General features: G+C 70.1%; 94 protein-coding genes and 1 pseudogene (1 of these 95 running past the window's edge). 36 read left to right on the forward strand and 59 right to left on the reverse strand.

From position 1 onward, the window contains the following. Positions 1–997 carry the 5' portion of a cation:proton antiporter gene (locus ACFVW6_RS31950; RefSeq protein ID WP_378832814.1) on the reverse strand. The gene continues 227 nt to the left of window position 1, outside the view, so 997 of the gene's 1,224 nt are visible here — the first part of the coding sequence; it begins with the start codon at positions 995–997; its stop codon lies beyond the left edge, outside the window. Positions 998–1,134: 137 nt separating this feature from the next. Between ACFVW6_RS31950 and ACFVW6_RS31955 the strand changes: the two genes are divergently transcribed. The 3 genes from ACFVW6_RS31955 (at position 1,135) to ACFVW6_RS31965 (ending at position 3,125) form a co-directional block, all read left to right on the forward strand. Beyond that, entirely contained in the window at positions 1,135–1,473 is a 339-nt protein-coding gene (locus tag ACFVW6_RS31955; protein WP_378832811.1) for a YciI family protein, read from the forward strand. Then, positions 1,474–2,673, forward strand: coding sequence for an RNA polymerase sigma factor (locus ACFVW6_RS31960; protein WP_378832809.1), 1,200 nt, complete (start codon positions 1,474–1,476; stop codon positions 2,671–2,673). Positions 2,674–2,786: 113 nt separating this feature from the next. Next, positions 2,787–3,125 (forward strand): hypothetical protein, encoded by a 339-nt coding sequence (locus ACFVW6_RS31965; protein WP_378832807.1) that lies wholly within the window; start codon positions 2,787–2,789, stop codon positions 3,123–3,125. A 20-nt stretch (positions 3,126–3,145) separates the two neighbouring features. Here ACFVW6_RS31965 and ACFVW6_RS31970 read toward each other — a convergent pair whose 3' ends face one another. Continuing rightward, a complete protein-coding gene (locus tag ACFVW6_RS31970; RefSeq protein ID WP_378832805.1) occupies positions 3,146–3,853 on the reverse strand; it encodes an ArsR/SmtB family transcription factor in 708 nt (235 codons plus the stop codon). A 65-nt stretch (positions 3,854–3,918) separates the two neighbouring features. On the opposite strand from ACFVW6_RS31970, the gene ACFVW6_RS31975 reads away from it, so the two are divergent. After that, positions 3,919–5,904, forward strand: a complete 1,986-nt coding sequence (locus ACFVW6_RS31975) for an isocitrate lyase/phosphoenolpyruvate mutase family protein (RefSeq protein WP_378832803.1) — start codon at positions 3,919–3,921, stop codon at positions 5,902–5,904. A 6-nt stretch (positions 5,905–5,910) separates the two neighbouring features. On the opposite strand, the gene ACFVW6_RS31980 is transcribed toward ACFVW6_RS31975, so the two are convergent. Further along, the gene (locus ACFVW6_RS31980; RefSeq protein ID WP_355281684.1) at positions 5,911–6,402 is read right to left on the reverse strand and encodes a pyridoxamine 5'-phosphate oxidase family protein; all 492 of its coding nucleotides are present in this window, start codon (positions 6,400–6,402) and stop codon (positions 5,911–5,913) included. A gap of 62 nt (positions 6,403–6,464) precedes the next feature. Here ACFVW6_RS31980 and ACFVW6_RS31985 point away from each other — a divergent pair, with 62 nt between their 5' ends. Beyond that, the gene (locus ACFVW6_RS31985) at positions 6,465–7,439 is read left to right on the forward strand and encodes a helix-turn-helix transcriptional regulator (protein WP_378832800.1); all 975 of its coding nucleotides are present in this window, start codon (positions 6,465–6,467) and stop codon (positions 7,437–7,439) included. Between the two features lie 150 nt (positions 7,440–7,589). On the opposite strand, the gene ACFVW6_RS31990 is transcribed toward ACFVW6_RS31985, so the two are convergent. Then, positions 7,590–8,687 carry an FAD-dependent oxidoreductase gene (locus ACFVW6_RS31990; protein ID WP_378832797.1) on the reverse strand — a complete coding sequence of 366 codons (1,098 nt, stop codon included), beginning with the start codon at positions 8,685–8,687 and terminating at the stop codon, positions 7,590–7,592. Positions 8,688–8,787: 100 nt separating this feature from the next. Here ACFVW6_RS31990 and ACFVW6_RS31995 point away from each other — a divergent pair, with 100 nt between their 5' ends. Further along, on the forward strand, positions 8,788–9,339 hold the full coding sequence (locus ACFVW6_RS31995; protein ID WP_378832795.1) for a TetR/AcrR family transcriptional regulator: 552 nt from the start codon (positions 8,788–8,790) through the stop codon (positions 9,337–9,339). Here ACFVW6_RS31995 and ACFVW6_RS32000 read toward each other — a convergent pair. From ACFVW6_RS32000 to ACFVW6_RS32015, 4 genes are read right to left on the reverse strand one after another with little or no spacing between them, the layout of a single operon-like run. Next, entirely contained in the window at positions 9,332–10,774 is a 1,443-nt protein-coding gene (locus ACFVW6_RS32000; protein ID WP_378832793.1) for a GntP family permease, read from the reverse strand. The genes ACFVW6_RS31995 and ACFVW6_RS32000 overlap by 8 nt on opposite strands. Positions 10,775–10,785: 11 nt before the next feature. Then, positions 10,786–11,427 carry a bifunctional 4-hydroxy-2-oxoglutarate aldolase/2-dehydro-3-deoxy-phosphogluconate aldolase gene (locus ACFVW6_RS32005; protein ID WP_378832791.1) on the reverse strand — a complete coding sequence of 214 codons (642 nt, stop codon included), beginning with the start codon at positions 11,425–11,427 and terminating at the stop codon, positions 10,786–10,788. Then, positions 11,424–13,040, reverse strand: a complete 1,617-nt coding sequence (locus ACFVW6_RS32010; RefSeq protein WP_378832789.1) for an amidohydrolase family protein — start codon at positions 13,038–13,040, stop codon at positions 11,424–11,426. Before ACFVW6_RS32010 ends, ACFVW6_RS32005 begins: the two co-directional genes overlap by 4 nt. A gap of 9 nt (positions 13,041–13,049) precedes the next feature. Next, the gene (locus tag ACFVW6_RS32015; protein ID WP_378832787.1) at positions 13,050–14,327 is read right to left on the reverse strand and encodes an amino acid deaminase; all 1,278 of its coding nucleotides are present in this window, start codon (positions 14,325–14,327) and stop codon (positions 13,050–13,052) included. Between the two features lie 154 nt (positions 14,328–14,481). Between ACFVW6_RS32015 and ACFVW6_RS32020 the strand changes: the two genes are divergently transcribed. From ACFVW6_RS32020 to ACFVW6_RS32035, 4 genes are all read left to right on the forward strand, one after another. Then, a complete protein-coding gene (locus ACFVW6_RS32020; protein ID WP_357350459.1) occupies positions 14,482–15,525 on the forward strand; it encodes a sugar kinase in 1,044 nt (347 codons plus the stop codon). Continuing rightward, the gene (locus ACFVW6_RS32025; RefSeq protein ID WP_355281659.1) at positions 15,522–16,292 is read left to right on the forward strand and encodes an IclR family transcriptional regulator; all 771 of its coding nucleotides are present in this window, start codon (positions 15,522–15,524) and stop codon (positions 16,290–16,292) included. Before ACFVW6_RS32020 ends, ACFVW6_RS32025 begins: the two co-directional genes overlap by 4 nt. A gap of 5 nt (positions 16,293–16,297) precedes the next feature. Then, a complete protein-coding gene (locus ACFVW6_RS32030) occupies positions 16,298–16,717 on the forward strand; it encodes a RidA family protein (protein ID WP_355281657.1) in 420 nt (139 codons plus the stop codon). 105 nt (positions 16,718–16,822) lie between these two features. After that, complete coding sequence (locus ACFVW6_RS32035; protein WP_355281655.1) at positions 16,823–16,990, forward strand: hypothetical protein; 168 nt, start codon at positions 16,823–16,825, stop codon at positions 16,988–16,990. A gap of 3 nt (positions 16,991–16,993) precedes the next feature. Here the strand turns inward: ACFVW6_RS32035 and ppc are convergent, their stop codons facing one another. Together ppc and ACFVW6_RS32045 are read right to left on the reverse strand one after the other, a co-directional pair. Continuing rightward, positions 16,994–19,765, reverse strand: a complete 2,772-nt coding sequence (gene ppc, locus ACFVW6_RS32040; RefSeq protein ID WP_378832782.1) for a phosphoenolpyruvate carboxylase — start codon at positions 19,763–19,765, stop codon at positions 16,994–16,996. 78 nt (positions 19,766–19,843) lie between these two features. Next, positions 19,844–20,401, reverse strand: coding sequence for a sugar O-acetyltransferase (locus ACFVW6_RS32045; protein ID WP_378832779.1), 558 nt, complete (start codon positions 20,399–20,401; stop codon positions 19,844–19,846). 129 nt (positions 20,402–20,530) lie between these two features. On the opposite strand from ACFVW6_RS32045, the gene ACFVW6_RS32050 reads away from it, so the two are divergent. The 5 genes from ACFVW6_RS32050 to ACFVW6_RS32070 all read left to right on the forward strand — a co-directional run bounded on the left by ACFVW6_RS32050 (position 20,531) and on the right by ACFVW6_RS32070 (position 25,251). Beyond that, entirely contained in the window at positions 20,531–20,776 is a 246-nt protein-coding gene (locus ACFVW6_RS32050) for a hypothetical protein (RefSeq protein WP_378832777.1), read from the forward strand. A gap of 45 nt (positions 20,777–20,821) precedes the next feature. Then, entirely contained in the window at positions 20,822–21,448 is a 627-nt protein-coding gene (locus ACFVW6_RS32055) for a TetR/AcrR family transcriptional regulator (protein ID WP_378832775.1), read from the forward strand. Between the two features lie 91 nt (positions 21,449–21,539). Further along, a complete protein-coding gene (locus ACFVW6_RS32060) occupies positions 21,540–22,925 on the forward strand; it encodes a lipase family protein (protein WP_378832772.1) in 1,386 nt (461 codons plus the stop codon). A gap of 167 nt (positions 22,926–23,092) precedes the next feature. Continuing rightward, positions 23,093–23,719, forward strand: coding sequence for a hypothetical protein (locus ACFVW6_RS32065; protein WP_378832770.1), 627 nt, complete (start codon positions 23,093–23,095; stop codon positions 23,717–23,719). Next, positions 23,716–25,251, forward strand: coding sequence for a hypothetical protein (locus ACFVW6_RS32070; RefSeq protein ID WP_378832768.1), 1,536 nt, complete (start codon positions 23,716–23,718; stop codon positions 25,249–25,251). The genes ACFVW6_RS32065 and ACFVW6_RS32070 overlap by 4 nt, the downstream gene beginning before the upstream one ends. A 21-nt stretch (positions 25,252–25,272) precedes the next feature. On the opposite strand, the gene ACFVW6_RS32075 is transcribed toward ACFVW6_RS32070, so the two are convergent. The 8 genes from ACFVW6_RS32075 to ACFVW6_RS32110 form a co-directional block, all read right to left on the reverse strand. Continuing rightward, positions 25,273–25,818 (reverse strand): ATP/GTP-binding protein, encoded by a 546-nt coding sequence (locus ACFVW6_RS32075; protein WP_378832926.1) that lies wholly within the window; start codon positions 25,816–25,818, stop codon positions 25,273–25,275. 43 nt (positions 25,819–25,861) lie between these two features. Continuing rightward, on the reverse strand, positions 25,862–26,302 hold the full coding sequence (locus ACFVW6_RS32080; RefSeq protein WP_378832765.1) for a DUF742 domain-containing protein: 441 nt from the start codon (positions 26,300–26,302) through the stop codon (positions 25,862–25,864). Continuing rightward, positions 26,299–26,727: a roadblock/LC7 domain-containing protein gene (locus tag ACFVW6_RS32085; protein ID WP_355281632.1), complete on the reverse strand. Its 429-nt coding sequence runs from the start codon at positions 26,725–26,727 to the stop codon at positions 26,299–26,301. The genes ACFVW6_RS32080 and ACFVW6_RS32085 overlap by 4 nt, the downstream gene beginning before the upstream one ends. A gap of 29 nt (positions 26,728–26,756) precedes the next feature. Beyond that, complete coding sequence (locus ACFVW6_RS32090; RefSeq protein WP_378832763.1) at positions 26,757–29,525, reverse strand: nitrate- and nitrite sensing domain-containing protein; 2,769 nt, start codon at positions 29,523–29,525, stop codon at positions 26,757–26,759. A 377-nt stretch (positions 29,526–29,902) separates the two neighbouring features. Beyond that, a complete protein-coding gene (locus ACFVW6_RS32095; RefSeq protein ID WP_355281626.1) occupies positions 29,903–30,925 on the reverse strand; it encodes a hypothetical protein in 1,023 nt (340 codons plus the stop codon). A 46-nt stretch (positions 30,926–30,971) separates the two neighbouring features. Then, positions 30,972–31,478, reverse strand: a complete 507-nt coding sequence (locus ACFVW6_RS32100; protein WP_378832760.1) for a PspA/IM30 family protein — start codon at positions 31,476–31,478, stop codon at positions 30,972–30,974. Between the two features lie 40 nt (positions 31,479–31,518). Next, a complete protein-coding gene (locus tag ACFVW6_RS32105; protein WP_378832757.1) occupies positions 31,519–32,286 on the reverse strand; it encodes an alpha/beta hydrolase in 768 nt (255 codons plus the stop codon). Continuing rightward, positions 32,283–33,647, reverse strand: a complete 1,365-nt coding sequence (locus tag ACFVW6_RS32110; RefSeq protein WP_378832924.1) for a TerD family protein — start codon at positions 33,645–33,647, stop codon at positions 32,283–32,285. The genes ACFVW6_RS32105 and ACFVW6_RS32110 overlap by 4 nt, the downstream gene beginning before the upstream one ends. A gap of 229 nt (positions 33,648–33,876) precedes the next feature. On the opposite strand from ACFVW6_RS32110, the gene ACFVW6_RS32115 reads away from it, so the two are divergent. After that, positions 33,877–34,725, forward strand: a complete 849-nt coding sequence (locus ACFVW6_RS32115) for a tyrosine-protein phosphatase (protein WP_378832755.1) — start codon at positions 33,877–33,879, stop codon at positions 34,723–34,725. Positions 34,726–34,781: 56 nt separating this feature from the next. Here the strand turns inward: ACFVW6_RS32115 and pheT are convergent, their stop codons facing one another. The 3 genes from pheT to ACFVW6_RS32130 form a co-directional block, all read right to left on the reverse strand. Continuing rightward, complete coding sequence (gene pheT, locus ACFVW6_RS32120) at positions 34,782–37,283, reverse strand: phenylalanine--tRNA ligase subunit beta (RefSeq protein ID WP_378832752.1); 2,502 nt, start codon at positions 37,281–37,283, stop codon at positions 34,782–34,784. An 18-nt stretch (positions 37,284–37,301) separates the two neighbouring features. Then, a complete protein-coding gene (pheS, locus tag ACFVW6_RS32125) occupies positions 37,302–38,363 on the reverse strand; it encodes a phenylalanine--tRNA ligase subunit alpha (RefSeq protein WP_355281614.1) in 1,062 nt (353 codons plus the stop codon). Positions 38,364–38,929: 566 nt separating this feature from the next. After that, a complete protein-coding gene (locus ACFVW6_RS32130) occupies positions 38,930–39,604 on the reverse strand; it encodes a Uma2 family endonuclease (protein WP_378832748.1) in 675 nt (224 codons plus the stop codon). Positions 39,605–39,939: 335 nt separating this feature from the next. Here ACFVW6_RS32130 and ACFVW6_RS32135 point away from each other — a divergent pair, with 335 nt between their 5' ends. Beyond that, complete coding sequence (locus ACFVW6_RS32135; RefSeq protein ID WP_378832746.1) at positions 39,940–40,269, forward strand: hypothetical protein; 330 nt, start codon at positions 39,940–39,942, stop codon at positions 40,267–40,269. 58 nt (positions 40,270–40,327) lie between these two features. Here ACFVW6_RS32135 and ACFVW6_RS32140 read toward each other — a convergent pair whose 3' ends face one another. Next, entirely contained in the window at positions 40,328–41,761 is a 1,434-nt protein-coding gene (locus ACFVW6_RS32140) for an MFS transporter (RefSeq protein WP_378832743.1), read from the reverse strand. Positions 41,762–41,868: 107 nt separating this feature from the next. Between ACFVW6_RS32140 and ACFVW6_RS32145 the strand changes: the two genes are divergently transcribed. Further along, the gene (locus tag ACFVW6_RS32145) at positions 41,869–42,447 is read left to right on the forward strand and encodes a TetR/AcrR family transcriptional regulator (RefSeq protein WP_378832741.1); all 579 of its coding nucleotides are present in this window, start codon (positions 41,869–41,871) and stop codon (positions 42,445–42,447) included. Between the two features lie 7 nt (positions 42,448–42,454). Here ACFVW6_RS32145 and ACFVW6_RS32150 read toward each other — a convergent pair whose 3' ends face one another. The 4 genes from ACFVW6_RS32150 to infC form a co-directional block, all read right to left on the reverse strand. Further along, positions 42,455–43,252 (reverse strand): TrmH family RNA methyltransferase, encoded by a 798-nt coding sequence (locus ACFVW6_RS32150; RefSeq protein ID WP_378832738.1) that lies wholly within the window; start codon positions 43,250–43,252, stop codon positions 42,455–42,457. A 35-nt stretch (positions 43,253–43,287) separates the two neighbouring features. Next, entirely contained in the window at positions 43,288–43,674 is a 387-nt protein-coding gene (gene rplT / locus ACFVW6_RS32155) for a 50S ribosomal protein L20 (RefSeq protein WP_019046423.1), read from the reverse strand. Between the two features lie 99 nt (positions 43,675–43,773). After that, a complete protein-coding gene (gene rpmI, locus ACFVW6_RS32160; RefSeq protein WP_218716546.1) occupies positions 43,774–43,971 on the reverse strand; it encodes a 50S ribosomal protein L35 in 198 nt (65 codons plus the stop codon). Between the two features lie 31 nt (positions 43,972–44,002). Then, positions 44,003–44,680 (reverse strand): translation initiation factor IF-3, encoded by a 678-nt coding sequence (infC, locus tag ACFVW6_RS32165; RefSeq protein WP_355281839.1) that lies wholly within the window; start codon positions 44,678–44,680, stop codon positions 44,003–44,005. A 358-nt stretch (positions 44,681–45,038) separates the two neighbouring features. Between infC and ACFVW6_RS32170 the strand changes: the two genes are divergently transcribed. Further along, a complete protein-coding gene (locus tag ACFVW6_RS32170) occupies positions 45,039–45,380 on the forward strand; it encodes a DUF1844 domain-containing protein (protein WP_355281600.1) in 342 nt (113 codons plus the stop codon). A 513-nt stretch (positions 45,381–45,893) separates the two neighbouring features. Here the strand turns inward: ACFVW6_RS32170 and uvrA are convergent. Beyond that, complete coding sequence (gene uvrA, locus ACFVW6_RS32175; RefSeq protein ID WP_378832734.1) at positions 45,894–48,869, reverse strand: excinuclease ABC subunit UvrA; 2,976 nt, start codon at positions 48,867–48,869, stop codon at positions 45,894–45,896. 309 nt (positions 48,870–49,178) lie between these two features. Between uvrA and ACFVW6_RS32180 the strand changes: the two genes are divergently transcribed. Then, complete coding sequence (locus tag ACFVW6_RS32180; protein WP_110040453.1) at positions 49,179–49,811, forward strand: response regulator transcription factor; 633 nt, start codon at positions 49,179–49,181, stop codon at positions 49,809–49,811. A gap of 23 nt (positions 49,812–49,834) precedes the next feature. Here the strand turns inward: ACFVW6_RS32180 and ACFVW6_RS32185 are convergent, their stop codons facing one another. Then, positions 49,835–50,614, reverse strand: a complete 780-nt coding sequence (locus ACFVW6_RS32185; RefSeq protein ID WP_357350415.1) for a sigma 54 modulation/S30EA ribosomal C-terminal domain-containing protein — start codon at positions 50,612–50,614, stop codon at positions 49,835–49,837. A gap of 141 nt (positions 50,615–50,755) precedes the next feature. Between ACFVW6_RS32185 and ACFVW6_RS32190 the strand changes: the two genes are divergently transcribed. After that, the gene (locus tag ACFVW6_RS32190) at positions 50,756–52,582 is read left to right on the forward strand and encodes a GAF domain-containing protein (RefSeq protein WP_378832730.1); all 1,827 of its coding nucleotides are present in this window, start codon (positions 50,756–50,758) and stop codon (positions 52,580–52,582) included. 4 nt (positions 52,583–52,586) lie between these two features. Here the strand turns inward: ACFVW6_RS32190 and ACFVW6_RS32195 are convergent, their stop codons facing one another. Next, positions 52,587–53,732 carry a beta-ketoacyl synthase N-terminal-like domain-containing protein gene (locus tag ACFVW6_RS32195; RefSeq protein WP_378832728.1) on the reverse strand — a complete coding sequence of 382 codons (1,146 nt, stop codon included), beginning with the start codon at positions 53,730–53,732 and terminating at the stop codon, positions 52,587–52,589. A gap of 132 nt (positions 53,733–53,864) precedes the next feature. On the opposite strand from ACFVW6_RS32195, the gene ACFVW6_RS32200 reads away from it, so the two are divergent. The 3 genes from ACFVW6_RS32200 to ACFVW6_RS32210 are packed head-to-tail and all read left to right on the forward strand — an operon-like array spanning position 53,865 to position 57,831. Then, complete coding sequence (locus tag ACFVW6_RS32200) at positions 53,865–55,202, forward strand: diguanylate cyclase domain-containing protein (protein WP_378832725.1); 1,338 nt, start codon at positions 53,865–53,867, stop codon at positions 55,200–55,202. A gap of 13 nt (positions 55,203–55,215) precedes the next feature. Further along, positions 55,216–55,527, forward strand: coding sequence for an antibiotic biosynthesis monooxygenase (locus ACFVW6_RS32205; protein ID WP_355281581.1), 312 nt, complete (start codon positions 55,216–55,218; stop codon positions 55,525–55,527). 42 nt (positions 55,528–55,569) lie between these two features. Then, complete coding sequence (locus tag ACFVW6_RS32210) at positions 55,570–57,831, forward strand: 3'-5' exonuclease (RefSeq protein ID WP_355281579.1); 2,262 nt, start codon at positions 55,570–55,572, stop codon at positions 57,829–57,831. Between the two features lie 55 nt (positions 57,832–57,886). Here the strand turns inward: ACFVW6_RS32210 and ACFVW6_RS32215 are convergent, their stop codons facing one another. The 4 genes from ACFVW6_RS32215 to ACFVW6_RS32230 form a co-directional block, all read right to left on the reverse strand. After that, complete coding sequence (locus tag ACFVW6_RS32215) at positions 57,887–58,132, reverse strand: hypothetical protein (RefSeq protein ID WP_378832720.1); 246 nt, start codon at positions 58,130–58,132, stop codon at positions 57,887–57,889. A 121-nt stretch (positions 58,133–58,253) separates the two neighbouring features. Then, positions 58,254–58,706 (reverse strand): universal stress protein, encoded by a 453-nt coding sequence (locus tag ACFVW6_RS32220; protein ID WP_355281567.1) that lies wholly within the window; start codon positions 58,704–58,706, stop codon positions 58,254–58,256. 270 nt (positions 58,707–58,976) lie between these two features. Further along, on the reverse strand, positions 58,977–59,408 hold the full coding sequence (locus ACFVW6_RS32225; RefSeq protein ID WP_378832718.1) for a hypothetical protein: 432 nt from the start codon (positions 59,406–59,408) through the stop codon (positions 58,977–58,979). Positions 59,409–59,535: 127 nt separating this feature from the next. Then, positions 59,536–60,372, reverse strand: a complete 837-nt coding sequence (locus ACFVW6_RS32230; RefSeq protein ID WP_378832716.1) for a DUF6597 domain-containing transcriptional factor — start codon at positions 60,370–60,372, stop codon at positions 59,536–59,538. Positions 60,373–60,428: 56 nt separating this feature from the next. Between ACFVW6_RS32230 and ACFVW6_RS32235 the strand changes: the two genes are divergently transcribed. Continuing rightward, complete coding sequence (locus ACFVW6_RS32235) at positions 60,429–60,896, forward strand: VOC family protein (protein WP_378832713.1); 468 nt, start codon at positions 60,429–60,431, stop codon at positions 60,894–60,896. Positions 60,897–60,931: 35 nt separating this feature from the next. Here the strand turns inward: ACFVW6_RS32235 and uvrB are convergent, their stop codons facing one another. Then, positions 60,932–63,112, reverse strand: coding sequence for an excinuclease ABC subunit UvrB (uvrB, locus tag ACFVW6_RS32240; protein ID WP_378832711.1), 2,181 nt, complete (start codon positions 63,110–63,112; stop codon positions 60,932–60,934). A 403-nt stretch (positions 63,113–63,515) separates the two neighbouring features. On the opposite strand from uvrB, the gene ACFVW6_RS32245 reads away from it, so the two are divergent. Beyond that, on the forward strand, positions 63,516–64,136 hold the full coding sequence (locus tag ACFVW6_RS32245) for a DUF402 domain-containing protein (RefSeq protein ID WP_378832709.1): 621 nt from the start codon (positions 63,516–63,518) through the stop codon (positions 64,134–64,136). 59 nt (positions 64,137–64,195) lie between these two features. After that, the gene (locus tag ACFVW6_RS32250; protein ID WP_378832922.1) at positions 64,196–64,696 is read left to right on the forward strand and encodes a DUF402 domain-containing protein; all 501 of its coding nucleotides are present in this window, start codon (positions 64,196–64,198) and stop codon (positions 64,694–64,696) included. A 63-nt stretch (positions 64,697–64,759) separates the two neighbouring features. Here the strand turns inward: ACFVW6_RS32250 and ACFVW6_RS32255 are convergent, their stop codons facing one another. Both ACFVW6_RS32255 and coaE read right to left on the reverse strand, forming a co-directional pair. Beyond that, on the reverse strand, positions 64,760–65,185 hold the full coding sequence (locus tag ACFVW6_RS32255; RefSeq protein WP_378832706.1) for a hypothetical protein: 426 nt from the start codon (positions 65,183–65,185) through the stop codon (positions 64,760–64,762). A 119-nt stretch (positions 65,186–65,304) separates the two neighbouring features. Next, positions 65,305–66,510 (reverse strand): dephospho-CoA kinase, encoded by a 1,206-nt coding sequence (coaE, locus tag ACFVW6_RS32260; protein ID WP_378832704.1) that lies wholly within the window; start codon positions 66,508–66,510, stop codon positions 65,305–65,307. Between the two features lie 158 nt (positions 66,511–66,668). Here coaE and ACFVW6_RS32265 point away from each other — a divergent pair, with 158 nt between their 5' ends. After that, complete coding sequence (locus ACFVW6_RS32265; protein ID WP_218716679.1) at positions 66,669–66,887, forward strand: hypothetical protein; 219 nt, start codon at positions 66,669–66,671, stop codon at positions 66,885–66,887. Between the two features lie 55 nt (positions 66,888–66,942). On the opposite strand, the gene ACFVW6_RS32270 is transcribed toward ACFVW6_RS32265, so the two are convergent. Both ACFVW6_RS32270 and rpsA read right to left on the reverse strand, forming a co-directional pair. Next, positions 66,943–68,484, reverse strand: coding sequence for a phospholipase C (locus ACFVW6_RS32270; RefSeq protein WP_378832702.1), 1,542 nt, complete (start codon positions 68,482–68,484; stop codon positions 66,943–66,945). A 126-nt stretch (positions 68,485–68,610) separates the two neighbouring features. Further along, the gene (rpsA, locus tag ACFVW6_RS32275) at positions 68,611–70,080 is read right to left on the reverse strand and encodes a 30S ribosomal protein S1 (protein ID WP_355284686.1); all 1,470 of its coding nucleotides are present in this window, start codon (positions 70,078–70,080) and stop codon (positions 68,611–68,613) included. Between the two features lie 285 nt (positions 70,081–70,365). Here rpsA and ACFVW6_RS32280 point away from each other — a divergent pair, with 285 nt between their 5' ends. Then, positions 70,366–71,220, forward strand: coding sequence for a class I SAM-dependent methyltransferase (locus ACFVW6_RS32280; protein WP_355284688.1), 855 nt, complete (start codon positions 70,366–70,368; stop codon positions 71,218–71,220). On the opposite strand, the gene ACFVW6_RS32285 is transcribed toward ACFVW6_RS32280, so the two are convergent. Both ACFVW6_RS32285 and ACFVW6_RS32290 read right to left on the reverse strand, forming a co-directional pair. After that, positions 71,217–71,771, reverse strand: a complete 555-nt coding sequence (locus tag ACFVW6_RS32285) for a hypothetical protein (RefSeq protein ID WP_355284691.1) — start codon at positions 71,769–71,771, stop codon at positions 71,217–71,219. The two genes, ACFVW6_RS32280 and ACFVW6_RS32285, sit on opposite strands and share 4 nt — an antisense overlap. A gap of 87 nt (positions 71,772–71,858) precedes the next feature. After that, positions 71,859–72,152, reverse strand: coding sequence for a hypothetical protein (locus ACFVW6_RS32290; protein ID WP_378832698.1), 294 nt, complete (start codon positions 72,150–72,152; stop codon positions 71,859–71,861). 98 nt (positions 72,153–72,250) lie between these two features. Here ACFVW6_RS32290 and ACFVW6_RS32295 point away from each other — a divergent pair, with 98 nt between their 5' ends. After that, positions 72,251–73,285: a LuxR C-terminal-related transcriptional regulator gene (locus ACFVW6_RS32295; RefSeq protein ID WP_378832696.1), complete on the forward strand. Its 1,035-nt coding sequence runs from the start codon at positions 72,251–72,253 to the stop codon at positions 73,283–73,285. A gap of 8 nt (positions 73,286–73,293) precedes the next feature. On the opposite strand, the gene ACFVW6_RS32300 is transcribed toward ACFVW6_RS32295, so the two are convergent. The 3 genes from ACFVW6_RS32300 to ACFVW6_RS32310 form a co-directional block, all read right to left on the reverse strand. After that, positions 73,294–73,464, reverse strand: a complete 171-nt coding sequence (locus ACFVW6_RS32300) for a hypothetical protein (RefSeq protein WP_355284699.1) — start codon at positions 73,462–73,464, stop codon at positions 73,294–73,296. Positions 73,465–73,469: 5 nt separating this feature from the next. After that, the gene (locus tag ACFVW6_RS32305) at positions 73,470–74,357 is read right to left on the reverse strand and encodes an SPFH domain-containing protein (RefSeq protein WP_378832692.1); all 888 of its coding nucleotides are present in this window, start codon (positions 74,355–74,357) and stop codon (positions 73,470–73,472) included. Positions 74,358–74,429: 72 nt separating this feature from the next. Beyond that, positions 74,430–75,785, reverse strand: coding sequence for an FAD-binding oxidoreductase (locus ACFVW6_RS32310; protein ID WP_378832690.1), 1,356 nt, complete (start codon positions 75,783–75,785; stop codon positions 74,430–74,432). A gap of 94 nt (positions 75,786–75,879) precedes the next feature. Here ACFVW6_RS32310 and ACFVW6_RS32315 point away from each other — a divergent pair, with 94 nt between their 5' ends. After that, positions 75,880–76,797 carry a LysR family transcriptional regulator gene (locus ACFVW6_RS32315; protein WP_378832688.1) on the forward strand — a complete coding sequence of 306 codons (918 nt, stop codon included), beginning with the start codon at positions 75,880–75,882 and terminating at the stop codon, positions 76,795–76,797. A gap of 62 nt (positions 76,798–76,859) precedes the next feature. Here the strand turns inward: ACFVW6_RS32315 and ACFVW6_RS32320 are convergent, their stop codons facing one another. Then, complete coding sequence (locus ACFVW6_RS32320) at positions 76,860–77,756, reverse strand: LysR family transcriptional regulator (RefSeq protein ID WP_378832686.1); 897 nt, start codon at positions 77,754–77,756, stop codon at positions 76,860–76,862. A gap of 89 nt (positions 77,757–77,845) precedes the next feature. Between ACFVW6_RS32320 and ACFVW6_RS32325 the strand changes: the two genes are divergently transcribed. Continuing rightward, complete coding sequence (locus tag ACFVW6_RS32325) at positions 77,846–78,688, forward strand: oxidoreductase (protein WP_378832684.1); 843 nt, start codon at positions 77,846–77,848, stop codon at positions 78,686–78,688. Between the two features lie 44 nt (positions 78,689–78,732). Here the strand turns inward: ACFVW6_RS32325 and ACFVW6_RS32330 are convergent, their stop codons facing one another. Further along, a complete protein-coding gene (locus ACFVW6_RS32330) occupies positions 78,733–79,194 on the reverse strand; it encodes an ABA4-like family protein (RefSeq protein WP_378832682.1) in 462 nt (153 codons plus the stop codon). Continuing rightward, entirely contained in the window at positions 79,191–80,138 is a 948-nt protein-coding gene (locus ACFVW6_RS32335; protein WP_378832679.1) for a hypothetical protein, read from the reverse strand. Before ACFVW6_RS32335 ends, ACFVW6_RS32330 begins: the two co-directional genes overlap by 4 nt. A 104-nt stretch (positions 80,139–80,242) precedes the next feature. Here ACFVW6_RS32335 and ACFVW6_RS32340 point away from each other — a divergent pair, with 104 nt between their 5' ends. Beyond that, positions 80,243–80,878, forward strand: a complete 636-nt coding sequence (locus tag ACFVW6_RS32340) for a MerR family transcriptional regulator (protein WP_378832677.1) — start codon at positions 80,243–80,245, stop codon at positions 80,876–80,878. Positions 80,879–80,922: 44 nt separating this feature from the next. Here the strand turns inward: ACFVW6_RS32340 and ACFVW6_RS32345 are convergent, their stop codons facing one another. From ACFVW6_RS32345 to ACFVW6_RS32360, 4 genes are all read right to left on the reverse strand, one after another. Further along, positions 80,923–81,675: an amino acid ABC transporter ATP-binding protein gene (locus ACFVW6_RS32345; protein ID WP_378832919.1), complete on the reverse strand. Its 753-nt coding sequence runs from the start codon at positions 81,673–81,675 to the stop codon at positions 80,923–80,925. Positions 81,676–81,701: 26 nt separating this feature from the next. Beyond that, positions 81,702–82,640, reverse strand: a complete 939-nt coding sequence (locus ACFVW6_RS32350) for an ABC transporter permease subunit (RefSeq protein WP_378832675.1) — start codon at positions 82,638–82,640, stop codon at positions 81,702–81,704. 1 nt (position 82,641) lies between these two features. Further along, the gene (locus ACFVW6_RS32355) at positions 82,642–83,559 is read right to left on the reverse strand and encodes an ABC transporter substrate-binding protein (protein ID WP_378832673.1); all 918 of its coding nucleotides are present in this window, start codon (positions 83,557–83,559) and stop codon (positions 82,642–82,644) included. A gap of 114 nt (positions 83,560–83,673) precedes the next feature. After that, on the reverse strand, positions 83,674–84,753 hold the full coding sequence (locus tag ACFVW6_RS32360) for an isocitrate/isopropylmalate family dehydrogenase (RefSeq protein ID WP_355284723.1): 1,080 nt from the start codon (positions 84,751–84,753) through the stop codon (positions 83,674–83,676). 84 nt (positions 84,754–84,837) lie between these two features. On the opposite strand from ACFVW6_RS32360, the gene ACFVW6_RS32365 reads away from it, so the two are divergent. Continuing rightward, positions 84,838–85,338: a 2'-5' RNA ligase family protein gene (locus ACFVW6_RS32365; RefSeq protein WP_355284726.1), complete on the forward strand. Its 501-nt coding sequence runs from the start codon at positions 84,838–84,840 to the stop codon at positions 85,336–85,338. Between the two features lie 49 nt (positions 85,339–85,387). Beyond that, the gene (gene trxA, locus ACFVW6_RS32370) at positions 85,388–85,759 is read left to right on the forward strand and encodes a thioredoxin (RefSeq protein ID WP_355284728.1); all 372 of its coding nucleotides are present in this window, start codon (positions 85,388–85,390) and stop codon (positions 85,757–85,759) included. Between the two features lie 66 nt (positions 85,760–85,825). On the opposite strand, the gene ACFVW6_RS32375 is transcribed toward trxA, so the two are convergent. Beyond that, a complete protein-coding gene (locus tag ACFVW6_RS32375) occupies positions 85,826–86,248 on the reverse strand; it encodes a 2-keto-3-deoxygluconate kinase (protein WP_378832669.1) in 423 nt (140 codons plus the stop codon). A 346-nt stretch (positions 86,249–86,594) separates the two neighbouring features. Here ACFVW6_RS32375 and ACFVW6_RS32380 point away from each other — a divergent pair, with 346 nt between their 5' ends. Next, entirely contained in the window at positions 86,595–86,906 is a 312-nt protein-coding gene (locus ACFVW6_RS32380; protein ID WP_378832666.1) for a DUF6191 domain-containing protein, read from the forward strand. Positions 86,907–86,916: 10 nt separating this feature from the next. On the opposite strand, the gene ACFVW6_RS32385 is transcribed toward ACFVW6_RS32380, so the two are convergent. The 8 genes and pseudogenes from ACFVW6_RS32385 to ACFVW6_RS32420 all read right to left on the reverse strand — a co-directional run bounded on the left by ACFVW6_RS32385 (position 86,917) and on the right by ACFVW6_RS32420 (position 95,937). Continuing rightward, positions 86,917–87,699, reverse strand: a complete 783-nt coding sequence (locus tag ACFVW6_RS32385; RefSeq protein ID WP_378832663.1) for an acyl-[acyl-carrier-protein] thioesterase — start codon at positions 87,697–87,699, stop codon at positions 86,917–86,919. Between the two features lie 60 nt (positions 87,700–87,759). Further along, positions 87,760–88,188 (reverse strand): SRPBCC domain-containing protein, encoded by a 429-nt coding sequence (locus ACFVW6_RS32390; RefSeq protein WP_378832661.1) that lies wholly within the window; start codon positions 88,186–88,188, stop codon positions 87,760–87,762. A 33-nt stretch (positions 88,189–88,221) separates the two neighbouring features. Further along, a complete protein-coding gene (locus ACFVW6_RS32395; RefSeq protein ID WP_378832659.1) occupies positions 88,222–88,755 on the reverse strand; it encodes a GNAT family N-acetyltransferase in 534 nt (177 codons plus the stop codon). A gap of 77 nt (positions 88,756–88,832) precedes the next feature. Next, on the reverse strand, positions 88,833–91,565 hold the full coding sequence (gene polA / locus ACFVW6_RS32400) for a DNA polymerase I (RefSeq protein ID WP_355284744.1): 2,733 nt from the start codon (positions 91,563–91,565) through the stop codon (positions 88,833–88,835). A 132-nt stretch (positions 91,566–91,697) separates the two neighbouring features. Then, positions 91,698–92,393: an ABC transporter ATP-binding protein gene (locus ACFVW6_RS32405; RefSeq protein WP_357350566.1), complete on the reverse strand. Its 696-nt coding sequence runs from the start codon at positions 92,391–92,393 to the stop codon at positions 91,698–91,700. Positions 92,394–92,540: 147 nt separating this feature from the next. Then, positions 92,541–93,446, reverse strand: a pseudogene (locus tag ACFVW6_RS32410) (ABC transporter ATP-binding protein); the annotation flags it as partial. 41 nt (positions 93,447–93,487) lie between these two features. After that, complete coding sequence (locus ACFVW6_RS32415) at positions 93,488–94,903, reverse strand: branched-chain amino acid ABC transporter permease (RefSeq protein ID WP_378832655.1); 1,416 nt, start codon at positions 94,901–94,903, stop codon at positions 93,488–93,490. After that, on the reverse strand, positions 94,900–95,937 hold the full coding sequence (locus ACFVW6_RS32420; RefSeq protein ID WP_378832653.1) for a branched-chain amino acid ABC transporter permease: 1,038 nt from the start codon (positions 95,935–95,937) through the stop codon (positions 94,900–94,902). The genes ACFVW6_RS32415 and ACFVW6_RS32420 overlap by 4 nt, the downstream gene beginning before the upstream one ends. Positions 95,938–96,088: the final 151 nt, after the last annotated feature.

Below are 96,088 nucleotides of genomic sequence, written 5' to 3' on the forward strand. Positions count from 1 at the left end.
GCCCGTGCGGGACGAACCGCTCGCTCAACCAGACCGGCAACCCGCGGGCGACGGCGATCGCCGCCACGAACGACACCCACAGCAGCGGCCTGTCCGCCACCGCCGACATATCGATCGCCATGCCCGAGACCACGAAGAACACCGGAATCAGCAGCCCGTAGCCGATGGTCTCGAGCTGCTCGTCGACGCGCGGATGGCCCGCGGCGATGAGCCTGCGCAGCACCATGCCCGCGGCGAACGCGCCGAGCACCACGTCCAGGTCGAAGCGTTCGGCCACCACCATGAGCACCAGCAGCAACAGGATCGACCCGCGCACCGGCAGCTGGGAGGTGCCGCCGTCCATCCTGGCCAGCGCCGCCCCCAGATCGGGGACGCGACCGAACAGCCGCACCGGGATCAGCCCGACCAGCAGCGCCGCCAGCACGAACAGCGCGAGCACCACCAGCGCGGCGCCGACATTGTGGCTGCTCAGCAGCACCGACATGGCCACGATCGGGCCGAGCTCACCGACCGCGCCGTGCGCGAGCACCGCCCGGCCCAGCGCGGTGTCGAGCAGCCCGGCCTGCTTGATGATGGGCAGCAGGGTGCCCAGCGCGGTGGAGGTCATCGCGATCGCGACGGCGATGTGGTTGGTCGTCGATTCGCTGCTCGCCAGCACGCTGACCAGGCCGAACGCGAAGACGAGACCGGCCAGCCACACCAGCCAGGCCACCCGCCCCGACTTGCCGCCGAGCAGTTTCGGGTCCAGTTCGTAGCCCGCGAGCAGGAACAGCATGCCGAGGCCGAGTTCCTTGATGAGGTCGACGCCGCCGTCCGCGGTGGCCCAGCCGAGCGCGAACGGCCCGAGGATCGTGCCCGCCACGAGCAGGATCACCACATCCGGCACGAAGCCACGCAGTGCCCGCGACAGCAGCGGCGCCACCACCGCCACGAGCGCGATCCAGAACAGCGAGACGATCGGCGACGGCGCGTCGACGGGGGCGGCGAGCAGCTCCATGCGCCTCATCGTGGCACAGCGGCCCGGCCGAATCCGGGCACCTCGCTGGGCGTCCGGACGAGAATCGTTGCACCCGCGAGTGTCGATTCGGCGGCGTCCCGTTCGTATAGGAGATGAACCCCCACGAAAGGACGATCATGAAGCAATACCTGTTGTGCGTCTATCAGCCCGACGGTCCGGCGCCGTCGAACATCGGCACGATCCTCGACGAGCTGTCCGCGCTGAACGAGGAGATGCGGGCGGCCGGGGTCTGGGTGTTCGCGGTCGGCCTGCACGCGGCGAGCACCGCGACCGTCGTGCGGGCGAAGGAGGGCGAGGTGCTGATCACCGACGGGCCCTTCGCCGAGGGCACCGAGCACATCGGCGGCTTCACCCTCATCCAGGCGGCCGATCTGGACGAGGCGATGGACTGGGCGGGCCGGCTGGCCGCGGTGCTCACCCTGCCGATCGAGGTGCGGCCGGTGGCGAGCGGCTAGATGGACATCGAGGCGGTCTTCGCGGAGAACTACGGGCGCGCGGTCGCTTCCCTGATCCGCGTCTTCGGTGACATCGGGGTCGCCGAGGACGCGGTGCAGGAGGCCTTCGCCGCCGCGGTCGTGCGCTGGCCGGTCGACGGGGTGCCGCCGAGCCCGGCGGGCTGGATCATCACCACGGCGCGCAACCGCGCGATCGACCGGCTGCGCCGTGAGGCGACCCGGGCCGACCGGCATGCCGAAGCCGCTCTCCTGCACGCGGATCCGGCGGCGCCCACCGACGGCTTCCCCGACGACCGGCTGCGCCTGATCTTCACCTGCTGCCATCCGGCGCTCGCCCCCACCGCCCGGGTCGCCCTGACGCTGCGACTGCTCGGCGGACTCACCACCGCCGAGATCGCCCGGCTGTTCCTCGTCTCCGAATCGGCGATGGCGCAACGGCTCGTGCGCGCCAAGGGCAAGATCCGCGACGCCGGCATCCCCTACCGGGTGCCCGCCGACGCCGAACTGCCCGCGCGGCTGCCCGCCGTGCTCGCGGTCGTGTATCTCGTTTTCACCGAAGGCTATTCGGCCACCTCGGGCCCCGATCTGATCCGCGCCGACCTGTGCGCCGAAGCGATCCGGCTGGGCCGCCTACTCACCGATCTGCTCCCCGGCGAGCCGGAGATCCTGGGCCTGCTCGCCCTCATGCTGTTCACCGAATCCCGCCGGACCGCCCGCACCGACGGCGAGCACCTCATCCCGCTCGCCGACCAGGACCGCACCCGCTGGGATCGCGACCTCATCGACGAGGCCCGATCCCTGCTCCGAGAATGCCTGCGCCGCAACGCCCCCGGCCCCTATCAGCTCCAGGCCGCCATCAACGCCGTCCACGCCGACGCCCCCACCGCGGCCGCCACCGACTGGCCCCAGATCCTCACCCTCTACGACCACCTCTACACCCTCACGCCCACCCCCATCGTCGCCCTCCACCGCACCGTCGCCCTCGCCGAAGTCCACGGCCCCACCGCCGCCCTCGCCGAACTCACCACCATCGACCTCCCCACCCACCACCTCTACCACGCCCTCCGCGCCGACCTCCTCCGCCGCGAAGGCCGCCTCCCCGAAGCCGTCACCGCCTACGACACCGCCCTCCCCCTCACTCCCAACGACATCGAACGCGAATACCTCCGCCACCGAAGAGACTCCCTCCGGGAAGCATGATCAGGCCTGCTCCGAATCGCCGAAATTCGGGGAATCACCGGGGATTTCGAGGGGCTCGTCGATCGCGGGTCACCCACGCTCGCCAACCGCACATCGGTGCGATACTGGAGTCCGTGGCCGAGGCCTTCCGGCAAGCCGGAGACCAGGACGAGACGCAGTTGTTCATCGAACTCGTCTATCACGGCCTCGGCCGGACCAAAGCGGGCACGACCTGGAAGGAACTCATGGACGCCGATCTCTCGTACTTCCGCGGACCCCTTGCTCAGGCGTTGCGGGAAGAAGGCTTGGGCACTGCTCGGGCCAAGGATGTGCTGTTGATTCTTCGGTACCGCGGAGTTCAGGTGTCGGCCGAGGCTGCCGAGCGAGTGTCCGCTTGCCGTGATCAGCAGGTGTTCGATACCTGGATGCGGCGGGCGCTGGAGATTTCCTCGGTCGAGGAGTTGTTCGACTGAGAGATCGGGCGAGATGGCCGTCAGCGTAGGTGGGCGGGGTCTATGCCGAGGGTGTCGGCAAGACCGGCTTCTCCCGTAGGGGTGACGCGAACGGCGCGGCCGGTTCCGGACGGGGTGATCCAGGTCAGGGCCAGCAGGCGGCGGTGCAGGAGGACCGCGGCGGGGCCGCCGAGGTGGGTGCGGCGTTCGGTCCAGTCCAGGCAGGGGCGGGTCAGGGGGCGGCGGGAGCGGGTGAGGGTGGGCTCGTCGATGCCGAGGGTGGTGGTGAGCCAGGTGGTGCCCGTGGGGGTCAGGGTGTGGGCGTTGTCCGGGTCGAGGAGGCCGCGGTGGGCCATGGCGTCGGTGATGGTGACCCCGAGGCGGCCGGCCAGGTGGTTGTAGCAGGTTCGCCCGCGGGCCAGCGCCGCGTCGGCGGTGGCGGCGCGCAGGTTCTTCGGTGGGGTGGGGGTCGGGTCGAGTTCCGCCAGCAGGGTTTCCAGGAGCTGGGCGATCGCGGGGCTCGCCAGTTCGACGTAGCGGTGCCTGCCCTGTTTGCGTTCGGTGATCAAGCCCGCGCCGCACAGGCGGTCCAGGTGGGCCGTGGCGGTGGACGGGGCGACACCGGTCAGGCGGGCCAGCTCGCCGGCGGTCCAGGCGCGGCCGTCGAGCAGGGCCAGGCACATGTGGGCTCTGGTCCGGTCGGCGAGGACGGCGGCCCAGTCGGCGAGGGCGGCGGCGCGGGCGGGCATCTCCCCATCATGCGACGGTGATTGTTCGGCGGCCACCGAACTGTCACGGGCCTACGGTCGATGCCGTGATCAGCGATCCCGAGCTCGTCCGCGACCTGCTCCACACCGCGCCGATGCCGCCGGTACCCGATGCGCCCGGTCCGGGCATCGCGTGGCTGCGCGCGTCCGTCCCCCGATTCTGCGATGGTCTCGTCCATCAGCGCCGACGGGCGGCGGTGCGACGCGAGCTGGATCGCCTCAACCCCGCCGTCCTTCGGATCGCCGCCGCCGCCCGAGCAGACCAGCCACTGGCCCATGTCCGGGTGCTGCTCGCGGCGATGGGGATCCCTGAGCGAGCGGTCCTGGCGGTGGCGGTCGTCGCGGCCGCCTATCAACCACACGAACCGATCACGCCGGAGGCGGATGCGGCGGTGCGTGAACTCGTGGCTCTGTGCGCAGCGCCCGCGCGTGTCTCGGGGTGCACGCACGACAGCGCAGGGGTGGCGGCGGCCGGATACGTCACTGGTAGCCACGGCACGCTCGCGGGAGCCCCGCACCGACCAGCCCGCACCGCCTCTGCGGAGGTCGGCGACATCGCGACGCCGGGCCGGACCGCCGCCCCATCGGGCACCGACCGACACGCACCGGGCAACGGAACGCCCGCCTCCGACAGCGAGACCACCGACGACGAGCGGATCGCCGCGCGGATCTGCATCCTGGTGCAGGCGTGCGCGGCGACCGGCGAATTGATTGCGGCCGCCCGCGTCTCGGACATCGGCGCCCCAGCCGACCGCCCGGCTTTGATCATGGCGACCACGCCGCCACTGCGCTCCACACGGCGGCTCGTCGACGGTGTGGTGACCGAACTCGATCTTCGCCATCCGGGGCTCGGATTCGGCGCGGGACCGCACCGCTGCCCCGGGCACGAACTCGCGGTCGCCATCGCCAACGGCATCCTCGAATCCGAGACCCCACCTGCGCTTTTCGAGCCGGGCGGGGAACGGCCGCTGCCCGGATCGGCTCCGCGGCCTTCGCCGCACCTCTGGTCCGGGTCAAGCGGCGAGCCCACGATGAGGACGCTGCCCGATGGGAACCTACGGATCGAGCCGAACGCACACGCCGAACCACGCACACTCACCGAACCAGGCCATCGGCCCGCGCGAAACCAACCGACCAGCTCACACCGTCCAACGGAGCCGCGCCCCGCGCGAGAGCCGGACACGGCGTCGATCGGGCCTGGAAACGGCCGAGCGCCGACGAATGCCCACCCTCGTACTCCGAACCCCGCGGATTCGACCGACTTCCACGCACTCCACGAGGGCGAGCGGCCGTTGATCCTGCCCAATGCCTGGGACTTCACCTCCGGCGCCCTGCTCGCGGACGCGGGATTCCCAGCCATCGCCACCACCAGTCTGGGGGTCGCCGCCGCAGCCGGTCTGCCCGATGGCAAGGCCGCGTCCGCGACCGAAACCTTCGCTCTCGCCGCCCGATTGACGCGACTGCCGGTTCTGGTGAGCGTCGATATCGAAGCCGGGTTCGCCGAGGACCCCGCCGAGGTCGCCGACTATGTCGCCCGGCTGGCCGATCTCGGCGTCGCCGGAATCAATATCGAGGACGGCCGCGACAACACCTTCCTGGCCACGCCGCAGGAACAGGCCGACCTCGTGCACACCATCAAGACCCGCACACCACACCTGTTCGTCAACGCCCGCGTCGACACCCACTGGTTCGGCATCGACGAGGACTCGACCGTGCACCGGGCCCGGCTGTACGCGGCGGCGGGCGCCGACGGCTTGTTCGTCCCTGGCGTCACCGACCCGGCCATGCTGCGCACCCTCGTCGCGGCATCCCCGCTGCCACTGAACACCCTGTACGCACCGACCGGCCCCGATCTCGACACCCTCGCCGCGCTGGGCGTGCGCCGGATCAGTACCGGATCGGCCCTGTACCGGGCCGCTCTCGGCGCGGCGGTCGGAGTGGCCCGCACCCTCCGCGGCGATCCGGGCGAGTTGTCGGCGCCGCCCGACTACCGGCGCATCCAGGCCCTGCTCGCGGCGGCGAACACCGCCTAGCGCGGGTCAGTCCTTGCGGACCACCCGCTCGCCCGCACCGGGCTTCCACACGGTGATGTCGAGGTGGTCGTCGTCGACCTCCACCGTGGAGGCGCCGGTGAGATCGGCGACGTAGAAGTGGTCGAACTTCTCGCCGCGGATGTCGAAACCGCTGTCGTCGAAGAGTTTCTGGGCGAAACGCGCGTGCACGGCCTCGTCCGGCAGATCGGTGACGGTGCCGAACAGTTTGGCGTCGCCGTCGGTGACCTTGGTGTCGACGGTCGCGGTGTGCAGGCAGAACCGCGGGTCACGAGCGAGGTCGGCGAACTTCCTGGTGTTCGGCATGCCGGCCAGGATCAGCATGCCCTCGAAGATCGTCGGCTCGATCGGGCTGATCCGCGGCGACCCGTCGGCGCGGACGGTGCCGAGCAGGCACAGATTGCCGGTCGCCTGGTGCCTGCGCAGGAACAGGGCGGAGATTCGCGGTGCTTCCTCGGTGAACTGGCTCCATGTGGTCATAGTCGAACAGTACGACGCAACCTTGACATCCTGTGTCAAGGTTTCCGGCTAGTCTCGAGAACATGCGAGCGAGCAGGTTGGTGCAGCTGCTGCTCCTGTTGCAGGCCAAGGGCGGGGCGACCGCGACCGAGCTGGCGCGGGAGCTGGAGGTGTCGGTGCGCACCGTCTACCGGGATGTCGAGGCGCTGTCGGCGGCCGGGGTCCCGGTGTACAGCGAGCCGGGGCGCGGCGGCGGCGTGCGGCTGATCGACGGGTACCGCACCCGGCTGACCGGCCTCACCTCCGACGAGGCCGACGCGGTCCTGCTGGCCGGACTGCCCGGCGCGGCCGCCGACCTCGGCCTCGGCACCGTGCTCGCCACCGCCCAGCTCAAGATGCTGGCCGCGCTGCCGCCCGAACTGCGCGGCCGCGCCACCCGCATCGCCGAACGCGTCCATATCGACATGCCCGGCTGGTTCCACCGCCCGGACGACACCCCCACCCTGGCCTCGGTCGCCGACGCGCTGTGGCACGACCGCCGACTCGCGATCAGCTACCGGCGCCGCGACAAGACCGTCGAGCGCACGGTCGATCCACTCGGCCTGGTCATGAAGGCGGGCACCTGGTACCTGGTCGCCCGCGAGGGCACCGACATCCGTTCCTACCGGGCAAGCCGCATCGCCGCCGCCGAGCCCACCGGCGAATCCTTCACCCGCCCAGCCGATTTCGATCTCACCGCGCACTGGTCGGCCGCGGCCGACGACTTCGCCCGCGCCATCCTGAGGGTGCGGGCGCGGTGCCGGGTCTCGGCCGACCACCTGGGCCTGCTGCGCCTGATGAACGACCCGGCGGCCGTCCGCGACGCCCTGGCCTCCGCGAGCGCGCCCGACGACACCGGCTGGGTCGACATCACCCTCCCCGGCGAGTCCTACGAGATCCTCGCCCACGCCCTGCTCCCCCTCGGCGAACATCTCGAGGTTCTCGACCCACCCGAACTCCGCTCGGCCATGGCCACCACCGCGGCCGCCATGCACGCCCGCTACCACCCGCCGATCTGACGGCCGCCGCTCCGCTCCCGACCGTCGCGTTCGGCCGCCGCGTTCGGCCGTCGTGGGCGGACCCGAGCCGCGACGGCGGGCGCTCGGGCCGCCGGTTACCGGACCCGCCGACGACGACACAAGACCCTGTGCGCCCGCGCCCGGGGTCGGTCAGCACGTCCAGTCGAGGACCTCGCCCATCGCACGCAGGGAAACAGAGGCGGGCACGAGCCGCAGGACGTTGTCCCGCATGACGACCAGGGGCGCGGCCGACAGCTGGCCGATGGTGCCGATGCGGGCCGAGCGGGTGGCGATCATCCGGGTCCGGGGACGGCGCTCCCGGTCGTACCGGGCCGGGCCGTCGGGTTCGGCGGCCAGGCGGGCCAGCACCACCGCGTCCTCCAGCGCCTGGCACCCACCTTGGCCGAGATTCGGGGTCATCGCGTGGGCGGCGTCGCCGAGCAGGGCGATCCGGCCCGCGGTGAACGACGGGAGAGCGGGGATGTCGTAGATGTCGTTGTGCAGCACCGTGTTCGGGTCGGCGGCGGCCAGCAGTGCGGGGATCGGGTGATGCCAGCCGGCGAAGCGGTCGCGGACCTCGGCGAAGGTTCCCGGCGCGTGTTCGGGTGCGTTGTAGACCGCGAAGCAGTACACCCGGCCGTCGGCGAGCGGCGCCATGCCGAACCGCGCTCCGCGACCCCAGGTCTCCCCGAACTCGGTCAGCTTCTCCGGGAGTTCGACCACCGCGCGCCAGGCGGTGTACCCGGCGTACCGAGCCCGCACCTCGCCGCAGACCGCACGCCGGACCACGCTGTTCAGGCCGTCCGCGCCGACGACCAGATCCGCGGTCGACACCCCCGCCGAGTGCGTCACCGATCCGTCGGGGTCGGCCGACGACACCGCGATCCCCGTCCGCACCACGTCATCGGGCAGCGCCGCACGCAGGATCTCGAGCAACGCGGCGCGGTGGACCACCACCGGAGCGCCGAACCGCTCGCGCAGCGTCGCCACATCGGTGCGCGCGAGCCGCCGGCCGCGCGCATCCCGAACCCCGGCCGACACGTCCTCGACCGCCTGCGCCCGCACCGGGGACCCGACGCCGAGGGCATCCAGTGCCCGCAAGGCGTTGGACCACAGTGAGATTCCCGATCCGACCTCGGTGAGCTCCGGCGTCCGCTCCAGCACTTCCACCGACCAGCCCCGGCGCGTCAACGCCAGCGCCGTAGCCAGTCCCCCGATTCCACCACCGACGACGATTGCTGTGGACATCGCGTTCTCCCCTCGTAGCAGGTACCAGCCCACCGTACTACTTCTGTAGTGTCATTCACTACTGCTGTAGTGCGAGTCACTACAGCAGTAGTATCGCTGGGTGGCCACGAAACGCGAACAGATCCTCGACGCCGCCATCGACGTGCTGGGCACGCGCGGGCCGCGGGCACTGACCCACCGCGCGGCCGATGACGCGGCGGGCGTTCCCAACGGGTCGGCCTCCAACTACTTCCGCACCCGCGAAGCCCTGCTGATCGGCATCGCCCAACGGCTGGAGGAACGCGATCGCGCCGACTGGACGGCGCTGAACCACCTGCTCGGCCCCGCCACGATCGAGCATCTCGTCGAGGGCCTGGCCCGGTTCGTCCTGCACGCCACCGGCCCCGATCGGGCGCGCACCCTCGCCAGGTTCGCGCTGTTCGGCGAGGCACAGACGATGCCCGCGCTGCACGAATCGTTGCAGCGCGGGCATCACCGGCTCCGGGACTGGGCGATCGAGATGGCGGCGGGGGTCGGGATCGCCCCCGGTGACACGACGATCCTGGTCGACTATCTCGACGGTGTCGTCGTGCACCGGCTCGGCGGTGCGGGGACCGACACCGATCCCCGCACCGCGATCGGCAGGCTGGTCGGCGCGCTGACCGTCAGCTGACGACGGCGAACAGCAACGCCGCCACCGCGAAACTGACCACCGACAGCACGGTTTCGAGCACGGTCCAGGTCTGCAGTGTCTGCTTCACGGTCATGTTGAAGTACTTCGAGATGATCCAGAAGCCGCCGTCGTTGACGTGGCTGGCGATGATCGAGCCCGCCGCGATCGCCATCGCGATCAGCGCGATCGACATCTGCGAGTAGCCCTGATCGGTCACCAGTGGCGCGACGATGCCGCCGGTGGTGACGATGGCGACCGTCGCCGAACCCTGCGCGACCCGCAGACCGCAGCTGATCAGATACGACAGCACGATCACCGGCAGGCCCGCCGCGGACATGGTGTCGGCGAGTGCGGTGCCGATGCCGGTCGCGGAGATGACCTTGCCGAAGAAGGCGCCCGCGCCGACCACCAGCAGCACCATGCCGACCGGCTTGAGCGATTCGGCGGTGATGGTGCTCAGTTCCTGCACCGACGATCCGCGCCGGATGCCGAGCAGGTAGAACGCCACGAGCACGGTGATGAGCAGCGCGACCGCGGGTGTGCCGAAGAAGGTGAGCACCTGCAGCAGAGCCGAATCCTGGTCCAGCAGCTGGTAACCGAAGGTCGCGCCGAGAATCAGCACGAGCGGAATCGCGATGATCGCGCCGATCAGGGCGACCGACGGCGGCGACTTCGTCAGCACGGCCGTGCCGCCGGAACCTTCGGCGCTGTCACCGGCGGTCGCCCCGTTCGGCTCGAGCGGCACGAACTCACTGGGCACATCGACCTGCACGCGCTTGCCGATCCAGGTACCCCACACGATGCCCGCGGCGATGAATCCCGGGATGCCACAGACGAATCCCATGATGATCAACCAGCCCAGGCTCACTCCGAGCAGACCGCCCAGCGCGACCGGACCGGGGTGCGGCGGCAGGAAGGCGTGCGTCATCGACAGCCCGGCCAGCATCGGCATGGCGTAGAGCACCAGCGAGCGTCCGCCGCGCTTGGCCGCGACATAGACCAGCGGCGCGAGGACGAAGATGCCGATGTCGAAGAACACGGGGATGCCGAAGATGAGGCCGAGCAGGCCCATCGCGACGGGAGCGCCCTTCTCGCCGAACGTCTTCAGCAGTTTGTCGGTGAGCACGTCGGCGCCGCCGGATCGTTCGAGGATCGCGCCGAGCACGGTGCCGAGACCGATGATCACGGCGATGTGCCCGAGGATTCCGCCGAAGCCGGTTTCCAGCAGTGATTCACCGGCTTTCAGTGGTGTGCCGACGATCTGGGAGACCGGGAGTCCCGCGGCCAGCGCCAGCAACAGACCGGTCAGCAGCAGCGCGACGAACGGCTCCAGTTTGACCTTGATGATGGCGATGAGTAGCACGGCGATCGCGAGACCGCACAGCACCAGCAACCCGGGGGTGGTGGTGCGCAACCAGTCGACAGTGGCGCCCATGGGGATACCTCTCAATCAAGCGAATGGACGAAGCGTGCGGCTTGGGAGCCGATGTGGGACCAGCGCGAATTCGCGACGTCCAGGGGCGCGACCACCTCGGTGCCCGCGGTGACGGCGATCGCTCCCGCCCGCAGGAACTCGCGGGCATTGTGGGAGTTGACGCCGCCGGAGGGGATCAGGAACACGTGCGGGAAGGGACCGAGCAGGTCCCTCAGATAGGCGGGCCCGAGCGCGCGGGCCGGGAAGATCTTGACCGCGGCCGCGCCCAGCTCGACCGCCGCCAGCACCTCGGACGGGGTGAACGCGCCCATCACGACCGGAATCCCGTGCGCGACAGCGACGTCGGCCACCTCAGGCCGCAGCGCGGGCGTCACCAGGAACTTCGCGCCCGCCTCGATCGCGGCCTCGGCCTGATCGCGCCGCGTCACCGTGCCGACGCCGATCACCGCGGCGCTCACCGCCGAGGCCTTGCGGACGGCGTCGAGCACGCCGAGGGTGGTGAAGGTGAGCTCGACCGCGCGGATGCCCGCACCGGCCAGGGCTTCGGCGAGCCCGACCGGGTCGGGGATATCCGGCGCCCGCACCACGGTGAGCGCGCGGTCGGCGCGGATCACCGCCATCGCCTCGGACGACGAGCTCTGCAGCGGGTTCATCGGGTCTCCTCTCGGGTGGCGTCCAGCCGCAGCGCGCGACCGGCGCGCACGCCGGTCGCGCTGCCGTTCTCCAGCGCGAATTCGCCGTTGACCAGCACGTGCTGGATGCCCTGTGCCTGTTGTCGGGGGTCTTCGAAGGTCGCGGTGTCGTGGATCGTCGCCGGATCGAAGACGACCACGTCGGCGGCGTGACCGGGACGGATCAGGCCGCGCTCGGCCAGCCGCAGCCGGGCGGCGGGCCTGCCGGTGAGGTGGTGCACGCACTCCTCCAGCCCGAGCACGCCCAGGTCGCGGACATAGCGGGACAGATAGCGCGGGAAGGTGCCCCAGGCGCGCGGATGCGGCCGGGCGCCGACGAGCAGACCGTCGCTGCCGCCCATGTGGCCCGCGTCGACCATGATCGCGCGCACGTTCTCCTCGTGGCCGACGTGCTGCAGGATCGTGGTGGCCAGCTGATCCCGGCGCAGCAGCTCGAAGAACACCTCGACCGGCGCCCGGTGCTCCGCGTCGGCGATCTGGGCGACGGTGCGGCCGACGTAGCCCGCCAGCGCGTCGTCGCCGACGCCGCTGATCTGGATGGTCTCCCATTCGACGGTGACGCCGTGACACCCGTCGGAGCCGTTGACGTTCACGTCCGCGGTGATCCTGGCGCGCTCGGCGGCGTCGTCGAGCCGGGCCAGCGCGGCGTCCGGTCCGCCCGACATCGCCCAGCTCGGCAGCAGCGCCGACAGCGTGGTGGAGCCGGGCAGGTACGGGTAGGTGTCGAGGGTGATGTCACAGCCGTCGGCGCGGGCCTGCGCGACCATCGCGAGGAATTCCGGTGCGCGCCCGCGATTCACGCCGAAGTTCATGGTGGCGTGGGTCAGGTGCAGCGCGCAGCCGGTGCCCTTCGCCAGCCCCATCATCTCCGCGTACGCCTCCAGCGCGCCCGCGCCGTAGGAGCGGGTGTGCGGGGCGTAGAAGCCGCCGTAGGAGGCCACGACCGCGCACAGCGCGGCCAGTTCACCGGTGTCGGCGTACATGCCGGGGGTATAGGTGAGCCCGCTCGACATGCCGACCGCGCCCTCGTCGAGCCCCTGGGCCAGCAGCGCGCACATCCGATCGATCTCGGCCGTGGTGGCCGCACGCTGCTCGGTGCCGACGACGAGCAGTCGCAGCGTGCCCTGCGGCACCAGGTAGGCGGCATTGGGCGTGATGCCCTGATCGAGCCGGTCCAGGTACTGCCCGACCGTGCGCCAAGAGAAGTCGAAGCCCGCCGGATTGCCGTTCCAGCCGGCGATCTGCTTACGCACCACCGCGAGCGCGGCGTCGTCGATCGGCGCGTAGGACAGGCCGTCCTGGCCGATCACCTCGGTGGTGACGCCCTGGGTGATCTTCGGGAAGTGGTCGGGGTGGGTCAGCAGGTGCAGGTCCGAATGCGCGTGCATGTCGATGAAGCCGGGGCTGAGCACCGAACCCGGCTGTGCCGGAACCACTCTCGCGGTACCGGTGTCGATCGATGCGGGCGCGGCCACCTCGGCGATGCGCCCGCCACGGATCAGGACGTCACCGCGAACGCGCGGGTCACCGGTGCCGTCGACGATGTCGATGTCGCGAAACAGTAAGTCGGTCATGGTCATCGGTCAGAAGTAGGTGCGGATCAGGTCGACCACGCGCGGGCTCTGTGCCGCCGCGTCGTCGATCACCGGGATGAGGCGCCACTTGTCGAACGCCGTGCACGGGTGCGACAGCCCGAGCCGCACGATGCTGCCGACCGGGAGATCGGCGGCGTCGGCACCGGGCAACCGCAGGAAGGTGTGCTGATCGTTGAGCGCGCTGACGTGCGCGCCCGCGGGCAGCGCGCCGCCCACCACCAGCTGCGGCACCGGCAGCCCCTCGTCGAAGGGGAAGTCGCGCTTCCCGCCGTCGAGCAGCGCCAGTTCCGGTTCCGGCCGGGAGACCACGCGGGCCCAGCCGTGCATCGCGGCCCGCAGACCGGGGTCGACGGCGGGCGCGGCCAGCGGCGAGATGCCGGCGTAGAAGCCGTCGTCGTGGACGAGGTAGGCGCCGCTGCGCAGCACGACCGTCGTGTTCGCGTCGGCCAGCCCGGCCAGTTCCGCGACGACGAGTTCGGGATAGGCGCTGCCACCCGCGGTGACGATCGCCGAACCGGCGTAGGCCCCGGCCGCGGCGAGTTCGGTGTGCAGGGCGGCCAGTTCGCCGAGGTAGTCGCGCACGGCCGCGATGCCTGCGCTGCTGCGATCGTGGGCCAGCGCGCCCTCGTACCCGGCGACACCGGCGAGGGCGAGCCGGTCGCTGGCCCGCAGCGCGGCCGCGACGGCGTGGCCTTCGGCGCGGGTCCGCGCGCCGGTGCGCCCCTGTGGGCCGCCGAGCTCGACCAGGACCCGGACCCGGGGGCCGGGCGGGGTGTCGCGCAGGATCTTGTCCATCAGCTCGACGGTGGCGACGCTGTCGGCCCAGCAGAAGAACTCGAACCCGGCATCGCGCGCGGATTCCGCGGCGACCCAGGTCAGGGCGGCCGGATCGACGAGCGCGTTGGCGAGCATGACCCGCCCGACGCCGAACGACCGCGCGACCTGGGCCTGCCAGCCGGTGGCCAGCGTGATCGCCCACGACCCAGCCGTCAGCTGATCGCGCCAGAGCTGCGGGGCCATCGTGGTCTTGCCGTGTGGTGCCAGCGCGACGCCTGCGGCCGCGGTCCAGCGCGCCATCAGCGCGATATTGGCGTCGAGCAGCCCGCGGTCGAGGGTGAGCAGCGGGGTTTCCCACCGGTCCAGTTCCGGTGCGTCCGCGAGATATTCGCGCACGGTCCGGCCCCAGGCCGCGGGCGGCACGCTCTTGTCGCGCGGGCCGATCGCCTCGTCGGCGAGCGCGTCCACGACGGCGTTGTCGATCGTCACAGCATCCCTTTCCCTCGAGCGACCGGGAGTCACCCGGACGATCGGTCATATCGGGTAAACATTGCATGATGTGCAACGCTAGTTGCATCTAATGTTTCTGCTCGTTATTGTGCATCCCAGAGGCAGTGACCGCAACCACGAAAGGGCGAAAAAAGTGACCCAGGCAACATCGGTGCCGCCCAGAGCGGTCACCGTCGGCGAGGGACTGGCCGTGCTCGTCGCCCGCCCCGGACCGCTGGAGCAGTCCCCGCACTTCGACCGGAGCGCGGGTGGAGCCGAGGCCAATGTGGCCACCGTGCTCACCCAACTCGGCGTCGCGGCGGCGTGGCTGTCCCGCGTGGGCGACGACGGCTTCGGGCGCTATCTGGTCGCGCAACTGGCGGCCCAGGGCGTCGAGGTCGGCGCGGTCGCCGTCGATCCGGACCGGCCGACCGGGCTCTACGTCAAGGAACGCGGCAGCGGATCGGGCGCCGCCCACGACCTGCCCGCGCACGCCAGCCGGATGCACTACTACCGCGCCGGGTCCGCCGCCAGCGCGCTGTCGCCCGCCGATCTCGCGACCCGGACGGCCGCCGCCCTGCTCGACGACACCGACCTGGTGCATTTCACCGGCATCACCCCGGCGCTGTCGGAGTCGGCCAACCAGCTGACCCGTACCTTGCTCGCCCTGCCCCGGCGCGGCCGGCTGGTCAGCTTCGACCTGAATTACCGTCCGGCACTGTGGGGTTCGCGGGTCGACGAGGCGGCCGACGAACTCGCCGCCCATGTCCGCGGCGCCGACGTGGTGCTGCTCGGCGCCGACGAGGCCGAGGAGCTCTTCGGCACCGGCGATCCGGCCGCGCTGCGCGCGCTGTTCCCCGAGCCCGCCCAGCTGGTCGTCAAGAACGACAAGCACACTGTCACCGGATTCGACGGCGACACCGTGGTCGAGGTGCCCGCGCTGGCGCTCGAGATCACCGAGCGGATCGGCGCCGGTGACGCTTTCGCCGGCGGCTACCTCGCCGCCCTGCTGCACGACGCCGATCCGCGCACCCGGCTGCGCTACGGCCACCTGTGCGCCGCCGCCGCGCTCACCGCCACCGGCGACGCGGCGAAAATCCCTCCGGTGCAGGACATCCGGCGACTCGCGCAGCTGCCGGACGCGGACTGGGCCGGGCTGCGCTATCCGGACGCACTGGATGGGACGATCAGGCCATGAGTCAAAGCGTGTCGCGCGCCCTGTCCATTCTCATCGCCCTCGGCGAGGACTCGCAGTCCCTCGACGAGCTGGCCGGGCGGCTCGGTGTGCACAAGTCGACCGTGCTGCGCCTGCTGCAGACCATGCAGGCGGAACGATTCGTCGTGCGCGACAACGCCCACCGGTACTCGCTGGGCACCCGCATGTTCGAACTGGCCAGTCGCGCGCTGGAGAACCGCGATGTCCGCACCGTCGCCCGGCCGCATCTGAGCGCGCTGGGCGCCGCCACCGGGCAGACCGTCCACCTGGCCGCCTACGAGTCCGGCGACGCCGTCTACATCGACAAGGTCGACGCCGAGCAGGCGGTCCGGATGTACTCGCGGATCGGCAGACCGGCGCCGCTGCACTGCACCGCGGTCGGCAAGGTGCTGGTCGCGGCCCTGCCGCGGGCGGAGTGGCGCGCGGTCGCCGCGCGGCTGGACTACCACCCCTTCACCACCCGCACCCTGCGCACGCCCGAGCAGTACCTGGCCGAGCTGGAACTGGTCGCCGCGCAGGGCTTCGCCGAGGACCACGAGGAACACGAGAGCTTCGTCAACTGCATCGGCGTGCCGGTGCGCGACGGGATCGGCGCGGTGGTGGCCGCGGTGTCGGTCTCGGTCCCGGACGTGCTGCTCGACCACGATCAGGTGCTGGCGCTGTTGCCGCAGGTCAGGGCGACCGCCGACGCCATCTCCACCGAACTCGGCTGGGCCCCCCGCCGAGACGTCACCGCGAGGAAAGGCTGAACTCCATGGCTGCCGAGAAGTCCGTCAAGATCGCCGTGCGCACCACCGACGCGCCCGCGCCCGCGCACACCTTCTCCCAGGGCGTGCGCAAGGGCCCGTTCGTGCAGGTCTCGGGCCAGGGACCGGTCGACCCGGCGACCAACGAGTACCTGCATCCCGGCGACGTCGCCGCGCAGACCACCCGCACGTTGATGAACGTCAAGGCGATCGTCGACGCCGCCGGCGCCACCTTCGACGACGTGGTGATGCTGCGCGTCTATCTCACCAAAAGGGAGGATTTCGCGGTGATGAACGAGGCGTATGGTGAATTCGTCACCAAGCACACGACCGGTGACGTGCTGCCTTCCCGCACCACCGTCTTCACCGGCTTGCCGCGCGCGGAGATGCTGGTCGAGATCGACGCCATCGCCGTCGTAACGGACTGAGCCACAACGTTTCCGGTGATGTCTCCGACATCACGCACCACCCCGTGTTGAGATGGGGCGGCCCCTTCCGGGGGCTGCTCCGCCCGTTCTACCCGAGGATCCGCCATGTTCGCCAAGATCGCCCGCCCGCTCGCCGTCGCCGCCGTCGCCCTCTCCGTCACCGCCGTCGGCGCGGGCACCGCCTCGGCCGCCACCGCCGAGCCCGTCGTCGGCTCGGTCGCCGTCTGCATCGGCATCCCGGTCGGCCCGGTGACCGTCACCTTCTGCATCTAGCGGCTAGCCGGAGTTACGCAAGGCGGTGGCCAGGCCGTTCATGGTGAGCAGGATGCCCCGCTTCACCAGTTCGGAGTCGTCACCGCCGCGCAGCCTGCGCAACAGATCCACCTGTAGCTGATTGAGCGGTTCCAGGTAGGGGAAGCGGTTGTGGATCGACTCCGCCAGGGACGGGTTGTCGCTGAGCAGTTCCTCGTGGCCGGTCACGGCCAGGTACATGCGGATGGTGCGGGCGTGCTCGTCGCGGATCATCCCGAAGATCTGCGCGCGCAGCGCCGCGTCCTCGACCAGGTCGGCGTAGCGGGCGGCGATGTCGAGGTCGCTCTTGGCCATCACCTGGGCGAGGTTCGACAGCACCGTGCGGAAGAACGGCCAGCGCTGGTAGAGGTCGGTGAGCCGGGCCAGCCGCTGCGGATCGTCGCCGACCCAGTCCGCGAGCGCGGTGCCGGTGCCGTACCAGCCCGGCAACATGACGCGCGCCTGGCTCCAGGCCATCACCCACGGGATCGCGCGCAGATCCGACACCGAGTTGGTGGGTTTGCGTGAGGCCGGGCGGCTGCCGATATTGAGGTCGCCGACCTCGGCGACCGGGGTGGACTGCCGGAAGTAGGCGACGAAGCCCGGGGTGTCGTGCACCAGGCGCCCGTAGGCCGCGCGCGCCCGGGCGGCGAGCTCGTCGAGCAGCTCGTAGGCCGGTTCGGCGTCCTCACCCAGTCCTTCCACGTCCAGCAGCGTCGATTCCAGGGTGCCCGCGATCAGCGACTCCAGATTGCGGTGCGCCGCGCCCTGTTCGGAGTACTTCGCGGCGATCACCTCGCCCTGTTCGGTGAGCCGCAGCGAGCCCTGCACCGCGCCCGCAGGCTGGGCCAGGATGGCGTCGTAGCTGCGCCCGCCACCGCGGCCGACGGTGCCGCCGCGGCCGTGGAACAGCCGCAACCGGATGCCCGACTTGCGCGCCACCTCGACCAGGTCCAGCTCCGCCCGGTACAGCGCCCAGTTCGCGGCCAGGTATCCGCCGTCCTTGTTGGAATCGGAGTACCCGAGCATCACCTCCTGCCGCATCCCCGCCGCGGCGACCAGTTCGCGATACACCGGTACGTCCAGCACCGCGGCCAGCGTCGCCGCGCCCGCGCCCAGGTCCTCGATGGTCTCGAACAGCGGCACGATGCCGACCGGGCTGCTCGGCGTGCCCTCGGCGGTGCCCGGATCGAGAATGCCCGCTTCCTTGAGCAGCAGCGCCGCCTCGAGCATGTCGCTGACCGAGGTGCACATGCTGATGATGTAGTTCGGGATGGCGGCGGCGCCGAAGGTATCGATCACCTCCTTGCCCGCGCGCAGAACGCCCAGTTCCTTGGCGGCGAGCTCGCTGAGCTGCGCGTGCGGACCGAGCAGCGGTCGGCGGGTCCGCAATTCGTTCGACAGCAGCTCGACCCGCTCGGCCTCCGACAGGCTCGGGTAGTCGGCGTGCACGCCCGACCAGGCCAGCAGTTCGGTGACGACCTGCTCGTGTACCTCGGAGTTCTGCCGCATGTCCAGGGCCTGCAGGTGGAAGCCGAAGGTCTCGATGGCGTGGCGCAGCGCGGCGAGCCGGTCGTCGGCGAGCAGGGCGTCCCCGCCCGCGCGCAGCGAGAGGTCGACCGCGTCGAGATCGTCGAGGACCGCCTGCGGCGTGGCGTACGGGACGGCGCCCCCGTCGAGACCGTGCTCCGGCAGGGCACCGAGCGCCCGTTCCGCGGTGGCGCTGAGCCGGGCCCGGATCGCGTGCAGCGCACGGCGATACGGCTCGTCGGCGAAGACCGCCGGGTCGGGATAACCGGCCTCGGCGAGCGCGGCGACCGCGGGGCTCACCTGGACCAGCCGGGCCGACAGCGACAGCGTCTTCTCCAGCTCGACCAGCTCGTCCAGGTATCGGCCGAAGGCGTAGGCGGCGGCCTGCTCGGCGGCGGTGTGCACGACTTCGCCTGTCACATAGGGGTTTCCGTCGCGGTCGCCGCCGATCCAGGAGCCGGGGCGCAGGATCGGGCGCGGCAGCAGCTCCACCTCGGGCCAGCGGTACCGCAGCGCGGCGCGCACCTGCGCGTTGATCGCCGGGATGACGTCGTAGAGGGTCAGGTCGTAGTAGCGCAGGCCGACCGAGATCTCGTCCTGGATCCGCAAGCGCGCCAACCGGATCAGCGCGGTGCGCCACAGGGTGAGCACCTCGCGGCGGATCCGCAGTTCGGACTCGTCGAAGCCGGGATCACCGGGTTCGAGCCTGCGCCGCAGCCGCATCAGCTCGGTGATCTTGGCCTGCACGTCGAAGACGGTGCGCCTGCGGGTCTCGGTCGGGTGCGCGGTGATCACCGGGGAGACCAGCGCGTCGGTGAGCAGTTCGGCGACCGTCGCGCCGTCGAGGGCGGCCGCGTCGAGCTTGTCGTAGGTGGCGGCCAGCGAGGAGTCCTGCGGCGGCTCCCCCGCCGAGACGTGCGCGGCGCGGCGCCGGTCGCGCTGGATGTCCTCGGCGAGATTGGCCAGCAGCACGAAGTAGCTGAACGCCCGGATCAGCGGAATCGCGATCTCGGTGGGCGTGCCGTCGAGCATGTCGGCGACCGCGCTGCGTTCGACCTCCTCGCGGCGCACCCGGAACGCTTCGGTGCGCACCCGCTCGATCAGGTCGAAGACCTCGGGACCCTCGTGGTCGCGGATGGTGTCACCGAGGATGCCGCCGAGAAACCGGATGTCCTCGCGCAGCGGCCGGGTGGCTTCCTGCTCCTGCACGGTTCGCGATTCGCCCATGGAAAGACAGTATTGCCGCCGTGGCCGTCCCGCGACCCGGCGACGCGCCCCGGCCCACCACGATGCCCGAGGTCACACCTATAGCGACCGGATCACCCGGGCCGGGTTGCCGGCCGCGAACACCCGGTCGGGCAGATCGCGGGTGACCACGCTGCCCGCGCCGACCACCACATCGTCGCCGATGGTCACGCCGGGGCACACGATCACCCCGCCGCCGAACCACGCGTTGTTCCCGATCCGGATCGGCGCCGCGGATTCCCACCGCTGCCTGCGCTTCTCGTGATCCTCCATCGGGTGCAGGGCGGTCAGCAGCTGGCAGCGCGGCCCGATCGAGCAGTCGTCGCCGATGACGATCGGCGCGCAGTCGAGCAGGATCGCGTCGTAGTTGAGAAAACTGTTGGACCCGATCTCGATGAGATAGCCGTAGTCGCACTGGAACCGGGGCATGATCCAGGAGCCCTCCCCCACCTTGCCGAGCAGGTCACCCAGCAACTCGGTCCGGCGGCCGGTCTCGTCGGGGCCGGTCCGGTTGAACTCGTCGCACAGGCGTTGTGCCCGTTGCCGTTCGGCCACCAGCTCGGGATCGCTGTCCTTGTACAGCTGCCCGCTCAACATCCGCTGTTTCTGCTCGCCCATGGCGCCGAGTGTAGGGGCGGACGACGGCATGCCATTGTGCGGCGACGAGCGGATCGTTAGCGTTGATCAGCATGGTGTCGATGACGCATCTGTACGTGCAAGGTCATCGCGATCGCCGTCGGGCTCGGCGTGGCGGCGCTGTTGCCGCAGTTCGTCGACACCGCCCGCGGTGGGGTGCCGCAGCAGATGCTGGTGCTCGGCGTCTGCATCCCGCTGTTCGGGCTGATCTTCGACACGCTGTGGGCACTGGCGGCCGACTCCGTGCGCGGCTGGCTGGCCCGTACGCCACGGCGGATGGCCGCGGTCGGCGGCACCAGCGGCCTGATGATGATCGGGCTGGGTACGTCGCTGGCCTTCACCGGACGCAAGGACTGACCTCCGGCGATGCCGCGGCATCCCCGCGAAAGTAGGGTCGATGTCGTGACAACAGCGCGCACCCGGCACAACTACACCGGCACCTCGGTCGCCGAACGGCAGATCGAGCGCCGCGCGCTGTTCATCGAGGCCGGGCTGACCGTGTTCGCGGAGAAGTCCTATGCCAACAGCTCGCTGACCGACGTGTGCGCGGCGGCGGGACTGTCGCGACGGCAGTTCTACGAGCAGTTCGCCGGGCGCGAGGAACTGCTGGTCGCCGTCTACGACTCGGTGCAGGGCAGGGCGCGGGACGCGGTCGCGGCGGCGCTGGCGGCAGCCGAGACCGACGACCTGCGCGCGCTCATCGACGCCGCGGTCCGCGCCTACACCAGGGCGATCACCGACGATATCCGGTGCGTCACCGTGGCTTTCGTGGAGATCGTGGGGGTGAGCCCGGCGATCGAGGCGCATCGCGCGCAGGTCAGGGACCAGTGGGGCGAGGTGGTCGCGGCGATCGCGCAGGGGCGCGAGGGCGTGCGGACCCCGCCCGGCGGCTGGCGGGTCGCGATGGCCGCCTTCATCGGCGCCGTCAACGGCGCGGTGCACCAGTGGAGCATGGACGACCCGCGGCCTCCCGTGGACGAGCTCGTCGATGTCTTCTCCACCCTGCTCAACGCGCTGACCGCCGCGTAGTCCGACCGCCGATTGCGATCTACACCACACCCGTGCCATAGTAGCCGTCATTGAGACGAAGGCGTCTCAATTCACGTGAGGACTGTGCACGATGAGATCTCCCTTCGCTCTGCGATGGATGGCCCTGGTCACCGGCGCGCTCGCGGCCGCGACGGTGCTGGTGGCCGGGCCGGTCGCGGCCGAACCGGCCGCCGTGGCGCCCGCGCCGGTGATTCCCCTCCCGCCCGAACTCGATCCGGGCTTCTACCTGCCGCCCGCCGAGGTCGTTGCGGCCACGGCGCCGGGCGCGATCATCGCCGTCCGGCAGGTGCGCGTCGCCGATTTCGGCCTGCTGCCGATCGACGTCGACGCCTGGCAGGTGTCCTACCGCTCCAACAACAGCCGCGACGAGGCGATCCCGGCGGTCGCCACCGTGATCAAGCCGCGCGGCCAGGCGCCCGCGCCGCGCAAGCTGCTCTCGGTGCAGCTGGCCGAGGACTCCACCGCGGGCTACTGCGCGCCGTCCTATGCGCTGCAACATCTTTCGGTGGCCCCGCTCGCGGGCCAGATCGTGGTGCCCGCCGAATTCCTGTTCGCCCAGGCCGCGCTGGCGCAGGGCTGGGCCGTCGTCGTGCCGGATCACCAGGGCCCGAATTCGGCCTACGCGGCCGGACCGCTGGCCGGGCGGATCACCCTGGACGGCATTCGCGCGGCGACCTCGTTCGCGCCGCTCGAGGTGGGACCGAGCGCGCCGGTCGGCCTGTACGGCTATTCCGGCGGCTCGATCGCGACCGGTCACGCCGCCGAGTTGAAGGCCACCTACGCGCCCGAGCTGAACATCGTGGGTGCGGCCGAAGGCGGCGTGGGCGCCGATCTCGGCGCCGCGCTGAGCATGGCGAACAACCAGCTCACCTCGGGCCTGGTCTTCGCGGCCGTCCTCGGCCTCACCCGCGAGTACCCGGACTTCGCCGCCTATCTCGACCAGCGGCTCGATCCGCTCGGCAAGGGCCTGTCCGCGATCAAGTCGCCGCTGTGCGTGCAGTACCAGTCGGCCCTGCTGCCGTTCCTGAACCTCACCGGCATGATCGGCTCCGACGGCAACCCTCTGGACGACCCGCCGGTCGCGGCGATGCTCGACGACACCCGCATGGGCAAGACCACCCCCGACATGCCGATGTTCGTCTGGCATTCCGCGTGGGACGAGATCCTGCCGCTGGGCGCGACCAACACCCTGGTCGACACGTACTGCCGGGACCCGAAGACCTCGCTCACCTACACCCGCGACCACGCCAGTGAGCACATCGTCGCCGAGGTGGTGGGCGGTCCGGCGGCGCTGCTGTGGCTGCGCGACCGGCTCGACGGCGTCCCCGCCCCGACCGGCTGCACCATCTCCGACGCGGGCACCATGGCCGCGACGCCGGGCGCGCTCGGCTTCCTCGGTGACACCCTGGCGGCGAAGTTCGCCACCCTCTTCGGCACGCCGCTGGGCAGCCACTGAGCCTGCGGGGTGCGGTTGTCACAGACCGCACCCCGCACGAAATCCGCTGCGGCGAAAGAGTCTTCGCCTCCCCCGTGCACCGACGAATTCGGTGATACATGTTGACGTTCGATGTTGATTTGTATCATACTCGCCGAGTTCGTCGATCATGAGCAGGAGGTGCCCCGGTGACCGACAACGCACGGGCAGCGCTGGAGATTCTTCGCGATGCGGGGCAGTTCAAGTGGTATGTCATTCCGCTCTTACTGCTGGTCATCTACGTCTACTCGGTCGAGGTCGAACGCCGGAACTGGAACGTGCTGTTCGCCGGCCTGGCGCTGTGGGGCATGGACTGGTTCAACGAGATCTGGAATTCGCTGGTCTTCCACGTCACCGACCGGGCGCCGGTCTGGGGCGCGAGCGGGCCGACGGCGTATCAGATCCTGATCGGGCTCAATATCGAGATCTGCTTCATGTTCGCGATCATGGGCGTCGCGGCGGCGAAGATGCTGCCGCCCAAGCAGACCCGGATCTTCGGGCTGCCGAACCGGCCGGTGCTCATCGCGGTGAACTCGGCCGCGGCGGTCGGGGTCGAAGTCGTGCTGAACAAGGCGGGCGTGCTCACCTGGGATTGGTCGTGGTGGCAGCCGGGCTTCCCGTTCCTCATCTGGATCATCGGCTACGTGCCGTTCTTCGCCGCCTGCTTCTACGTGCACGACCTGCCCAGCGTGCGGAGTAAGGCGCTGGTGGTCGGCACCATCTTCGGCATCGACGCGATCGCGCTGATCGTCTTCGGCGCGGCGGGGTGGCTGTGAGGGGCGGGCACGCCGTCCGGCGTGGCGCGCTGCTCGCGGCGACCGGACTGGTGTTCGCCGCGGTGACAGCACCCTCGGCGACCGTCGCCGACCCGGGCTGTCTGCCGATCGGCACCGTCGGCACGCCCGAGGTGACGGTCGACGACTCCACCGCGGGCCTGGCCGATTTCGCCCCGGCGACGGTCGCCCTGCCCGACCAGGTGTACTTCCGCTCGACCACCGAGTCGTTCAACCGGCGCTGGACCTTCGCCACCCGCGACGGCGCGGTGTACGTGAAAGAGGCCGCCGCCGTGGGTGGTTGGCGCACCCTGACGCTGCCGGGCTGCCTGGCCGGCACGATCGCCGGTGTCTCGGCCGACGACGACGAAGTGATGATGATCGACCGCGACGGCCGGTTCATCACCATGGATCACGCGCTCAGCGCGCCCAGGGACTGGAACTGGAGCGGCCGCTACGGCACGCCGCTGTGGACCGGGCCGGGCAATACGCTCCCGCCGGGGACACTCACCTGGTCGTGGTCGGTGCTGTCACCCGCCGAGGATCACATCTGGACCGACACGGCGGGCAACGAGCATCCGGTCGGCGGCGCCAAGGTGTCGCACGTGTTCGCCCTGACCCACGGTGGTCAGCGGATCCAGTACGTCGATCCGTGGCTGCCGGTGGACCACAGCTACGAGATGGGCATGCCGCTGGGCGGGCGGTTCCAGGCGGTGGCGCTGTCGACCAGCGCGTCGACCTCGCTGGTGGTCAACCGGTTCGGCGACTTCTACACGCGCCTCTACGATTTCGACATCTCCGGCGCCGACAAGGTGTTCTTCCGCTACTCCTACGAGGACCAGCGGGGGCTGCCCGAGGCGCCGGACATGCTCGCCGAGCGCGTCGACAGCCGCTACGCCGCGATCCAGCTGCCCGCGCCGGACTGGGTCGCCCAGCCGAAGGTGCCCGGCGAGATCACCGACCGCATCTCCGTCCACCGGACCGCGCCCGGCTCGGCGGCCCGCGAGCTCCGGGTGGAGGGCCGCGACGGCGGGCGCACCGGCTTCTGGCGCAAGATGCTCACCGATCCCGCGTGGTCGTTCGTGCCCACCGATCAGCCGCTCACCGGTGCGGCACTGGAGAATTCGCCGATCAGCCGCGCGACGGAAACGCTCGGACCGGCCTCGCCCTACGACTATCTCGGCGCGGCGTCCCAGGGCTGGATCGCCCAGGTGCGTTCCTTCGACCCGGCCGTCTCCCCCACTCCCCTGCGCGTCGACTTCACCGACGGCACCGGCGTCGAGCTCATCCTGCACACCGTCGACGGGTTGCGCCAGACCCCGCAGCAGCCCGGTATCACCGGTCAGCCGCGCGTCTTCGACGGCACCGTCGAGGTACCCCAGCAGCTCCTGGAAACCCTCGATACCCAGCCGGTCGCGGTGCGCGAATTCGTCCGGAACACCCTGGGAGGCAACCGCTTCACCGACACGTCTGTGGAGGTCACCGACCGCGCGTTCCGGTTCGCCCGGTGGGATCTCACCCTGCATCGACGCTGATTCCGGGCACCGGGCGGTGGGTCAGCTCACCTCCCGGTGCCGGGGCTGGACGCGATGCAGCAGGACCTGTTCGAGCAGGGCCACCAGGACGTCACGGACGGAGTCGCGGTCGCGTGCGTCGCAGTCCAGCACGGGGATCCAGTCGTCGAGGCCGAGGGCTTCGCGGACCTCGGTGAGGTCGAAGCGGGTGGCGTCGTCGAAGCGGTTGACCACGACGACGAACGGGGTGTCGTGCTCCTCGAAGTAGTCCAGCACGGGATAGCAGTCCTCGACCCGGCCGGTGTCGACGACGATGACCGCGCCGAGGGCTCCGTCGACGAGGTCGTCCCACAGGAACACGAAGCGGTCCTGGCCCGGGGTGCCGAACAGGTACAGGATCAGCGACTGGTCCAGGGTGATCCGGCCGAAGTCCAGCGCGACCGTGGTGGCGGTCTTCTCGGCACGGCGGCCCGGGTCGTCGACGCCGATCGACACCTCGGTCATCGACGCCTCCGTCACCAGCGGCTCGATCTCGGAGATGGCGCCGATGAAGGTGGTCTTGCCGACGCCGAAGCCGCCGCTGACCACGATCTTCACCGACGACGGCATCGCCGGTGCGGCGGTACGGAATTCAGAGTGCGCGAACAAGATCCCTGATCCTCTCGATGGCGGCGGTCGACAGTTCCGGGGCGTCGCGGACCGACACGTGGCCCGCCGCGGCCAGGTCGCTGACGATCACCTTGGCGATGCCGACCGGAACCCGCAGGGCGGCACCGATTTCGGCGATGGAGTGCGGTCGCAGGCACAACTGCACGACGGTGCGTTCCTCGAACCGCAGCGGTGCCGACAGCGCGGACGGCGGTGCCTGCACGAGGGTTTCGATGCGCAGCCCGTCCAGCACCGGGACGGTGCGGCCCGCGGTGACCACGAACGGCCGGACGAAGCGGTCGTCGACGTCGTCGCTGTCGGTGGGCGCCACCGGTACCGGCGGTAGCTCCTCGCGCCAGCCGGTCGGGCGGTTCATCGGGATCATGCGCGGATCGGGCAGCCGGGGACGATCGGGATCTCTCATCTGCGCAACGACTCTCGCAGTTCGCCGATCAGCCGCGGGTCGAGCAGCGAACCCGCGCGTTCGGCCAGCACCGCCATCTCGTAGCCGACCAGGCCGACATCGCAGCCACCGTCGGCGATCACCCCGAGGCAACTGCCGTCACCGAGCGCCGAGACCAGCAGGAATCCGCGCTTCATCTCGATCATGATCAGCTTCAGGCCGTCGAAATCGTAACTGCGCGAAGCACTGCGGGCGAGGCTGGACAGGCCCGACACCATGGCGGCCAACCGGTCGGCGCCGGTGCGGTCCAGGCCGTCGGACATGGCGATGAGCAGCCCGTCGGAGGACACGGCGACGGTGTCGCGCACGCCGTCGGTGTTGCGGACGAAGTTGCCGAGCAGCCAGTTGAAGGTGTGGGGATCGGCGGTCGGTAGATGGGTGGTCACCGGGAGCTCCTGTGGTCGGGTCCGATCGGTCAGTGGGTCGGATCGTGCGGGGTGGTACCGGGTGTGGTGTCGCCGCCGCGTTCGTGGCCGGTGCGGAACGACGAGAGCATGTTGCGCGTCTGGTCGGGGGTCCGTTCGACGACCGGCGGCCGGTCCTCGCGGAGCACCGGTTCCCGGCGCGGACGGTCGGGCGAGCCGGTGATCTTGGCGCGCTTGCTGCGCTTCACCAGGCCGTTGCGGGTGCGTTCGACGGCGGCGGGGCCGGTCGGATCGACGGCCGCCAGATCGTGCCGGATACCCGGCGTCGGCGCGTCGGCGCGCGCGACCTCCGCGGAGTCACCGTGCGCCACGCCGTTGCGGCCGCGGTCGGTGGTGGGGGTTCCCGGTGTCGTGCTGTGGCGCACCGGGTGCGCGCCCGGCATGTGCACGCCGTTGCGCACCCGATCCGCGCCGGGGGCGCCGTTCGTGCCGAACGACGCCGGTCCCCCACCGTTACGCGCGCCGCTCGGGTCGGCGGATGCCGGTGCTCCGCCGTCGCGTGGGTGATCGCCCGCGCTGGGGATCGCCGGGGCCGGATCGTTCGGTGTGCCGTGGTAGCCGATGGCATTGGTGGTGCTGCTGAGGAACTGCGCGTAGACCGAATCGCCGGGGGCGGCGGTGCCGTTGAGCGGAGCGGAGTCGGGGTTCCGGCTGTGCCGCGATCGGTCGGGTGCGTCGAACCGCCAGTGCTCCGCCAGCGCGTTCGGCGACCGGGAATCGTCCTGCACGACAACGGATCCGGCGACGTCCGACGCGACGGCCGTGCCGTTGCGCCCCGCCGGCACATCCGCGCGGCCGGACTCCGGCGCACCGGAACGGTCCCGGGCGGCGGCCGGCTCGGCCGGGCGGGCGCTCTCGTCGACCAGAATGCTCGGCGGCAGCAGCAGGCGGGCGACGATGCCGCTGACCGGGGAGGTGTTGAGCTCCACGTCGATGCCGAGGCGGCCTGCCAGCCTGCCGACGACGTAGTGCCCGAGATAGCGGGTGGAGGCGACGATGAAGTCCTGTTCGCCGCGCAGCCGCGCATTGGCCTCGGCGAGCTGATCGGCGGGCATGCCGACACCGTGGTCGACGACGGCGAGCAGATACCCGCCCGCCACCTTGCGGCCGTAGACCTCGACCTCGAGGTCGGGCGGGGAGAAGGCCAGGCCGTTCTCGATGAGTTCGGCCAGCACATGGGCGAGTTCGCTGACGACCGCGCCCGCGATCGCGATGTCGTCGACCCGGCGCAGCACCACCCGGCGGTAGTCGTCGACCTCCGACAGGCCGGCCCGGATGACGTCGGTGAGCGCGATCGGCTCGGCCCACCGGCGCGGGCTCGCCTCACCGACGAGCACCAGCAGGCTCTCCGCGTTGCGCCGCATGCGGGTGGCCAGATGGTCGAGTTCGAACAGGTTCGACAGCGCCTTCGGGTCGAGTTCCTCGCGCTCGAACTCGCTGATCAGCCCGAGCTGCCTGCGCACCAGGTTCTGATTGCGGCGGGCCAGGTTGGCCATCGACTCGGTGGTGTTGCGCCGCACCAGCGCCTGCTCGGAAGCCAGGTCGAAGGCGGTGGACTGCACCCGGTCCAGCGCACCGGCGACCGCGCCGATCTCGGCACTGGCGCCCGGCGGCGTGCGCACGGGCGCGGGCGGTTCGGGGCGACTGTCGGCGGACCCGCGCCACGCGGCGATCACCTCGGGCAGCCGGCTCGACGCCACGTCGTCGGCTTCGGCGGCGAGCCGGGCCAGCGGGCGGACGATGGCCCGGATACTCGCGAACACCAGCGCTACCTCGGCGGCGATCGCCAGCAGGGCAGCCAGCGCGAAGCCGGCCAGGATCAGCGCGGCGTCGCGGCGCAGGTCTTCGGCGCGGGCACGCACGTCGTCGCCGACGGTCTGCTGCACGACGCGCTGCTCGTCGATGACGTCGGTCATCCGCGACCACCACACCGCCGGGTCGACCAGCTGGGTCAGCGGACCCGCCGTGGAGGCGATCGCGACGTTCTCCGATTCGGCTGCCAGCGTGGCACTCTCCCCCGCCATGACCGCGTCGAGCCGGTCCTGCTGGACGGGCGTGGCATCGCGGTCGAACTGGGTGAGCGCGGCATTGCGGGCGGCGCGGATGTCGAGGAACTGCACGTACTCCCCCGGCCCGAACTCCCCGGCGGCGAACACACCGTTGAGGAAGCCACGTTCCCGCGCGGTGAACTCCTTGGCGTCACCGAGGGCGTAGAGCGCCTGCAAACCGTGCCGCACCGCCGGATCGCGAGCCTGGTCCAGGCCGAGCGCCAACCGGTTCATCGCGTCGATGCTGTCGGAATAGAACTGGAAGGCCGCCGGGCGCGAGACCGTGCGGGTATCGATCTGCGAGCGAACGCCGGGCAGCCCGGCCAGATGCCCCAGCGCCGAGCGGACCTCGCCCGCGCCGGGCGGATCGGCCGCGATGATGCCCGCCAGATTCCGCAGCGCCGCGTCGGTGCCCGCCCGCTGCTCGGTGACCGGGGCCACCAGCCGCTGGTCGCCGCCGAGCAGACCGTTGCTCAGGCCGCGTTCGCGCTGCACCTGGTGCACCAGATCCTGGGCGGCCAGCGCCACCGCGACCGCGTCGACGGTCTCGCCACTGCGCCGGAAGGCGCTGATCTGCCCCGCCATCGTCAGGCCGAGCAGGGCGAGCACCAGCACCAGCGAGACGGCCAGGATCCGGGCGAGCTGCCCGGCGATGGTGCGCGGCCGGATCAGCCTGCCGCCCGCGGCCTGCCGACGGGAATGTGAACGCACCACCTGCTCCTTCGAAACACCGGCGGGTGGATTTCCCGGCGGCCCACTGAAAGTCAGGTGTCAACTTGCACTGCCCGGACGGCAGGGTCAATCCGGGACAGCGTAAGAACGTGTTTCGTGCACTGATCTCAACATGCCGGAAATCAACGGGGCTTTCTGTGTCCGAAAGCTCACAGCCCCCACGGCAATTGCGTGACCGGCCCGTTCGACGCGTGACACATAGCGCCTGATAGCGGCCGTGACGCCGCCCACATTTCCGGCGACGCGATTCCGGTGCCCGACCGAAAACGCGCGCGCGTCAACCGCTCCGAAATGAACGATAGCGAGACGAAATACGAATCCCCGGGTCATTCCGGAATTTCGAGACCGAACGGTGATTACTCGCCGGCGAGAATGCCGAGCACCTGCTCGGAGAAGAAGAACGGCTCGAGTCGCTCCCGGATCAGCCCGGCCAGCACTCCGTTGCGCTTGGCCGACTCGATGACGGCGGGACCGTAGCGCAGGATCTCGGTGCCGATGTCCTCGGCGCTCAGACCGAGTTCGGGCAGCATCGACGCGAGCGTGTGCTTGCTGTACTTGTCGTAGAACACCTCGACGCACTCGCGCACGAGCATGCCGAAGTATTCCTTCTCCCTGGTCGTCACCGCGATCTCGTAGCAGATCTGGACCAGCTCGTTGAGGTCCTTCTGGGTCAGGTACTCGCGCAGGCCGGCCACCGGCTCGTCGGCGTGCAGGTCCCAGAACTCCATGGCCGCCGAGTGCACCGGCGCGTCGCGCAGCATGTCGCGGATAGCGTTGTTGGTGCGCTTGAGCGCGAACAGGGCGCCCTTGCCCGCGAGATCACCGACGAAGGTGTTGTCGGCGACCTTCTTGGCGCGGTTCGCGGCGGACTGGCCCAGCGACATCAGCGAGGAGACGCCGGGGATCTTCTCGGCGCGTTCGCGGTTGGCCTGCATGAAATCGCCGATCAGCTTGTCGACGAAACGGGCCGCGACGGTGGCCACCAGCGGGCTCTCGGTGAGCCGGTCCAGGATGCGCTCCTGGGCCTGGTGCATGCCGAAGATCTTCTCCAGCAGCGCCTCCACCGGCTCCCGGTCGACGACGTCGCCGAGGGTGTACTCGGTGTTGGCCGCGATGTGGTCGTAGATCGCGTCGGAGAAGATGCCGACGGTGTCGGCGATGACGGGGCTGCCGCCGATGCGGTCGAAGACCGTCGCGACGGTCTCCTCGCCCTGCTCGAGCGAGACCACGTCACCGAAGACGATGGTGTCGCCGACGGCCAGCACCGCGGCCACGTCGCGCGCGATCACCTCGGCGAACCGTTCGCCGGTCACCTCGGCGAGCAGGAACTCCACCTGCGCGTCGAGTAGTCGTTCGGCGATCTGGCGCGCCTGCGTCATCGGGTCCACCCATCACGGTCGTTGCATCGGACGGGAGACCTTGCGGCTACTTGTCGTCGGCTCCGGAATCGTTGCGCTGCATCGATTTCCGGATCTGGTCCAGACGCTCGCGCGCGGCTTTCTCCCGCGCCTCCCACTGTTCGTCGGCACTGCGACCCGCGGGGGTCTGCCGGTCGAGCTCACCCATTCCCTGCGCGGTGCCGAAGCGCTGCTCGACCTTATCGCGAACCGCGTCGAATGTCGGCACTCCAGAAGTGGAATACCCGCCGGTCGCAGTGGGTACGGCCGTTCCGGGCAGGCCATGCGGTACCGGCGGTACCGGCATGGCGCCTCCGACCTGCTCCGATGCGACGGACACCACATCGGCGTCCAACACATCCGTGTCCAGAGTCACAGGGCCACCGGTCTCCGCATGACCGGCCTCGACCTGGGCGAGCGCGGCGGCGACGGCGCCGAGACCGGGCCGCCCGGCGACGGCGGCCCGCAGCACCGACACCAGTTCGGCGTCCGGCAGCGCGGCCAGGTGACCGAGGATCTCGCTCGTTTCGCTCATATCGCCAGGCTACGCAGACCGGTGCGACAGGCCCAGGAGATCAGGCCAGGAAGGTGTCGGTCCACGCGACGATGCGCCGGGGCCACGCCGGGCCCAGCGCGTCGATGACGTCGTTGTGGCCCGCGCCGGGGACCACGACCAGTTCCTTCGGCTCCCCGGCCGCGGCGAACAGGCGCTCGGCGTGACGCAACGGGAGCAGTTCGTCCCGGTCGCCGTGGAACATCAGCACCGGCACGCGGAGTTCGGCGATCCGGCGCAGGCTCGGGTACGCGTTCGGGATCAGCGGCGCGGGCAGGAACGGATAGACCGAGCGGGCCGCCGCGCGCATGCTGCTGAAGGTCGACATGAGCAGCATGCCCGCGGGCGGATACTCGGTGGCCAGCTCGAGCAGGACGCCGCCGCCGAGCGATTTGCCCAGGTACAGCACCCGCTCCGGGTCGACCCCGGGCTGGTCGAGCAGGGCGGCGCGGACCGCCCTGGCATCGAGATAGGTGCCCTGCTCCCCCGGCGCGCCCGTGCTGTGGCCGAAACCGCGGTAGTCGAAGGCGAGCACGTCGAAACCGGCCCGGACCAGCAGCGCGATGATCGGCACCCGGTCGCCGATGGTGCCCGCGTTGCCGTGCGCGTAGAGGATGTGCCCGCGCGGGCGGTCGGCGCGCACGAACCAGCCGTGCACGTCGACGCCGTCGGCGGTGCGCATGGTGAGGTCGCGGTAGTCGAGCCCGAAGGCGGCGGGGGTCTGGGCGACATGCTTGTCCGGGTGGTAGACCAGCGCGTTCATGACCCGGGTCGCGGGATGTCGGATCACTTGCCGCGGCCCGCCTGGAAACCGAAGTCCCAGTGGTAGAGCCGGGCGATCTCCACGACGCCGCCGCCCGGCTGACCGGCAGGCGGCCGGACGAAGGTGCCCTCGCGCCGGACCACCAGCTCGCCGTTCACGTTCTCCAGCACGGCGAGCACGGCGTCGCGGGAGTTGTCGGTGCAGCCGTCGAGGGTCATCTCGATCGGCGCCGAGTTCGCCGGGTGCAGGGTGACGGTGGCGTGCACGCCGCGGAAATCGCTCGCGCCGTCGTAGATCGAGGCGAACACCAGGATGCGGCGGAAGAACCGGGTGTAGTCCAGATTGATCGAGAGGTTCTCGCCGGTGATGCTGGCGCCGGTGCGATCGTCCTGGTCCAGGTGGATGAACGGCGGCTCGTACAGCGCGCCGAACCGGCGATCCAGTGCGCGCACGGAGCCGATCGCACCGTTGACCAGCTCGAAGAAGCAGCACAGATCGAGGTCGATGTTCTTGCCACGCAGCTTGCCGAACAGCCGACCGGACGCGGCCATCGAGGTCCAGTTGAGGTTGACCCGCATGACGCCACCGGTGGCACCGTGCTTGGTGAGCGAGACCGAAGGAGCTTCCTTGGTGAGCGAGACCTTGCCCAGGTTCACCGGCGGTGCTGTGGGCGGGGCCGAATTCTGCCCTTGCGGCGCGAACTGCTGCTGACCGGGGTACTGCTGCGGTGCAGAAGGCTGCGGCTGGTTCGGCTCGGCCGGAGCGAACGGCTGTGTCGGCGGCGCGGCGGGTTGCCCGGCCGGCGGGTACGGCGGTGGAGCGGGCGCGAAGTGCGGTGGGGCCGGTTGCGGTCGGGCCGGGGGTGGGGTGGGGGCGTCGTCGACGGTGATGCCGAAGTCGGTGGCCAGGCCGGCGAGGCCGGAGTCGTAGCCCTGGCCGACGGCGCGGAACTTCCACGCGCCCTGGCGGCGGTACAGCTCACCCAGGACGAAGGCGGTCTCGGTGGTGGCCCCGGTGCTGTCGAAGCGGGCGACCTCGGCGCCGGTGGCCGCGTCGAGCACCCGGATGTAGAGGCCGTGGAACCGGCCGAAGGTGCCGCCGTCGGCGGAGGCGGCGAGCACGATCGTCTCGATCTGCGGCTCCACCTGGACCAGGTTCACCGACAGCGTGTCGACGACGATGTCGCCCTGCTGTTTTCCTTCGTGGCGCACAGCGCCCGACGGGTGCACGGCCTGGTTGTAGAAGACGAAGTCGTCGTCGGAGCGCACCTTCGCACCGGCCAGCAGCAGCGCGGACGCGTCGGCGTCGGGCACCCCGGCCCCCGACCGCCACCCGAGTTCGACGCGGACGGCCGCAGCGGGGACCGCGACATTGGCGCCTTTCATCATCGACACACCTGTCAACCTAGCCCGCCCACTCGCCCCGCCCAAGCCACGCGGTCGCGGCGGCGGGGTGAAACACCCGATCTCGGTGACCGGGTCGCGAGTCCTGTTGGACGGTGCCCCGTTCCGGGAAGCAGCGGAGAGGCGGCCGGGCGCCCCTAGCGTCTCGCGAATGAGCAATTCAGTTGTAACGCGGAAGCGGAAGTCGTTGTTGTCGTTGGTATCCGTACCGCTGATGGCCGTCGGACTGGTGGCGGTGGGGTTGGTCGGCACCGCCGACGCCGCCCCCGGCGGGGGCGCGCCCACCCGGATCGACCTGCAGGGCGCCGCCAACGTCCGGGACCTGGGTGGGTACATCACCTACGACGGGGCGAAGGTCAAGTCCGGCAAGCTCGTTCGGGCCGACGCGCTCGCCAAGCTGACCGATGCCGATCTGCAGAAGCTGGCGGCGCTGAAGGTCGGGAAGGTGATCGACTTCCGGACCCCGGCCGAGATCCAGTCGATGGGGGCCGACAAGCTGCCCGCCGGCGCCGCGCTGGTGGCCCGGCCGATCGACGACGGCGGCATGTTCGTCAAGATGTACCAGGCGATCTCGTCGAAGGACCCGGTGCAGCAGCAGAACATGCTGGGCGACGGCAAGGCCGAGCAGATCATGCAGAACGTCTACCTCAACTTCTTCACCCCCGACGCGCTGGGGAAGTTCGGGCAGTCGGTCCGCGATCTCGCGGACACCGGGAACGCCACGCTGTACCACTGCACCGCCGGTAAGGACCGGACCGGCTGGCTGTCCTACGTGACGCTGCGCGCCGTCGGCGTGCCGGAATCGGTGGCGCGGCAGGACTACCTGCTGTCGAACCAGTACCGGGCGGCGGCGGACGCCGCACTGCGGGCCCAGCTGAAGCAGGCGGGCATCATGCAGAACCCGGATCTGCTGATTCCCCTGCAGGAGGTCCGCGACGACTACCTCGAGGTCGCGCTCGCGCAGATCGACGAGAAGTTCGGGGACTTCGGCAAGTACCTCACCGACGGACTCGGGCTCGACGGCTGGACCCTGATGAAACTGCGGAAGAACCTGGTGTCCTGACCGGAGGAACGACGAAGGCCGCCCGGCGGGACGCCGGGCGGCCTTCGCGCGGTGGATCAGCCGCGCAGTTCGGCGCCGACCGCGGTGCCCGCCGCGGCGACGGCGGCATCGCGCGCGGCGCTGGCCTCGTCCTCGGTGAGGGTGCGGTCGGTGGCGCGGAAACGCAGGGCGTAGGTGAGGGACTTGCGGCCCGCACCGGCCTGGGCGCCCTCGTAGACGTCGAACAGCGCGATGTCCTCGAGCAGGTCGCCACCGCCGGTGCGCAGCGCCGCTTCGACGCTCGCGGCGGGCACGGCCTTCTCCACGCTGACCGACACGTCCTGCAGGACGGCGGGGAACGCCGACACCGTGGGCGCCGGACGGGCCTGGGTCAGCGGCAGCGCGTCGAGGTCGAGTTCCAGCGCGCAGGTGCGCGGCGGCAGACCGGCACGCTCGAGCACGGCCGGGTGCAGCTCGCCCGCGTGGCCGACCACGACACCGTCGACGACCAGTTCCGCGCAGCGGCCCGGATGCCACGGCAGGTGCACCGCGGCCCGGCGCTCGACGGTGACACCGGCGGCGTCGGCGACGGCGTCGACCAGCGCGAAGGTGTCGGCGGCCTCGGCCTGGCGACCGGGCCCCCAGGGTCCGCGTGGGTCACGCTTGCCGCTGAGCACCGCGGCCACATGCACCGGCTGCGCGGGCAGCGACGCGTTCAGCTCGGCGATCTGCTCGTCGGTGGGACGCCGGTCGACCGGCAGTGCCTCGACCGCGTGGGTCTCGGCGCCGGGCAGCACGACCTGGGCGATACCGTAGATCGTGAGGTCGCGGGCGCCGCGGGAGATGTTGCGGGCGGCCACTTCCAGCAGACCGGGCAGCAGGGTGGTCGCCAGCTCGGGCCGCTCGGTGTCGAGCGGGTTGAGCACGCGGGTGGTGTTGCGGCGCGGATCGTCCGCGTCCAGGCCCCACACGTCGAACACCCCGGCGGGCAGGAACACCGGCGCGGGCACCTCGACGCCACCGGCGAAGGCCAGCGCCCGGCTCACGGCCCTGCGCCGCTTCTGCGCGGCGGTCAGACCGCGACCGGCGGGCGCGGACGGCAGCACCGACGGGATCTGCTCGAGACCCTCCAGGCGCAGCACCTCCTCGACCAGGTCGGCGGGCTGGGCCAGGTCGGGCCGCCAGCTCGGCGGGGTCACCAGCAGCTGGGTCTTGCCCGCGTCGTTGACCTCGATCTCGACCCCGGCGCCGATCTGGGCGAGCCTGCGCACGGCGGTACCCGCCGGGTAGGTGACGCCGGCGACGCGGTCGGGCAGGTCGATGTCCATCGCGATCGGGGCGACCGGCGCGAGCGGCACCCGGATGTCGGTGAGCGTGGCTTCGATGGTGCCGCCGGTGATCTCGGCCAGCAGCGTCGCCGCCCGGTCGAGCGCGACGATGTTGATCTCCGGGTCGACGACGCGCTCGTAGCGCTTGCCCGCCTCCGAGACCAGCTTGTGCCTGCGCGCCGTGCGGTACACCCGCAGCGGGTTCCAGGTCGCGGCCTCGAGCACCACGTCGGTGGTCTCCGGGCCGACCTCGGTGCTCGCGCCGCCCATCACACCGGCCAGCGAGACGACGCCGGAGTCGTCGGCGATCACCACGTCCTCGGCGTCGAGGGTGCGCTCGGTGTCGTCGAGGGTGCGCAGGGTCTCGCCCTTGTGCGCCGAGCGAACGACCAAGCCGCCGTTGAGCTTCGCCGCGTCGAAGGCGTGCAGCGGCTGGCCCAGTTCGAGCATCACGTAGTTGGTGACGTCGACGGCGGGCGAGATCGGGCGCATGCCCGACAGCATCAGCCTGCGCTGCAGCCACAGCGGGCTCACCGCGTTCGGGTCGATCCCGGTGACCCGCCGCGCGCCGAAGCGCGTGCACTCGGAGTCGGCCTCGAGCCGCACCGGCCACGCCGTCGCGTCGCCGTCGGGCAGCGTCCGCACGGCGGGGTCGGCGTATTCGAGGTCGAAGCCGCAGGCCAGCTCGCGGGCCAGGCCGCGCACCGAGAAGCAGTAGCCGCGGTCGGGGGTGATGTTGAGCTCGATGATCGTGTCGTCGGTGCCGAGCAGCACGTTCGCGTCGTCACCCGGCTGCGCCGAGCCGGGCTCGAGCACGAGGATGCCGTCGTGATCCTTGCCGATGCCGAGTTCGGCGACCGAGCAGATCATGCCGTTGGAGGTGTGCCCGTAGGTCTTGCGGGAGGAGATCTTGAACCCGCCCGGCAGCTCACCGCCGGGCAGCACCACGACCACCAGGTCGCCGACCGCGAAATTGCGGGCGCCACAGACGATCTCCTGCAGCTCGGGGTTGCCGACGTCGACCTTGCAGAAGCGGATCGGCTTCTTGAACTCGGTCAGCTCGGTGATCTCGGCGACCCGGCCGACGACCAGCGGCTTGTCGATGTCACCACCGATCGGCTCGAGCTTGTCGACCTCCTCGACCTCCAGGCCGACCCGGACGAATCCGGCGTCGAGCTCTTCGGCGGACACCGACCATTCCGGGGTGGTGCGCTGCAGGATCTCGGTCAGCCAGGACTGCGCTACTCGCACGTGACTTTTCGCTCTCTCTCAGGACCGGATACCGAAGGGCAGGGTGAACCGCACGTCACCCTCGACGATGTCGCGCATGTCGGGGATGCCGTTGCGGAACTGCAGCGTGCGCTCCATGCCCATGCCGAACGCGAACCCGGAGTACACCTCGGGATCGATGCCGCTGGCGATCAGGACCTTCGGGTTGACCATGCCGCAGCCGCCCCACTCGACCCAGCCCGCGCCGCCCTTCTTGTCCGGGAACCACACGTCGACCTCGGCCGAGGGTTCGGTGAACGGGAAGTAGTTGGGGCGCATACGGGTTCGGGTGTCGGGGCCGAACAGTGCGCGCGCGAACGCGTCCAGGGTGCCGCGCAGGTGGGCCATCGTCAGGCCCTTGTCGATGGCCAGACCCTCCACCTGGGAGAACACCGGGGTGTGGGTGGCGTCGAGCTCGTCGGTGCGGAAGGTGCGGCCGGGGCACACGACGTAGATCGGCAGCTCGCGTTCCAGCATCGAGCGCACCTGCACCGGGGAGGTGTGCGTGCGCAGCACCTGGCGCGAACCCTCCGGGGCGATGTGGAAGGTGTCCTGCATGGTGCGCGCCGGATGGTCGGGCAGGAAGTTGAGCGCGTCGAAGTTGAAGTGCTCGGTCTCGACCTCGGGACCCTCGGCGACCTCCCAGCCCATGCCGACGAACACGTCGGCGATCTGCTCGGAGATGACGGTGATGGGGTGGCGGGCACCGACCGGCTGACGGCGCGCCGGCAGGGTGACGTCGATCTTCTCGGCCACCAGCACGGCCTGATCGCGCTCTTCCAGCAGCGCGGCGCGGCGCGCCTCGAACGCGTCGGACACGCGCTTGCGGGCGACGTTGACCCGCTTGCCCGCGTCGGCCTTCTCGTCCTTGGGCAGCGTGCCCAAGCCGCGCTGAGCGAGCGCGATCGGCGACTTACCGCCGATGTACTCGGTCTTGGCGACCGCCAGCGCATCCAGATCAGCCGCAGCGGCGAACGCCTTCTCGGCCTCCGCTGCCGCTGCCGCGAGTGCCTCCTCGGTCAGCAAGGCGTTCTGCTCGACTCCACTGTTGTCGTCGGCCACGATCGTTCGACTCTCCCCTGGGGATCGGTTCACGGGTGCGTCATTGCCTACCCGTATCGGTGCTGCATAAATCCTATGGGATCGGCTTCGCGCGATTCATCCGGATTACCGGCGGCGCGATCGAGACCGTGCTAGCGCCCACCGGAAGGTCCCGATATGGACCGACAAGTCCAGGTCAGATGGCCTTCCCCTGGCCCCGACCAAGATCGGCGACTCGCCGCGAAATCGTGGGAACCGAATCGCTTCGAGTCCCGTCCAACCGTTCATACACATCAGCGTGTTCGACTCGAGAACAGGACGACTCGATGCCGGAACAGACTTGCGATTCGACCCCGCCCCCGGGCCCCCGCACCCGCCGGACGGCCCCGGGCAGCGGACTGGCCCTGTGCGGATTGGGCATCCGCACCCCTCGCCACCGTCCCTTCCCGCGCTCGGCGGGCCCCTGCCCCCAGCGACCGATCGGGCCGCGGGAAACCGAGCCCGACCATGGCGCTCCCAAACCGGAGGACGTCGATTGACGCCGGCGATGGGAGTTCATCGCGACCGTGCGGTCGTCGCCGACGACGTCAGTGCTTGTCGTAGAGCGGCAGACAGGCGGTGTCGAGCGACATCGAGAACGGCGCCGACAGCGCGATCGGGGCACCGAAATCACCTTCGACCGGGTCCGGGTAGGCGCCGGCACTCGGCCCCCGATACAGCGCCCAGCGACCGAACCGAGGGTCGATGACGAGCAGAGCGCGCACACCTGCTGCGCCATACCAGCCGTTCTTGCCGGTGATCTGGTGTGCCTTCTCCGATTTCGATATCACCTCGACGGCCAGCTCCACATCGGCGGGGTCGGCGAGCCACTCATCGTCGGTATCCCAGGCGTCGGGGAGCACGACGAGGTCCGGCGTGCAGTAGTCGTCGACATCACCGGGCATGGCGATCGATGTCACCTCGTAGGCGGCGAGCCCCGTGGGCATGGCCGACTCGATTTGGTGCCGCAGCCGGCGGATCGTGCCCGCGTGCTTTCCACGCGGGGTGGGTGACATCACGAGCGCCCCTCCCAGAATCTCGACCCGCAGACCCGTCGCGCGTTCGATCTGCTCGGCGACGCCACGGAGATTGCCGGGACGTGGATGCATCGCGGGAAGGGTCATGCGGTCGCTCCATTCGTGCGGACTGCCGTGCTCAACGATAGCGCGCAGTACCCCAGGTGGACGCGTCACCGCATCCACCTCGGCGCCAGGCACAACCATTTCGTCAGCCCAGCGTGTTCGACCCGAGACAGGACATCGCGATGCAGGAACAGACCGAGGATTCGACATCACCCCGGGGCCGCCGTGGTCGGCTGACCGCGGCAGGCAGCGGCGTCGCCCTCATCGGCCGCCGACGCCCCGTTCTCCTGGCCGCGAGGCCGTGCGAACACCAGGACAATTCGGCTGAGCCTGGTCCTCGTACGCCCGGACGACCAGGACCGAGCCGACCGGCTCCGCCGGCCCGGCGGGCCGAGCCCTGTGTGCCCCGGTTGTATGTGCGGTTCCAGACGGCTCATCCGGATCGGTGGGGACGGTTTCCCGGTGTCTTCGCGTTGGTGGACGGCTTGTCGGCGGCGGGGCGGTTGACGGTCGCGCAGGAGCGGTTCCGGCGCGTCGGCAACGAGTGGTTGACCACGCACCTGGTGAATCCCTATGCGCCGCACCGGCACGCCGACGGTCGGCGGCTGCACCCGCGGGCGAGCGCGTGGTTCACCTCGACGGCCGCGGACGCGATCGACCGGGTCGGTGGCTATCTCGACATCCTCGACGAGCACGGGATCGCGTGGGCCCGGCTCGACACCGATACGCCGGGTGTCATCGTCTACGACGATCCGCGGCAGGTCCTCGCCGTGCCGGACGGGTCGACCACCGCCGATCGGCGGTGACCAGGCGGACACGGCGCTGGTCCGCGCACCGGACGGCACGCGGACCAGCGCCGCGGGATCAGGCCGCCCTGGTCGCGTGCCGGGGCAGGAAGACCGCGATGACGGCCGCGACGGCGACCAGGCCCGCGCCGACCCAGACCGCGGGGACGAGGCCGTCGACGTAGGACTGCGGGTCGGTGTAGGCGCCGTAGGAGGCGAAGACCGAGGCCAGGATGGCGATGCCCATGGCGACGCCGACCTCGCGGACGGTGCTGTTGATACCGGAGGCCATGCCCTGGTCGTCGGGGGCGGCGCTGTCCATCACGATCGTGGACGACGGGGCGAAGGTCAGGCCCATGCCGATCCCGCCGAGCACGAAGGGCGCGACGAAATTGATGTAGGGCAGGTCGACGGTGATGATCAGCGCCATCCACGCCAGCGAGAGCGCGAGGCAGACCTGCCCGGCGGCGATGAGGAGCCGGGGTCCGACCCGGTCGATCACCAGACCGGCCAGCGGCGCGACGACCATCGGAACCATCGTCCACGGCATCGTGCGGATGCCCGATTCGAGCGGCGAGTACCCCTGCACCACCTGGAAGTACTGGGCCAGCAGGAAGATCGCGCCGAACACCCCGGCGGAGAACGCGAAGGAGACGAGGAAGCTCAGGCTCAGGCCACGGGAGGCGAACATGTGCAGTGGGAGCATCGGATCGGTGGTCCGGTTCTCCCAGACCACGAAGCCGGCGAGCAGCAGACCGCCACCGATCAGCGCGCCGAGCACGGCCGGAGCGGTCCAGCCGTCGTCGGCACCGTGGATGACGCCCCACACCAGGGCCAGCACGCCGCCCGCCGAGAGCACCAGGCCGACCAGATCGAGCTTGCGCGCGGCGCCGAAGGACTCGCCGAGCATGCGCGCCGCGAAGGGCATCGCCAGCAGGCCGACCGGAACGTTCAGCCAGAAGATCCACTGCCAGTTCAGCCCGTCGACGACCGCGCCGCCGACCACCGGACCGACCGCGATGCCCAGGCCTGCGATCCCGCCCCAGATGCCGATCGCGGCGCTGCGCATCCGCTCCGGGACCGCCGCCGCGAGCAGGGTCAGCGACAACGGCATCACGGCCGCGCCGCCCGCGCCCTGCACGGCGCGCGCCGCGATGAGCATCCACGGTTCGGTGGCCATGGCACAGGCCGCCGAGGCGACGACGAACAGCGCGATACCGGCCAGGAAGACCCGGCGCCGCCCGATCCGGTCACCCAGCGCCGACGCCGTCAGCAGCAGTGAGGCGAAGGACAGCGTGTAGGCGTTGACGAACCACTGCAGGTCCGAAAGTGACGCTCCCAGTTCGGTTTTGATCACCGGTAGGGCGTTCGTCACGACGAGGTTGTCCAGCGTCACCATGAACATCGGCACGGCGACCGCGGCGATGACCGCACCGAGCGGCTTGGCCTTCGCGCCCGCGTCGGGCGGCGTCTCGGCGGTGGACGTGCCGCCTGGATCGAGTGTTTGCGTCATCTCTCCGAGCCCCTTGGTTGTTATTCACTGATAACTACGCCCCATGGTTATGCATCGACTGATAACATGTCAAGTGAAAGGGGACTGACCAGGAGGTGGACAACCGGATGGACGGCACGACCAGAACGCGGATGACCGCGTCGCAGCGCAGCGCCCAGGTGCTCGCCGCCGCCGTCCAGGCATTCGCCGAATCCGGTTATGCCGCAACGAAAACCGACGAGATCGCCCGATTGGCCGGGGTATCCCAACCCTATGTGATCCGGCTGTTCGGCACCAAGCAGCAGCTGTTCATCGCCGTCCTGCACGAGGTCTGCGCCCGCATCGAGCAGGTCTTCCGCAGTGCCGAGATCGAGCCGGGCGCCGACACCGCCACGGCGCTGCAGGCACTCGGCAAGGCCTACGAGGTCTTCCTGGCGGAACGCGAACTCCCGCTCAATCTGCTGCACGGCGCCGCCGCGAGCGCCGATCCCACCATCGGCGAGCACATGCGCGAACGCTTCGGCCGGATCTACCGGCTGATCGGCGAACTCACCGGCGCCGGCACCACCGAATCACGCCGCTTCGTCGCCAGCGGCATGCTGCTCACGATCATGACCGCCATGCAGGTGGCAGGCGCGGCGGCGATCCCGCTCCCCTGGGCCACCGAGATCCTCGACGACATGCGCGAGAGCGTCGACCCGTGCTGAGGCGGTCCTAGCGCGAGTGCTGGACGCGCGCGCTCGCGTAGAGGCAGATCGCCGCGGCGGCAGCGAGATTCAGGCTCTCGGCCCGGCCGTGGATGGGGATGCGAATGCGGTGATCGGCCCGCGCCGCGACGGCGGGGTCGAGCCCGTGGGCCTCGTTGCCGAAGAGCCAGGCGACCGGGCCGGCGAGGATCTCGTCGGCGGAGTCCAGATCGACCTCGCCGGTGGCGGCGGTGGCCAGGATGGTCACGCCCGCCGCGGAGATCGCGTCCAGGGTGGCGCCGATGTCGCGACTGCGCGCGATCGGCACGTGGAACAGGCTGCCCGCGCTGGCGCGGACACCTTTGCCGTTGTGCGGGTCGACGGTATCCCCCGCCAAGACCACGCCATCGGCACCGACCGCGTCGGCGACCCGGATCAGGGTGCCCGCGTTGCCGGGTTCGGCGATCTCGACCGGCACGGCCAGCATCCGCGGCCCTCGGTCGAGGATGTCGGTCAGCGGCACGTCGACGAGGTCGCACACGGCGACCAGACCAGGCGCGGTGACGGTCTCGCCGAGATGCTCGGCGGCGCGATCACTGACCAGCGTGGTGCGCACGCCGTCGGCAGCGGCACCGGCGATCAGCGCGGTCTCGCGCCCGGCGGCCGCGACCGAATAGAACAGCTCACGGACGCGGCCGGTCTCCAGCGCGGCGGTCACGGCATTGGCGCCCTCGGCCAGGAACTGGCCGGTCTTGCGGCGCTGCGCGGCGCGCTGGAGCTTGACAGCGGAAACGACCCGCGGATTGCGCTCGGAGAGCGCGTCCACGGGTCGTTCCGACAGATCGCTGTGTGTCGTCAAGCTCAGGCAGCGGTGGCCGGGGCGTTGACGTCGGCGGGCAGCGCGGCCTTGGCGACAGCGACGAGGCCGGCGAAGGCCTCGGCGTCGGAGACGGCGAGCTCGGCCAGGATCTTGCGGTCCACCTCGACACCAGCGGCCTTGAGGCCCTGGATGAAGCGGTTGTAGGTGATGTCGTTCAGACGCGCGGCGGCGTTGATACGAGCGATCCACAGCTTGCGGAAGTCACCCTTGCGCGCCTTGCGGTCGCGGTAGGCGTAGGTCAGCGAGTGGAGCTGCTGTTCCTTGGCCTTGCGGTACAGGCGCGAGCGCTGGCCCCGGTAGCCCTTGGAGGCCTCGAGGATGGAACGGCGCTTCTTCTGAGCGTTGACGGCCCTTTTGACGCGTGCCACTTTTCAGTCCTTGATCATCTGGGGGCGCGACGGCGCCCGAGTTCGGTAGTTGTCGGCGTCCGGTTGTCCCGGCCGCGGAATCGTCAGGTTGCGACGGTCTCAGGCGAGACCGAGCAGCCGCTTCACGCGGGGGGCGTCGACGGCAGCGACGGACTCCGTGCCTTCCAGACGACGAGTCCGGCGGGTGGCCTTGTGCTCCAGGAGGTGGCGACGGTTCGCCTGCTCGCGAAGCAGCTTGCCACTGCCGGTCACCTTGAATCGCTTCTTGGCGCCGCTGTGGGTCTTGTTCTTCGGCATGGATTCCTCTATCTAGTCGTTGAAATCGGTGTTACTGCGGGTCGGCCGGCGCGGCCTGCTCGGCGGGCGCCGGGGTCTCGACCAGCGCAGCCGGCTCGGCACTGGCGGGACCGGTCGGCAACGGACGCGCCGGGGCCGATTCCTGCTGTGCCTTCACCCGCGTCTTCGCGCCCTTGTGGGGAGCGAGGACCATGGTCATGTTGCGGCCGTCCTGCTTGGCCGAGGTCTCGACGAAACCGAGTTCGGCGACGTCGGAGGCCAGACGCTGAAGCAACCGGAAACCGAGCTCGGGTCGCGACTGCTCACGACCACGGAACATGATCGTGACCTTGACCTTGGACCCGGCCTCGAGGAAGCGAACGACGTTGCGCTTCTTGGTCTCGTAGTCGTGGTCGTCGATCTTCGGGCGGAGCTTCTGCTCCTTGATCACGGTCTGGACCTGGTTCTTCCGGGACTCGCGCGCCTTCTGCGCCGTCTCGTACTTGAACTTGCCGTAGTCCATGATCTTGCAGACCGGCGGACGGGCATCGGGTGCCACCTCGACCAGGTCGAGATCGGCTTCGAGCGCGACGCGTAGTGCATCTTCAACACGCACGATCCCAACCTGTTCGCCGCCGGGTCCGATCAGACGAACCTCGGGAACACGGATGCGATCGTTGATGCGGGTCTCAGTGCTGATGGGGCCTCCTAGGTCAAGCGGTGTCGTCATAACGACCGCATGCAATAACTGCAACCCCTGTTTCAACACGAGAGCCCCGCTGCGGTATTTCTCCGCGACGGGGCCCGATGTCGACCGATCGCCCACAGCCGATGCCCTCACGAGCTCGCTGTCGACCCCTGCGTGGCAAGCACACAGGAAACCCGCCACATCGGGCGGGTGACCGGGACCGTTTGTCCAGTACGATTGCTCGCCGGCAACGGTGGGAGTCGGGCTCCACTTATCTGCCCCAGAGCTGCATGACACAACCAGGGGCGGTCGTCAGCGGAAAGTCTAGCATCGCATTCGGCTATCGCCGAATCGGCCTGGCACCGACAGCCCCCATCGGGGCCGCTATAGCCTTGTCGGCATGACTGACGAGCTCGATCCCCCCGTGCGCGACCTGGCCGACATCCCCGCCGTCGAAGTTATCAGCCGCGCCGCCGTGATGCTGATGAGTTCGGCCGCGGAGAAGCTGGGGCTGGCCGCCGACGACCCACACTCCGGGGAGCACGTCGACCTCGACGAGGCCCGCCGGGTGATCACCGCGCTGGCCGGGCTGGTCACGGCGTCGGTGGAGTACCTCGGCCCGCACGCGGGCCCGATCCGCGACGGCTTGCAGGCGCTGCAGCGCGCGTTCCGCGAGGCCTCCTCGGTGCCGGACGCCCCGGGCGCGGGGCCGGGCGAGAAGTACACCGGGCCGGTGTACTGAGCCGGGCGCACACAGACGAAAAGATCCGCCGGCGCAGCAGCGCCGGCGGATCTTTTTCTACAGAGGCTTACGGGGCCGCTCTCAGACCGTGGGGGTCGTGGTGGGCGGCGTGCCCGGGGTCACGGCGATGGCCGAACCCGAGGCGATCGCGTTGGCGAGAGCGGTGAAGATGCTGGCGAGGCCGGCGCTTCCGGTTTCCATGCTCAGTGGTTCCTTTCGATTCCGCCCGACTCAGGCAGTCGGCTTGGTGGGCGTGTAGGCCAGCGAGGACCCGCCACTGAGGAAAGACAGAATCTGGCCGATGAGCGCCGTGGTGGCTTCATCCATGGGGACGTTCCTTTCGTACTGCACGACACCCGCGATCGCGCCGCCCACGGGCACGAGACACCACTGGATGCCGGTTCGACTGACCGTTACTGTCCGGTATTCCGGCAACGGTGAGGCGAATGCTACCCACAGGTGTTTCACTTTGTCGCGTTTTCGGAAAGTCCCCGCGCGCGAGGTTATCCGGACTCAGCGCAGCGCGGCCGCCTTTCGCGCCAGCCGCTTGGCCGCAGCCGTCTCAGCAGGCGCTTTCTTCGCGGCGGGAGCCGCCTTCGCGGCCGTCTTCTTCGCTGTCTTCTTCGCCGGCGCCGGTGCCGCCAGCACCTCCTTGAGGAACTGTCCGGTGTAGCTGCCCGACACCTGGGCCACGTCCTCCGGCGTGCCCGTCGCGACCACGGTGCCGCCACCGGAGCCGCCCTCGGGCCCCATGTCGACGACCCAGTCCGAGGTCTTGATGACATCGAGATTGTGCTCGATGACGATCACCGTGTTGCCCTTGTCGACCAGCCCGTTGATCACCTTCAGCAACTTGCGGATGTCCTCGAAGTGCAGGCCGGTGGTCGGCTCGTCGAGGATGTAGACGGTGCGCCCGGTCGAGCGCTTCTGCAGCTCGGCGGCCAGCTTCACGCGCTGGGCCTCGCCGCCGGACAGGGTCGGCGCGCTCTGGCCGAGCCGCACGTACCCGAGCCCGACCTCGACCAGCGTCTTGAGGTACCGGTGGATCGAGGTGACCGGCTCGAAGAACACCGCGGCCTCGTCGATCGGCATGTCCAGGACCTCGGCGATGGTCTTGCCCTTGTAGTGCACCTCGAGCGTCTCGCGGTTGTAGCGGGCGCCGTGGCACACCTCGCACGGGACGTAGACGTCGGGCAGGAAGTTCATCTCGATCTTGAGCGTGCCGTCACCCGAGCACGCCTCGCAGCGGCCGCCCTTGACGTTGAAGGAGAACCGGCCCGGCTGGTACCCGCGGACCTTGGCCTCGGTGGTCGAGGCGAACAGGGTGCGGATCTTGTCGAAGACGCCGGTGTAGGTGGCCGGGTTCGAGCGCGGCGTGCGCCCGATCGGCGACTGGTCGACCTGCACCAGCTTGTCCAGGTGGTCCAAGCCGTTGATCCTGGTGTGCCTGCCGGGCACCTGGCGCGCGCCGTTGAGCTTGTTCGCCAGCACTGTCGCCAGGATGTCGTTGACCAGGGTGGACTTGCCCGAACCGGAGACGCCGGTGACCGCGGTCAGCACGCCGAGCGGGAACGCGACGTCGATGCCGGTCAGATTGTGTTCGGTGGCGCCGACCACGGTCAGCCTGCGCTTCTTGTCGATCGGACGGCGCACCATCGGCACCTCGATCTGCTCCCGGCCGGAAAGGTAAGCGCCGGTGAGTGATTCGGGTTCGGCGAGCAGTTCGGTGTAGGGGCCGCTGTGCACCACCCGGCCACCGTGCTCGCCGGCCAGCGGGCCGATGTCGACGACCCAGTCCGAGGCGCGGATGGTGTCCTCGTCGTGCTCGACCACGATCAGGGTGTTGCCCAGGTTCTTCAGGCGCAGCAGCGTCTCGATGAGCCTGCGGTTGTCGCGCTGGTGCAGGCCGATCGACGGCTCGTCGAGCACATAGAGCACGCCGACCAGACCGGACCCGATCTGGGTGGCCAGCCGGATACGCTGCGCCTCACCGCCGGACAGGGTCGCGGCCGCGCGCGAGAGCGTGAGGTACTCCAGGCCGACGTCGAGCAGGAAGCCGAGGCGCGCCTGGATCTCCTTGAGCACCTGACCGGCGATCGCGGCCTCGCGCTCCCCCAGCGTCAGCGAGTTCAGGAAGTGCGCGCACTCGCCGATCGACAGGTCGCTGACGTCGGCGATCGACTTGTCGGCGCCGTCGGCGGCCAGCGTGACGGCCAGGATCTCCGGGCGCAGGCGGGCGCCGTGGCACACCGGGCACGGCACATCGCGCATGTAGCCGTCGTAATGCTCCTTCATCTGCTCGGACTCGGTGTTGTCCATGCGCCGGTGCAGGAACGGCATCACGCCTTCGAAATCGGCGTAGTAGGAGCGCTTGCGGCCGTACCGGTTGACGTAGGAGACGTGCACCTGGTCGGAGCTGCCCTCGAGCACCGCCTTGCGGGCCTTGGCGGGCAGGTCCTGCCACGGGGTGTCCATCGAGAAGCCGATCGACTCGGCCAGGCCCGACAGCAGCCGGTTGAAGTACTCGGCGGTCTGCCCGCGCGACCACGGCGCGATGGCACCGGCGGCCAGGCTCAGCTCCGGATCGGGCACCACCAGTTCCGGGTCGACCTCCTTGCGGATGCCGAGACCGGTGCAGTCGGGGCAGGCACCGTAGGGCGAGTTGAACGAGAACGAGCGCGGCTCGAGGTCCTCGATGTCGAGCGCGTGGCCGTTCGGGCAGGCCAGGCGCTCGGAGAAGCGGCGTTCCCGGTCGTGGGCGTGTTCGTCGCGGTCGACGAAGTCGAGCACCACGATGCCGTCGGCCAGCCGCAGCGCCGTCTCGATCGAGTCGGTGAGCCGCTGCTTGGACGCGGACTTCACCGCGAGCCGGTCGATGACGACCTCGACGTCGTGCTTCTCCTGCTTCTTCAGCTTCGGCGGATCGGTGAGCGGATACACCACGCCGTCGACCCGCACGCGCGAGTAGCCCTGGGTCTTGAGCTGGTCGAACAGGTCGACGAACTCGCCCTTACGGGTCCGCACCACCGGCGCGAGGACCTGGAACTTGAGCCCCTCCTCCATCGCCAGCACCTGGTCGACGATCTGCTGCGGCGTCTGCTTGGCGATCAGCTCGCCGCACACCGGGCAGTGCGGCGTGCCCGCGCGGGCGTAGAGCAGGCGCAGGTAGTCGTAGACCTCGGTGATGGTGCCGACCGTGGACCGCGGGTTGCGGTTGGTCGACTTCTGGTCGATCGACACCGCGGGCGAGAGGCCCTCGATGAAGTCGACATCGGGCTTGTCCATCTGCCCGAGGAACTGGCGCGCGTAGGCCGACAGCGACTCGACGTAGCGGCGCTGCCCCTCGGCGAAGATCGTGTCGAACGCCAGGCTCGACTTCCCGGAACCGGACAGACCGGTGAACACGATCAGGCTGTCACGAGGCAGATCGAGGTCGACACCTTTCAGGTTGTGTTCCCGAGCTCCGCGCACAGTGAGGCGTTCCGCCACCTGGTGAATCCCTTCTCCATCGTCATCCGCCGACCGGACATGAACCCCCGCTCGCCATGCTAGGCCGCCCCACCGACAGAAACGTTCGAGCGCTGACGCGCGCGAGGTCGCGACCCCTCCTGTCCCGTTGGTCGGGCACCGTGGCCTGCGCCGTCGTCGCCTGCGCGACGGCACCTGGCCGACGGGCGGCCCGCCCCGCCTCGGGGTCGGGGCGGGGTGGCCGAGTTCCCGGTCTGCGCCCACGATTTCGGCACACGGATTATGTTTGACGGCAGGGGTGGGGGCGATCGACATGATGAAGGAGCCGGCGTGCTCGAGGTGTTCCTGGTCGACGACCACGAGATCGTGCGGCGCGGCCTGATCGATCTGCTCGAAGGTGATCCAGAACTCAGGGTGATCGGCCAGGCCGGTGGCGTGGCCGAGGCGATGGTGCGTATCCGCGAGGCCAGACCCGATGTGGCGGTCCTCGATGTCCGGCTGCCCGACGGCAACGGCATCGAGCTGTGCCGCAACCTGCTCGCCGAGTTCGAGGACCTGCGCTGCCTGATCCTCACCTCGTTCTCCGACGAGCACGCCATGCTCGACGCGATCCTGGCCGGTGCCAGCGGCTATGTGGTGAAGAACATCGACGGGATGAAGCTGGCCGACGCGATCAAGCAGGTCGGCGCCGGCCACTCGCTGCTCGACACCCGCGCGGCCGACGCCCTGCGCGCCCGGCTGCGCCGCAGCACCGAGCCCTCCGGCGCGCTGGCCGGGCTCACCGAGCAGGAGCGCCGATTACTCGAGCTGCTCGGCGAGGGACTCACCAACCGGCAGATCGCCGCGCGGATGTTCCTGGCCGAGAAGACGGTGAAGAACTACGTCTCGCGCCTGCTGGCCAAGCTCGGCGTCGAACGCCGCACCCAGGCCGCCGTGCTGGCGACCAAGCTGCGCGAGCCGTAGCGATCAGGCGCGAGCCGGGCGCGTCAAGAAGGGACGACGATCGTCAGGTCGCCGTCGTAGCGGCGGTAGAGCAGGTTGCCGCGGCCGGTGTGGCTGTCGGTGAAGAACAGGTACGGCAGGCCCGCGGTGCACAGCACGTCGGAGGCCTCGTCCTCGGCGTAGACCGGCGCGGCGTCCTGGACGACGCGGACCGGCATGGCGCTGGCGGTCAGCGGCAGCTCGGCCGACTCCCCCGCCGCGGCCGTGTGGCGCTGCCTGGCCAGGCTGACACCGTGCGGATCGGCCCAGGTGACGATCGCGTCCTCGCCCGTCTGGGCATCGGTGAACAGGTAGGCGTCGTAGTCCATCGCGTCCAGCACGGTGCTGGCTTCCAGCGGCGTGCCGGTCATCAGCGCGCAGTCCTTGCGCCGGATGATCGGGCGGGTCTCGGTGATCTGGGCCAGCGGGCGCCGCGCCGGATCCGGCCACGCGCCCCGCGCCTCCTTGCCTGCGCGCCGGGCCAGCTGACGATCGAGCCGCTCGGCGGCGAAGGTGACGGCGAAGCCGCCGGGACCGGTGACCTGCACGCGGGTGAGCGTGTCGTTGGTCCGGATGTTGGCCTGCACCAGGGTCGGCTCGTCGGAGCCCTGCGGCGCGGTGACGCGCACGCGGGCCGGACTGTCGAGGTGATGCCTGCGCATGACGCGGGTGATGGCGCGGACCGCGCGGGTGACGTCCTGGGGTGGTACCTCGCCGCAGGTGGTCACCGCGAGCTCCGGGTCCGCGGCGGTCGTCCAGTGCTGGGTAGTCGACAACGAATTCATCTCTTGCCCCACTTCTCGATCCCTATTCCCGGTGCCCTATGCCACCATGGGGGCCCTTGTCGGTGAAGGGCCGAAAGTCCCCACCTTGCGGACTAGACTTTGCGTTCGACGGTTGGGGTGGCGCGGCGAACGGATACGGCGATGACGAATGACGGTCGGGGTGGCCGCTATTCGGTGGGCCGGACGGTCTCCCAGCAGCGCCTGCGCGCGCTGCTCGGCGAGGTGGCCGATCGCGTCGAAGTGATGATCGGTTCGCGCGACCGGATGGACGGCCTGGTCGAGGCCATGCTGACCGTCACCGCGGGCCTGGATCTCGACGAGACCCTGCGCACCATCGTGCGCACCGCGATGAACCTGGTCGACGCCCGCTACGGCGCGCTCGCGGTCCGCGGCCACGATCAGCAGGTCTCGCAGTTCATCGACGAGGGCATGCCGGACCAGATCCGCAACCGGATCGGGCGGTTGCCCGCGGGCCACGGCGTGCTCGGCGCGGTGTTCGCGCAGAAGGCGCCGCTGCGCCTGGACGATCTCACCGAGCATTCCTCCTCGATCGGCTTTCCGGCGGGACACCCGCCGATGCACACGTTTCTCGGTGTGCCGGTGCGCATTCGGGACGAGGTCTTCGGCAGTCTCTACCTGACCGAGAAGTCCGACGGCCAGCCGTTCACCGAGGAGGACGAGGTCCTGGTGCTGGCGCTGGCGGCCGCGGCGGGGATCGCGGTCGACAACGCGCGCCTCTACGAGCAGGCGCGGACCCGCCAGGCCTGGATCGAGGCGACCCGCGACATCGCCACCGAGTTCCTCGCCGGCACGGAATCGGACCGGGTGCTCGCCCATGTCGTCGACCACGCCCGCGGGCTCACCGGATCGCATCAGGCGTTCCTGGCCTCGGTACCGGTGCCGGACGAATTGCCCGGCGAGATCTCGGAACTGGTGATCACCCAGTGGACCGGTCCCGACGCGGGCCAGGACTGGCAGACCGTCCCGATCGCGGGCACCGCCCTGGGGGACGCGTTCAGCAGGCGCACTCCGCTGCGCTTCGACGACGTCTCGACGGTGCCGCTCGGCGTCGAGTTCCCCGGTGCCGAATTGCCCGGCGCCGGACCGGCGCTCGTCCTACCGCTGTGCACGCCCGACGCCACCCTCGGCGTACTGGTGACGATTCGGCCGCCCGGTTTCGCCCCGTATTCGGACGAGATGCTGGAACTGACGGCGGCCTTCTGCGATCAGGCCGCGCTGGCGGTCCGGCTGGCCGACGCGCAACGGCGGATGCGTGAACTCGACATCGTCGCCGACCGCGACCGCATCGCCCGCGACCTGCACGACCATGTGATCCAGCGGCTGTTCGCCATCGGCCTCACCGTGCAGGCCACCCTGCCCAAGGCCGTGGTTCCCGAAGTGCGGCAACGACTCTCGACGGTGATCATGGACCTGCAGGAGGTCGTGCAGGAGATCAGGACCTCCATCTTCGACCTGCACGCCAGCGGCCCCGACCACAGCGCCGGACTCCAGCAGCGGCTCGAGGTGGCGATCCGGCGCCAGACCGCCGACATCGCGTTGCGGGCCACCATCCAGGTGTCGGGTCCGCTGTCGGTGCTGGACCCGCAGCTGGCCGATCACGCCGAGGCGGTGGTGCGCGAGGCGGTGAGCAACGCGGTGCGCCACTCCGGCGCCGATACCGTCGCGATCGTCATCGACGTGGCGAACGACCTGACGATCACCGTCACCGACAACGGCTGGGGCATCCCCAACCATGTCATCCGCAGCGGGCTGCGCAATCTGGAGCAGCGCGCGCAGGAGGCGAGCGGGCACTTCGACATCGGGCCCGCGCAGCGCCCCGACGACGACGGCAACCACCCCGAGATGCCGGGCACCCAGCTGCGCTGGGCGGTCCCGCTGCCGCAGGATTCGCCGACCACCGGCGGCTACGCGCTGGCCGGCGGCCCGGACGCGGGCGAGGGCGACTGACCGCTCAGGCGGGCCCGAGGACGACGGCGGCGTTGTTGCCGCCCATTCCCATCGACAGTTTCACCGTCGGACCGCTGGTCATCGGAGCCGGGCCGTCCAGCAGCCGCGGGTGCGCGGGCGCCACGATCGGCGCCGAGGCGGCGATGCCGCGGTCGTAGGACAGGGCGATGGTGGCGACCTCGACGGCCGCGGCCGCGCCCTGGCAGTGCCCGGTGAGCGGCTTGAGCGCGGTGATCGCGGGACGGTCGGCGAACACGGTGGTCAGCACGTCGCGTTCGGCGGCGTCGCACTGGCCGGTGCCGGTGCCGTGGACGTTGACGTAGTCCACGTCGGCCGCCGCGATCCCGGACACCGCCAGCGCGCGCTCGGCGCAGCCGATCAGCTGGGTGTGGTCGGGGTCGACGGAGACGACATGGAACGCGTCGTTGGTCATCGCGCCGCCGAGGACTCGGGCGTAGGGGGTGTCGACGGCGTCGGTGAGCAGCATCGCCACCGAGGCCTCGGCCATCGTGAAACCGAGCGAGCCCTCCTGCAACGGCCTGCACGCGGTGAACGGGTCGGCGGCACCGACCGCGGCACCGAGCCGGACGAAGTGTTCGAGCATCTCCGGCGTCGCCGAGACGTCGGTGGCGACGCACAGCACGTCGTCGACCAGGCCGGCCTCGCGCCACATCTTCGCGGTGAGCAGGGCCGCGGACCCGGTGCTGCAGGCCGCCGAGACATTCATCGCGGGCCCGTGGAAGCCGAATTCCTGCATGATCACCGAGATGGGGGTCGACGGCAGCATCCGCAGATAGTCGCGGGATCGCCGGTGCCCGTGGTCGGTCAGGTAGAACTCACGCCAGTCGGCGACGTCACCCAGGGTGAACCCGTGCACGAGACCGACGGTCCGCCCGGCCGCGCGCCAGCCGCGCGCCCGCGCGTCGGCGACGGCCTCGGCAGCCGCGGCGTGCACGGCGCGCCCGAACAGGCCCGCACCGTGGGCGAGATCACCGCCGTCGGGGATCCGGCCGACCCAGGCGTGCTGGTCCCGTTCGGGGCCGTACCCGGGGTAGAGCCGGGCCGACGGCTTGCCGCCCAGGACCCCCTGCCACAGCGCTTCACGGCCCCAGCCGAAGGCGGAGACAACACCGATCCCCGCGATCGACATAGAATCGGGACGGTGGACCATGCCGCCAGGACGCATGTCCGGTTTCACATCGCTCCTCGCGGATCTGATCGAGGGTCACCACAATAGTCCTGTTCGCCGTCGCCAGACCAGGTCGAGATCGGGGGTATCGCAGTGGGAGAAACCAATACGGACGCGGCGAGCGCCGAACAGCTCGCCCAGCGGTACCGCTCGCTCGTCGAACACACGCCCGACGCGATCTGCGTGCACGAGGCGGGCACCGTCGTGTTCGCCAACCCGGCCATGGTCCGGCTGCTCGGCGCGGAAACCCCCGATGACCTGCTCGGACAGCCCATCACCCGGTTCGTCCACCCCGAGTCGATTCCGGCCATGCTGGACCGGATCGACCAGCTGACCGCCGAGGGTGCCGCCTCCCCACCGACCGAGATGGATCTGGTGCGCTTCGACGGCCGCACGGTGCCGGTGCAGACCGTGTCGGTTCTCACAGCGTGGCAAGACGCACTCGCCTACCAGGTGGTCGTGCACGACCTGACCGCGCAGCGGGCCGCGGAGGCCTCGGCGCGCCGGGCGGAGGCGCATTTCACCACGGTGGTCTCGCAGCTGGAGGAGGGCGTGCTCGTCGTCGATCCGCGCGGTCGCGTCGAGTCGATCAATCCGGCGGGCAGGCGGATCCTCGGCATCGACGACGCCACGCCGGTGATCGGGCACGTCATCGACGAACTGCCGCTCGCGCTGATCGACCGCAACGGGCAGCCGATGTCCACGGCCCGGCATCCGATGGCGCACACCCTGGCGACCGGCGAGGCCGTCACCCAGTTCATCTTCGGCGTGGAGCGCACCGACGGGCAGCAGGTGTGGCTGTCGTGCAACTGCCGGCTGCTCAACCCCGACACCCCGCACTCCTCCGGCGTGTCCTCCTTCGCCGACATCACCGAGTTCCGGGCCAGTAGGCGACAGCTCGAGTACCAGGCCACCCACGACGCGCTGACCGGGCTGGCCAACCGCTCGCTGATCCTGTCCCAGCTCGCGGCCGCCCTGGCCGACGAGGACGGCAGCCTGGTCACCACCGTGCTGTTCATCGACCTCGACGGTTTCAAGGCGATCAACGACACCCTCGGCCACGCGATCGGGGACACGGTGCTGCAGATCGTCGCCCAGCGCTTGCAGCGCGCGCTGCGCGCCGAGGACCTGGTCGGCAGGCTCGGCGGCGACGAGTTCCTGGTCCTGCTGTCCGGGCATCCGGACCGTGCCGATCTGCCCGGTCTGATCGAGCGGCTGCGGACCACGATGGGCGAGCCGATCATCGCCCGCGGGCACCGGCTGGAGGTGAGCGCCTCGATCGGCATCACCGAGCTGGGGCCGCACGAACACCGCACCCCCGAGGCGGTCCTGCACGACGCCGACCTGGCGATGTACCGCGACAAGCCGTCGGGTCATCGTGAGCTCGGTCTCGGTCAGAATCGTCGATCGAACAACACCCACGCGTCCTGACAGACTGGTCGGCGTGATCATCGAACAAGCGGTGCTGCCCGTTCGCCCCGGTCTCGCCGCGGAGTTCGAGGCCGCGTTCACGGAGGCCGCCCCGATCATCGAGTCGATGCCCGGATTCGGCGGGCTGTCGCTGTCGCGGTGCGTCGAACGGCCCGACAGCTACCTGCTGCTGGTGCGCTGGGAGCGGCTGACCGACCACACCGAGGGTTTCCGCGGATCGCCGGAATACCAGCGCTGGCGGGCACTGTTGCACCACTTCTACGACCCGTTTCCCGTGGTCGAGCACTTCACGCCGATCGTCGGTGACGATCTGTTCGCCGAGTAGACTCGACAACTCTGTTCTCGCCGGTGACAAAGGAGTCCTGTTTTGCCCGACCGCCTCGCCGATGATCGCGCCGCGGAACAGCAGTACCTCTCGGTGCTCTACGACCGGCTCGACGGCATGCGCGACTACGCGCAGAACCGGCTGAAGACCGTGCTGCTGGAGACCGGCGGCACCCCCCAGGCGCGCAGTGAGCGCGAGTCGTTCACCCAGCTCTACAGCGAGGACCTGGCCAAATACGACGCCGCCGAGCACGGTCTGTGCTTCGGCCGGATCGATCTGGACGGCGACGAGCCCGAGGCCCGCTACATCGGCAGGCTCGGCATCCTCGACGAGGACAACGACTACGAGCCGCTGCTGCTGGACTGGCGCGCGCCGCTGGCCCGCCCGTTCTACCTGGCGACCACCGCCAACCCCGAGGACGTGGTCCGGCGCAGGCACATCCGCTCGCGCAACCGCGCGGTCACCGCCATCACCGACGAGTACCTGGACCTGCGCGCCGCCGAGCGCGACGGCGCGGTCGGCACCGACGACGGTGTCGGCGGTGAGAGCGCGCTGCTGTCGGCGCTCAACGCCGCGCGCACCGGGCACATGAACGACATCGTCGAGACCATCCAGAGCGAGCAGGACGCGATCATCCGCTCCGAGCACAAGAGCGTGCTGGTGGTCCAGGGCGGGCCGGGCACCGGCAAGACCGCGGTCGCGCTACACCGCGCCGCCTACCTTCTCTACACCTACCGCCAGCAGCTGGCCAAGAGCGGCGTGCTGATCATCGGTCCGAACGCCACCTTCCTCGACTACATCGGGCAGGTGCTGCCCTCGCTCGGTGAGACCGGCGTGCTGCTGTCCACCATCGGCGATCTGTATCCGGGGGTGAAGGCCGTGCGCGAGGACACGCTGCGCGCCGGCGAGATCAAGGGCTCCCTCGACATGCTCGAGGTGCTCAAGCAGGCGGTGCGCGACCGTCAGGAGGTGCCGGGCGAGCCGGTGCGGCTCACCTTCGACGGCTACCCGGTGACGCTGGATCGCAAGATCGCGACCAAGGCCCGTGGCCGGGCCAGGTCCTCGCGCCGCCCGCACAACCTGGCCAGGCCGATCTTCGCGTCCTCGGTGATCGACGCGCTCACCGACCAGCTGGCCGCGACCATGGGCGCCGACCTGTCCGGCGGGACCAGCCTGCTCAGCTCGGCCGACCTCACCGAGATCGGCGACGAGATGCGGTCCGACCCGCAGGTCCAGGCCGCGATCAGCGCGCTGTGGCCGATCCTGTCCCCGCAGGAGGTGCTGGCCGACCTGCTGGCCGACCCGGCCCGGCTCGATCGCGCCGCCAAGACCCTCAGCGCCGAGGACCGGGCCGAGCTGGTCCGCACCGACGACGGCATGTTCGGCGCCGCCGACGCGCCGCTGCTCGACGAGCTGGCCGAGCTGCTCGGCGTGGACGACACCGAGGAGCGCGAACGCGCCCGTCGCCGCTGGCGCGCCCAGCTGGCCGAGGCGCAGGACGCCCTCGACATCCTCACCGGCTCCGCGCCCCAGGACATCGAGGACGAACTCGATCCCGAGATCCTCATGGCCTACGACCTCATCGACGCCTCCCAGCTGGCCCAGCGCCAGGAATTCGGCAACCGGCAGACCACCGCCGAACGCGCCGCGGGCGACCGCACCTGGACCTACGGGCACGTGATCGTCGACGAGGCGCAGGAGCTGTCGCAGATGGCCTGGCGCATGGTGATGCGGCGCATCCCGAACCGGTGGATCACGGTGGTCGGCGATGTCGCCCAGACCGGCGACCCGGCGGGTGCGTCGTCGTGGCAGCGGGTGCTGGAACCCTATGTGGCGCAACGCTGGAAGCTCACCGAGCTGACCGTCAACTACCGCACCCCCGCCGAGATCATGGCCGTCGCCGCCGATGTGCTGGCCGCCATCGATCCCGGGGTCCAGGTGCCGCGTTCGGTCCGCGAGACCGGCAATCCGCCCCGCGCGCACCGGGTTCGGCCCGCCGAGGTGGCAGGCGAACTGGCGCGTCTGCTCGAGGCCGAGCACGGTCCGGGCACCAGCGCGATCCTCGCGCCCGCCGCGCTCGTCCCCGAACTGTCCCCGCTGGCCGGGGAATCGGTGCAGGTCCTGACCGTGCACGACGCCAAGGGCCTCGAGTTCGACCGCGTGTACCTGGTGGAGCCCCAGGCGATCCTGGACGAATCACCGCGCGGCCTCAACGATCTCTACGTCGCCCTGACCCGTGCGACCCAGCGCCTGGCCGTCGTGCACACCGAGGACCTGCCCGAGGTGCTGTCCGCGCTCGGCTAGGCGGATCGCCCTTCGGGCTGCCGGGCGTCATCGAGGTGGACGCCCCTGCGCGTCCTCAGGCCCGGCCAGGGTCGGCCAGCAAGCCGGTGACCAGCGCGTCCAGACCGGTCGCGTACGTGCTCACGGCGTCGAATTCGGTCCAGCGGGAACCGACTTCGGCCAGCCGCGGCATCGCGTCGGGGTCCAGGTCCGCGAAGACCTCGGCGCGATAGGTGGGGCCCTGCGCGGCACGGCGAGCCGAGCGGCCGGTGACGATCAGATCGCCCGCGGTGTAGTGCCAGATGGCGCGGTACGCGGCCACCGCGCGCTCGATGCCCAGTCCCGCGGCGACGGCGGCGTCGATGATGGTCTCGGGCGCTGACGCCGGAAAACACTCGGGGGCGCTGCCGAAGCAGCGCCCCCGAGGTCGGGATCGAGCAGGACTAGCGAACGGTGTGCACGATCAGCACGTCCGAGCGCGACTTGCGCGCCACGTCCGAGGGCACCGAGCCGAGCAGGCGGCCGGCCAGGGTGTTCAGGCCCCGGTTACCGACGACCAGCAGATCGGCCTTGGTCTCGTTGACCAGGTCGAGCAGCGAATCGACCGGCTCGCCGACGATGGCGCGCTCGACGATGTTCTTCGCGCCGGCGGCCACCGCCTTCTCCCGGGCTACGTGCAGGATCTCGTTGGTCGGCGCCGAGCCACGCACCTGGTAGGCCTCGTCCTTGAGCACGTCGGCCGCGGCGGCGACGTCGCGATCGTCGGTCGGGAAGTAGGCACAGGCCAGCACGAGAGTCGCGTCCGCGTCGCCGGCGAGCGCTGCGGCCTTCTCCACGGCGACGTACGACGAATCCGAGCCATCAGTACCGACGACAATGGTCCGGTAGGCGGTCATCTCTCCTCCAACTTGGTCGGTGCCGAGCACCGATCAACCCGGGAATCGAGCGTCAGCGCGGCAATTGGGTCGACCCTAACGCCAAAACAGGCCGATTTATCGACAAATCGCAACAGATCACATCGGGAGTGTTGGCGCCGGTGGGCGCCGTGCCGGTGGCCTTCGCGACAGTGGCGAAGATTCACCTGCGGCGATCAGACCGCGACTCGGGAAAACTGTGGCCTATCACAACACAATCAACGCGCCTGCGCGGCTGGGACTTTGCTCACATCAGCCGGAAAAGCTGGGCAGCCCGCAGGCGGCGCTTCCGGTACCGGTGGACGGCCCGACCGTCACCGTGACGGGGACGATCCACCGGGTGCTGATCCCGGCGACTTTCGCCGTCACTTCGTGCGTTCCGGCGGCGGCGGGTCGCCAGGTCGTGGTGGTGGCGCCGATGGCGGGCACCGCGACGGTGCCGATCACCGCGCCGTTGTCGTAGAAGGTCACGTCGGCGCCGGAGTCACTGCTGCTGTACCCGACGACACCGACCGCGGTGACCGTGTACGAGCAGCCGGCTGTGTGATCGGACCCCTCGACCGCGACGTGCTGGGTCGAGTCGGCGTGCGCGAACGGCGCGATCAGCGCGGCCGTGGCCAGGGCCGTGGCGATTCCGGAGCCGGCCAGACCGAGCCGGGTGGTCCGGCGCAAAGTTGTTGTCACCGTTGATGTCCTCACTCTCCCGCGGCAGCGATCGCCGCGAATGCGGTGAGACTATCGACGGACAGCACCGTTCCCAGCCGAAACAACGATATTTCACATACCCGAATTCTGGGGTCTCGACACCCTGTCAGCGCGGTGCGCTCGCCGCGCTCGCCTGCGCTTTACGCGCGTATTCCCACGGCGACATCCCGATCTCGGCGGTGAATTCCCTACTGAAATGTGCCTGATCGAAATAGCCGAGGTCGGCGGCCAGCATCGCCAGATCCGGCTTGCCGCCGCGCGCCAGCAGATCGGCGGCATCCTGCAACCGGAATCGGCACAGCACCCATTTCGGCCCGGCCCCGACATAGCGGCGGAACAACCGCTGCAACGTCCGGATCGGCACCGCGAAGCGCTCGGTCACCTGGTCGACCCGGGTGAGCCCGAGATCGGCCGCCATCGCGGTGACGATGCGCGACACCAGCGCGTAGTGCGGATCGTCCGCGCGACCCCGCCCGGCGAAGAAGTCCTCGACGATCGACACCCGCGCCGCGTCGGACGGCTCGGCCAGCACCCGGTCGGCCAGGCCCGCGGCGGCGGGCAGCACCTCGGCCAGCGGAGCCGAATCATCGCGCAGCGCACCGACATCTCCGCCGGTGAAGGCGCCGAACCCGCCGGGCCGGAACCGGAGACCGAACGTCTCGCCCTCGCCGTCGAGCTCGCGCACGTATTTCGTGGTACTCACCCCGTTGACGAAACCGCCGGTGCGCAGGCTGCTGCGCTCGAAGGTGACATTCACACACGGGAACGACAGCACCTCGGCGCGATAGGCCGGTTTTCCGCGCAGATCCCAGCGCACGACCCAGTACCGATCGGCGAACTCGGCCAGCGCGGGGCCGACCGCCAGCCGGTCCAGCGAGCGATGCCGGGCCTGCTCCCCCGGATGCAGAATGCCCTTCGTCTCGGCCGGATCGGGTGCCGTCATCGGATCTGTCGCTTTCTTACAAGATCGGCCGACGCCGCTCGACCAGGATCGAGGACATGACCAAACCCGTTGCGCCCATTCCGGAGGGCTACCACTCCATCACCTGTTTCCTGGCCGTGCCGGACGCCAACGCGGCCATCGACTTCTACACCGAGGTGTTCGGCGCGAAGCTGCTCAGCCGGGCCGACCTGCCCGACGGCCAGGCCGCCCACGCCGAGCTGCTGATCGGCGATTCGACCCTGCAACTCGGCATGCCCATCCCCGACAACAACGTGCGCGCACCGCAGGACTGGGTACACACCTCGATCGTGCACTACTGCACGGACGTCGACGCCGTGGTCGCCCGCGCGGTCGCCCACGGTGCCCGCACCGCCGAGGAGCCGCAGACCTTCGTCAACGGCGAGCGCTTCGGTGTGGTCATCGACCCGTTCGGCCACCGCTGGGCGGTGCTCACCCGGGTCGAGGAGATGTCGCGTGAGGAAGCCGACCGCCGGATCGCCGCCTGGATGGCGGAATCCGCGTAGCGGCCCGCGCCGCGGGACCTGACCGGGCGGCATGCTCAGCTCAGGCCCGCGGCGTCCATGCCGCGGAGTTCCTTCTTCAGATCGGCGATCTCGTCGCGCAGGCGCCCCGCCAGCTCGAACTGGAGTTCGCGGGCGGCGTTCATCATCTGGTCGGTGAGGGAGGCGACCAGATCCGCCAGCTCGGCACGCGGCATGGACTTCACATCGCGTTCGGCGTAGATGCCCGCGCTCACCGCGCGGCCCGGCTCGCCCTGGGCGCGCCTGCCGCGGCTGACATTGCGGCCCGAACCGCCGACGGCGACCTCGTCGTCGGCCTCCAGGTACACCTGATCCAGGATGTCGGCGATCTTCTTGCGCAGCGGCTGCGGATCGATGCCGTTGGCCGCGTTGTAGGCGACCTGCTTGGCGCGGCGGCGATCGGTCTCGTCGATCGCGTGCCGCATCGAATCGGTGATCTTGTCCGCGTACATGTGCACCTCGCCGGACACGTTGCGCGCCGCGCGGCCGATGGTCTGGATGAGGCTGGTGCTCGACCGCAGGAAGCCCTCCTTGTCGGCGTCGAGAATCGCCACCAGCGACACCTCGGGCAGGTCGAGACCCTCGCGCAGCAGGTTGATACCGACCAGCACGTCGTACTCGCCCAGGCGCAGCTGCCGCAGCAGCTCCACCCGGCGCAGGGTGTCGATCTCGGAGTGCAGGTAGCGCACCCGCACGCCGAGGCCGAGCAGGTAGTCGGTGAGATCCTCGGCCATCTTCTTGGTGAGAGTGGTGACCAGCACGCGTTCGTCGCGCTCGGTGCGCTGACGGATCTCGTGCACCAGATCGTCGATCTGGCCCTTGGTCGGCTTCACCACCACCTGCGGGTCGACCAGGCCGGTCGGGCGGATGACCTGCTCGACGACCTCGCCACCCACCTGCCCCAGCTCGTACGGACCGGGCGTCGCCGACAGATACACCGCCTGACCGATCCGGTCGGCGAACTCCTCCCAGGTCAGCGGGCGGTTGTCGACCGCGGACGGCAGCCGGAAACCGAACTCGACCAGGTTGCGCTTGCGCGACATGTCGCCTTCGAACATGCCGCCGATCTGCGGCACCGTGACATGCGACTCGTCGATGACGAGCAGGAAGTCGTCGGGGAAGTAGTCCAGCAGGGTGGCGGGCGCCGAGCCGGCCGGGCGGCCGTCGATGTGGCGCGAGTAGTTCTCGATGCCCGAGCAGAACCCGACCTGGCGGATCATCTCGAGGTCGTACTCGGTGCGCATGCGCAACCGCTGCGCCTCGAGCAGCTTGCCCTGCTTCTCCAATTCGGCCAGCCGCTCGGCCAATTCGGCCTCGATGTCGGCGACCGCGCGCTCCATCCGTTCCGGCCCGGCGACGTAGTGGGTGGCGGGGAAGATGCGCAGCGAGTCGACCTGGCGCACCACGTCACCGGTGAGCGGGTGCAGGTAGTACAGCGCCTCGATCTCGTCACCGAAGAACTCGATGCGAACCGCCAGCTCCTCGTAGGACGGGATGATCTCGACGGTGTCGCCGCGCACCCGGAACGAGCCGCGGGTGAACGCCATGTCGTTGCGGGTGTACTGCACGTCGACGAGCAGGCGCAGCAGCGCGTCGCGGTCGATCTCGCCACCGACCTCGAGCTGCACCGAGCGGTCCAGGTAGGACTGCGGGGTACCGAGGCCGTAGATGCACGACACCGAGGCGACCACGACCACGTCGCGCCGCGAGAGCAGGCTCGAGGTCGCCGAGTGCCGCAGGCGCTCGACATCGTCGTTGATCGAGCTGTCCTTCTCGATGTAGGTGTCGGTCTGGGCGATGTACGCCTCGGGCTGGTAGTAGTCGTAGTAGGAGACGAAGTACTCGACCGCGTTGTGCGGCAACATCTCCCGCAGCTCGTTGGCCAGCTGCGCGGCGAGGGTCTTGTTGGGTGCCATCACCAGCGTCGGCCGCTGCAGCTTCTCGATCAGCCACGCGGTGGTCGCCGATTTACCGGTGCCGGTGGCACCGAGCAGGACGACGTCCTTCTCCCCCGCGGTGATCCGCCGCTCCAGCTCGGCGATGGCGGCGGGCTGGTCGCCGGCGGGCCGGTGCTCGCTGACCACCTCGAACTGCCCGCCCGCACGCTCGATGGTGCCGACAGGGCGGTGCTCGGAATGAGCCAGCGGGTGCCCCCGCTCCTCGTACCCTTCCGTCGGGATCTCGGTTGCGAATGCCATGTCCACCAGGTTAGGCCCGACCACCGACAAGTCGCGCGGACAGCCCGTTCACCGGCGCCGATCCGGCGACACACCCGCGCCACGCCGAGCCGCCGCCCGCCGCCCCGGTGTCGTTCGGATGAACTTCTGCTCATCGAGAAATCCGCTCACCTGCGCGAACGCCGCGCGACTCGGCGCACCGCAGCATCGTGGCGACCACGCGCCCGCGACCACATCGCCTGGTCGGGCCAGTGCCCGCGATCGACCTGCGGCGGCCCGGCTACTTCGGAGCATACCGGCGTGATGTCCGAAAAGTCCCATGTACCAAGGGTATTCACAGCGGTGTGGTCCAGCAGACACGGTGCGCGAGGCGCATCCGGGCGTACCCTGAGCTGATCATCGGCACGTGGTGAAGGACAAGGCCATGAGCGCACTGCTTCCTCTGCTCGTCGCGGCTCCGGCGGTCACCGGATTCGCGGGATACTTCGCACGGGAGATCCGCGGCCCGCAGCCGCCCCCGGTACCGACTCCCACCACGCCACCGCCGGGTCGCCCCCGGATCGAGTTCTTCGACGTGGCCGAACTCACCAGCACCGACGCCAAGGGCTACATCCGGCCCGTCGACCGGTACGAGGTGCAGCCGTGGGGCGTGTACCTCGCCCGCACCGTCGACCGGCCGCGCGGCCGCTACGAGGAGTCCTGGCTGCTGCCGGGACCCGCCGTGCGCGCCACCATCGAGCACGACCGCCCCGGTCACCACCGCAGCCACGACTACGTCCTCGACATCGTCGAATTCGTCCAGGTCGGCCCCAAGCGCTGGAAGGCCACCGACTACTTCCTCGACGTCGCCGTGCGCCGCGGCCGGTCGGCGACCCTGCGCGGTGCGAGCGAGCTGCTGGCCGCGCACGCCGCGGGCCACGTCGACACCGCGCAGGCAGATCACGCCTTCGAACGGGCCGCGGCCGTCCTCGACGGCCTCGCCGCCAACGACCACGATGTCGAGCAGTGGCTGCGCTCGCGGGAGATCACCCTGACCTGGATGTGAGCGCGGCGGGCCGGTCACCGGTAGATTTTCCGGTCATGACGCAGGCATCCACCGTGCACGTGCACCCGCCCAAGATCGAATACTTCGATGTCGCGGCGCGGACGAACACCGATCCGAAGGGATTCGTCCGGCCGGTGGAGGTCTACCGGGAGGAACCGTGGGGCCTCTACATGGGCAGGCACTCCGACCATCCGAACTTCCACTACCTGGAGTCGTGGGTGCTGCCCGAGCTGTCGCTGCGGGCGACGAAGTTCCACCACAACCCGGGTGTGGAGCGCTGGCAGGACGTCTACGTCGACGTCGGGGCGTTCACCAGGGAGTCGGCCACGCTGTGGAAGTCGGTCGACCACTACCTGGATCTGCTGGTGCGCACCGGCCGGGAGGTCGAGCTGGTCGACATCGACGAACTGCTGGCCGCGCACGCCGACGGCCTGCTCGGCGCGGCGGACTGCCAGGCCGCGATCGAGCACGCGACCGCGGCGATCGACGGGATGGCCGCGCACGGGCACTCGCTCGAGGCCTGGCTGGCCACCCGGGGCATGACGCTGACCTGGCGCTGAAACGACGACACCGCCCCAACCCTCGGTAGCGAGGTCGGGGCGGTGTCGTTGTTCGGAGCGGGATCAGCCGGCCGACAGGCTCGGGAACAGATCCGCCAGGCCGCCGCCGCAGCCCGCGCTGCCGGTCGCGGGCGCCTGGGCCACGGTGACCGTGATCGAGTCGCTGATCAGCAGCTGACGCGCCTCGAGCTTGTGCTGACCCGCCGTGGTGGGCTTCCAGGTGGTGCTCACCGTGCCCGAGAGCAGCGACGGCGACACCGTGGCGATGTCGACACCGTTGTCGGTGAACTTCACCGAGGTCAGCCGGTCGACCTCGACGCTGGCGGTCAGCTTGTAGCTGCAGCCGACCTTGTGGTCGCTGCCCGCCACAGTGATGTTGCCGACCCAGGCGGATGCCTGCGGGGCGGCCAGCACGATACTGGCGGCGACGGCGCCGAAGGCGGTGACGCCGAAGCCCGCACGGCCGAACTGACGGTGATGTGTTGTCATACGCGCTACAACTTCCCTGTGAACCGAGTCACCGGCTGGTGACTCGGCACAATGTACCCAGCGCGCGACCCCACCCGGCCGCTTTTTGAAACATTGATGTTTAACAGATTGGTCTCGGGTCAGACGCGCGCGCGAGCCCAGTCGGTGACCACCGGATACACCGCGTCGAACCACGGTTCCTTCACCGCGTAGTACGCCTGGGCCGCCGCCTCCCCGGCCTTGCCCGCCGCCGCCTGCTCGGCCTCGCGCTTGATCACCAGGTACGCCGCGCGCGCGTCCTCCTCGGCGCGCAGCCAGTCCCGCAGCTCGAGCGCGAACCGCTGGCCGGGCGAATCCTGCGCGCGCAGATGGATGTTCGCGGGGCGGGCGGGATCGGCGTTGCCGTGCAGGCGCTTGCCCCAGCGGGCCAGGTCGGTGCCGTCGGGATCACCGGGGGTCGGCTTCGGGTTGTCGTGGGTGACTCCGGGCGCGGGCGGGAACCCGGCCCCGGCGAGCGCGTCGGCCAGCGCCTCGGCGGTGGCCAGGTCGGCCACCGTCACCTGGATGTCGATGACGTCCTTCGCGGGCAGGCCGTGCACCGCGGTGGACCCGATGTGGTCGATCCGCACCGCCGACGCGCCACACGCCAGGTGCAGCCGCGCGATGATCCGGCGGGCCTGCGCGGCCCAGTCCGGATCGGCGGGCACCAGCCGATACGCGGCCTCGGCCCGGATGCCCTCGCGCTGATTGCGCTCGAACGGCACCAGCCGTTCGGTCCACAGCGCGCGCACCTCGGCCTCGACGATCTCGGGGGCGCCGTTGTTGTCGAGCCACACGTCGGCGACCGCGTGCCGCTGCTCGTCGGTGGCCTGGGCGGCGATCCTGGTGCGCGCGTCGGCCTCGGCCACCCCGCGCTGCTCGACCAGCCTGCGCAGCCGGGTCTCGACCTCGGCGCCGACCACCAGGACCAGCTGCATGAGCGGGGCCAGTCCGTTCTCGACGAGCAGCGGAATGTCCTGCACGACGATCGCCTGCGCGGGCGCGGCGCCGATCAGCTCCGCGGTCCGCGCGCCGACCAGCGGGTGGGTGATCGCGTTGAGCTTGCCCCTGGACTCGTCGTCGGCGAAGGCGACCGCGGCCAGCGCGGGCCGGTCGAGACTGCCGTCGGCGGCGAGGATGTCCGGTCCGAACGCCTCGACCAGCGCGGCCAGTCCCGGCGTGCCGGGGGCGACGACCTCGCGGGCGATCGCGTCGGAGTCGATCAGCACCGCCCCGCACTCGACCAGGGTCCGCGCCACTGTGGATTTACCCGCTCCCATGCCTCCGGTGAGGCCGATCCGCAACATGGGGCCCAGTCTCGCAGACGCCGCGCCGCCCGGTCCGCGCCATCGGATTCTTTCCGACACGCCCATGCGCCGACCGGCGCAAATCCGGGGTCGGGCGAGTCGCGTGGATTAATGTTCGCGCTGGCGAGAATGCCGACAGCAGCTACCGAAGGATGAGCATGGGCACCACAGACCACCGGACGGCTCGCCACCGCCTGGGAATGCCCGGCGGTGTGCATTGCATCGAACACCCCGCTGTCGCGGCGACTCTCGCCGAATACCGCCGATCGTGGTTCACCGCCCTGATCTCCCCCGCCCGGCACAGCTTCGCCGCGATGCGCAAACGTCCCAGCATGGCCGCCGCCGCGGGCTACTGGGTCCCCGCCGCCGCGAGCTGACGTCCCGCGACCGCGCGCGACGGGCCCGGCGACGAATCGCCGGGCCCGCGCCGTGTCACACCCCGACCGGACCACTCGGCGCGCGCCTGCCGCCCGGCTGCTGCGTCGGCATCGCGTTCGGCGGCACCGGGTAGGGCGCGCCCTGACCGAGGGTGCCCGCCGCGATGTTCGGCCCGCACTGCGCGACCGCCGCGTCCGCCTTGGGCCGCGGGTCGGGCAGCACCGGCCTGGCGGCGTTCGGCGCGGCCGCGAAGTCGAAGGTCGAGGTCATGTCCCCGGTGACGCCGCGCCGCCACGCGGTCAGGTTCGGCACGTCGACCCCGAACCGGGTTTCCAGCAGCCGCAGCTGCGAGGTGTGGTCGAAGGTCTGCGAGGCGACCAGCCCACCGCGGCTGTAGGGCGAGACGACCAGGCAGGGCACCCGGTAGCCGAGCCCGATCGGCCCGGCGATCCCGCCCGCGGCGGGCACCCGGTCCAGCGGCACGGTCAGGAACTCCCCCGCCGTGCCCGGCGGTGGGGTCGGCGGGACGACGTGGTCGAAGAAGCCGCCGTTCTCGTCGTAGCTGATGATCAGCGCGGTCTTCTCCCACACCGCCGGGTTCGAGGTGAGGATGTCGAGCAGCTGCACGATCCCGACCGCGCCGAAGGCGGCGGGCAGGGCCGGATGCTCGCAGTGCAGCACCGACGGCACCACCCAGGACACGGCGGGCAGGGTGTTGTTCGCGACGTCGGTCTGGAAGTCGTTGGGGTACACCGGTGCGATGCCGCGCCGGGCCAGCTCGGAGTTCGGGTCGGCGGCCTGGGTGAAGCAGCCCATCATGCCGTCGAGGATCATCGAGGACGCCGGGCCGACATCGCGGTTGCTGTAGATCTTCCAGCTCACGCCCGCTTCGGACAGGTTCTCCGGGTAAGTGCGCCAGCTGTAGACGTTCTTCGGGATCAGCAACGGCGTCTCCACCAGCGGACCACCGGCCAGCCCGTCGGGATCGATGGTGGCGCTGACCCAGTACAGCCGGTTGGGATCGGTCGGGCCGAGCACCGAGCAGTGGTAGTTGTCGCAGAGCGTGAACGCCTGCGCGAGCTCGGTGTGGATCGGAATGTCTTCCGGCAGGTAGTAACCCATCGCCGCGGGCGCGTTGGCGGGCCCGACCGAGGCCACCGACATCGGCATCCAGCCGTCGTTGCGCCCGTCGTTGAAGGCCTTGTGCATGCCCGGCCAGGTGTGGTCGGGGTCGTTGATGCATTCACCGTCGAGGGTGGCGCCGCGGGTGGTGTCGAGCCGGAAGGGCTCGACGAAACCGTCTGCGGTGGGCCCGATTCCGGGCGACCAGCCGTACTGACGCCACGCCGCCGATTCCTCGCCGAAGCCGCGCACCCCTGACAGGGTGCCGAAATAGTGGTCGAAGGACCGGTTCTCCTGCATGAGCAGGACGAAGTGCTCGATGTCGCCGAGCCCGCCCATTCCGGCCGGATCGGCGGCGAAGGCGCGGTCGATGATCGGATTCGCCCAGGTGGCAAGCGTTCCCACGGCGCCGGCGGCCATCGCTTTGGCCAGGAACTGACGCCGGTTGAGGCCGGCGAAGGGACCAGAACTCATGTCGATGGAGCACCTTTCCCGAAGGGGGATGGAGCGATCGGCGCCGACACTACTCCACCCGATCTGGGAAAAGGCCGAAGGCCCCGGTCCGTGTGGACCGGGGCCTTCGGTACTGCTCTACCCGAATCAGGCGTTGCCGGAGAGCTTCTCCCGCAGAGCCGCGAGCTGGGCGTCGCTGGCGAGCGAACCGCCGGCGGACTCGGCCGGGCCGGAGGTGGCCTGCGAGCCGCTCTCGGAGGAGTAGTTGCCCGAGGTGGCACCGCCGTTGGCGGCCTCGGCGGCAGCGTCGGCTGCCATCTTCTCCATCTGAGCGGTGTGCATCTTGTGGCGACGCTCGGCCTCGGCGTAGCGGCCTTCCCACTCTTCACGCTGCTTGTCGAAGCCCTCGAGCCATTCGTTGGTCTCGGGATCGAAGCCCTCGGGGAAGATGTAGTTGCCCGCATCGTCGTAGCTGTCGGCCATGCCGTACTTCGACGGGTCGAACTCGGCGTGGTAGTCCTCGTTCGCCTGCTTCAGCGACAGCGAGATCCGGCGACGCTCCAGGTCGATGTCGATGACCTTGACCATCGCGTCGTCGCCGACGGCAACGACCTGGTCCGGGACCTCGACGTGGCGCTCGGCCAGCTCGGAGATGTGCACCAGGCCCTCGATGCCCTCTTCGACGCGCACGAACGCACCGAACGGAACCAGCTTGGTGACCTTGCCCGGCACGATCTGACCGATCGCGTGGGTGCGGGCGAACTGACGCCACGGGTCTTCCTGGGTGGCCTTGAGCGACAGGGAGACGCGCTCGCGGTCCAGGTCGACGTCGAGAACCTCGACGGTGACCTCGTTGCCGACCTCGACGACCTCGGACGGGTGGTCGATGTGCTTCCAGGACAGCTCGGAGACGTGCACCAGGCCGTCGACGCCACCCAGGTCCACGAAGGCACCGAAGTTGACGATCGAGGAGACCACACCCTTGCGGACCTGGCCCTTCTGCAGCTGGTGCAGGAACTCGCTGCGGACCTCGGACTGGGTCTGCTCGAGCCAGGCGCGACGCGACAGGACCACGTTGTTGCGGTTCTTGTCGAGCTCGATGATCTTGGCCTCGATCTCCTTGCCGACGTACGGCTGGAGGTCGCGGACACGACGCATCTCGACGAGCGAGGCGGGCAGGAAGCCACGGAGGCCGATGTCGAGGATCAGGCCGCCCTTGACGACCTCGATGACGGTGCCCTTGACGGCCTCGTCCTTCTCCTTGAGCTCCTCGATCGTGCCCCACGCGCGCTCGTACTGCGCCCGCTTCTTCGACAGGATCAGGCGGCCTTCCTTGTCCTCCTTGGTGAGAACCAGGGCCTCGACCTCATCGCCCACGGAAACGACCTCGTTCGGGTCGACATCGTGCTTGATGGAGAGTTCGCGGGAGGGGATGACGCCTTCGGTCTTGTAACCGATGTCGAGCAGGACCTCGTCACGATCGACCTTGACGATGGTTCCCTCGACGATGTCGCCATCGTTGAAGTACTTGATCGTGGCGTCGATGGCGGCGAGGAAATCCTCGGCGGAGCCGATGTCGTTGACGGCTACCTGCGGCGAGGTGACGGTGGTGGGCATATGTGGATTTGCTCCGGACGGATTGTGGTCGGTTGCGGACATTGGAACTTTCGGTACGCTGCGAGATCACCGCGACGAGGCGACGAAGGATACCGGGTAAGTATCGCACGGACCGCCACACTTGCTGGTGATCGAACTCAGCACGGGCGACTCCGTCATCGGATACCGTACGCATTCAACCCCGGCGCACAGCGCTCCTCGAAAGACACTCGCGTGCCTCAGCGTACGCGACCCCTGTCCAGCCGGGCAAACCACCCCCTCCACCCCGCGGATACCCTGATCGCCGTGTCGGACGACGAACGCCATGCGCAGGCCAACGCGCTGCTGGGAACTACCGCGACCACCCGGACCAAGATCGGTTCGGCGGACAGCGAACGCGCGAGCAGGCGCTGGTGGGACGCCGATGCCGACCAGTACCACCAGACCCACGCCGACTTCCTCGGCGTCGATTCGCCCGAGGGCGAGTTCGTCTGGTGCCCGGAGGGCCTGCACGAGGGCGATATGGGCTTCCTCGGCGAGCTGAGCGGCAAGACCGTGCTGGAGATCGGCTGTGGTTCCGCGCCGTGTTCGCGCTGGCTGGCGGGCCAGGGCGCGTATCCGGTCGGCCTCGATCTGTCGATGGGCATGCTCGAGCGGGGTGTGGCGGCGATGGCGCGGGGCGGGCCGCGGGTGCCGCTGGTCCAGGCGGGCGCCGAGGCGCTGCCGTTCGCCGACGCCTCCTTCGACCTGGCCTGCTCGGCCTTCGGCGGGGTCCCGTTCGTCGCCGATTCCGCGCTGGTGATGCGGGAGGTCGCCCGGGTGCTGCGGCCGGGCGGGCGCTGGGTGTTCTCGGTGAACCACCCGATGCGCTGGATCTTCCCCGACGATCCCGGCGCGGACGGCCTGGTCGCGCGCATCCCCTATTTCGACCGGACGCCGTATGTCGAGGTCGACGGCGACGGGGTGCCGACCTATGTCGAGCACCATCGCACCATCGGTGACCGGGTCAGGGAGATCGTCGGCGCCGGCCTGACCCTGCTCGACATCGTCGAACCCGACTGGCCGGAGTGGCTGGACCGGGAGTGGGGTCAGTGGTCGCCGTTGCGCGGGGAGATCTTCCCCGGCACCGCCATCTTCGTCACCGAGAAGCCGGGCGCCTAGAACTCGGGCAGCGCCGCGAAGCCGGGGTCGACCCGCACGTTGGGCACGGTCTCGGCGATCCAGCGGCGGGCCCTGGTCAGGGCGTGCTCGGGGAACACGGCGTCGAAGCGGACGTCGTCGGACAGGAGATAGGGCAGGCGCCCGCGCAGTCCCGGCGCGTACGGGTGCGGCGGGCACATCTCGGCGCGGTGGACCTGCGCGCCGATCGAGGATTCCCGCAGCCCGGGCACCCCGGTCTCCGGACAGATGATCTGGAAGACCGCGGAGCACCGGTCCTTGGGCACCACGATCGACGCGGCGAAGACGAGCTCGGCCCGCGGACCCGGCAACTGCGTCTTCTCCACCCGCAGCAGCGCGGGCAGCTGGTCGACCCACACCACGAACGCCTCGATCAGACAGCCGGTGCGGGCGTGGTGCTCGGCCAGCCGCCTGCGCAGCCGCGGCAGATCGTGCAGCCGGGCGGGCAGGTCGGGCGCGCCGTCGACATAGGTCAACGCGACGACATCACGAGTGGCCGGATTCCCCCAGGTCGTGTTGTCCAACTGCTGCATTCCAGGAATGTCGAACGAGATGGGCACCGGGACAACTTACCGGCGCGGACGAGTTCGGTTGTCCCCGTGCGCGGTAGAATGTGCCGCTCAGGCGGAAATACGTGCTTCGACCAAGTCCACCAGCCAGGAGTGGTGACCGATCACCACCGCGCGGCTGCGCGGCGTGGCCAAGACCGGGGCCAGCGCGGTCCGGAACGCCTCGGCGGTGGCGCGGTCGTCGAAATCGAGGTCGACGAGGACCCGGACCGGGTCGCCCTCGACGCGGCCGACGCGGTAGGTGCGCACCCCGCGCTCGGCGCGGAAGCGTTCGTACTGGTCGAAGGCCGCCTTCCAGGTGTCGTAGTCGCGCACGGTGTTGTCGATGTGCAGGGTGGTGGTCATGGTCGCCTCCGTTGCTCGATGGGATACATCGAGTGTCGGCCCGATCGATGCCCCGCCGACATCCCTGATGCTGGGGGTTTTCGCCGTAGACTGAGCCGGTGCCGAGCGCCTTGGCCGACCGGGTGAGCCGGCTGTGCCGTGCCGATCACTCCGCCAAACGACTGCGCGAGCTCGTGTTGGCCGAGATACGGCTGTCGATGCCGTTCACCGGCCATGTCTTCGCGCTCACCGACCCGGTCACCGCGGTCGCGACGGCCCCGCTCGCCGATCTGCCCGGACTCGATCTGGCGCGCCTGCCGGACCTGATCCGGGCCCGCTATCTCACCCCGCTCAATCGCTGGGACACGCTGCGCGGCACCGGCGCCCGTTCCCTGCTCGAGGCCACGGGCGGGGAACCCGACCGCTCGCTGCTGTGGCGCACCGCCCAGCGGGCCCTCGGCGTCACCGACTCGGCCACCGTCACCTTCGCCGATCGCTACGGCTGCTGGGGATTCCTGGAATTGCTCCGGGCCGACGAATCACCGTTCACCAGAAGCGAACTCGCCGCCCTCACGGCACTGACGCCCGCGATGTCGACCGCACTGCGCGCCACGGTCGGCGCCGGGTTCGTCGAATCCGGCGCGCAGCTGCCGCCGCTGGGCCCCGCGGTCGTCCTGCTCGACGACGACCTGCGCGTGCGCTCGCAAACCGCGGCCGCCGCCGCGTCGCTGCTGCGCCTGCTCCCGCCCGACGAACCCGTCCCGCCGGTCCCCGCCTCGGTCTACAACGCGGGCGCCGCGCTGCTCGCCGCCGAGGCGGGCACCCCGATCGGCCCCGCCTCCGCCCGCATCCACCTGGGCGGCAACCGCTGGCTCACCGTGAAGGCCGACCGCCTCGGCGAGCACGACATCGCCGTCGCCCTGGAACCGAGCACCGCCGCCGAACGCCTGGACCTGTTCACCCGCGCCCACGGCCTGTCCACTCGCGAATCCCAGGTCCTCACCCTGCTGGCCACCGGCCTGGACTCCCGCGAACTGGCCGCCGAACTCGTCCTCTCCGAGCACACCGTCAACGACCACGTCAAAGCCATCCTCGCCAAGTCCGCCACCCGCACCCGTCAACGCCTGCTCACCCGCGTCCTCGGCATCAGCTGACGCGGGCGCTATTTCGAGCGGGGCTTGCGGCCCGCCTGGTCGAGGGCGAGGCGGAGGGCGTACTCGATCTGGGAGTTGACGCTGCGCAGGTCGTCGGCCGCCCACTTGGCGATGGCCTCGTGGACGGCCGGGTCGAGCCGCAGCAGGACCTTCTTGGGTTCCTTCTTCGGCACCGTCATCGCGGTCAGGCGTAAAGGGATCCGGTGTTCACGACCGGCTGGGTGGCGCGGTCGCCGCAGAGGACGACGAGCAGGTTCGAGACCATGGCGGCCTTGCGTTCCTCGTCGAGTTCCACGGTGCCCGCCGCGGCGAGGCGGTCCAGCGCCAAACCGACCATGCCGACCGCGCCCTCCACGATCTGGGTGCGCGCGGCGACCACCTGGGCGGCTTGCTGGCGGACCAGCATGGCCTGGGCGATCTCGGGCGCGTAGGCCAGATGGGTGATCCGGGCCTCGACGACCTCGATACCGGCGGTGAGGGTGCGCGCGCGCAGTTCCTCGGTGAGCTCCTCGGCCACCTCGGCGCCGTCGCGCAGGCTGGTCCGGGCATCGTCGTGCGCGTCGTAGGGGTGGGTGGTGGCGAGGTGGCGCACCGCCGCCTCGGACTGGGTCTCGACGTACTCCTCGTAGTCGTCGACCGCGAACGCGGCCTTGAAGCTGTCGACCACCTTGTAGACGACGACCGCCGCGATCTCGACCGGATTGCCGTCGGCGTCGTTGACCTTCAGCTTCTGCGTCTCGAAGTTGCGCACCCGCAACGAGATCGACTTGCGGTCGGTCAGCGGGAGCACCGAGAAGAACCCGGGGTCCGACACCGAGCCGACGTAGCGGCCGAAGAAGGTGACGACCTTCGCCTCGTTGGGGTTGACGATGATCAACCCGGTGGCGAGCACCGCCAGCACCAGCACGATGACGGCCGCGGCCACCGCGCCCGCCCAGGCGAGCGCCCCGCCGTCGTGCTGGGTGGCGGCGATGAACGCGAAAACGGCGGCGGCGCCGAACACCAGGGTGAGCACCAGCCACCCCAGCAAGACGACGAATCCGTTGACGCGGAATGCGGACCGCAGCTCCATGACATCCTCCCGATATCTGAGTGATATCACCAAGATAGTAGAGATCGGCCGGATCGACAAGCGTCGGAATCCCTACGCGGGCGCGATATTGCGGTTGAAACGGAACATATTGCGCGGGTCGTGGACCGCCTTGGCCGTGACCAGCCGGGCGTAGGTGTCCGGGGTGTAGCCCGCCGCGGTCTGCGCCGTGTCCGCGGCGGCACCCGCGCCGTAGAGGAAGTTCAGGCTGTGCCCGATCGTCCACGGTGCCAGCGCTTCCCGGACCGCGGCCAGGCCGGCGGGCGCGGTGTCGCCCGCCGCGCCGGTGATCACCCGGACGACGAACTCCGCGTCGCGGTGGTCCACCGACGACGCGTCGCCGTGCCGCAACGCCCCGCCCAGGTGCCGGATGTCGACGACGGCGTCGACCGGGCCGCCGGGGGCGGTCAGCGCGCGCAGTGCCGCGATGCCCTCGCCGGTCAGCTCGGACAGCAGCGCGTTGGTGGCGGCGTAGGCGTGCGGGAAGTCCGGGTCGCTGTGGATGGTGTGCGACTCGCTGTACGGCAGGACGCGCAGGTCGTCGCGCAGCCGGTCGCCGATCGCGCGCAGGGGCGCGACGAGCCGTTCGCCGTCCTCGGCGGAGCCGTCGAAGGCGATCCGGATCGAGGCGACGTGCCTGCCGCGCATCGGTTCCGGCACCGGCGGGATGTCCGGGAAGGTGACCACCGCGATCGTCGAGGTGAGGGTGTCGGGCAGCGTCGCGGTCCACCGCCGCCAGGTGTCGAGCGCCGGGTCGACCAGCGGGGTGTCGAAGATCAGCTGGCCGCCGTACACCTCGGTCACGGGCACCAGCCCGAGCTCCAGCGCGGTGACCACACCGAAGTTGCCGCCGGAACCGAGCACCGCGTCGAACAGCTCGTCGGCGGGGGTGAGCGTGCGCATCCGCCCGTCGGCGGTCACCAGGTCGATCGCGCGCACATGGTCTGCGGCATAACCGAATTCGCGGGCCAGCAACCCGAGCCCACCGCCGAGCACGTACCCGACGACACCCACCGAGGGCGAGGAACCGTTGAGCGGCGCCAGCCCGTGCGCGGCCGCCGCCTCGACCAGGGCACCGGCCCGCACCCCGGCACCGATCCGCGCGATGCGCGTGCGCGGGTCGACGGTGATGGCGTCCATCCGGCGGGTCGTGATCAGCACGCCGTGGTCGGCCGCCACCGAGAGCCCGTGCCCGGTCGCCTGCACGGCGACCGGAAGTCCGTGCCGGGCGGCGTATTCCACGGCGGCGCGCACGTCCTCGGCATGCACCGCGCCGACGACCAGGGCCGGACGGTGGGTGTAGGCGGTCTGGAACCCGGCCACCTCCTCGGCGTAGCCGGGGTCGGCCGGGGTGAACACCGGGCCGGTGAAGCGGAGGGAATCGAGGGTCTGCGCTGCGTTCTCGGTCATGCTCTCGACTGTGCCCCCGCGCCATCGAGAAGTACAACAGATAGTCTTTCTCGACTCGATAACTGTCAGTTATGGGAACCGCTAGAATCCCGGGATGGAACTGCGGCAGCTGCGGTATTTCGTCACCGTCGTCGACGAGGGCGGGTTCACGCGCGCGGCCGAGCGCCTGCACCTGACACAGCCGGGACTGAGCGCGCAGATCAGGCAGCTGGAACGCGAGCTGGGGCAGCCACTGCTGGTCCGGGGCACCCGCTCGGTGACACCCACCGAGGTCGGGTCCGCCGTGCTCGGGCACGCGCGGGCCGCGCTGGCGGCGGCCGACCGGATCGGCGAGACCGTGCAGGAATTCACCGGGCTGCTGCGCGGGCACGTGCGGCTGGGGGTGATCTCCGGTGCGGCCACCGAGGAGTTCGATGTCGCCGGGGTGCTCGCCGACTTCCACGACGATCACCCGCAGGTGGGAATCAGCCTCACCGAGGACACCGCCGAGCGGATGCTGGCCGCCATCGAGCGCGGCGAGCTGGATCTCGCGATCGTCGGATTGACCGGCGCCGCACCGGGTCCCGGCGTCGGCCTCGAGGTGATCCTCGAGACACCGGTGGTCGCCGCCGTCGCGCTCGACGCACCGGTCGATCCCGCCGAGTCGGCCGGCACGATCACCCTGGCGGCGTTGACCGATCGACAGCTCATCTGCCTGCCCACCGGGACCGGGCTGCGCGGCATCTTCGAACGCTCCTGTGCCGCTGCCGGTTTCACGCCACAGGTCGCGTTCGAGGCCGCCGCTCCCCCGCTCCTGCTGCGCCTGGCCGCGCGGGGTCTCGGCACCGCGGTCGTGCCCGCCCTCACCCCGGCCGAGGCCGACGCGTTCGGCGTGCGCGCCCTGGCCATCGTCGAGCCGCGCATCCACGGCCGCCTCGCGATCGCCTGGCGTACCGACCGTCCCGGCAGTCCCGCGGCCACCGTGCTGCTCGGCCAGCTGCGCATCGCGCTCGGGAGCCGTGCCCGTGGGTGATGTCGGCATCGCTCGAGTACCCGCACGAACCCCACCGCACTCGACTCCGTCGCCCGGTGTGCTCAGCGCCGGTGGGCGGTCGCCGACGCGCAGGCTTCGGCGTAGCCGCGCACCAGGGGGCGGACGTCGTCGGCACGCCAGGCCAGCGCGAGTTCACACGGGCTGAGGCCGGTCACCGGCCTGGTCACGACGCCGTCGTGGGCGACGAGCGGGGCGTTGCCGGTAGCGAGCAGCACCACGCCGTCACCGTTGACCAGGGCTTCATAGGTCTCCTCGGTACTGGAGACCTCGGCGCCGATGATCGGGGGCCGACCGGCGCGCGCATCGACGGCCAGCCAGTAGTCACGCAGGGCGCCCGCGGTGGCGGGCAGCGCGAGGAAGGGTTCGTCGAGGAGGTCGGCGAAGGCGATGGTGTCACGACCGGCGAGACGATGGGTGTCCGGTAGAGCGACGAGGCGGGGTTCGGTGGCGACGACCAGCCAGCGGTAGCGCTCGCTGTCGGCCAGCGGGAGCCAGACATAGGCGACATCGGCGGACCCGTCGGCCAGACCGGCGGTCGGATCGTCCCAGCCGACTTGGCGCAGCACGGGTTTCGCATCGGGGAAGGCGGCGGCGAACCGGGAACGCACGGCGGGCAGGATGCCCCGGCCGGGACTGGTACTGATCCCGATCGACAGCTCCGCCTGCTGGGCGGCCTTCGCCGACGCCACCGCGGCTGCGGCCGCGTCCCACGCGGCCAGCACCCGACGGGCCTGCGGCAACAGCGCCGCCCCGACCGGGGTCAGCGCGACCGAGCGCGAGTCCCGCACGAACAGCGCCGCGCCGAGCTGACTCTCCAGCTTGCGGATCTGTTTGCTCAGGGCGGGCTGGGAGACGTAGAGCCCGTCGGCGGCCGCCGTGAAGTTCAGCGATTCGGCCACCGCGACGAAATAGCGCAGCTCGCGCCCGTGCACGTCCATAACCACTGGTTATCACAGCGGGTATTGGACGGTCGCGCGCCGCGACGGAAGTATCAGCGGCACAACAGGAATCGATCGAGGAGACCCTGATGAGCAACCCCCAGATCTGGCTGGTCACCGGTGCGAGCAGCGGCTTCGGCCGGGCCATCGCGGAGGCGGCGATCGCGGCGGGCGACACCGTCGTCGCCGTGGCCCGCCGCACCGCGCCCCTGGACGATCTGGTCGCCGCGCACCCCGATCAGCTCGAGGCGATCGCCCTCGACGTCACCGACACCGCGCGCATCGACGCGGTCGTGGCCGATGTGGTCGCCCGGTACGGGCGGATCGACGTACTCGTCAACAACGCGGGCCGCACCCAGGTGGGCGCGGTCGAGGAGACCACCGACGCCGAACTGCGTGACCTGTTCGACCTGCACGTCTTCGGCCCCGCCGCCCTCACCCGCGCCGTCCTCCCGCACCTGCGCGCGCAACGCGGTGGCGCGATCGTGCAGATGAGCAGCTTCGGCGGGCAGCTGTCCTTCGCGGGCTTCGCCGCCTACAGCGCGACGAAGTTCGCGCTCGAGGGCCTGTCGGAGGCGCTGGCCGACGAGGTCGCCCCGTTCGGCATCAAGGTGCTGATCGTGGAGCCCGGCGGCTTCCGCACCGGACTCATGAGCCCCGGCGCCGCGACCCTCAGCACCGAGACCGACGCCTACGCCGACACCGTCGGCCCGACCCGCCGCATGGTCGAGACCAGCGACGGACTCCAGCCCGGCGATCCGGCCAAGGCCGCCGCCGCCATCCGCGCGGCACTGGCCGCGGACAAGACGCCGCTGCGGCTGCCGCTGGGCAACGACGCGGTCGACGCCATCCTCGGCCATCTCGACTCGGTGCGCACCGAGCTGCTGGAGTGGGAAACCATCGCCCGCGGAACCGATTTCGACGACCACTGACCGCGACGGCCCGGACCGCGGTCACGGTCCGGGCCCCGCGGGCGTCACGCCGCGATCGGGTCGGCCTGCGCCACACCGTGATCGCGCGTCGAGCGACGACCCGCCACCTCGCGCAGCACGAGGTAGATCGGGAAGGCGATGGGCGACAACAGGATCGTGCCGACCAGCAGCGGACCCATCAGCAGCGGAGGGATGTCGCGCGCGCGGCTGTCGAGGTAGATCCAGCGGCCGAGGAACAGGTCCCAGGCGATGATCTGCGCCCACAGGGCCGTCAGCACGGCGGGGTCGGCGACGGCGTCGGTGATCGCGGCCAGCGACGGGGAGCTCACCAGCGACCACATCGCGCCGAGGACCGGGACCGCGACGATCGCCCAGACGACCAGCGGCACCAGCGTGATCCACGGCGAGCCGATGATCGCGCGGGTCCGGCGCCAGGTGGGCGCCAGGATCATCAGCGCCCAGAACGGGACGGTGACGAAGAAGGACAGGTCGAACAGCGTGCTCATGCGGGGACTGCCTTTCGGACGCCGATCGCGCTCGCGATCGAGATCAGGGTGCCGAGAACGACGCCGGTGAGGATCACGGCGGCCACGGTCAGGGTGGTCTGGTCGGGGTGGATGAGCGGTTGGCCGCGCAGCGCCTGCCAGGTGACCAGCGCGAGCACCGCGGCGTAGCCGGCGGCCATGGTGACGACCAGGCCGAGGCGCACCCGCAGCACCCGCAGCAGCGGGATCCGGGGCGCGAGCAGCACCAGCAGCGCGGCGAACAGCGGCACCGCCTGCAGGGCGTGCATGCCGACGAAGTGCGGGATGCGCAGGTCGCCGTCGGTGGTGCTCCAGCCGGTCAGCGGCATTCCCGGGGTGCCGTCGGGCGCGCCGACGGTGTGCGCGCCCGCGATGCCGTCGACCCCGGATTCGCGGCCCGGCATGAGATTGCCCAGCGCCAGGCCGACCAGGGTGATGGCCAGCCCGAGCCGGATCGACCAGGTGATCGCGGCGTCCCCGATCCGGCTCAGCGAGAGCTGCACGGCGACGACCATGGTGGCCAGGAACAGCACGATGATGGTGCTGCCCATGGTGATCCACAGGACGGCGTCGAGGGTGGTCGTCATGTTGTAGTGGCTGCGGTTGCCGCGGATGACCTGCCCGAAGATGACCAGCTGCTCGATCGCCCCGGCGACCACGATCACCGTCGCCATCGCCCCGGTGAGCCGGGAAGCCTTGGGCCGCAACGAGATCAGCCAGGCCAGTGCCAGGCAGTAGAACACGAACGAGATCGCGAACTTGCCCGGCTTGAACCAGGCGGTCGACCCGGCTATCACCCGGTCGTCGACCAGCATGCCGATCACCGCGACCACGGCGAGCACGGCGTTGACGGCGGCGAAATACAGCAGTGGACGGTGCAGTGGGGCGCGGCGGCGGGGCAGCGAGTCGACGGGCTGGACGGACATGGCGCATCTCCCAGTGATAGATAGTTCTACTATCCGTTATGGATAGTTAGACTATCCGCAAGCCGGGCAGTCGGCAAGGGGGCCGAGCGACAACGGAGGTAGCGGTGCGAATCTCGGAGTTGAGCGAGCGCAGCGGCATCGCGGTGGCGACGATCAAGTACTACCTGCGGGAAGGGCTGCTGCCCGCGGGCGCGCGCACCAGCCCCAATCAGGCCAGTTACGGCGAGGAGCACCTGCGCAGGCTGCGGCTGGTGCGCGCGCTGATCGAGGTGGGCGGACTACCGGTGGCGACGGTGGGCGATGTGCTCGCCGCCGTCGACTCCCCCGATCTGTCGCTGTTCAGCCTGCTGGGCGTGGTCCAGGGCAGCATGTCCGCCCCCGCGCCCGCCGCACCCGAGGCCGACTGGGATCGCGCGTACGAGACCGTGCGCGCGGAGATGGACCGGCGCGGCTGGGAAACGAAACCGAGCCCGGAGGCGATCGACACGCTCACCTCGGTGCTGGTGCGCCTGGCCCAGCTCGGCTACACGGACTGGGGCACCACGGCCCTGCCCACCTATTTCGACGGTGCGCGAGTGATCGCGGAGACCGATGTGGCGACGGCGTTGGCCGCCGGCGGGCGCGAGGACATCGTCGACGCCGTGGTGGTGCTGACCGTCCTCGGCGACACCGCCCTGGCCGCCATCCGCCGCATCGCCCAAGCACAGGTGTCGCTGGAGCGACTGACCGTCGACGAATGAGAAACGGCCCCGCGGACAGTCCGCGGGGCCGTTCGCTCACCAGCTCAGAGCAGGCGCGACAGGAAGGCCTTGGTGCGCTCGTGCTGCGGGTTCGCCAGCAGTTCGCGCGGCGGACCCGACTCGACGACGACACCGCCGTCCATGAACACCAGCTCGTCGGCGACCTCGCGGGCGAAGCCCATCTCGTGGGTCACCACCAGCATGGTCATGCCCGAGTCGGCGAGCTCGCGCATGACGGTGAGCACCTCGCCGACCAGCTCGGGGTCCAGCGCCGAGGTGGGCTCGTCGAACAGCATCAGCTTGGGATCCATCGCCAGCGCCCGCGCGATCGCCACGCGCTGCTGCTGACCGCCGGAGAGCTGCGCCGGATAGGCGTTGCGCTTGGCGGACAGGCCGACCCGGTCGAGCAGTTCCTCGGCCCTGGCGATCGCGTCGGCCTTGCGGATCCCGCGCACCTGGGTGGGCGCCTCGATCACGTTCTCCAGCGCGGTCCGGTGCGGGAACAGGTTGAAATGCTGGAACACCATGCCGATGTCGCGTCGCTGGATCGCGGCATCGCGCGGATGCATCTCGTAGAGCTTGCCGTTCTTCTCCCGGTAGCCGACGAGCTCGCCGTCGACGTAGAGCCGGCCCGCGTTCACCTGTTCGAGGTGGTTGATGCAGCGCAGGAAGGTCGACTTGCCCGAGCCGGACGGCCCGACCAGGGTGAGCACCTTGCCGCGCTGCACCTCGAGCGAGACGCCCTTGAGCACCTTCAGCGCGCCGAAGTTCTTGCACACCCGGTCGGCGAGCACCATCGGCGGCGTCGTCACTGCTGGTTCGCTCATTTCGCCTTCACCGCCGCCTGCGCCGTGGCCAGTTCCTCGAGCTGCTTGGCCGTCAGCTGCCGGGTGGCACCGCGCGAGTAGTAGCGCTCCAAGTAGTACTGCCCGATCATCAGGATGCTGGTGATCGCCAGGTACCAGGTGGCACAGACGAGCAGCAGCGGGATCGGCTGGAAGTTCACGCCGTAGATGTCACGGGCGCGACCGAACAGGTCGGTACTGAGCGGGATGGCCGTGACCAGCGAGGTGGTCTTGAGCATGCCGATCAGCTCGTTGCCGGTGGGCGGGATGATCACCCGCATCGCCTGGGGCAGCACCGTGCGGCGCATCGTCTGCGTCCACGACATGCCCAGCGCCACCGAGGCCTCGCGCTGCCCCTCGCCGACGGAGTTGATGCCCGCGCGCACGATCTCGGCCATGTAGGCGGCCTCGTTGAGGCCGAGACCGATCACCGCGAACAGGAACGCCGCCTGCAGATGCTGCACGTCCAGGTGGAAGAACTGCGGACCGAACGGCACGCCGAGGTCGATCTGCTTGTACAGCGAGGGCACCAGGCCCCAGAACACCAACTGCACGAAGACCGGGGTGCCGCGGAAGATCCACAGGTAGACCCACGCGGTGGTGCGCAGCACCGGGTTCGGCGACAGCCGCATGACCGCCAGCACGGTGCCCAGGCCCACCGCGATCGCCATCGCGAGCACGGTGAGCTCCAGGGTCACCAGCGCGCCCGCGGTGATCCGGCTGTCGAACAGGTACTTGGCGTAGGTGTCCCACCGGTAGGCGGGGTTCGTGGCCGCGCCGTAGGCGAACAATCCCACCAGGATCAGGATGATTGCCGCCGCGATCCAGCGGCCCGGCCTGCGCAGCGGGACCGCTTTGATCGGTTCGGGTTCGGTGCCCGGTCCGGGCACCTCCGCCGCGTCGTTGCGCTCGGTCACGTCAGCTCACAGCGCCGTTGATCACCGAGGTCTTGATCTGGCCGTCCTGGACGCCCCAGTTGGTGGTGATCTCGCCGTACTTGCCGTTGTCGATCAGGTGCTGCAGCGCCTTCTGCAGGGACGCCGCCAGCGGCGAGCCCTTCTGCACGGCCCAGCCGTAGGGCGCGGAATCGAACAGCGGGCCAGCGGCCTCGATCTTGCCGCCGCTCTGCTTGATCGCGTACGCGGTCACCGGGGAGTCGGCCGACATCGCGTCGACCTGGCCCAGTACCAGCGCGTTGGTCGCGGCGCTCTGCTCGTCGAAGGCCTTCATATCGATGGCCGGCTTACCCTCGGCGACACACTTGGCGCTCTTGGCGGGAATCTCGTCGGTGTGCTCGACCGTAGTGGACTGTACGGCGACTTTCTTGCCGCACGCATTGTTCGGATCGATGGCTTTACCGGTTTGCTGGGCCCACTGGATGCCCGCGGAGAAATAGGTCGTGAAATCGACCTGCTGTTCGCGTTCGCGCGAATCGGTGATCGAGGACATACCCACGTCGTAGGTACCGGCCTGAATCGCGGGAATGATCTTCTCGAACGAGGATTCGACGTAGTCGACCTTCAGCCCGAGGGTGGTCGCGACGGCGTCGAGGAGGTCGACGTCGAAGCCGACGATCTTGCCGCTGGCATCCTTGTACTCGTTCGGCTGGTAGGGCACGTTGACGCCGACCACCAGCTTGCCTGCCTGCTTCACCTTGTCGGGAACGGCCGCGGCGAGCGCGTCGACCTTCTCCACCGACACCTTGGTCACCTCGGCGGTCTCACCCTCGGTGTTGTTGGCACAGCCGGCCAGCACCAGGGCACCGGCGGCCGCGGTACACAACAGCCGCGCGGCGCTGCGGCCGAGAACAATACGAACAGACAAAGGAGCCTCCACATTTCACGTCGACGCCGGCCACGTGTCAGCGCCTGTTTGGCAATGTATGCGAACCGGACACAGCGTGGTGCGACAGTAACCGAAGATTAATCAGCCAATGTGAAAGGGGTCCCTTCACCTCCGGTGCACGCGCGCTCTGACCTGCTCGGTGAATTCGCTGGTGGAAGCCAGCCCACCCAGATCCGCGGTCGCGATTCCGGCCGCCAGCGTGGCCGCGACAGCCCGGTTGATCCGCTCCGCCGCGTCGTGCAGTGCGCGGTCGTCGTCGCGAACGGCCAACCACCGCAACAGCATCGCCGCCGACAGTTGCAGCGCCGCCGGGTTGGCGCGATTGCGGCCGGCCAGGCCGGGCGCGGCGCCGTGCACGGCCTGGGCCATCGCCTTGGTGTCGGAGCAGTTCAGCGACGCGGCCATACCGAGCGAGCCGGCCAGCTCGCCCGCGAGGTCGGAGAGGATGTCACCGAACAGGTTCTCGGTGACGATCACGTCGTAGGCCCCCGGCGTGCGGACCAGGTGCGCGGCCATCGCGTCGACGTGCTCGTCGTCGACCCGCACGTCCGGATACTGCGCGGCCACCTCGTAGCAGACGTCGCGGAACAGCCCGGTCGTCATCGGCAGCACGTTCGCCTTGTGCACCACCGTGACCCGCTTGCGCCTGCCCTGGGCCAGCCGCAGCGCCTGGTGCGCGATCCGCTCGCACGCCTGCCGGGTGATCACCGCGACCGCCATCGCCACGTCCGGGGTCGGCCGGAACTCCCCCGATCCGGCGAACATGTTGCGATCGGCGTAGAAGCCCTCGCTGTTCTCGCGCACGATCACCAGGTCGATGTCGGGCGCGCTCGCCCGCACCCCGGCGAACGCGGCCGCGGGCCGGATGTTGGCGTAGAGCCCGAGCCGCTTGCGGATGGTGCCGCCCGGCGCCACCCGCATGTCGGTGGGATAGGACGCGTTGTCGTGCGGGCCGAGGATCCACGCGTCGAGGTCCTCGAGCGCGACCAGCGTCTGCTCGGGCAGCGGGTCGGCGTAGGCGGCGATGGCGTCGTGACCCATCAGCAGCGGCACCCACTCCACCGGGCCGAGCCCGGCCGCGCCGATCGCCTCGTCGACGACCGCCCGCGTCGCGGCGACCACCTCGGGGCCGATTCCGTCTCCGTCGATCACACCGAGCCGCAGGCTCGCCTTCGCACCGTTCACCCGTCCATCCTCGCGCCTGAGGGGACCGAGTCGGCCACGGGGACACGCGGGAGCGACTACTTTCTGCAGATCATGGTGCAGTCGGTGGAGTTGCTCCTGGACGAACACGGCGAGGCCGAGGTCCGGCGACAGTGGGCGGTGCTGGCCGAGGCGGGGATCGGCAGCCCGCGCGGCGCGACCCACCGGCCGCACGTCACGGTCGCCGTGGCGCGCGAGATCTGGCCCCGGATCGACCACGCGCTGGCCGGGATCGAGTTCCGGCCGCTGCCGATCCGGCTGGGCGGGCTGCTCGTCTTCGGCGCCCGCAGGCCGATCCTGGTGCGGCCCGTCGTGGTCACCGAGGAGCTGCTGGCGCTGCAACGCCGGGTCCACCACCTGGTGCGACCGTGCCCCGGCATCCCCGCGACGATGGCGCCGGACGCCTGGACACCGCACGTCACGCTGGCCCGGCGGGTGCCGCCGGAGCGGCTCGGCGCCGCGATCGGCGCGGTGGCCACCGACCACGATTTTTCCACCGTTGTGGTGGGCATTCGCCGCTGGGACGGGGACGCGCGGCAGGAGCACCTCGTGGTCGGTGGAAGATAGAGGGACGCCACGGCGTTACAGCCGAGGACACCGACAAGGAAGGGACGTCATGGCCACCCAGACGCTGACCCAGCAGAACTTCGACGAAGTAATCACCGGAAACGACGTGGTCCTCGTCGATTTCTGGGCTTCCTGGTGCGGACCGTGCCGCAGCTTCGCGCCGACCTACGAGGCCTCCTCCGACAAGCACACCGATGTGGTGTACGGCAAGGTCGACACCGAGGCCGAGCAGGGACTCGCGGCCGCCGCGAACATCCAGTCCATCCCGACCATCATGGCCTTCCGCGAGGGCGTGCTCGTGTTCGCCCAGCCGGGCGCGCTGCCGCCTGCCGCGCTCGAGGACCTGGTGACCCAGGTCAAGGGCCTGGACATGGACGAGGTGCGTAAGCAGATCGCCGAGCAGGCCACTCCCGCCGAATAGGCACCCGAAACGCGAAGGGTCCGTTCACCTTTGGTGAGGTGAACGGACCCTTGCGTGCTTTTCGGCTCAGCCGGCGAGCAGGTTGAGCCCCGCGATCATGGCGCGGACGCTCGACTCGGCGGCATCGGCGCGCATGGCCGCGGCCCAGCCGCGCTTGCCGTTGAATTCGCACAGCACGAAGGTCGCGATGCCCTCGGCGGTGCGGCGCTGGTGGAACTGCAGGATCTCGAGGGGGTAGCCCTCCTCGTAGAGTGCCGAGGTCATGGCGGCGACCGGGCTACCGGCGGCGATGACGGTGCGCAGGTGGTCGGCGAACTCCAGCGTCGCGGTGAAATCCGTTCCGGAACAGGTGAATTCGCGCAGGGTGATCGGCCCCTCGATCCGGGTGTACCGGTCGAGGAACTCGGTGGGAGTCAGGTTGTCGGTCTCGGCGCGCAGCCCCTTGGGGGCGGCGTCGAACAGGGCACGGTCCAGTGTCAGCAGTGTCATTGCAGGTGAGGTCTTCCCGAAGATCGTCTTCGTTGGCAGGTGGGACCAGCAGAACAATGAAAATCAGCCCGCAGCGAGGGGGCCGGTCCGAATCAGACCCCGCTACGGCGGGTTACTACGAGAAGAATCTGCCGTGTGGCTGCCTGCGCGGTCTGCGCAGCAGCGACCGCGCGGTCGCGGTCAGCGACAAGCAGCGCGGCGAAGCGGTCGGCGGGATTCGGCACGGGATCGAGGATAGGGCGATCGTCGCGAAACCGCAACTTACTTCCGGCCCCGCCGTGTCTACTCGTGAGTACCATCACCGCAGCTCAGCGCGCACGCGCTCGGCGCCGGGTACGGTGGTCGCATGGGTACGGTCTTCGCGATGACGATCCCCGGGCTGGCGATCCTGCTGATCCTGCTGGCGCTGCTCGAGGTGGTCGTCAACCGGCTCACCGGGACGCGTTTTCTGCCGTGGACGCGCAAGCGCAGCGGGCCCGCGGTGGCGGCGACCGGCTTCGAGCACCTCACCGCGATGTTCCAGGGGTCCAAGCACCACGAGTTCGAGCAGCGGCAGAGCACGCTGATGCACCGGGAGACGCCGTCCGAGGGTGCGCCGCCGCGGGATCAGGTGGATCTCAACGGCGGGTCGGCCACCCTCGTGGCCCGCGGCAAGTGAGCCGTATCCGCTAGTCCCCCAGCGGTTTCCGTCCCTCGGCCAGCCGCTCGACCGCGGCGAGCGCCCGCGCGGAACCGTCCACGTCGACCTGCAGGCGCAGCCCGTCGGGGCGCCGGCTGGTGCGCAGCACGACCTTGTCGCCTGTCATCACCGGGCCGACGTGCTCCACGATCGCCCGGTACGGCAGCTCGTGGCGGTCGGGGTGGGCGGCGAGCGCCTCCTCCACGGCCTCCCAGTAGACGGCGTTGTTGACGTGGCCCAGCCGGTCCACATCGGTCACCCGCAGCGGGAACGGCACCGCCTCACCCTCCGGCCCGTCGAGCTCGGTGAGGGCCGCGCGCCAGCGCAGCCGGTGCTCGGTGGTGCTGGCCAGCATCGGCGCCATGAACGCGTCGCTCATCCGGGCGGGCCGCCCGGCCACCGGGTCGATGTGGATCAGGAAGGCGGCTGCCTCGATGTGCCCGCCACGTTCGCCCTTCAGCTGAATTCGCATGTCGCACCAGCGATTCGACAGCGCGTCGGCCCACCGGCGCAGCTGCACGCGGTCGCCGAACTCGATCGGCTCGTAGACGTCGATCACGGTGCGCCGCACGATCCACGCCTGGTGGCTGTCGCCGTCCTCGACCGCGTCCAGGTGATCGAAGCCGATGTCCTGCAGATAGCGGGCCACCGCGTCGAGCCGCAGCCGGTCCTGCCCGTCGGTATCGCCGAGGCGCACCGGCCACGAGGCCGCGAAAGCCTGCTCGAGGTCCGGGCAGGAGGGCAGAGGAGTCGCGATGACATCGGCGGTCATACCGCCGATGCTGCCACACCCGGCGCGCGAAACGATGACGCATCTCCGGCCGGGCCGGGACTAGCCGCCCTCGGCGGCCTGCCTGATTCCGTCGACGTGGCCCGCCCACATCGCGCGGGCGTGCTCGGCCTCGGCCGGGCTCGCGTTGTTGTCCTGGCTCAGCGTCAGATGGGTGCCCGTCGCGCTGCCGGACAGCTCGTAGGTGAGCGTGTGGTAGTTCTCGGGCCGGTCGGGAGCGCCGCTGAGCGGGCTGTAATGAGTGAGTCGCAGCAGCCGGCCGGGCTCGACGGCCAGGATCTCCCCCTTGTCCTCGTAGGCGGTGCCCTCGTACTCGCCCGTCCAGGTGATCGGGCTCCCCGGCAGCCAGTCGGTCGACACCTCGGCCCCGAACATGAACCGGCGGATCTGCGCCGGATCGGTCAGCACGGCCCAGACCCGGTCCGGTGACGCGGTGATCTCGGTGTCGGCGGTGGCCACGAATCCGGTCATGACACTCAACTCCTTCGGTCGACACCCACCACGCTACGACCGCGCGGCCCCGAAGTCTTGGACGAAGGCGACACCCGCCGTCCAGGCGTACTCGTACTCCGGCACCGCGAACCCGGCGTCGAAATGCCCGATCCTGGCGTCGGTGCGGCGCCAGCCGCGATGCTCGTAGAAGGCGATGGCCGCGCTGTTCTCGCGCAGCACCTCCAGGTAGACCGGGCGATCGGGGTACGCACGCAGCGACCAAGCCAGACCGGTCTCGATCAGGCCCGTACCGATCCCCCGGCCGAGTCGTCCCGGCCGGGCGTGCAGGTTGTCCAGGAGCACCCGCCCGTCGGGCATCGGCCGCAGATAGACGAACCCCAGCAGCTCGCCGTCCTCCTCGGCCACCAGGAACCCCGGCGTCCGCGCGTCGACCAGGATCGACCGCCACCGCGCGGCCAGGTCGGCGGGCATCGGCCCCGCGAGATACGCCGCGGGCAGGATCCCGGCGTAGGCGACCCGCCAGCTGGCAGCGTGCAGTGCGGCGACGGCCGTCGCGTCGGCGACGCCCCCGGGTCGGATCAGCATCCGGCCATTGTGCCGACCGGATCGGCGACGGCGCCACCGCAGAACTCCGCCGTGGCGCCGCGCCGGGGTGAGCGAGGTCAGTGGGCGGCCGCGTCCCAGCTCCGGCCGGTGCCGACCGACACGGTGAGCGGCACCGAGAGCTCGATGGCGGACGACATCTGTTCGCGGGCAAGGGCTTCCAGTGCCTCGCGCTCGCCCTCGGCGACCTCGAAGACGAGCTCGTCGTGGATCTGCAGCAGCATTCGCGAGCGCAGGCCCGCCGCGCGGATCGCGGTCTGCACATTGATCATCGCGACCTTGATGATGTCGGCCGCGGTGCCCTGGATCGGCGCGTTGAGCGCCATCCGCTCGGCGGCCTCGCGGCGCTGGCGGTTGCTGGAATCCAGGTCGGGCAGATAGCGGCGGCGGCCGAACAGGGTCTGGGTGTAGCCGACCTTGCGGGCCTCGTCGACGACCTCGGACAGGTAGTCGCGGATGCCGCCGAAGCGGTCGAAGTACACGTCCATCTGCTCTTTGGCCTCGGCGGTGCTGATCTTCAGCTGGGCCGAGAGGCCGTAGGAGCTCAGGCCGTAGGCCAGACCGTAGGACATCGCCTTGATCCGGCGGCGCATTTCCGGGTTCACCTCCGACAGCGGGATGTCGAAGGCCTTCGACGCCACGAAAGTGTGCAGGTCCTCGCCGGAGTTGAAGGCCTCGATCAGGCCCTCGTCACCGGACAGGTGCGCCATGATCCGCATCTCGATCTGGCTGTAGTCGGCCGTCATCAGCTCGGCGTAGCCCGGACCGACGACGAAGGTGTCGCGGATCTGGCGGCCGGTGTCGGTGCGGATCGGGATGTTCTGCAGGTTCGGCTCGGTCGAGGAGAGCCGGCCGGTGGCGGCGATGGTCTGGTTGAAGGTGGTGTGCACACGGCCGTCGTCGGCGACCGACTTGAGCAGGCCGTCGACGGTGACCTTGAGCCTGGTCGCGTCGCGATGGGCCAGCAGATGCTCCAGGAACGCGTGGCCGGTCTTCTCGAACAGCGACTCCAGCGCGTCGGCGTCGGTGGTGTAGCCGGTCTTGGTGCGCTTGGTCTTGGGCATATCGAGCTCGTCGAACAGGACCACCTGCAGCTGCTTGGGCGAGCCGAGGTTGATCTGCTTGCCGATCACCTCGTAGGCGGAGTTGGCCGCCTCGGTGACCCGGTCGGCGAACTGGCGCTGCAGCGATTCGAGCTGGTCGACATCGACGGCGATGCCCGCCTCCTCGAGCGTGCCGAGCACGCCGAGCAGCGGCAGTTCCATCTCCTCGAGCAGCGCCGTCGACTCGATCTGGGCCAGTTCCTGGTCGAGCGCCTCGGCGAGGTCGGCGACCGCGCGGGCGCGCAGCATCTCCTCGCGGGCGATGTCGGCGGCGACGGTGTCCTCGTCGTCGAGCAGCGAGAGCTGGCCCGAGTCGCCGGTCTCGGCGCGCAGTTCGCGCTTGAGGTAGCGCAGGGACAGATCGTCGAGGTTGAAGCTGCGCTGACCGGGGCGGACCAGGTAGGCCGCCAGGGCGGTGTCGCTGGTGAGCCCGGCCAGGGTGAGTCCGCGCCCGCGCAGCGCGTGCTCGGCGGCCTTGGCCTCGTGCAGCGCCTTGGGGACGGCCGGGTCGGCCAGCCAGGCGCCCAGCGCGGCCTCGTCCTCGGTGCTCAGCGCGGTGAGGTCGACGTAGCCGCCCTCACCGTCGGCGGCGGCGATGGCCAGCGCGCGGGCGTCGCCGTGCACCGGGGTGCCCGTGCCGACGATCGAGAGACCGTGGCGGACACCGGCTTTCGCGTGCTCGGCCAGCCAGTCGGCGACCTCGCCCCGCTCCAGGGCGGCGCCGCTGATCTCGAAGCCCGATTCGGCCTCGGGCTCCGCGGAGCCCAGGGTCTCGAACAGCCGGTCGCGCAGCACCCGGAATTCCAGGTCGTCGAAGAGCTGGTGGATCTTCTCCCGATCCCACGGCGCCTGGGCCAGCTGGTCGGGGGTGTAGGGCAGCGGCACCTCGCGCACCATCTCGGTGAGCTGGCGGTTGAGCACCACGCTCGACAGGTTCGCCCGCAGCGAGTCGCCGACCTTGCCCTTCACCTGGTCGACCTTGTCCACCAGGGTGGCCAGGTCGCCGTATTCGCGGATCCACTTGGCCGCGGTCTTCTCACCGACGCCGGGGATGCCGGGCAGATTGTCGCTCGGGTCGCCGCGCAGTGCCGCGTAGTCGGGGTACTGGGCCGGGGTCAGGCCGTACTTGGCCTCCACCTCCGCCGGGGTGAAGCGGGTGAGGTCGGAGACGCCCTTGCGCGGGTACAGCACCGTGACGTCGTCGTTGACCAGCTGGATCGCGTCGCGGTCACCGGTGACGATGAAGACCCGGTAGCCCTGGGCGACGGCCTGGGTGGTGAGCGTGGCGATCACGTCGTCGGCCTCGTAGCCGTCGATCGCCATCACCGGGATGCCGAGCGCGCCGAGCACGTCCTTGGTGAGTTCGACCTGACCACGGAACTCGTCGGGCGTCGCGCTGCGGTTGGCCTTGTACTCCGGGTACGCCTCGGTGCGGAAGGTCTTGCGGGACACGTCGAATGCCGCGGCCACGTGACTGGGCTTCTCGTCGCGCAGCAGATTGATCAGCATCGAGGTGAAGCCGTACACCGCGTTGGTGGTCTGCCCGGTGACGGTCTTGAAGTTCTCCGCCGGTAGCGCGAAGAACGCGCGATAGGCCAGCGAGTGCCCGTCCAGGAGCAGCAGCGTCGGCCGCTCACCCCCGGAGGCGGTGGTCGTTGTCGATGCCTGAGCAGTCGTCGGTGAACTCACCCGGATGAGTGTAGGGACCACCACCGACACCCCCGAACCCCGCCGCGCCGGTCGGGGCCCACCGCACCGACGAAACCGGCCCCCGCCACGCTCGTGGAGCGGGACGGGGGCCGGTTTCGCGCGGTCGACAACTCAGTCGTGACCCAGGTAGGCCGACATGACGGCGGGATCGGTGAGCAGGGCCGACCCCGCGCCGGTCTTGGTGACCTCGCCGGTCTCCAGGATGTAGGCGCGGTCGCTGCGGGTCAGTGCCTGCTGGGCGTTCTGCTCGACGAGCAGGACCGTGGTGCCCTGGCGGTTGATCTCGCTGATGATCTTGAAGATCTGCTGGATCACCATGGGCGCCAGACCCATCGACGGTTCGTCGAGCAGCAGCAGCTTCGGCCGGGCCATCAGGGCGCGGCCGATGGCCAGCATCTGCTGCTCACCGCCGGAGAGGGTGCCGCCGACCTGCTTGCGCCGCTCGGCCAGCCGCGGGAACAGCTCGAAGATCCAGTCCAGCGTCTGCTGGTACTCGGCCTTCTGCTCGAACGGCCTGCCGTAGCAGCCCATGTCGAGGTTCTCGGCCACCGTCATCCCGGGGAACACCCCGCGGCCTTCCGGCGCCTGGATCAGGCCCTGGACCACCCGGTCGTGGGCCTTCATCGTGGTGATGTCGGTGCCCTCGAACAGGATCCGGCCCGAGGTGAGCGGCAGCAGGCCCGACAGCGCGCGCATGGTGGTGGTCTTGCCCGCGCCGTTGGCACCGAGCAACGTCACCAGCTCGCCCTGCTGGACCGACAGCGAGATCCCGTGCAGCGCTTCGATTCTGCCGTAGTTCACGACCATGTCGCGCACCTCGAGCAGCGGCACCGGCTGCTCGGGGGCGGCCGCCGGCTCCTCCCGCGCCGCCGCCACCACGGTGGCCGGGGCCTGGGTGGGCGCGACTGCGGCCGCGGCGGCGGCGCCTGCCTCGCCCCGGACCTCCTCGATGGTGTCCGCGTCGGGCACACCGAGGTAGGCGGCGATGACGGCCGGGTCCTCGCGGACCTCGGCGGGCAGGCCGTCGGCGATCTTGCGGCCGAACTCGAGCACGACGATCCGGTCGGTCACGCCCATCACCAGGCGCATGTCGTGCTCGATCAGCAGGACGGTGTAGCCGTCGTCGCGGATCTTGCGGATCAGCTCCATCAGCGCCGACTTCTCGCTGGGGTTGAATCCGGCGGCGGGCTCGTCCAGGCACAGCAGCTTGGGCTCGGTCGCCAGCGCTCGCGCGATCTCGAGCCGGCGCTGGTCACCGTAGGAGAGGTTGCGTGCCTTCTCCACCGCGCGCGGCGCGATGCCGACGAACTCGAGCAGCGCCATGCCGCGCTCGATCGCGTCGCGCTCCTCCCGGCGATGCTTCGGCGTGCGGAACACCGCGCCGGGCACCGAGGTGCTGTGCCGGGCGTCGGTGCCGACGACCACGTTCTCCAGCGCCGTCATCTCACCGAAGAGCCGCACGTTCTGGAACGTGCGCGCGATGCCCAAGCGGGTGATCTCGTTGCGCTTGGTCTTGGCCAGCGCCCGCCCGTCGAAGTGCACGCTGCCACCGGCCGGCTTGTAGACGCCGGTGATCGCGTTGAAGCAGGTGGTCTTGCCCGCGCCGTTGGGGCCGATCAGGCCGAGGATCTCGCCGCGGCGGATCTCGAAGCTGACGCTGTCGAGCGCGGTCAGACCGCCGAACTTCACCGTCAGCCCGTCGGTGCGCAGCAGCGGTTCCCCCACCGCGGTCTCGATGTCGCGGTGCGGGGCGACCACATCGGCCACGGTCTCCGCGTCGCCGAGGGCGGGCAACACCGCGGTGACGTCGACCTCGCCCACCGGTTCGATCTCCGGCGGGGGCTTGTACCCGGCCGACATGTCCTCGTTGTCGTACAGCGCGTCTCCCGCGCCCGGCCCGGTCATCGCCCTGCTCCGATCGGTTCGGCCGCCGGCTTGCGCACGACCGCCTGGTACACCTGTCTGCCGTAGGTGAGCAGTTTCTGCCGCACCGGGAACAGACCCTGTGGCCGCAGAATCATCATCACCACCAGCGCGATGCCGAAGTAGAGGTACTTCAGGTCACCGAGATTCTGCGCGCCGCCCTTGCGGTAGAGCAGCACGCTGCCCAGCAGCAGCAGGCCGAAGATCACCGCGAGGATCGTCACGGTGATCACCCCGCGCCGGACCCAGACGCCCAGCGCGTCACGGCGCCACCGCCACAGCAGCCACAGCCCGACCAGCAGCGCGACGTCGAGGCCGAGCAGCAGATAGCCGGTCGACTCGCTCGACACCAGCTGCACCGACTGCAAGCGCATCGGCAGGTACGCGATCAGGAACGCGCCGACGATCACGCCGAGCTTGTTGCCCGAACCACCGAGCACCACCGCGCACAGGAACAGCATCGACAGGATGATGTCGAACTGCTTGGGATTCACGTAGGTGACCTGTCCGGCGTACATCGCGCCGGACAGACCGCCGACGGAGGCGCCGATCACGAACGCCCACAGCTTGAACTTGAAGGTCGGCACGCCCATGATCTCGGCGGCGTCCTCGTCCTCGCGGATCGCGACCCAGGAGCGGCCGACCCGGCTGCGCTCGAGGTTGCCGATGACCAGCAGGACCACGACGACCAGCGCCATGCCGAGCCAGAACCACCAGGTGCCGTTGTTGGCGCGCTCGAGCGGATTCGAGCTGTCGGGGTCGCCGAGGTTGCCCGGGGAGAAGTAGCCACCGGGATGGGCCTCGGATTCGCCGACCTGCGGGTAGGCGATCTTGGACAGGCCGAGGCTGCCGTTGGTCAGTTCCTCGAGGTTGTCGGCCATCAGGCGGACGATCTCACCGAAGCCCAGGGTCACGATCGCCAGGTAGTCACCGCGCAAGCGCAGCGTCGGCGCGCCGAGCACGAGACCGGCGAACGCGGTCAGCGCGACCGCGATCGGCAGGCAGGCCAGCCAGGCCCAGCTGGGATTGAGCCAGCCGCCGTCGGTCTGGTTCCACGGACTGTTCGGGCTGGTCAGCAGGCCGACCGTGTAGGCGCCGACGGCGTAGAAGCCGACGTAGCCGAGGTCGAGCAGACCGGCCTGACCGACGACCACGTTCAGGCCGATGGCGATCAGCGCGTACATGGCGAACTGCGCCATCACACCGCCGAAACTCACACCGGGGGTGTCGATCAGCGGGGGCGGGTACAGCGGCAGGATCGCCAGCACGGCGATGACCGGCACGCCGACGGCCCATTGGCCGGGCCGGGACAGCCCGTCCCACCAGTCGCGGATGGAGTCGCCGAGGCCGCGCCGATCCTGGGTCGCCACCGGGGTTTTCGTCAGGTCGGTCATGCGCGCGCCCTCCCCAGGCTCTCGCCGAGGATGCCGGTCGGCCGGAACATCAGCACCGTCACCAGCAGGACGAAGGCGACCACGTCACGCCATTCGTTGCCGAACAGGATCTGGCCGTACTGCTCGGCGACGCCGAGGATCATGCCGCCGAGCAGCGCGCCGCGCAGGTTGCCGATACCACCGAGCACCGCGGCGCTGAACGCCTTGATACCGAGGATGAAGCCGCCGGAGAAGATGATGCCGGTCGGGATGTAGAGGGTGTACAGCATCGCGGCCGCGCCGGCCAGCAGGCCGCCGATGAGGAACGTGAGCACGATGACCCGTTCCCGCGAGACGCCCATCAGGGTCGCGGTGTCGGGGTCCTGGGCGACCGCGCGGATGGCGCGGCCGAACTTGGTGCGGTTGATGACGATCTCGGTGGTGATCGCGAGCACGATGGCCGCGGCGATGATCACCAGCGCCACATTGGTCACCTGCGCGCCGAGGAAGGTGAACTGCACCTTCGGCTCCACCAGCCGGATGCCGGTCTGGGCGTTGGAGCCGCCGAGGCCGGGCCTGAGCTTGGGCAGGATGTAGTGGACGAACTCCTGGATCACGAACGACATGCCGATCGCGGTGATCAGGAATGCCAGTGGTTTGGCTCCGCGCTTGCGCAGCGGCCGGTAGGCGACTCGTTCCAGGCCGACCGCGGCGATTCCCGAGACCAGCATGCCGAACAGCATCGCCAGGCCGAGATAGACCACCGTGAGCAGGACGCCCTGGGAGTACGCGTTGCCGCTGGGGGCGAAGCCGAGCAGCTCCAGTCCCACATAGGTGCCGAACATGCCGAGCATGAAGATCTCGGAATGGGCGAAGTTGATCAGTCTCAGCACGCCGTAGACCAGCGTGTAGCCGACCGCGACCAACGCGTAGATCGACCCGTAGGTGAGACCGTCCACGGTCAATCGCCAGAACTGGTCGATCACCCCGGAGACGTTGAAATCGATGGACCCCTCGGCCAACAGGGTCACACCGAGCGAAGCCACTGATGTCATGATTTCTCTCGCGTCAGGCGAGCGGTGGGGGGGGGGGGGGGGGGGCCCCCCCCCCCCCCCCCCCGGGGGGGGGGGGGGGGGGGGGGGGGAGAACAAAAAAAAACCCACCAAACAAAGACACAAACGCAAAGCCTGAGGAGGGGAGTGAAAA

This window comes from Nocardia sp. NPDC058244, from assembly GCF_042882065.1.
Taxonomy (GTDB): Bacteria; Actinomycetota; Actinomycetes; order Mycobacteriales; family Mycobacteriaceae; genus Nocardia.

What these genes read in the sequence shown, in the direction of transcription:
- ppc (WP_378832782.1), bottom strand. Translation starts at nt 19,765, where the DNA reads ATGGGCGAATCGCGAACCGTGCAGGAGCAGGAAGCCACCCGGCCGCTG.
- ACFVW6_RS32310 (WP_378832690.1), bottom strand. Translation starts at nt 75,785, where the DNA reads ATGACCGAGAACGCAGCGCAGACCCTCGATTCCCTCCGCTTCACCGGC.
- ACFVW6_RS32380 (WP_378832666.1), top strand. Translation starts at nt 86,595, where the DNA reads ATGGGTACGGTCTTCGCGATGACGATCCCCGGGCTGGCGATCCTGCTG.
- ACFVW6_RS32030 (WP_355281657.1), top strand. Translation starts at nt 16,298, where the DNA reads ATGGCTGCCGAGAAGTCCGTCAAGATCGCCGTGCGCACCACCGACGCG.
- ACFVW6_RS32195 (WP_378832728.1), bottom strand. Translation starts at nt 53,732, where the DNA reads ATGTCGATCGCGGGGATCGGTGTTGTCTCCGCCTTCGGCTGGGGCCGT.
- ACFVW6_RS32100 (WP_378832760.1), bottom strand. Translation starts at nt 31,478, where the DNA reads ATGAGCGAAACGAGCGAGATCCTCGGTCACCTGGCCGCGCTGCCGGAC.
- ACFVW6_RS32330 (WP_378832682.1), bottom strand. Translation starts at nt 79,194, where the DNA reads ATGAGCACGCTGTTCGACCTGTCCTTCTTCGTCACCGTCCCGTTCTGG.
- ACFVW6_RS32060 (WP_378832772.1), top strand. Translation starts at nt 21,540, where the DNA reads ATGAGATCTCCCTTCGCTCTGCGATGGATGGCCCTGGTCACCGGCGCG.
- ACFVW6_RS32390 (WP_378832661.1), bottom strand. Translation starts at nt 88,188, where the DNA reads ATGACCGGATTCGTGGCCACCGCCGACACCGAGATCACCGCGTCACCG.
- ACFVW6_RS32230 (WP_378832716.1), bottom strand. Translation starts at nt 60,372, where the DNA reads ATGACGGCACCCGATCCGGCCGAGACGAAGGGCATTCTGCATCCGGGG.
- ACFVW6_RS32115 (WP_378832755.1), top strand. Translation starts at nt 33,877, where the DNA reads ATGGCCGTCGGACTGGTGGCGGTGGGGTTGGTCGGCACCGCCGACGCC.
- ACFVW6_RS32255 (WP_378832706.1), bottom strand. Translation starts at nt 65,185, where the DNA reads ATGACAACACATCACCGTCAGTTCGGCCGTGCGGGCTTCGGCGTCACC.
- ACFVW6_RS32335 (WP_378832679.1), bottom strand. Translation starts at nt 80,138, where the DNA reads ATGTCCGTCCAGCCCGTCGACTCGCTGCCCCGCCGCCGCGCCCCACTG.
- ACFVW6_RS32110 (WP_378832924.1), bottom strand. Translation starts at nt 33,647, where the DNA reads ATGATGAAAGGCGCCAATGTCGCGGTCCCCGCTGCGGCCGTCCGCGTC.
- ACFVW6_RS32270 (WP_378832702.1), bottom strand. Translation starts at nt 68,484, where the DNA reads ATGAGTTCTGGTCCCTTCGCCGGCCTCAACCGGCGTCAGTTCCTGGCC.
- trxA (WP_355284728.1), top strand. Translation starts at nt 85,388, where the DNA reads ATGGCCACCCAGACGCTGACCCAGCAGAACTTCGACGAAGTAATCACC.
- rpmI (WP_218716546.1), bottom strand. Translation starts at nt 43,971, where the DNA reads ATGCCGAAGAACAAGACCCACAGCGGCGCCAAGAAGCGATTCAAGGTG.
- ACFVW6_RS31955 (WP_378832811.1), top strand. Translation starts at nt 1,135, where the DNA reads ATGAAGCAATACCTGTTGTGCGTCTATCAGCCCGACGGTCCGGCGCCG.
- ACFVW6_RS32265 (WP_218716679.1), top strand. Translation starts at nt 66,669, where the DNA reads ATGGGCACCACAGACCACCGGACGGCTCGCCACCGCCTGGGAATGCCC.
- ACFVW6_RS32145 (WP_378832741.1), top strand. Translation starts at nt 41,869, where the DNA reads ATGGACGGCACGACCAGAACGCGGATGACCGCGTCGCAGCGCAGCGCC.
- ACFVW6_RS31985 (WP_378832800.1), top strand. Translation starts at nt 6,465, where the DNA reads ATGCGAGCGAGCAGGTTGGTGCAGCTGCTGCTCCTGTTGCAGGCCAAG.
- rpsA (WP_355284686.1), bottom strand. Translation starts at nt 70,080, where the DNA reads ATGCCCACCACCGTCACCTCGCCGCAGGTAGCCGTCAACGACATCGGC.
- infC (WP_355281839.1), bottom strand. Translation starts at nt 44,680, where the DNA reads ATGACGACACCGCTTGACCTAGGAGGCCCCATCAGCACTGAGACCCGC.
- ACFVW6_RS31970 (WP_378832805.1), bottom strand. Translation starts at nt 3,853, where the DNA reads ATGCCCGCCCGCGCCGCCGCCCTCGCCGACTGGGCCGCCGTCCTCGCC.
- ACFVW6_RS32420 (WP_378832653.1), bottom strand. Translation starts at nt 95,937, where the DNA reads ATGACATCAGTGGCTTCGCTCGGTGTGACCCTGTTGGCCGAGGGGTCC.
- ACFVW6_RS32285 (WP_355284691.1), bottom strand. Translation starts at nt 71,771, where the DNA reads ATGCAGCAGTTGGACAACACGACCTGGGGGAATCCGGCCACTCGTGAT.
- ACFVW6_RS32405 (WP_357350566.1), bottom strand. Translation starts at nt 92,393, where the DNA reads ATGGTCGTGAACTACGGCAGAATCGAAGCGCTGCACGGGATCTCGCTG.
- ACFVW6_RS32290 (WP_378832698.1), bottom strand. Translation starts at nt 72,152, where the DNA reads ATGACCACCACCCTGCACATCGACAACACCGTGCGCGACTACGACACC.
- ACFVW6_RS32005 (WP_378832791.1), bottom strand. Translation starts at nt 11,427, where the DNA reads ATGAACCCGCTGCAGAGCTCGTCGTCCGAGGCGATGGCGGTGATCCGC.
- ACFVW6_RS32045 (WP_378832779.1), bottom strand. Translation starts at nt 20,401, where the DNA reads ATGGGCGAGCAGAAACAGCGGATGTTGAGCGGGCAGCTGTACAAGGAC.
- ACFVW6_RS31980 (WP_355281684.1), bottom strand. Translation starts at nt 6,402, where the DNA reads ATGACCACATGGAGCCAGTTCACCGAGGAAGCACCGCGAATCTCCGCC.
- ACFVW6_RS32375 (WP_378832669.1), bottom strand. Translation starts at nt 86,248, where the DNA reads ATGACACTGCTGACACTGGACCGTGCCCTGTTCGACGCCGCCCCCAAG.
- ACFVW6_RS32000 (WP_378832793.1), bottom strand. Translation starts at nt 10,774, where the DNA reads ATGGGCGCCACTGTCGACTGGTTGCGCACCACCACCCCCGGGTTGCTG.
- ACFVW6_RS32395 (WP_378832659.1), bottom strand. Translation starts at nt 88,755, where the DNA reads ATGCTGATCCGACCCGGGGGCGTCGCCGACGCGACGGCCGTCGCCGCA.
- ACFVW6_RS32245 (WP_378832709.1), top strand. Translation starts at nt 63,516, where the DNA reads ATGAGCGCACTGCTTCCTCTGCTCGTCGCGGCTCCGGCGGTCACCGGA.
- ACFVW6_RS32315 (WP_378832688.1), top strand. Translation starts at nt 75,880, where the DNA reads ATGGAACTGCGGCAGCTGCGGTATTTCGTCACCGTCGTCGACGAGGGC.
- ACFVW6_RS32235 (WP_378832713.1), top strand. Translation starts at nt 60,429, where the DNA reads ATGACCAAACCCGTTGCGCCCATTCCGGAGGGCTACCACTCCATCACC.
- ACFVW6_RS32415 (WP_378832655.1), bottom strand. Translation starts at nt 94,903, where the DNA reads ATGACCGACCTGACGAAAACCCCGGTGGCGACCCAGGATCGGCGCGGC.
- ACFVW6_RS31960 (WP_378832809.1), top strand. Translation starts at nt 1,474, where the DNA reads ATGGACATCGAGGCGGTCTTCGCGGAGAACTACGGGCGCGCGGTCGCT.
- ACFVW6_RS32385 (WP_378832663.1), bottom strand. Translation starts at nt 87,699, where the DNA reads ATGACCGCCGATGTCATCGCGACTCCTCTGCCCTCCTGCCCGGACCTC.
- ACFVW6_RS32345 (WP_378832919.1), bottom strand. Translation starts at nt 81,675, where the DNA reads ATGGTGCTCGCCGACCGGGTGTGCAAGAACTTCGGCGCGCTGAAGGTG.
- ACFVW6_RS32130 (WP_378832748.1), bottom strand. Translation starts at nt 39,604, where the DNA reads ATGGTTGTGCCTGGCGCCGAGGTGGATGCGGTGACGCGTCCACCTGGG.
- ACFVW6_RS32185 (WP_357350415.1), bottom strand. Translation starts at nt 50,614, where the DNA reads ATGAATTCGTTGTCGACTACCCAGCACTGGACGACCGCCGCGGACCCG.
- ACFVW6_RS32025 (WP_355281659.1), top strand. Translation starts at nt 15,522, where the DNA reads ATGAGTCAAAGCGTGTCGCGCGCCCTGTCCATTCTCATCGCCCTCGGC.
- ACFVW6_RS32320 (WP_378832686.1), bottom strand. Translation starts at nt 77,756, where the DNA reads ATGGACGTGCACGGGCGCGAGCTGCGCTATTTCGTCGCGGTGGCCGAA.
- ACFVW6_RS31990 (WP_378832797.1), bottom strand. Translation starts at nt 8,687, where the DNA reads ATGTCCACAGCAATCGTCGTCGGTGGTGGAATCGGGGGACTGGCTACG.
- ACFVW6_RS32190 (WP_378832730.1), top strand. Translation starts at nt 50,756, where the DNA reads ATGACGAATGACGGTCGGGGTGGCCGCTATTCGGTGGGCCGGACGGTC.
- ACFVW6_RS32010 (WP_378832789.1), bottom strand. Translation starts at nt 13,040, where the DNA reads ATGACCGACTTACTGTTTCGCGACATCGACATCGTCGACGGCACCGGT.
- ACFVW6_RS32140 (WP_378832743.1), bottom strand. Translation starts at nt 41,761, where the DNA reads ATGACGCAAACACTCGATCCAGGCGGCACGTCCACCGCCGAGACGCCG.
- ACFVW6_RS32300 (WP_355284699.1), bottom strand. Translation starts at nt 73,464, where the DNA reads ATGACGGTGCCGAAGAAGGAACCCAAGAAGGTCCTGCTGCGGCTCGAC.
- ACFVW6_RS32170 (WP_355281600.1), top strand. Translation starts at nt 45,039, where the DNA reads ATGACTGACGAGCTCGATCCCCCCGTGCGCGACCTGGCCGACATCCCC.
- ACFVW6_RS32325 (WP_378832684.1), top strand. Translation starts at nt 77,846, where the DNA reads ATGAGCAACCCCCAGATCTGGCTGGTCACCGGTGCGAGCAGCGGCTTC.
- ACFVW6_RS32095 (WP_355281626.1), bottom strand. Translation starts at nt 30,925, where the DNA reads ATGACGCAGGCGCGCCAGATCGCCGAACGACTACTCGACGCGCAGGTG.
- ACFVW6_RS32035 (WP_355281655.1), top strand. Translation starts at nt 16,823, where the DNA reads ATGTTCGCCAAGATCGCCCGCCCGCTCGCCGTCGCCGCCGTCGCCCTC.
- ACFVW6_RS32220 (WP_355281567.1), bottom strand. Translation starts at nt 58,706, where the DNA reads ATGACCGCCTACCGGACCATTGTCGTCGGTACTGATGGCTCGGATTCG.
- coaE (WP_378832704.1), bottom strand. Translation starts at nt 66,510, where the DNA reads ATGTTGCGGATCGGCCTCACCGGAGGCATGGGAGCGGGTAAATCCACA.
- ACFVW6_RS32080 (WP_378832765.1), bottom strand. Translation starts at nt 26,302, where the DNA reads ATGAGAGATCCCGATCGTCCCCGGCTGCCCGATCCGCGCATGATCCCG.
- uvrB (WP_378832711.1), bottom strand. Translation starts at nt 63,112, where the DNA reads ATGGCATTCGCAACCGAGATCCCGACGGAAGGGTACGAGGAGCGGGGG.
- ACFVW6_RS32305 (WP_378832692.1), bottom strand. Translation starts at nt 74,357, where the DNA reads ATGGAGCTGCGGTCCGCATTCCGCGTCAACGGATTCGTCGTCTTGCTG.